Origin of the sequence: Streptomyces sp. NPDC029216 (assembly GCF_040648015.1) — a bacterium.
Classification (GTDB): Bacteria; Actinomycetota; Actinomycetes; order Streptomycetales; family Streptomycetaceae; genus Streptomyces.
In genome coordinates this window covers 1-113,768 of sequence record NZ_JBEZWL010000003.1, presented here as the reverse complement: position 1 = coordinate 113,768, position 113,768 = coordinate 1, and the positions used below count along the sequence as shown (strand labels likewise).

The window sequence follows — 113,768 nt, the reverse complement described above, 5'->3', positions numbered from 1 at the left end:
CGGCTCCTCGGTGCGCTTCGACCCGCACGGCGAGGGCGAGGTCGGGCTGGTCCCGATCGGCGGCGACCGGATCGCGATCGGCTTTGCCGGGCTGGTCGACGGCCCGCTCGACGCCCCCGGAGCCAAGGAGGAGGCCCTGCGCAGGGCCGCCGCCTGCGGCTACCTGGGCACCTCCGCCGAAACCCCCGCAGACGCCCCGGAAGGAGACCAGGCGTGAGCCGTCAGACCCCCCACACCGACCACAGCGCGCACTGCGCCCCCGGCAGCCGGCACATCGACCCGCACGAGTACGCCTCCGTCTTCGGCCCCCGTGCCGGCGACCGGGTCCGGCTCGGCGACTCCGGACTGACCGTCCGGGTGGAGCACGACGCGCAGAAGCCCGGTGACGAGTTCCTGGCGGGCTTCGGCAAGACCGCCCGCGACGGCCTGCACCTGAAGGGCGCCGCCGTCCGCGAGACCTGTGACGTGGTCATCAGCAACGTCCTGGTCATCGATGCCGTCCTCGGCATCAGGAAGGTCTCGATCGGCATCCGCGAGGGCCGGATCCACGCCATCGGCCGGGCGGGCAACCCCGACACCCTCGACGGGGTGGACGTGGTCGTCGGCACCGGCACGAGCATCGTCTCCGGCGAGGGCCTGATCGCCACCGCCGGAGCCGTGGACACCCACGTACACCTGCTCTCCCCCCGGATCATGGAGGCCTCGCTCGCCGCGGGCGTCACCACCGTCATCGGCCAGGAGTTCGGCCCCGTCTGGGGCGTCGGCGTCAACTCCCCGTGGGCCCTGAAGCACGCCTTCAACGCCTTCGACGCCTGGCCCGTCAACATCGGCTTCCTGGCCCGTGGTTCCTCCTCGGACGCCGCGCCCCTGGTCGAGGCCCTGGCCGAGGGTGGTGCCAGCGGGTTCAAGGTCCACGAGGACATGGGCGCCCACACCCGCGCCCTGGACACCGCCCTGCGCGTGGCGGAGGAGCACGACGTGCAGGTGGCCCTGCACTCCGACGGCCTCAACGAGTGCCTCTCGGTCGAGGACACCCTGCGCGTCCTGGAGGGCCGCACGATCCACGCCTTCCACATCGAGGGCTGCGGCGGCGGACACGTCCCCAACGTCCTGAAGATGGCGGGCGTCCCGAACGTGATCGGCTCCTCCACCAACCCCACCCTGCCCTTCGGCCGGGACGCGGTCGCCGAGCACTACGGCATGATCGTCTCCGTCCACGACCTCAAGCCGGACCTCCCCGGCGACGCCGCCATGGCCCGTGACCGCATCCGTGCGGGGACCATGGGGGCCGAGGACGTCCTGCACGACCTGGGCGCCATCGGCATCACCTCCTCCGACGCCCAGGGCATGGGCCGGGCGGGTGAGACCATCCGCCGCACCTTCGCCATGGCCGCCAAGATGAAGGGCGAGCTCGGCCCGCTGGAGGGCGACGGCGAGGGCGACGACAACGCCCGCGTGCTGCGCTACATGGCGAAGCTGACGATCAACCCGGCCATCGCGCACGGTCTGGCCCACGAGATCGGTTCCATCGAGATCGGCAAGCTCGCCGACATCGTGCTGTGGCGCCCGCAGTTCTTCGGCGCCAAGCCGCAGCTCGTCCTCAAGTCCGGCTTCCCGGCCTACGGGGTCACCGGCGACCCCAACGCCGCCACCGATACCTGCGAACCCCTCGTCCTCGGCCCGCAGTTCGGCTCGTACGGGGCCACGGCCGCGGACATCTCCGTCGCCTTCGTCTCCGCGGCCGCCGCGGCCCTCGGCTCCGACGAGATGCCGACCCGCCGCCGCCGGGTGGCCGTCCGCGGCACCCGCGGCATCGGCCCCAAGGACATGCTCCTCAACTCCCGGACGGGCGCGGTCGACGTGGACGCGCGCAGCGGACTCGTCTCCCTCGACGGGGAACCGCTGCGCTCCGAAGCGGCCGAATCGGTCTCCCTCAACCGCCTGTACTTCCTGTAAGCCCGTAAGGACCCCGCCATGAACGCACAGCCCGCGAACCCCGCCAAGCCCGCCGCCCACGGTTTCCGGATGCCCGCCGAGTGGACGCCCCACGAGCGCACCTGGATGGCCTGGCCCAGCCCCAATTCGACCTTCACCAACGAGCAGGAGCTCGCCGAGGCCCGGCAGGCCTGGGGCGCCGTCGCCCGCGCGGTGCGCGCGTACGAGCCCGTGACCCTCGTGGTCGCCCCGGGCGACGCCCACGGCGCCCGCGCCATCGTCGGCGAGGACGTCGAACTGGTCGAGCGCGACCTCGACGACGCCTGGATGCGCGACATCGGCCCCACCTTCGTCACCAACGACGCCGGCGAACTGGCCGCCGTCGACTGGACCTTCAACGGCTGGGGCGCCCAGGAATGGGCCCGCTGGGACCACGACTCCAAGATCGCCCGGCACATCTCCGACCTCGTCGGCACCCGCACCTTCAGCACCCCGCTCGTCAACGAGGGCGGCGCCATCCACGTCGACGGCGAGGGCACCGTGCTCCTCACCGACACCGTGCAGCTGGGCAAGGGCCGCAACCCCGACTGGACCCGCGAGCAGGTCGAGCGGGAGGTCCACGCCCACCTCGGCACGACCAAGGCCATCTGGCTGCCCTACGGCCTGGCCGGTGACTACGGCACCTACGGCACCCAGGGCCACGTGGACATCGTCGCCGCCTTCGCCCGCCCCGGCGTGGTCATGGTCCACACCCAGCCCGACCCGGCCCACCCGGACCACGAGCGCTGCAAGACCATCGCCGCCATCCTGCGCGCCTCCACCGACGCGCAGGGCCGCCGCCTGGAGGTCGTCGAGATCCCCGCGCCGACCGTCCTGGAGGAGGACGGCGAGTGGGTGGACTACTCGTACATCAACCACTACCTCTGCAACGGCGGCGTGGTCCTGTGCTCCTTCGACGACCCGCGCGACGAGGAGGCCGCCGAGATCTTCCGCGGACTGTTCCCCGAGCGGACCGTGACCCTCGTTGACGCACGTACGATTTTCGCCGGGGGTGGCGGTATCCACTGCATCACCCAGCAGCAGCCGAAGGTCTGACCTTGGGCGGACCGATGAAGGAGTGACCCATGGCGGCGGGCGGAGTACCGGTACGGGCGGCGCGCAAGAACGCGCCCCCGCGCGAGGACGTACTCGCAGCCGCCATGGCCACGATCGCCGAGCGCGGACTCGATGGCCTGACCATGGCCGGCCTCGGCCGGCAGGTCGGCATGAGCAGCGGCCACCTCCTCTACTACTTCCGCAGCAAGGACGAGCTCCTGCTGCAGACCCTGGAGTGGAGCGAGGCGGCGCTCGGCGCCCGGCGCCGGTCCCTGCTCTCGCGCCGCGAGCCGGCGGGCGAGCGGCTGCGCGCCTACGTGGACCTGTACGTGCCCGACGGCCCCCGGGACCCGCACTGGACGCTGTGGCTGGAGGTCTGGAACCGCTCCCAGGACGCCGGCCCGGCCGAACGCGACCGGCAGGCCGCCATCGAGGGGGCCTGGCACCGCGACCTGGTCGCCCTGCTCGCCGAGGGCATCTCGCGCGGGGAGTTCCGCGCGGTGGACCCCGACCGCTTCGGGGCCCGGCTGCGGGCCCTGCTCGACGGGTTCAGCATCCAGGTGGCCGTCGGCCTGCCCGGCATAGGACGCGAGGACATCCTGGAACACGTACGGGAGTTCCTCGCGGAGGCCCTCGCCGTCCGGTGAAACCGGCCTGCGGGCCGCCTGCCGGACGGCGGCTGCCCGCATGCTGAGACCGACGTCCAGCAGCGGTGGACCCTGTGCCACACTGCGTGCGTGTCTGCTCAGCTCATGATTATGGACAGCAGCGCGCCGGTCCTCTGTGACCGCTGAACCGTGGACCACCTCCGCGGCAGCGGCCACCGTGCCTCAGACCCGCGCGCAGACCTCTCGCACCCGCGAGAGGTTTTTTCGTTTCCCGGCCCGAAATCATGCCGGAAACGGGCAGCGCGCGATGATGGGGGCAGTGGATCCCCGGTCTCCGGAACCACTCATCCGACAGGAGTCAGATCAGCATGACGACGACAGAGGCGACGGCGACTGCGCCGGCAGAGGCACTCGACGACGGCTTCCACGTCTTCGACACCACGCTGCGCGACGGCGCCCAGCGTGAGGGCATCAACCTCACGGTCGCGGACAAGCTGGCCATCGCGCGGCACCTGGACGAGTTCGGAGTCGGCTTCATCGAGGGCGGCTGGCCCGGCGCCAACCCCCGCGACACCGAGTTCTTCGCCCGCGCCCGCGCCGAGATCGACTTCAAGAACGCCCGGCTGGTCGCCTTCGGAGCCACCCGCCGGGCCGGCGGCTCGGCCGCCGCGGACCCGCAGGTCCGCGCCCTCCTGGAGTCCGGCGCCCCGGTGATCACCCTCGTCGCCAAGTCCCACGACCGGCACGTCGAGCTCGCCCTGCGCACCACCCTGGACGAGAACCTGGAGATGGTCCGCGACACCGTCTCCCACCTGGTCGCCCAGGGCCGCCGCGTCTTCGTCGACTGCGAGCACTTCTTCGACGGCTACCGGGCCAACCCCGAGTACGCCAAGTCCGTGGTGCGCACCGCCCACGAGGCCGGCGCCGACGTGGTCGTCCTCTGCGACACCAACGGCGGCATGCTCCCCGCGCAGATCACCGCGGTCGTCTCCACGGTCCTCGCCGACACCGGCGCCCGCCTGGGCATCCACGCCCAGGACGACACGGGCTGCGCCGTCGCCAACACCCTCGCCGCCGTCGACGCGGGCGCCACGCACGTCCAGTGCACCGCGAACGGCTACGGAGAGCGCGTCGGCAACGCCAACCTCTTCCCCGTCGTCGCCGCGCTGGAGATCAAGTACGGCCGCAAGGTCCTCCCCGAGGGCGCCCTCGCCGAGATGACCCGCATCTCGCACGCCATCGCCGAGGTCGTCAACCTCACCCCCTCCACGCACCAGCCGTACGTCGGCGTCTCCGCCTTCGCGCACAAGGCGGGCCTGCACGCCTCGGCGATCAAGGTCGACCCGGACCTGTACCAGCACATCGACCCCGAGCGGGTCGGCAACACCATGCGCATGCTGGTCTCCGACATGGCCGGCCGCGCCTCCATCGAGCTCAAGGGCAAGGAGCTCGGCGTCGACCTCGGCGGGGACCGCGCGCTGATCTCCCGGGTGGTCGAGCGGGTCAAGGAGCGCGAGCTCCAGGGCTACACCTACGAGGCCGCCGACGCCTCCTTCGAGCTGCTGCTGCGCGCCGAGGCCGAGGGCCGGGCCCGCAAGTACTTCCGCATCGAGTCCTGGCGGGCGATCGTCGAGGACCGCCCGGACGGCACCCACGCCAACGAGGCCACGGTCAAGCTGTGGGCCAAGGGCGAGCGCATCGTCGCCACGGCCGAGGGCAACGGCCCGGTCAACGCCCTGGACCGGGCCCTGCGCGTCGCCCTGGAGCGCTTCTACCCCCAGCTGGCCAAGTTCGAGCTGATCGACTACAAGGTCCGCATCCTGGAGGGCAAGCACGGCACGGAGTCCACGACCCGCGTCCTGATCGCCACGACCGACGGCACCCGCGACTGGAACACGGTGGGCGTCGCCCCGAACGTCATCGCCGCTTCCTGGCAGGCCCTGGAGGACGCCTACACCTACGGCCTCCTGCACGCGGGCGTGGAACCGGCGGAGTAGCCCCTGGGGACGGGCGCTTATGCCCGACTCACACAGGAAAGTTCCGGTTCGGGTAGCGTCGTCACTATGAGGACCAGGCTGATATCCGTACGTTTTGGATCGATCCTGTCCGGTCTGTTGCTGGCCCTGTCGGCGACCGCCGTGGCGGTCGCCCCGCAGTCCGCGGCCGACACCGGGGTGGCCGCCGTGGGGGAGGCCCTCAGGAAGGGGCCCGTCTACGTCGATCCCGGGGCACGGGCGCAGCTGTCGGCGGCGCAGGCCGATGCGCTGGCGGCGAAGATCAAGGACGCCGGGAAGCCGGTGTTCGTCGCCGTGCTGCCCGCCACCGCCGCCTTCCCGCAGGACAAGGTGCTCAGCGCCGTCCGCACCGAGACCGGGATCACCGGCCTCTACGCGATCCGGCTCGGCGACGGGTTCAACGCGGGCGCCGACCGGGCCGTCATGCCGCAGAACGCCGTGCGCAACCTCGTGGACGCCGTGAAGACCGGCGCGCCGGCGGACGCGGCCACCCAGCTGAACGACTTCGTCGACCAGGCCCTCGGCCAGGTCAAGGGCCACGCCCCGGACTCCTGGGGCGGCGCCTCCGCAGGCGGCGGGTCCGCTGCCGGCACGCTGATCGCCCTCGGCGCGGTGGCCGTGGTCGGCGGCGGGGGCGGGTACCTGCTGGTCAAGCGGAACCGGAAGAGGAAGGAAGAGGCCCGGCGGGAGGCGATCGCGCGGCTGAGCGTGGTCGTCGACGAGGACATCACCGCCTTCGGCGAGGAGCTCGACCGGCTCGACTTCCACCCCGGCGAGCCCGGCGCCGACGACGCCATGCGCAAGGACTACGAGCAGAGCCTCGACTCCTACGAGCGGGCCAAGCAGATCATGGCCTCGGTGCAGCGCCCCGAGGAGGTGCAGGGGGTGACCCAGGCGCTGGAGGACGGGCGGTTCGCCCTCGCCCGGCTCGACGCGCGGCGCCGGGGCGAGCCCGTGCCCGAGCGGCGGGCACCCTGCTTCTTCGACCCCCGGCACGGTCCGAGCACCGAGGACGCGCAGTGGGCCCCGCCCGGCGGAGCGGCGCGTACGGTGCCGGTCTGCACGGCGGACGCCATCCGGCTGCGGGACGGCCTGGACCCGGCGGTGCGCACCGTGGACACCGAGTACGGGCCGCGCCCCTACTACGACGCCGGCCCCGCGTACGGGCCCTGGGCGGGCGGCTACTTTGGCGGCGGCATGCTGCCCGGCCTGCTGATGGGCACGATGCTCGGGTCGATGATGTCCAGCCCGGCCTACGCCTCGGACTTCGGCGGTGGCATGGGCGGCGGGTTCGACGGGGGCGACGCCTCCGGAGCCGACTTCAACCCGTCCGACTTCGGCGGCGGGGACTTCGGCGGCGGTGGCGGCTTCGACGGGGGCGGAGGCTTCGACGGCGGGGGCGGCTGGTAGCCGCCCCCGGGGGCTCCGGTCAGGCCTGCTTGATCGCCGAGATGTCGAAGGTCAGCTTCACCTTGTCGCTGACCATCACCCCGCCGGCCTCCAGCGCGGCGTTCCAGGTCAGCCCCCAGTCGGAGCGCAGGATCTCCGCCGAGCCCTCGAAGCCGACGCGCTCGTTGCCGTAGACGTCGGTCGCGGAGCCGGTGAACTCCAGGTCGATGGAGAGCGGGCGCGTGACGTCCTTGATGGTCAGGTCGCCGCTGATGCGGTACGTGTCACCGCCCACGCGGGCCGCCGAGGTGGAGCGGAAGGTCATCAGCGGGAAGAGCTCGGCGTCGAAGAAGTCGCTGCCCAGCAGGTGGGCGTCGCGGTCGGCGATGCCGGTGCCCACCGAGGCGATCTTGACGTCGATGGAGGCGGTGGAGCGCGACGGGTCGCGGCCGTCCAGGTGCAGCGCGCCCTCGTGCTCGGCGAAGGAGCCGCGGACGTTGGTCACCATGGCGTGGCGGACGGTGAAGCCGATGCTGCTGTGGGCGGCGTCGATGACGTAGTCGCCGGTGAGCGCGGCGAGCGCCGGGTCGACGTCGAGCGTGGCGACCGCGCCTTCCTGGACGGGGGCGGCGTTGCGGGTGCGGCGGGAGAAGAGAGCCATGACATCCTCCTGGGGAGTCCTGCGGTTTCGTTGAAGTTTCAACAAGAGAAACGGTAGAGCCATTCCGTTCAAATTTCAACTACATCACCCGTTCGGACCCCGTTTTATAGGAACCCCACAACCCGCACGGGTCCCCGCTGGGGGAGTCCATGCATGCTTCGGCGGTTCTGTCCGGCCCGCACAGCAGGAGGGGTCCGAGACTGTGCGGAACCAACGGAGGGTTTTGACGGCCCGGCTTCGTAAGGTCGGTACATGACCGTTGTGGACCAGACTCCGAGCGAGCCGACGGACGCCCGCGGGCGCGTGGCCGAGCTGCACTCCCTCCGCGAGGAGGCCCGGCGCGGCCCCAGCGACCGCGCGACCGAGGCGCAGCACGCCAAGGGCAAGCTGACCGCCCGTGAGCGCATCGCGCTCCTGCTCGACGAAGGTTCCTTCCGGGAGGTCGAGCAGCTGCGCCGGCACCGGGCGACCGGTTTCGGGCTGGAGGCCAAGAAGCCGTACACCGACGGTGTGATCACCGGCTGGGGCACGGTCGAGGGCCGGACGGTCTTCGTCTACGCGCACGACTTCCGCATCTTCGGCGGCGCCCTGGGCGAGGCCCACGCCACGAAGATCCACAAGATCATGGACATGGCCATCGCGGCCGGTGCCCCGCTGGTCTCCCTCAACGACGGCGCGGGCGCCCGTATCCAGGAGGGCGTCTCCGCCCTCGCCGGCTACGGCGGCATCTTCCAGCGCAACACCAAGGCCTCGGGCGTCATCCCGCAGATCTCGGTCATGCTCGGCCCCTGCGCCGGCGGCGCCGCCTACTCCCCGGCCCTCACGGACTTCGTGTTCATGGTCCGGGACACCTCGCAGATGTTCATCACCGGCCCGGACGTCGTGCGCGCCGTCACGGGCGAGGAGATCACCCAGAACGGCCTCGGCGGCGCCGACGTGCACGCCGAGACCTCGGGCGTCGCGCACTTCGCGTACGACGACGAGGAGACCTGCATCGCCGAGGTCCGCTACCTCATCACGATGCTCCCCTCCAACAACCGCGAGAACCCCCCGGTCCATGAGAACACCGACCCGGTCGACCGGCGCTCGGACGTCCTCCTGGACCTGGTCCCCGCGGACGGCAACCGCCCGTACGACATGCTCAAGGTCATCGAGGAGCTCGTCGACGACGGCGACGTCCTGGAGATCCACGAGCGCTGGGCCCGCAACATCATCTGCGCCATGGCGCGGATGGACGGCCAGGTCGTGGGCATCATCGCCAACCAGCCCGGCCACCTCGCCGGCGTCCTGGACATCCACGCCTCCGAGAAGGCCGCGCGCTTCGTCCAGATGTGCGACGCCTTCAACATCCCGATCATCACGCTGCTGGACGTCCCCGGCTTCCTGCCGGGCGTCGACCAGGAGCACGGCGGCATCATCCGCCACGGCGCCAAGCTGCTGTACGCGTACTGCAACGCCACCGTCCCGCGGATCTCCCTGATCCTGCGCAAGGCCTACGGCGGCGCGTACATCGTCATGGACTCCCAGTCCATCGGCGCCGACCTGACCTACGCCTGGCCCACCAACGAGATCGCCGTCATGGGCGCGGAGGGCGCGGCCAACGTGATCTTCCGCAAGCAGATCGCGGACGCCGAGGACCCCGAGGCCATGCGAGCCCGGATGGTCAAGGAGTACAAGGCCGAGCTGATGCACCCGTACTACGCGGCCGAGCGCGGCCTCGTGGACGACGTCATCGACCCCGCCGAGACCCGCGCCGTACTCGTCAGCGCCCTCGCGATGCTCCGCACCAAGCACGCCGATCTGCCGTCCCGCAAGCACGGCAACCCGCCGCAGTAAACGACGCTGAGGAGACCTGCCGACGATGAGCACCGCTACCGACACCCTGCTGAAGGTCGAGAAGGGCAACGCCGCGCCCGAGGAGCTGGCCGCGATCACCGCGATCCTGCTCGCCCGCGCCGCCGCCACCCCCGAAGAGGCCGCCACCACCCCCCGTTCCACCGCCGGCTGGCGCCGGCTGGAGCGCAGCCGGGGCTTCCAGGCCCCGCACAGCTGGCAGGGCTGAGCAGCAGCAGCGCACGTCCGAAGGCCCCGCACCCGTCCAGGGTGCGGGGCCTTCGCCGTGTCCGCGCGGCACCGCGCCCGGGCCGCGCCTCCGCTCCCCGGGTACGGCGAAGGCCCCCGTGCCGTGGCACGGGGGCCTTTCCGCGGTTCCGCTCTGTTTACCGAAGCCGTGCCATGAGGGCGTGTTCCACGAGGGTGATGAGCGCGCTCTTGGCGTCTCCGCGGTGGCGGGCGTCGGTGGTGATGATGGGCGCGTCGGGGCCGATCTGGAGGGCTTCCCGGACTTCTTCGGGGGTGTAGGGCTGGTGTCCGTCGAAGCCGTTGAGGGCGATGACGAAGGGGAGGCCGCTGTTTTCGAAGTAGTCGACGGCGGGGAAGCAGTCGGCGAGGCGTCGGGTGTCGACGAGGACGACGGCGCCGATGGCGCCGCGGACGAGGTCGTCCCACATGAACCAGAAGCGGTCCTGTCCGGGGGTACCGAAGAGGTACAGGATCAGGTCCTGGTCCAGGGTGATGCGGCCGAAGTCCATGGCGACCGTGGTGGTCGTCTTGTCACCGGTGTGGGTGAGGTCGTCGATGCCGGCCGAGGCGCTGGTCATGACGGCTTCGGTGCGCAGCGGGTTGATCTCGGAGACCGCGCCGACGAACGTGGTCTTGCCCACGCCGAAGCCGCCCGCCACCACGATCTTCGCGGAGGTGGTGGAGCGAGCCGCTCCGCCGTTAGAGCTTGCGAAGTCCACTGAGCACCCTTTCGAGCAGTGTCACATCTGGCTGGCCGCCGGCAGACTCGTCGCCGCCGGGCTGGTGAATGGCGACAAGGCCCGCCTCCGCCAAGTCGGCTACGAGGATGCGGGCGACACCAAGAGGAATGGAGAGAAGTGCCGAGATCTCCGCAACGGATTTGATCTCCTGGCACAGACGGCAGATGCGCTGGTGCTCGGGCAACTGCCCTTGCAGCCGCGCGGGATCGGCCGTGGTACTGACCAGCGCCTCGATGGCGAGCTGGTAGCGCGGCCGGGTCCGGCCGCCGGTCATCGCGTACGGGCGCACCAGCGGGTTGTGCGCCTTCGGAGCCTGCGGCTGCGCGGCCCGAGGGGGCTGCTGGGGAAGCCGGTGAGGCGCCTGGGGCTGCTGGGGCTGGCCGTACGGCTGCTGCGCGTAGCTGGGAGCGGAGGGGAAGTTGAAGCGGTTCTGGTCGTGCCCACCCTGCGGCTGCTGGCCGCCATAAGGATGTCCTCCGGGTGTTGTCACGTTTCCTCCTCCGACTCCAAGAACGCAGTACTACCTGTGCAACCGCGCCACCGCACCCTACGGTGCGATGACGCGAAACGCACTGCCTGTTTGCTAGTTGAGAAGGCTTCCCTGCAGCTCCGCGCGCAGGTCCGGGGTGAGGACGCTGCCGGCGCGGTCCACGAGGAGGGCCATCTCGTAGCCCACGAGGCCGATGTCGCACTCGGGGTGCGCGAGCACCGCGAGCGACGAACCGTCGGAGACCGACATGAGGAAGAGGAATCCCCGGTCCATCTCCACCACGGTCTGGTTGACGGCGCCGCCCTCGAAGATGCGGGAGGCTCCGGCGGTCAGCGAGGTCAGACCGGAGGCCACGGCCGCCAGCTGATCGGCGCGGTCGCGCGGGAATCCGTCGGACATCGCCAGCAGAAGGCCGTCGGCGGAGACCACCACCGTGTGGGACACCCCGGGGGTGTTGTCCACGAAGTTGGTGATCAACCAGTTCAGGTTCTGCGCCGCCTGGCTCATCGCGCTCACACTAACGCTCCTGGTCATAGCTGTTACTTGACTGCTCGGAACCCGCGCTGCGTCCCTGCTGGACACCGCGTCGCAGGTTGCTCAACCTGCCGCGGACGTCCTCCGGGGCGCGGGAGACCTGGGGGCCGCCCTGCGGGGTCGTCTCCGCAGCGCCCTCGACCAGGTTGGCCTTGGGCACCCGCCGAGGGAGACCGGACGAGGTGACTCCGCCCGCCTTCGGCTCACGGAGCTTGCCGGCCTGCTGCCAGCGCTCGTCGTTCGTCGAGCGCCAGCCCCCGGCCGTATTGTCCTCCGGGCTCCCCTTCGGTTCGGCGGGCTGCTGCTGTCGCTGCGGCCGCTGCTCGAAGAGGGATCCGGTGGGCTCCGCTTCCTTCTGTCCGGAGCCCCACTGCTGCTGGCTGCCGCGTCGCGGCAGGCCCGCTCCGGTCAACGCGTGACCGGCGTCGGAAGCGGCGCCCGGACGGTCGAAGCCTACGCGGTCCAGGGCCGGTTCGGGAGCGGCCGGGGGTTCCGATTCGCTCCCGTAGTCCTGCTGGTAGGCCTCCGAGTAGGTGTTCTGCTCGGGCCATGCGGCCTGCGGGGACTGCTCCGCGTAGCCGCCGTCGTACGCCTGCGCGGGCTGCTGCTGGTCCTGGTAGCCGACTTCCGGATAGGCATAGCCCTGCTCCGGGAACGCCTCGTAGGACTGCTGCTGGGCCTGCTCCTCGTACGGGGCCTCGTAGCCCTGCGCGGACGGCTGCTCGTACTCCTGGTACGGCTGGTACGCGTGCTCGGGCTGAGGTTCCGCATAGCCCTCCGCAGCATACTGCTGCTCGGACTGCTGAGCCTGCTCCTGCCCGAAGTTGAGCTGCGCCTCCAGGGCGGCCCGGCGCTCCTCGCGGCCCAGGGACCGCACGACCGGGTCGACCTGCTTCTCGGCGCCGCCCTGGTCGCCCTGGGCCTCGTAGCGCGAGTCGTCGAAGCCGAGCTCGGCGGCCGTCCGCAGCGGGGCGGCCTGCTGGGCCTGCTGCTCGGGGATGATCGAGGAGACGGTGAAGTCGTCGTCCGGGATGCCCTCGCCACCGCCACCGTGGGTGATGGCGTCGGGGAGCATGACCAGCGAGGTGGTGCCGGCCTGCTCGCCCGAGGGGCGCAGCTGGACGCGGATGCTGTGGCGGTCCGCCAGCCGGCCGACCACGAACAGGCCCATGCGCTGCGAGATCGCGGCGTCCACGGTCGGCGGGTTGGCCAGCTTGTGGTTGATGTCCGCGAAGTCCTCGGCGGTGAGGCCGATGCCCTTGTCGTGGATCTCGATCATCACGCGGCCGTCGGGCAGACGCGTGGCGTTGACCCGGACCTTGGTCTGGGGGGAGGAGAACGTGGTGGCGTTCTCCAGTAGCTCGGCGAGCAGGTGCACGAGGTCGGTCACGGCCTGGCCGTGGATCTCGGCCTCCGAGACGCCCGAGAGCTCGATGCGCTCGTACTGCTCCACCTCGGAGGAGGCGGCGCGGAGCACGTCGACCAGGGGGACCGGCTGGTCCCAGCGGCGGCCCGGGTTCTCACCCGCGAGGATGAGGAGGTTCTCGCCGTTGCGGCGCATACGGGTGGCCAGGTGGTCCAGGCGGAAGAGGTTCTCCAGCTGGTCCGGGTCGGCCTCGTTGTTCTCCAGGTCGGTGATGAGGGTCAGCTGGCCCTCGATCAGCGACTGGTTGCGCATGGAGAGGTTCGTGAAGATCGCGTTGACGTTCCCTCGCAGGAGCGCCTGCTCGGCGGCGAGCCGGACCGCTTCCCGGTGGACCTGGTCGAAGGCGCGGGCGACCTCGCCGATCTCGTCCTGGGAGTTGATCGGGATCGGCTGCACGCGGGTGTCGACCTTGCCCGGGTCGGTGCGCGAGAGCTGGTCGACGAGCATCGGCAGGCGCTGCTCGGCGATGTCGAAGGCGGAGGTGCGCAGGCGCAGCATCGAGCGGCTCATCTGGCGGGCCATCAGCGCGGCCAGGATGAAGGCGGCGAGCAGGGCCACGACCACGATGGCGCCGGTCAGGATGGCGTCACCCTGGGCCTTGTCGGAGATCGCGACGGTGTCCTTGACGGCCTTGTCGAGGAGTTCCTTCTCGATCTCGGCGTAGCCGTCGAACTTGGCGGTGGCGGCCGCCTGCCAGGCCGGCGGGGTGGTGCCGTTCAGGGCGAGCTTGGCGGGCTTGTCGCCGCTGGCTATCGCCTCGGTCATGCCGGTGAGCGCGGAGCCGTTGACCACGGGCGGGGCCTTGAAGGGCGTGCCGGCCTGCTCGGCGGCCTGCTTGGCCTGGGCGAGCTTGGCGGCGCCCTCCTGGGACTTCTTGCCCATGACCTCCTTGAGCCGGTTGGTGTCCTCGTCGGTACCGGCGGCGACGTACTCGCCGGCGGCGATCTCTTCGAGGTAGGCGTAGGAGGAGAAGGCGACGAGCTGGGCCTTGCGGACGTTCTCGTCCTCGTTCGGGCGGACCAGCAGGTGCGTGCCGATGGAGCGCTGGAGCGAGTTGGCCGCCTTGGCCAGCTCGATCGCGTAGACCATGCGGCCGTAGCTGGTGACGTTCCCGGTGCCCAGGCCCAGTTCGTTGGAGAACTGCATCAGGTAGTGCTGGACCAGCACGTAGCCCTCTTCGGTCGGCACCGGGCCGGCCGAGGCGGGGAGGTTCTTCTTGGGGGACTCCGGGACGGCGTAGGCCGTCTTGCGGACCTGCTCCAGCTTGGGCTCCTCCTGGCGGAAGAGCTCAAGACGGCGCTCCAGGCCCTGCTTCTTGGGCATGCCCTTCACGGCCGCCGCGAACTTGGCCTTGGCCGCGTCGGTGGCCGCGTAGGCCTTGGTCACGGCGTCGTTGTTGCGGTCGCCCTTGAGGAGCGGCTCGGCGCTGATGTCGCGCTCGTTGAGGAGGGCCTGGCCGTATTCGGCCGCCGCCTGGACGATGCGGACGGTCTTCTCCGCGTCCTTCGCCTCGTTCCAGGTGTCGATCGAGCCCTTCACCTGGAAGCCGCCCATGACCAGTCCGACGAGGACGGGCACGAGGAGGATGGCGTTCAGACGCGTCGGCACGCGCCAGTTGCGGGGGGAGAGCTTGCTGGTGCTGCCGCCGCTCGCGGGTGGCTCCACGGGCACGTCGACGGACGACGCGGCCGCGCGCTGCGGCGGGGTGAAGTTGCCCCGCGCGGATTCATCCGCGGGGCTCGCATTGCTTCGCCTCACTCGACCAACAACCTCTCGGCGGTGCTACTAGCTAGTTCGTTGAATTCCAGCACGGGTAACGGCCGTGTTCCAAACAGTTGAATCCGGCCGTTCTTCGATCGATCCGTCCGGTGTAAGTCGGACATAAGGAGCGAGTTTCACCAAAAGGCGGCCCGGCCGTGCGCGCAGTGACACCGAACGGCTGCACCGGGTGGCCGACTCGGGGTAATTCTCTGTCGAAACGTTATGAACGCCGCGGCGGGCCGTGTCAAAGGACACAGCCCGCCGAGCAGTTGTGCTTCCGGCCTTCACCGAATGCCCTGATTTTCTTCCGCACTACTTCAGACGTGCCATGAGAGCGTGTTCCACGAGGGTGATCAGTGCGCTCTTGGCGTCTCCGCGGTGGCGGGCGTCGGTGGTGATGATGGGCGCGTCGGGGCCGATCTGGAGGGCTTCCCGGACTTCTTCGGGGGTGTAGGGCTGGTGTCCGTCGAAGCCGTTGAGGGCGATGACGAAGGGGAGGCCGCTGTTTTCGAAGTAGTCGACGGCGGGGAAGCAGTCGGCGAGGCGTCGGGTGTCGACGAGGACGACGGCGCCGATGGCGCCGCGGACGAGGTCGTCCCACATGAACCAGAAGCGGTCCTGTCCGGGGGTACCGAAGAGGTACAGGATCAGGTCCTGGTCCAGGGTGATGCGGCCGAAGTCCATGGCGACCGTGGTGGTCGTCTTGTCACCGGTGTGGGTGAGGTCGTCGATGCCGGCCGAGGCGCTGGTCATGACGGCTTCGGTGCGCAGCGGGTTGATCTCGGAGACCGCGCCGACGAACGTGGTCTTGCCCACGCCGAAGCCGCCCGCCACCACGATCTTCGCGGAGGTGGTGGAGCGAGCGGCACCGCCGTTAGAGCTTGCGAAGTCCACTGAGCACCCTTTCGAGCAGCGTTACGTCCGGCGTTCCGCCGGCCTCTCCATTGCCCGGCTGGTGGATGGCCACCATGCCGGCCTCGGCCAGGTCGGCGACGAGGATGCGCGCGACGCCGAGCGGCATCGACAGCAGGGCGGAGACCTCCGCGACCGACTTCACCTCGCGGCACAGGGTGCAGATGCGCTGGTGCTCCGGCAGCAGGCCGGACAGGTGCATCGGATCGGCCGTGGTGCTGACCAGCGCCTCGATGGCGAGCTGGTAGCGCGGCCGGGTCCGGCCGCCGGTCATCGCGTACGGACGTACCAGCGGCTGGTCGCCTTCCGAGTACGCGTCTCCGTACGCATCGGGATAGGCGGGGGGCGGGGTCATTGATCCTCCGGGCTGGACAGCAGTGGTCAGCGTGCCGTCTGACGGGGCGGCCGGTGGGGGGAGCAAGACGGCCTTCGGGGGGTACTGGGTTCCGGGACGCGGTCCCGGTCCTCCCGGCCGGAAGTACCGTCCGGCCGGGAGAGGGGTTGTCAGGTGAGAAGGCTTCCCTGGAGTTCCGCGCGCAGGTCCGGGGTGAGGACGTTGCCGGCGCGGTCCACGAGGAGGGCCATCTCGTAGCCGACGAGGCCGATGTCGCACTCGGGGTGCGCCAGGACGGCCAGGGAGGATCCGTCGGAGACGGACATGAGGAAGAGGAATCCCCGGTCCATCTCCACCACGGTCTGGTTGACGGCGCCGCCCTCGAAGATCCGGGAGGCCCCGGCGGTCAGCGAGGTCAGACCGGAGGCCACGGCCGCCAGCTGGTCGGCGCGGTCACGGGGGAACCCTTCGGACATGGCCAGAAGGAGTCCGTCGGCGGAGACCACCACGGTGTGGGACACCCCGGGGGTGTTGTCCACGAAGTTGGTGATCAACCAGTTCAGGTTCTGTGCCGCCTGGCTCATCGAGCTCAACTATCGCTCCTGCTGGTAAGTGGGGTCGATGTGGTAACTGCCGGTCGCGGGGCCGGAGCCGCCGGCCTGCCGTCCCTGCTGGATACCGCGTCGGAGGTTGGTGAGACGGCCGCGCACGTCGTCCGGGGCACGCGACACCTGCGGCCCGGCCGGGGTGTCGGCCTGCTGCTGGGCGGTACCCGCTACGAGGTTGGCCCGCGGCACCCGCCGGGGGAGCCCCGAGGTGGTGATCCCGCCGGCGGCGGGCTGGCGCACGCGCTCGGCCTGCCGCATCAGCTCGTCGTTGGGGGAGGACCGCCAGCTGACCGTCGGCGTGCTGCCGGTGACCGCCGTGGCGGGCTCGGCAGCGAAATCCTGTCCCCGCTGCGGCAGCGACTGCTGCTGCTGGGGGGCCGGCGTCTGCTGGGGCTGCTGCGGAACGGACGGCGCCTGTCCGGCGGACGGGCCGCCGTTCTGGCCGGACCAGTTCGACTCCAGCGTATCGAAGATCGGACTGCGCACCTCACCACCGGGCTGCCCCTGGGCCGGCGGCAGCGCCTCCGGCTGGTACGCCTGCGGGAGCTGCGGGGCCTCGGCACGCGGGGCCGGCATGGGCGCGGGGGCGTAGCCGCCGGGCTGCTGGTCCTGGTGCTGGGGCCGCTGGTCCGCGTAACCGCCGACACCGGGGCCGCCCGGGCGGGCGAACTGGCCGGTCGAGGACGGGTCGAAGGGGCCGCCCATCTGCGGGCGCTCGAACTGTCCGGTGGCGGACGGGTCCTGGGGACCGCGTACGTCGGGACGCTCGAACTGGCCGGTCGTGGAGTTGGCGGGGGTGCCGCCGCCGGCCGGCGGGTACGGGGCGTTGAAGTCCGGGCGGGCGAACTCCGCCGTCGAGCCGGGGCCCGACAGCTCGTCGTGGCCGCGCGGGGCCTCCTGCCCGGCCTGGGCGTTGCCCCAGCTGGGCGTCTGCGGCATCCCGGCGGGGCCGCCCGCACCCGGGAGCGCCGGCCGTCCGGTGGCGCCGCCCTGCGGGGGCAGCTGCGGCCGGCGGCGCTTGACGGGGGCTCCGGGGCCGGCCTGCTGCCCGGGCTGCGGCTGGCCGAGGCCCGGCCCGCCCTGGGGCTGCTGCTGCGGACGCTCGAAGCCGCTGCCCTGCGGCGGGAAGACGCCGGGTCCGGCGGCCTGGGGCACGCCCGCGGGACGGGCCTGCGGACCGCTGAAGAGGTTGTTGTCCTGGCCCGCCGGAGCACCGGCGGGGCCGCCCTGGCCTCGGTTCGGCAGCGGGGCACCGCCGCCGAAGCCGCCCTGGCCCTGCGCCTGGCCCGTCGGGGCGGCGGGGCCGCCCTGCGGACGGGGACCCTGGCCCTGCGGACGCTGCTGCGCACCGCCGCCGGGACCGCCCTGGCCGGGCAGCGCGGCACGCTGGCCGCCGCCGACCTGTCCGCGCTGCTGGCCCGCGCCCACCGGGGGACGCGCGCCCGCGCCGGGCACGGAACCCTGGCCGCCGGGAGCACCCTGGCCGCCCGGGGCCCCGGCCTGGCCGCCCTGACCCGCCATCGGACCCGGCTTCTTGCCGCCCTGGGCGACGTCGACCGGAAGCATGACGAGCGCGGTCGTACCGCCCGAGTCGGAGGGGCGCAGCTGGATGCGGATGCCGTGTCGCAGGGACAGGCGGCCGACCACGAACAGGCCCATGCGGCGGGAGACGGAGACGTCCACGGTCGGCGGCGACGCGAGCCGCTCGTTGATCGCGGCGAGGTCCTCGGGGGACAGGCCGATACCGGTGTCGTGGATCTCGACCAGCACGCGGCCGTCGGGCAGCGCGTGGCCGGTGACCTTGACCTTGGTCTGCGGGGAGGAGAACGAGGTGGCGTTCTCCAGCAGCTCGGCGAGGAGGTGCACGAGGTCGTTGACGACGCGGCCGGCGACATCGGTGCCGGGCACCGCCGCCAGCTCGATGCGCTCGTACTGCTCCACCTCGGACGCGGCGGCGCGGAGCACGTCGACGAGCGGGACGGGGCGGGTCCACCGGCGGCCGGGCTCCTCGCCCGCGAGGACGAGGAGGTTTTCACCGTTACGCCGCATTCGGGTGGCGAGGTGGTCGAGCTTGAAGAGGGAGGAGAGCTGGTCCGGGTCGGCCTCGCGCGACTCCAGTTCGGAGATGAGCGACAGCTGACGCTGGATGAGGCCCTGGGAGCGGCGCGAGAGGTTGGTGAACATCGCGTTGACGTTGCCCCGGAGGAGGGCCTGCTCGGCGGCGAGGCGGACGGCCTCGCGGTGCACGTCGTCGAAGGCCGCGGCCACCTGGCCGATCTCGTCGCGGGTGTGCAGGCCGACGGACTCCACGGAGGTGTCCACGTCCTGCGGGTCCGACTCCGAGAGCTGCTTGACGAGCTCGGGCAGTCGGTCCTGGGCGACCCGCGTCGCGGTGTCCTGGAGGCGGCGCAGCGAGCGGATCATGGACCGGGCCATGACGAACGCGCCGACGAGGGAGACACCGAGGACGAGGAGGATCAGGGCACCGTTGATGATGGCGTCCTGCTGCGACTCGTTCTTGAGCTCGCGGGCCTTCTGCTCCATGTCTTCGAGCAGGGTCAGCTCGATGACCTTCATGGCCTGGAGCTTGGTGTCGTCGGCGTCGTACCAGTCCATCCAGGACCGGTTCTTCTCCTTGCCGAACTGCCCCTGGGTGCTCAGCACGCGGCGGGCGTAGTGGTCGGCGCTGCCGATCTCGGTGTTGCCGTCGCCGAGCGCCGCGAGGAGTTCCTCGGGCTTGCCCTGGTAGACGAGTTCGAAGGTCTTCTTCGACTGGCTCTCACCGCGCAGCGCGGAGAGGGCGTAGAGGCGGTCGTTCTCCTCCAGCTTGCCCGGCTTGTCGCCGCTCTCGGGGAGCGAGGCGGCGATGATCGCGCGCTGGATGGAGGCGTACTCCTTGGCGGAGGAGAAGGCCGCCAGGGCGCGGGTGCGCTTGATCATCTCGGGGCTGGAGGTGGCCTGGGCCATGTCCTGCGACAGCGAGAGCAGCGAGACGATCAGCGCGTTGTACTCGGTGACCGTCTGCTGGGCGCCGTTCATGTACGCCTTTTTGCGGATGTCCTCGATGCCGGTGAGCTGGCGGCCGATCTGCAGGATGTTGTTGCGGATCGACTTGAGGGTCTCGTCCTTGTCCTCCGCGTTGTCGACCTTGTCGGTCGCGGCGGCGAAGGCCTTGGCGGCGGCGTCGGTCTGGTCGCGGACACCCTCGACGAGGCTGTTGGCCTTGCCGTCCTTGGTGATCGACATCGGACCGGCCGACTTGTCCCGCTCCTCCTGGAGCATGGCGGCCAGGTTGGTGGCCTGCCGGGTCATCGTCGTCAGCAGCTGCATGTGCTCCAGCTGGGCGATGTCGTTGAGCGAGTCGTTGATGCGGAAGCCACCGAGGGTGGTGGCCGCGACGACGGGCAGGGTCAGCAGCGACACCAGTCGCGTGCTGATGCGCCAGTTCTGCATGGCGAGACGGGAACCGGGCCCGCTGGGGGCCTTCGGTATCGCCTCGTCCTGCTCGACGGTCTCGGTCTTGGCCTTGCCCTTGGACCGGCTCGCCTTCGGGGCCTTGGGGGCCTTGCCGGACTTCCCGCGGCCCTTGGCCTTCCCCGAGGGGGAGGTCTCGGACCCCGCCCCTTCGAGTGCCGGGCCGCGGCCCGGGGCGTGCTGGGGCGAGGCGCCACGGTCGGTCCCGCCGAGCGGCTCCTGCTCCGCCGCAGCTTCCCCTCGGCCCTGAAGGGCCTGGGGAGACCCCTTGCCATCCCTCTTGAATCGTCCCTGCACTAGCGTCGCAACCTCTGGACCAGGCGTTCCACCGGATGAGCGGCGGAACGGTGTCGAGTCGTGGGGCACTGACGGCCCCATGGTGGTCGTCGGTGACCGGCGCGTCTCCCTCTCATTGCCACCGCGCTCGGCGCTCTCTTGCGCCACCTGCGCGCCGGCTGATACCCGCGGCGGTCTCGCGAATTCCAGCACAGTGGGGGATCTCCAACAAGGTGCGCGTGTCGCCCCGGCGAGCCGGTCACGGCTTGTGACACCCGGGCTACGCGACGTGGAAGTCCTATCGGGAGGAATCGGACTTACGCCAATCAAAGCTCGCGCCCGGCAAGGTGTCCCAGTCGAGATGATCAGGAGCGGAATGGCGCATTCAGTGGCGCAATGTCCGTTTCGGTGACCCCCATTGACTGTCAGTTATGTCCGTATTGCCTGCTGGCTGGTGAGCAAACTCACATGACCATGGCTATTACTTACCGGTTCAGTGGGGGATTCGGATGTTTAGCCTTGCCTGTTAAAGGGTTGCCGCCCCATCCGGCACAGCAGGCGACCCACACCCCACCAGCGAGCCGAGGGCCCGAAACTCCGATGAAGACGACGTCGATGATCCGCAACATAGCCAACCCCCGCCGCACCACCCTCGCGCACCTCAGGGACGCCGAGGAGCTGCAGGCGGCCCCGGCCACCCCGGAGCACCGCGTCGAGCTGCCCACCCAGACCGCGAACCCGCGCCGCACCGTCCTGATGGACGCGCCGGTCGCCGCCGCGCAGTAAAAGGAGCGCGAAGCGCCGGCCCCCACCGCGTTAGCCTGGAGTCCGCAGACTCCAGCCAGCGGAAACACAAAAGGGGCACGCAGCAGGTGCGCATCGCCAGGTTCTCGATCGACGGCAACGTCGCGTTCGGCGCGGTCGAGGGCAGCACTGCCCCCGGCGCCGAAGGCGAGCTCGTCCTCGACATCATCAAGGGCATCCCGTTCGCGGACTTCGAGCTCTCCGGCACGAAGGTCCCGCTGAGCAAGGTCCGGCTGCTGCCGCCCGTGCTCCCGAACAAGGTCGTGGCCGTCGGCCGCAACTACGCGGAGCACGCGGCGGAGCTCGGCAACGAGCTCCCCGAGGCTCCCATCACCTTCTTCAAGCCCTCCACCTCGGTGGTCGGCCCGGGCGACCCGATCGTCTACCCCTCCTTCTCCCAGGACCTCCACCACGAGGCGGAGCTCGCCGTGGTCATCGGCCGCATGTGCCGCGAGGTCCCGAAGGAGCGCGTCAAGGACGTCATCCTCGGCTACACCTGCGCCAACGACGTCACCGCCCGCGACGTCCAGCAGCGCGAGAAGCAGTGGGCCCGGGCCAAGGGCTTCGACAGCGCCTGCCCCCTCGGCCCCTGGATCGAGACCGGCCTGGACCCGGCGGCCATCGCCGAGGGCCTGGCCGTCCAGTGCACCGTCAACGGCGAACAGCGCCAGCTCGGCCGCACCAGCGACATGGTCCGTTCCGTCGAGGACCTGGTCGTGCACATCAGCGAGGCCATGACGCTGCTCCCGGGCGACGTCATCCTCACGGGGACCCCGGCCGGAGTCGGCCCCCTCAACGTCGGCGACGAGGTCGCCGTCACCATCGAAGGCATCGGCACTCTCACCAACAAGGTGATCAAGCGTGGCTAACGCGAACGTCCGCGTACGTTTCTGTCCCTCCCCGACCGGCAACCCCCACGTGGGCCTGGTCCGCACCGCCCTCTTCAACTGGGCGTTCGCCCGCCACCACGGCGGTACGTTCGTCTTCCGCATCGAGGACACCGACGCGGCCCGCGACTCCGAGGAGTCGTACGCCCAGCTGCTCGACTCCCTGCGCTGGCTCGGCTTCACCTGGGACGAGGGCCCGGAGGTCGGCGGCCCGCACGCCCCGTACCGGCAGTCCGAGCGCATGGACATCTACCAGGACGTCGCCCAGCGGCTGCGGGACGGCGGCTACGCCTACTCCTGCTACTGCACCACCGAGGAGCTGGACACCCGCCGCGACGCCGCCCGCGCCGCCGGCAAGCCCTCCGGCTACGACGGCCACTGCCGCGACCTGAGCGCCGAGCAGATCGCCGCGTACGAGGCCGAGGGCCGCACCTCGATCGTCCGCTTCCGGATGCCCGACGAGACGATCACCTTCACGGACCTGGTCCGCGGCGAGCTCTCCTTCACCCCGGAGAACGTGCCGGACTTCGGCATCGTCCGCGCGAACGGCGCCCCGCTGTACACGCTGGTCAACCCGGTCGACGACGCGCTGATGCAGATCACGCACGTGCTGCGCGGCGAGGACCTGCTCTCCTCCACCCCCCGCCAGATCGCGCTGTACAAGGCGCTCATGGAGATCGGCGTCGCCACGGGCGTCCCGCAGTTCGGCCACCTGCCGTACGTGATGGGCGAGGGCAACAAGAAGCTCTCCAAGCGCGACCCCGAGTCCTCGCTCAACCTCTACCGCGAGCGCGGCTTCCTGCCCGAGGGCCTGCTGAACTACCTCTCGCTCCTCGGCTGGTCCTTCTCCAAGGACCAGGACATCTTCTCGATCGAGGAGATGGTGGCGAAGTTCGACATCGACGGCGTCAACGCCAACCCGGCGCGCTTCGACCTCAAGAAGGCCGAGGCGATCAACGCCGACCACATCCGCCGGCTGGACCCGAAGGCCTTCGCGGACGCCTGCGAGCCGTGGCTGCGGGCCCCGCACGCCAACTGGGCGCCCGAGGACTTCGACGCCGACGCCTGGGGCCGGATCGCCCCGTACGCCCAGACCCGTGTGACCGTCCTCTCGGACATCACCGCGAACGTGGACTTCCTCTTCCTGAAGGAGCCCGTCGAGGACCAGGCGTCCTGGGACAAGGCCATGAAGGGCGAGCCCGCGGCCCTGCTGACCACGGCCCGGGCGAACCTCCTGGCCGCCGACTGGTCGGACCCGGAGTCCCTCAAGCAGGCCGTCCTGACCGCCGGCGAGGCCCACGGCCTCAAGCTCGGCAAGGCGCAGGCCCCCGTCCGCGTGGCCGTCACCGGCCGCACCGTCGGCCTGCCGCTCTTCGAGTCCCTGGAGATCCTGGGCAAGGAGCGCTCGATCGCCCGCATCGACGCGGCCCTGGCGAAGCTCGCCGCCTGACCCGCGCCCTTCCGAAGGGGCGGCAGCCGATCCGGCTGCCGCCCCTTCGGCGTTCTCCGGCACCGGGGGAGGGCCGCCCGGTGTGACGCGCCCCACCCCCGCGACCGTGTTCTCCGTACCGCCCTCGCGCGCGGCCGCCCGGGCGTAGGCTCGCCGGTATGCCGATCCGCGCCGTGCTGTGGGACATCGACGACACCCTCTTCGACTACACGGGGGCCGATACCGCCGGACTGGCGCAGCACCTGCGGGACGAGGGGATCGGGGACCGCTACGGGGCCCCCGCCGAGGCCCTGGCCCTGTGGCGGCGGCTGACGGAACTGCACTGGGCGCGCTTCGCCGCCGGCGAGATCAGCTTCCAGGGCCAGCGCCAGGAGCGGGTGCGGGACTTCCTCGGGAGGCCCGCCATGACCGCCGGCGAGGCCGACGTCTGGTTCGACCGCTACGTGGAGCACTACAAGGCCGCCTGGGCCCTGTTCCCGGACGTCCTGCCCGCCCTGGACGCCCTCGCCGGCCGCTACCGGCACGGGGTGCTCTCGAACTCCTCCGAGGCCCACCAGGACACCAAGCTGCGCCACCTCGGTCTGCGCGAACGCTTCGAGGTGCTGGTGTGCGCCGCCGAGCTGGGGGTCAGCAAGCCCGACGCCGCCGCCTTCCTCGCCGCCTGCGAGGCGCTCGCGCTGCCGCCGGCCGAGGTGGCGTACGTGGGGGACCAGCCGGAGATCGACGCGCGGGGCGCGCGCGACGCGGGACTGATCGCCGTCTGGCTCGACCGGGACGGGGGACGGGGCCCCGGGCCCGAGGGCGTACACCGGATCGAGGGGCTCGATCCGCTGCCCGGCCTGCTGGCCGCTGATACCCGTTTTGGAGCACGGTCAGGCATCCGGTAATGTTCTTTCTGCGCCGGGGAGACGGGCCGAAAGGCCGGGAACCGGAGGCGCTAACCAAACGAAAGGCCCCCAGGGTCTTGAAGTTCGGTGGGCTATAGTGTAATTGGCAACACGAGGGTTTCTGGTTCCCTTATTCTAGGTTCGAGTCCTGGTAGCCCAGCGCAGTGCAGCAGTAACGCAGTGCTTTGCCCCCGTTGTGTAGCGGCCTAGCACGCCGCCCTCTCAAGGCGGTAGCGCCGGTTCGAATCCGGTCGGGGGTACAGATCCTTCCCGCAGGATCTCCAGGGTCGCTCCCGGAGGTTTTGATGCAGGATCGCTAGGGCCCCCGTTGTGTAGCGGCCTAGCACGCCGCCCTCTCAAGGCGGTAGCGCCGGTTCGAATCCGGTCGGGGGTACCAAGGTCTGGCTGGTCTAGACCATTGGGCTATAGTGTAATTGGCAACACGAGGGTTTCTGGTTCCCTTATTCTAGGTTCGAGTCCTGGTAGCCCAGCGCAGTACCGCAGTAAAGCTAGCCCCCGTTGTGTAGCGGCCTAGCACGCCGCCCTCTCAAGGCGGTAGCGCCGGTTCGAATCCGGTCGGGGGTACATCAGGAGAGGCCCTCCGCGATCATCGCGGAGGGCCTCTTCGCTGTTCCCGGGCACGGCGTGCCCGCAGACAAGTGCGGGCCCGGAGGCGCGAGTTCGGACGTGTGCGGCGTCGTACGCGCCCCCGGGCCCGGGGGTCGGATGGGGAGAAGGCCTGCGGCCGGGAAGGCGTCAGCCGGAGCGGCGCAGGGCCTCCGTCAGACGGGCGGCCGCGTCGATGACGGCCTGGGCGTGCATGCGCCCCGGGTGGCGGGTCAGGCGCTCGATCGGGCCGGAGACCGACACGGAGGCCACCACGCGGTTCGAGGGGCCGCGCACCGGCGCCGAGACGGACGCCACGCCGGGCTCCCGCTCGCCGATCGACTGCGCCCAGCCGCGGCGCCGTACGCCGGACAGGGCCGTCGCCGTGAAGCGCGCGCCCTGCAGGCCCCGGTGGAGCCGCTCGGGCTCCTCCCAGGCCATCAGGATCTGCGCAGCCGATCCCGCCTTCATGGGGAGTGTGGAGCCCACCGGGACGGTGTCCCGCAGGCCCGACAGCCGCTCGGCGGCCGCCACGCAGATGCGCATGTCGCCCTGACGCCGGTAGAGCTGCGCGCTCTCGCCCGTCACGTCACGGAGGTGCGTGAGCACCGGTCCCGCCGTAGCCAGCAGGCGGTCCTCGCCGGCCGCGGCGGCAAGCTCTGCCAGCCGCGGGCCGAGGATGAACCGGCCCTGCATGTCCCTCGCCACCATCCGGTGGTGTTCCAGTGCCACGGCAAGGCGATGTGCCGTGGGTCGTGCGAGCCCTGTCGCCGCGACCAGCCCGGCGAGGGTGGCCGGACCGGACTCCAGTGCGCTCAGTACCAGAGCTGCCTTGTCGAGAACGCCGACGCCGCTAGAGTTGTCCATGAAACGATATTCACGTCTCACACTGTGAAACGCAAGTTCAAATTTTCCAAGAACCAGCGAGTCTGTATGTACGGGTCCACGAACCACCGGGATCCGGGACGGTGAGCCGGAGGGAAGAGCGATGGGTAGGACACTCGCGGAGAAGGTCTGGGACGACCACGTCGTCCGGCGCGCCGAGGGCGAGCCCGACCTCCTCTTCATTGATCTGCACCTGCTGCACGAGGTGACCAGCCCCCAGGCCTTCGACGGCCTGCGGCAGGCCGGCCGCAAGGTCCGGCGACTGGACCTCACCATCGCCACCGAGGACCACAACACCCCCACCATCGACATCGACAAGCCGATCGCGGACCCGGTCTCCCGGGCCCAGCTGGAGACGCTGCGCAAGAACTGCGCCGAGTTCGGTGTCCGCCTGCACTCCCTGGGTGACGTCGAGCAGGGTGTCGTGCACGTCGTGGGGCCGCAGCTGGGCCTGACCCAGCCCGGCACCACCGTCGTCTGCGGTGACTCCCACACCTCCACGCACGGCGCCTTCGGCGCGCTGGCCTTCGGCATCGGCACCAGCCAGGTCGAGCACGTGCTGGCCACCCAGACGCTGCCGCTGGCCCGCCCCAAGACGATGGCCATCACCGTCACCGGCGAGCTGGCCGAGGGCGTCACCGCCAAGGACCTGATCCTGGCGATCATCGCCAAGATCGGCACCGGCGGCGGCCAGGGCTACATCCTGGAGTACCGCGGCGAGGCAGTCGAGAAGCTCTCGATGGAAGCCCGCATGACCATCTGCAACATGTCGATCGAGGCCGGCGCCCGCGCGGGCATGATCGCCCCCGACCAGACCACCTTCGACTACCTGGAGGGCCGCGACCACGCCCCCAAGGGCGAGGACTGGGACGCGGCGGTCGCCTACTGGAAGACCCTGCGCACCGACGAGGACGCCGTCTTCGACGCCGAGGTCGTCATCGACGGCTCCGCGCTCTCCCCGTTCGTCACCTGGGGCACCAACCCGGGCCAGGGCGCGCCGCTGTCGGCGAACGTCCCCGACCCGGCTTCGTACGAGGACGCTTCGGAGCGCCTGGCCGCCGAAAAGGCCCTGGAGTACATGGGGTTGACCGCGGGCCAGCCGCTGCGCGAGATCAAGGTCGACACCGTCTTCGTAGGTTCCTGCACCAACGGCCGCATCGAGGACCTGCGCGCCGTCGCCGGGATCATCGAGGGCCGCAAAGTCGCCGACGGCGTACGGATGCTGGTCGTCCCGGGCTCCGTCCGGGTCGCGCTGCAGGCCGTCGAGGAGGGCCTGGACAAGGTCTTCAAGGAGGCCGGCGCCGAATGGCGGCACGCGGGCTGCTCCATGTGCCTGGGCATGAACCCCGACCAACTGGCCCCCGGTGAGCGTTCCGCGTCCACCTCCAACCGCAACTTCGAGGGCAGGCAGGGCAAGGGCGGACGCACCCACCTGGTCTCCCCCCAGGTGGCCGCCGCCACCGCGGTGCTGGGCCATCTGGCCTCGCCCGCCGACCTGTCCGACGTCAACGCCACCGCCGGAGTCTGAGCCATGGAAGCCTTCACCACCCACACCGGCCGTGCCGTCCCGCTGCGCCGCAGCAACGTCGACACCGACCAGATCATCCCGGCCCACTGGCTGAAGAAGATCACCCGCGACGGGTTCGAGGACGGGCTCTTCGAGGCCTGGCGCAAGGACCCCGAGTTCGTCACCAACCGCCCCGAGCGCGCCGGTGCGACCGTGCTGGTCGCCGGCCCCGACTTCGGTACCGGCTCCTCGCGCGAACACGCCGTCTGGGCCCTGCAGAACTTCGGGTTCAAGACGGTCATCTCCTCCCGCTTCGCCGACATCTTCCGCGGCAACTCGCTGAAGAACGGTCTGCTGACCGTCGTCCTGCCGCAGGAGACCGTCGACCGGCTGTGGGAGCTCACCGAGGCCGACCCGACCGCCGAGATCACCGTCGACCTGGTCGACCGGAAGGTCCGAGCCGAAGGCGTCGAGGCGGAGTTCGAACTCGACGACAACGCGCGCTGGCGTCTGCTGGAAGGACTGGACGACATCTCGCTCACCCTTCAGAACGAAGCCGACATCGACGCTTACGAAAGCACCCGCCCGGCCTTCAAGCCGCGCACGATTCGCGTCTGATTCCTGCCTGATCAGCGCTTATTCACCCTCGGGTGATCACATCGGCAACACTGTGCCCCCCGCCTTCCGACGGGGGGCACAGCCGTATGTTGAGGCCCCGTGAGGCGACAACTCGCCCCAGATGGCACAATCTGTGCATGGAACGCGACAGTCAACTCGAGCTCTACGAACTCGTCGCGGACCGGTTGAAAGAAGCACACACAAGGGTGCGCACACTGCAAGTCCCGGAGGGCGTAAGGATGGCGCTGTCCCGGAAGCTGTTGGTCGTCACTGCCACGGCGAAGCACGATCTCGCCGATGCGGCAAGGCGCCTGGACAGGTTGATGAAGGACCTCGACGAGGGTCGATTCCCTGAAGGCGACTGATGCGAAGGAACTCCGTAACGGCCTACATCGTTGCGGCACTAGGGTGATTAGCCCGTTTCGTGTTTGATTTGCGGTATATATCCGCCTAACGTGCGAAATAAGCTTGAACACATTCGTTCTGGCGAGGTCTCCGAAGGGGAAGACGTGAACAAGGCGCAGCTCGTAGAAGCGATTGCCGACAAGCTGGGCGGCCGCCAGCAGGCCGCGGACGCTGTCGACGCGGTACTGGACGCGATGGTCCGCGCGGTCGTCGCGGGCGACCGGGTCTCGGTCACGGGCTTCGGCTCGTTCGAGAAGGTGGACCGTCCGGCCCGCTACGCCCGCAACCCGCAGACGGGTGAGCGCGTCCGGGTCAAGAAGACCTCCGTTCCCCGCTTCCGTGCGGGTCAGGGCTTCAAGGACCTGGTGAGCGGCACCAAGAAGCTCCCCAAGGGCGACGAGGTGGCCGTGAAGAAGGCCCCGAAGGGCAGCCTGACCGGCGGTGCCTCCGCCACGGTCAAGAAGGCCGCCGCGAAGAAGGCCACCACGGCCAAGAAGGCCGCCGCCAAGACCACGGCCACCAAGGCCGTGGCGAAGAAGACGACGGCGAAGAAGGCGACCACGACCGTCAAGAAGACGGCCGCGAAGACCGCGGTCGCGAAGAAGGCCACGGCCACCGCCAAGAAGGCGGCCCCGGCGAAGAAGGCCACGGCGGCGGCGAAGAAGACCACCGCCACCGCGAAGAAGACCGCCCCGGCGGCCAAGAAGGCCACCGCGACGAAGGCGCCCGCCAAGAAGACGACGACGCGCAAGGCCACCGCGAAGAAGACCACCGCCCGCAAGAAGTGAGGGCACGAGTCACACACGCCGGGCCGGCTTCCCCCTGGGGGAAGCCGGCCCGCGGTGCGTTCCTTACCCCGGCGGGCTAGAACGTCTGCAGGGTGACCAGGGTGATCCGCAGGTCCCCGCCCTCGCCGGCCGTCTCGATGCGCACCCGCTGCCCGGGGCGCAGCATCAGCAGGCCCCCCGCGTCGAAGGCCGCGGCCTCGAAGGGCACCGGGGTGCCGTCGTCCAGCAGCACGCTGCCGCTGCGGGTCTGGGAGTCGTACGTGTACGCGGTCGCCTGCATACGGGAACTGTATCGGGCCGTGTGCCGGCCCACGCCGAGGGAGAGCGCCCTGCGCAGATCCGGCCCCGTGTCCACGTCCCGGCGTACGGTCTCGACGTCCGGCAGGGTTATTTCCACCGCCCCCGACGCGGAATGCCGGGCCCGGGAAGGGCCGCCGAACGCGGGTGCCAATTCCACGTCCGGACCGGCGGAAAGGAGAGTCGTCCCGATTCCCGCCGCATCCGCCAGAAATGCCCGGGGAAATGCGGAGGCGATATCGAGCACACGTAGCAATTCCGGCGGGCGCAGAGCGGGCAGGTCCGCGTTCATCGCGGCCAGCGGCGACCCCGGCCGCCCGGCGCGCACGGCCCGCGCGCCGTGGTCCAGCGCGGCGTTGAGCCCCGCCCCCGGGGCGTCCGGCAGGATCCGCGCCCCCAGCCGGGCCAGTTCCGCCCCCGCCACGGCGTCGTCCGTGACGACCACCACATCCGCCACCGAGGCGCAGGCCAGCGCCCCTGCCACGGTGTCCTGCGCGAAGGCCAGGGCCAGGCCCGGACGGGAGGCGCCGACGGCGGCCGCCAGCCGGCTCTTGGCCAGCGCCAGCGGCTTCAGCGGGACCACCAGGCTCCAGACGGCGTTCGTGGCGGACTCCTTCGCTCCGGCGCGCGGCCGTACCCGTCCCGGCCATGGGCGGGTCACGGCCCGGTCATCAGTCGGCCCATTGTCGCCTCAGACCGGTCGGAGGGGGGCAGGGCGGTCCGGGCGGGGCGTACGGTGTCCTCGACAGAGACCGGACCCGGGGCGACACTTGTCCGACCCACGAGACGCCGGGCTCCCCCAGCCACCGCTGGGAGGTTCCCCGCGCCCCGGTCCTAGAGGAAGGTGCTCCGAGTGTCCCGCCGCAGAATCGGCTTCTGGTACCGCCTGGCGGCGGTCATCGCAAAACCGCCGCTGGTAGTGCTCTTCAAGCGGGACTGGCGGGGAATGGAGCACATTCCGGCCGACGGCGGGTTTATCACCGCCGTCAATCACAACTCGTATCTGGACCCGCTGTCCTACGCGCACTTCCAGTACAACACCGGCCGGGTGCCCCGTCTGCTCGCCAAGGCCGGACTCTTCAAGGTGCCTTTCGTCGGCCCGATCCTGCGCGGATCGGGACAGATCCCCGTCTACCGCGAGACCACCAACGCCCTGGACGCATTCCGGGCCGCCGTGGCCGCGGTCGAGCGCGGTGAATGCGTCGCCTTTTACCCGGAGGGCACCCTCACCCGCGACCCGCAGATGTGGCCGATGGCCGGCAAGACCGGCGTCGCCCGCGTGGCGCTGATCACCAAGGCCCCCGTCATTCCGGTGGCCCAGTGGGGCGCCAACCTCGCGATGCCGCCGTACGCCAAGGAGAACAAGGTCCGCCTGTTCCCGCGCAAGACCCTCCAGGTGCTCGCCGGGCCGCCCGTGGACCTCTCGGCGTTCTACGGCAAGGAGCCCACCCCGGAGGTCCTCAAGGGGGCCACCGAGGCCATCATGGCCGACATCACGAAGCTCCTGGAGGAGCTGCGCGACGAGAAGGCGCCCGACGAGCCGTACGACCACCGCAAGGCCAGGGCGGAACAGCGGCGCAAGGCCGCGGGGGAGGGTTCCAAGTGACGCGTCCCGTCAAGGCGGCCGTGTTCTCGGCGGGCTCCTGGGGCACCGCCTTCGGGATGGTGCTCGCCGACGCCGGCTGCGAGGTCACCCTGTGGGCCCGCCGCCCGGAGGTCGCCGACGCCATCAACACCGGCCGCACCAACCCGGACTACTTCCCCGGTGTGGAGCTCCCGGCGAACCTGCGCGCGACCACCGATCCGGCCGAGGCCGCCCGAGGCGCCGACTTCACGGTGCTGTCCGTGCCCTCACAGACCCTGCGCGGCAACCTCGCCGAATGGGGCCCGCTGCTGGAGCCCGACACCGTCCTCGTCTCCCTGATGAAGGGCATCGAACTCGGCACCGCCAAGCGGATGAGCGAGGTCATCGAGGAGGTGGCCAAGGTCCCCGCCGAGCGCGTCGCCGTCGTCACCGGCCCCAACCTGGCCCGTGAGATCGTCGCCCGCCAGCCCGCCGCCTCCGTCGTCGCCTGCACGGACGAGGCCGTGGCCCAGCGCCTCCAGGCCGCCTGCCACACCGCGTACTTCCGCCCGTACACCAGCACCGACGTCATCGGCTGCGAGCTCGGCGGCGCCGTCAAGAACGTCATCGGCCTCGCCGTGGGCATCGCCGACGGCATGGGCCTGGGCGACAACACCAAGGGCTCGCTCATCACCCGCGGCCTCGCCGAAGCCACCCGCCTGGGCCTGGCGATGGGCGCCGACCCGCTCACCTTCTCCGGCCTCGCGGGCCTCGGCGACCTCGTCGCCACCTGCTCCTCGCCGCTCTCCCGGAACCACACCTTCGGCACGAACCTGGGCCGCGGGATGACCCTGGAGGAGACCATCGCGGTCACCAAGCAGACCGCCGAGGGGGTCAAGTCCTGCCAGTCCGTGGCGGATCTGGCCCGCCGGTTCGGGGTGGACATGCCGATCACCGACACGGTCGTCGACATCGTCCACCACGGCAAGCCCCCGCTGGTCGCGCTCAAGGAACTGATGGGCCGCAGCGCCAAACCGGAACGTCACTGACACCTTTCCGGACGCTTGAGCGGGTACTCTCGTGGCGATATGAGCAGCGAGAACCTCCCCCAGACCCCTGAGCAGCAGGGCCGCAAGCCCCGCGTGGCCGTCGTCTTCGGCGGCCGCAGCTCGGAACACGCCATCTCGGTCGTCACCGCGGGCGCTGTGCTGCGCTCCATCGACCGTTCCAAGTACGAGGTGCTGCCCATCGGCATCACCACGGACGGCCGGTGGGCGCTGACCGCCGACGCACCCGAGCGCATGGCCATCGCCGACCGCAGGCTCCCCGACGTGGAGTCGCTGGCGGAGTCCCCGGAAGGCACCGTCGTGCTGCCCGTGGACCCCGCCAGCCGCGAGGTCGTCTACACCGAGCCGGGCACCGTCCCCAAGGCACTGGGCGAGGTCGACGTCGTCTTCCCCGTGCTGCACGGCCCCTACGGCGAGGACGGTACCCTCCAGGGCCTCCTGGAGCTCTCCGGGATCCCGTACGTCGGCTGCGGCGTCCTCGCCTCGGCCGTCGGCCAGGACAAGGACTACATGAAGCGGGTGTTCACCTCCTACGGGCTGAACGTCGGCCCGTACGTGACCATCCGCCCCCGCGAGTGGGAAGCCGACCGGGACGCCGCCACGGCCAAGGTCCTGGACTTCGCCGCCGAGCACGGCTGGCCGCTGTTCATCAAGCCCGCCCGCGCCGGCTCCTCCATCGGCATCACCAAGGTCGACGACGCCTCCGGCCTCGACGCGGCCATCCGCGAGGCCCGCCGCCACGACCCGAAGGTCATCGTGGAGGCGCTGCTGCGCGGCCGCGAGATCGAGTGCGGCGTCCTGGAGTTCGAGGACGGGCCGCGCGCCAGCGTGCCCGCGGAGATCCCGCCGGTCTCCAGCCACGACTTCTACGACTTCGAGGCGAAGTACATCGACTCCGCCGACGGGCTCGTGCCCGCCCCGCTCACCCCGGAGCAGACCGCCGAGGTGCAGCGGCTCGCCGTCGAGGCCTTCGAGGCCGCGTCCTGCGAGGGCCTGGTCCGCGCCGACTTCTTCCTCACCGAGGACGGCACCTTCGTCATCAACGAGATCAACACGATGCCGGGGTTCACGCCGATCTCGATGTACCCGCGCATGTGGCAGGAGACGGGCATCGAGTACCCGGAGCTGGTGGACCGCCTGATCCAGGCGGCCCTGCGCCGCTCCACCGGGCTGCGCTAGCCCCCGGACTCCGTACAGCCGACCGCCCGCCGGGAGCATTCCCGGCGGGCGGCGGTGTGCGCGGGGGAGGGGTCAGTACGAGGCGATGCCCACGGGCACGGTCTTGGCCACGGCGGCGGACAGATCCACGAGCATGCTCGCGTCCGTGGCATGCTCCTTGTCGACCCAGACCTCCGTGTAGGCGAGACGCGAGCCGGAGGTGAACCTCAGACCTCCGTCGGCCGGCCGCTCCACCAGCCAGCCGACGCCGTTCACCTCCACTCCGTCCGCCTTCGGATCGGCCATCTTGGCGGGCTTGGGGATGCCGCACCGCAGTACGATCGCCGAGCCGCCCCACGCGGCGGTCAGGTCCGACCGCGGTTCGGTGGTGGTCCGGTCCAGCCCGGACACCTTCTGCGGGAGCTCCTCGTGCAGCGCGGCACAGAGCCCCGCGACGTCGGCGGGCGGCGCGGGCGGAGGAGTCACCCGGGCCGCGGAGGCCCCGGGGGCACAGCCCGCCAGGGCCACGGCCGCCGACAGGACGGGAAGGGCCAGTAGACGCAGGGGCCGGCGGTGCGAAGACATCACCGGCCAAGAGTAGACGGGGGCTACAGATGGACCACGGGGCAGGTCAGGGTGCGGGTGATCCCCTCCACCTGCTGGACCTTGGCGACCACCATGCGGCCGAGATCGTCGACGGTGTCGGCCTGGGCCCGCACGATCACGTCGTACGGTCCCGTCACGTCCTCGGCCTGGATCACCCCCGCGATCTTCCCGATGGACTCGGCGACAACCGACGCCTTGCCCACCTCGGTCTGGATGAGGATGTACGCCTGTACCACGGAACCTCCAGGGCGGCCACGAGGATCATTTCCCCTAACCTTCGGATGGGCCCCACACAATCGAAAGGGCCGGGGGAAGAAGGGACGCCACGGTACCGCGTCGCCGGGTGCCGCGGGGAGACCCGCAGACCAGGCGCCACGTACAGCGGGGCGTACGCAGACCAGAAGTTGACGTATCTGTTGACGGTACCCAGAGCTGTGACGGCTCGCGACCGCAAGCGGACTTGCCAAGAAGGGGCACAGCGATGAAGGGCACTGTGGGCGAGCTGGGGGAATTCGGGCTCATCAGGGAGCTCACCTCACGGCTCACCACCACCCCGGCGGTCCGGCTCGGACCGGGCGACGACGCCGCGGTCGTGTCGGCCCCCGACCGGCGGGTGGTGGCCAGCACGGACATCCTGCTGGAGGGCCGGCACTTCCGGCGCGACTGGTCCACCGCCTACGACGTCGGCCGCAAGGCCGCCGCGCAGAATCTGGCCGACATCGCCGCCATGGGCGCGGTACCGACCGCCCTGCTCCTCGGCCTCGTGGTCCCGGCGGAGCTGCCGGTCACCTGGCCCACCGAGCTGATGGACGGCATCCGCGACGAGTGCCAGGTCGCCGGCGCGGCCGTGGTCGGCGGCGACGTCGTCCGCGGGGACACCATCACCGTCTCCATCACCGCCCTCGGTGACCTGCGCAACCACGAGCCCGTGCTGCGCTCCGGCGCCCAGCCCGGCGACGTCGTGGCCGTCACGGGCTGGCTCGGCTGGTCCGCGGCGGGCTACGCGGTGCTCTCGCGCGGCTTCCGCTCCCCGCGGGCCTTCGTCGAGGCGCACCGGCGCCCCGAGCCGCCCTACCACGCGGGCCCGGCGGCCGCCGGACTCGGCGCCACCGCCATGACCGACGTCAGCGACGGCCTGATCGCCGACCTCGGGCACATCGCCGAGGCCAGCCACGTACGGATCGACCTGCGCTCGGGGGCCGTGGACATCCCGACCCAGATGCACGACATCGGCCAGGCCGTCGGCGTGGACCCGCTCCAGTGGGTGCTCACCGGCGGAGAGGACCACGCCATCGTGGCGACCTTCCCGCCCGACGTGAAGCTCCCCGCCCGCTGGAAGGTCATCGGCGAGGTCCAGCACCGCTCCGCCCTGCCCCAGGTGACCGTGGACGGCGCCCCCTGGACCAGCACCGGGGGCTGGGACCACTTCGGCACCGACCCGGCCACCGAGGACGCCCCGTGAGCGTCGGGCACCCGCCGCTGTGCCTGACCGTCGCCGGATCCGACTCCGGCGGCGGCGCGGGCGTCCAGGCCGACCTCAAGACCATGCTGGCGCTCGGCGTGCACGGCATGAGCGTGGTCACCGCCGTGACCGCCCAGAACTCCCTCGGGGTGAAGGGGGCCTGGGAGCTGCCCGCCGAGGCCGTCACGGCCCAGTACCGGGCCGTCGTGGACGACATCGGGGTCCAGGCCGTCAAGACCGGCATGCTCTCCTCCGCCGTCCTCGTGGAGACCGTCGCGGAACTGCTGGCGGGCACCGACGCCCCGGCGGTGGTGGATCCCGTGGGGGTCTCCAAGCACGGGGACGCGCTGCTCGCCGCCTCCGCGCTGGACGCCGTACGCGGGCTGCTGCTGCCCCGGGCCACGGTGGCGACGCCCAACCTCGACGAGGTGGCGCAGCTCACCGGGGTGGCCGTGGAGGACGAGGACGACATGCGGCGGGCCGCCGACGCGGTCCTCGGCTACGGGCCCCGCTGGGCGCTGATCAAGGGCGGCCACCTCGCGGCCCACGGCGGCGAGGCCGTGGACCTGCTGACCGACGGCTCCGAGGAGCTGTGGCTGCGGGCCCCCCGCCACGACAACCGGCACACCCACGGCACCGGCTGCACGCTCGCCAGCGCGATCGCGGCGGGCCTGGCCAAGGGCCTGCCCGTCCCGGAGGCCGTCACGGCGGCCAAGGAGTACGTCACCGGCGCCATCGCCGCCGGCTTCGCGCTCGGCGGCGGCATCGGCCCGGTGGACCACGCCTGGCAGTGGCGCTGAGCGGTCAGGACCACCACACCTCAACGTTGATGTGTGGTCCTGACAAGGCAAAAGGCCGGTTCACCAGAGGTGAACCGGCCTTCTTGGCAACCGGAAAGGGCTGCGCTACGACGACGGGAGGCGTCAGCGCGAGACCTTGCCGGCCTTGATGCACGAGGTGCAGGCGTTGAGGCGCTTCGGCGTCCCATTGACCACGGCACGGACGCGCTGGATGTTCGGGTTCCAGCGACGCGAGGTGCGGCGGTGCGAGTGGGAGATGTTGTTGCCGAAGCTCGGCCCCTTGGCGCAAACGTCGCAGTTGGCAGCCACAGGTCACTCCAAGACTTCAGATGCAATTACGGTGGAATCCGGCACACCGGAATCAGAGATCTGAAGTGGCTTGCCGGACGAATGACCCGACTCTCGACGGGCAACCTGAGCAGCATACAACGACTGCTTGGGTCCGAGAAAACTACCATGACGGGGCCGGGCTCCGCCCCGGGGGCCCGGGAGGGCGGCCGTCCTTCGTTACCCTGCGGTGAACCCTGGCCCGCACAAGGAGGAACGCCCGGTGGCGTACGAGCCCGAGCCGCACACCCTCGACGCCGACGCGGTGCGCACCTGGAGCTCCCTGGCCCTGGCCGCACTGGGCCGGGCCCGCACGGACATCGACGCGATCAACGTCTACCCCGTCGCGGACGCCGACACCGGCACCAACCTCTACCTCACCGCCGAATCCGCCGACCGCGCGCTGACCGAGGCCCTCGCCCGCACCGCCCCCGGCGTGACCGACGGCACAGGGCCGGCCGCCTCCCCGGCCTCCCTGCCCGAAGCCGTACGGGCCTACGCGCACGGCGCGCTCATAGGCGCCCGCGGCAACTCCGGGACGATCCTCGCCCAGCTGCTGCGCGGGGTCGCCGACGTCCTCGGCGCCGACCCGGCCGGCCGCGCCCCCGGCCCGCTGCTGGCCCGGGCCCTGACCCGGGCCGCCGAGGAGGCCTACCAGGCCGTCGCGCACCCCGTCGAGGGGACCATGCTCACCGTCGCCGGCGCCGCCGCACGCGCCGCGGAGGCCGCCCCCGGGACCGCCGCCGACGTGGCCCGCGCCGCCTACGAGGGGGCCCGCGCGGCCCTGGCCGAGACCCCGGAGCAGCTGGCCGCCCTCGGGAAGGCCGGGGTCGTCGACGCGGGGGGCTGCGGACTGGTCGCCGTACTCGGGGCGCTGTGGCAGGCGCTGTCCGGCCAGGAGCCCGAGCCCGACCCGGTCCGGGGGCCGGCCGTGCCCCTGGAGCGGATCCCCGAGCCCTGCGCCCAGGAGGAGGGCGGGCCCGGCTACGAGGTGATCTACCTCCTGGAGGCCCCCGAGGAGGCCGTCGGCCGGCTGCGCGCCGCCCTCGACGCGCTCGGCGACTCCCTCGTGGTGGTCGGCGGCGACGGGCTGTGGAACGTCCACGTGCACGTCGACGACCCCGGCGCCGCCGTCGAGGCCGGGGTGGAAGCGGGCCGGCCGTACCGGATCCGCATCACGCACTTCGGCGACGAACGCCGCCGCGCGAGCGCCCCCCGCGCCCAGCGGGCCGTGGTGGCCGTGGTCCAGGGCGAGGGGCTGGCCGCGCTGTGCGGGGAGGCCGGCGCGACCACCGTCCCGGCCCGTCCCGGCGAGCCGCCCGCCGTGGCCGAACTGGTCGACGCCGTCCGCCGCGCGCACGCCCGCGAGGTGGTCCTGCTGCCCGGCGGCGCCGAACTGCGCGCGGCCGCCGCGGCCGCCGCCGAGCAGGCCCGCGCCGACGGCGTAAGGGTGGCCGTGATCCCGACCCGGTCCGCCGTCCAGGGCCTGGCCGCCCTCGCCGTGCACGACCCGGACGCCAGCTTCGACGAGGACGTCGTCACCATGACCGCCGCCGCCGGCGCCACCCGCTACGGGGAACTGGCCGTCGCCGAGCGGCAGTCCTTCACCTCCGCCGGGATCTGCCAGGCCGGGGACGTCCTCGGGCTCATCGACGGCGACGTCGCCGTCATCGGCGCGGGCCTGCCCGAGACGGCCGAGGCCGTCCTGGAGCGGATGCTCGGCTCCGGCGGCGAACTGGTCACCCTCGTCCTGGGCCCCGAGGTGCCGGAGACCCTCGCCGCGCGCCTGGAGGCGTACGTCCAGCACGCCCACCTGGCCGTGGACACCGTCACCTACCGCGGCGGCCGCCACTCGGCGCCGCTGCTCATCGGAGTCGAATAGCGGCCCTGTCACAGGCATGGTGTGCAATGGAACACGTGCCCGCGCTCGACGAAGACCTCAAGAAGACCCTCGGCCCCGCCACCGCCAAGGTGCTGGCCGAGCAGCTCGGCCTGCACACGGCCCTGGACCTGCTCCACCACTACCCCCGCCGGTACGCCGAACGCGGCGAGCTGACCTCGCTCGCGGACCTCGCCGACCAGCTCGACGAGCACGTGACGGTCGTCGCCCAGGTCGCCGACGCCCGGATCCTGACCTTCAACGGGGGCCGCGGCAAACGGCTGGAGGTCACCATCACCGACGGCAGCGGCCGCCTCCAGCTGGTCTTCTTCGGTGCCGGCGTCCACAAGCCGCACAAGGAACTGCTGCCCGGCAGCCGCGCGATGTTCGCGGGCAAGGTCTCCCGGTTCAACCACAAGCTCCAGCTCGCGCACCCCGCCTACGAACCCCTCGGCGGAGACGCCTCCGACCGGGACGCCGCCACCGCCTTCGCCAACCAGCTGATCCCGATCTACCCGGCCTGCGCCAAGCTGGAGTCCTGGAAGATCGCCAAGTGCGTGGACGCCGTCCTGCCCCGGGCGCAGGAGGCCCTCGACCCGCTCCCGCCCGCCCTGCGCGACGGCCGCGGACTCGTCCCGCTCACCGAGGCCCTCCTCAAGATCCACCGCCCGGCCACCAAGGCCGACATCGAGGACGCCCGCCGCCGCCTGAAGTGGGACGAGGCCTTCGTCCTCCAGGTCGCCCTCGCCCGCCGCCGGCACGCCGACTCCCAGCTGCCGGCCGTCGCCCGCCGCCCCGCCCCCGGCGGCCTCCTCGACGCCTTCGACGCGAAGCTCCCCTTCACCCTCACCGAAGGCCAGCAGAACGTCTCGAAGGAGATCTTCGACGACCTGGCCACCAGCCACCCCATGCACCGCCTCCTCCAGGGCGAAGTCGGCTCCGGAAAGACGATGGTGGCCCTGCGGGCCATGCTCGCCGTCGTCGACTCCGGCGGGCAGGCCGCGATGCTCGCCCCCACCGAGGTCCTCGCCCAGCAGCACCACCGCTCCATCACCGAGATGATGGGCGAGCTCGCCGAGGGAGGGATGCTCGGCGGGTCCGACCAGGGCACCAAGGTGGTCCTGCTCACCGGCTCCATGGGGACCGCCGCCCGCCGCCAGGCCCTGCTCGACCTGGTCACCGGCGAGGCCGGGATCGTCATCGGCACCCACGCCCTGATCGAGGACAAGGTCCAGTTCCATGACCTCGGTCTGGTCGTCGTCGACGAACAGCACCGCTTCGGCGTCGAGCAGCGCGACGCCCTCCGCTCCAAGGGCAAGCAGCCCCCGCACCTGCTGGTCATGACCGCCACCCCCATCCCGCGCACCGTCGCCATGACCGTCTTCGGCGACCTGGAGACCTCCGTCCTCGACCAGCTGCCCGCCGGCCGTTCCCCGATCGCCACCCACGTGGTGCCCGCCAAGGACAAGCCGCACTTCCTCACCCGGGCCTGGGAGCGGGTCCGCGAGGAGGTCGAGAACGGCCACCAGGCTTACGTGGTCTGTCCGCGCATCGGCGACGGCGAGGACGACCCCAAGAACAAGAAGAAGGCCTCCGCCGAGGACGAGGCCGAGAAGCGGCCCCCGCTCGCCGTCCTGGAGATCGCCGAGCAGCTCACCCGCGGCCCCCTCGCCGGACTCTCCGTCGAGGTGCTGCACGGCCGGATGGACCCCGCCGACAAGGACGACGTCATGCGCCGCTTCGCCGCAGGCGAGGTCAAGGTGCTCGTCGCCACCACCGTCATCGAGGTCGGCGTCAACGTCCCCAACTCCACCGTCATGGTGATCATGGACGCGGACCGCTTCGGCGTCTCCCAGCTCCACCAGCTGCGCGGCCGCGTCGGCCGTGGCTCCGCCCCCGGCCTGTGCCTGCTGGTCAGCGAGATGCACGAGGCCAGCCCCGCCCGCGCCCGGCTCGCCGCCGTCGCCGCCACCCTCGACGGCTTCGAACTCTCCCGCATCGACCTGGAACAGCGCCGCGAGGGCGACGTCCTCGGCCAGGCCCAGTCCGGCGTCCGCTCCTCGCTGCGCATGCTCGCCGTCATCGAGGACGAGGAGGTCATCGCCCAGGCCCGGGAGGAGGCCGCCCGCGTGGTCGCCGCCGACCCCGAACTGGAGCGCCTGCCGGGGCTGCGCACCGCGCTCGACGCCCTGCTGGACACCGAGCGGGAGCAGTACCTGGAGAAGGGCTGACCACCACGACCTATCGTTGGAGGCCAGAACGGAGGCCAAAGCCTCCCCCGTCCGCCGCAGAGAAGGACCCCAGATGACCCGCGTGATCGCCGGCACCGCCGGCGGGCGGCGGCTGACCGTGCCGCCCGGCACCGGCACCCGCCCGACCTCCGACCGGATGCGCGAAGGGCTCTTCTCCACCTGGGAGTCGCTGCACGGAGTCCAGGACTCCAGGGTCCTCGACCTCTACGGCGGCTCCGGCGCCGTCGGCCTGGAGGCCCTCTCCCGGGGCGCCGCCCACACCCTGCTGGTCGAGGCCGACGCCAAGGCGTCCAAGGCCATCCGGGACAACATCAGGACCCTGGGCCTGCCCGGCGCCGAGTTCCGGGCCGGCAAGGCCGAGCAGATCGTGGCGTCCCCCGCGCCCGGGGACCCGTACGACATCGTCTTCCTGGACCCCCCGTACGCCGTCGAACACGGCGATCTCGGCGAGATCCTCCTCACACTCCGCGCCAATGGCTGGCTCACGGACGACGCCCTCGTCACCGTGGAGCGCAGCACCAGGAGCGGACCGTTCCCGTGGCCAGAGGGGTTCGAGCCGCTGCGCTCGCGCAAGTACGGCGAAGGCACCCTTTGGTACGGTCGCGCCGCCTCCACCAGCGAAGACTCATGAACGAGGGAGTTCAGTTGCGCCGCGCGGTCTGTCCGGGATCCTTCGACCCCATCCACAACGGACACCTCGACGTCATCGGACGCGCCTCGAGGCTGTACGACGTCGTGCACGTCGCCGTGATGATCAACCAGTCGAAGCAGGGCCTGTTCACCGTCGAGGAGCGGATCGAACTGATCCGCGAGGCGACCGCCGAATACGGCAACGTCCAGGTCGAGTCCTTCCACGGCCTGCTCGTCGACTTCTGCAAGCAGCGGGACATCCCGGCCATCGTCAAGGGCCTGCGCGCGGTCAGCGACTTCGACTACGAACTCCAGATGGCCCAGATGAACATGGGCCTGTCGGGCGTCGAGACGCTGTTCGTCCCGACCATCCCGACGTACAGCTTCCTGTCCTCCTCGCTCGTCAAGGAGGTCGCGGCCTGGGGCGGCGACGTCGCCCACCTGCTCCCGGAGCACGTCCACGCGGCGCTGATCGAACGGCTGCGCGCCAAGTGAGCCCGCGGCGGAGGGGCTGAGGTTCCCCGGGCCGTCCCACGCGTCCCCCCGGTGGCCCTACAGTCGTCCCGTCAGTCCGAGGCGAAGAGAGCGCGAGCCCCCATGGACGTACAGAAGAAGCTGGACGAGATCGTCGCGGCCGTGGGCGGCGCCCGGTCGCTGCCCATGTCGGCCTCCTGCGTGGTCAACCGCGCGGAGCTCCTCGCCCAGCTCGAAGAGGTACGCCAGGCCCTGCCCGGCTCGCTCGCCCAGGCCCGCGAGGTGATCGGCGGGCGCGAGCAGATGGTCGAGGAGGCCCGCCGGGAGGCCGGCCGGATCATCGAGTCCGCGCACGCCCAGCGCGGCAGCCTGATCTCCGACACCGAGATCGCGCGCCGCTCGCAGGCCGAGGCCGACCGGATCCTGGCCGACGCCCGCCGGGAGGCCGCCGAGATCCGGGCCGAGGCCGACGAGTACGTGGACGGCAAGCTCGCCAACTTCGAGGTCGTCCTCAGCAAGACCATCGGCGCCGTGGACCGCGGCCGCGAGAAGCTCCTGGGCCGCGGGCCGGGCCTGGACCCCCAGGGCTACGACGACACCGGCGCCCCCGAGCCCAGCCCCGACCCGCAGACCCGGCGTGAGCAGGCGGACGCGTACGTGGACACCAAGCTGGCCACCGTCGAGGCGGTGCTCTCCAAGACCCTGGAGGCCGTCGGCAGGGGCCGCCAGAAGCTGCTGGGCCGGGTGCCCACGGACGACCTCGGCGCGCACATGGCCGCCCAGGACGCGGCCGGCAACCAGCAGGTCCGCCCGTCGAGCGACGCGGACTTCCTGGCCGGGCTCGCCGAACCCGAGGCGCCGGTGATCCCCGCCCAGGCGGCGCCGGTCTACGACGACTACGCGGCGGCGGCCTACGTCACGCCCTACCCGCAGCAGCAGGCGCAGCAGCCCCAGCAGGACGGCTACGCCTACCAGGACCCCTATGCGGGGTACCCCCAGCAGCCGGACCCGTACGGCGGCTACCCGCAGCAGCAGCCCGACCCGTACGCCGCCTACCAGCAGCACCCGCAGCAGCCCCACCAGCCGCAGCAGCCCGCGCTCGACGAGACCAGCTTTTTCGACACGAGCATGATCAACCTCGATCAGCTGCGCCAGTACGAACAGGGCCGTTAGGCCGGATTGGGCTCTGAGCGAAGCGCCGGGTATCCTGGCTGTTCGGTCGCGCATATGCGTCGCGGTCCGTGCTGCCCGTGAGCAGCGAAATCTTTGATCTTCAGCGATCTGTGAAAGCAGGAACGGCCCTGAATACCCGCCTCGACCACCGCAACCCCCTCGTGTTCGACACGCACGAGCTGGGCCGGCGTCCTGGTGCCATGCAGCGGCTGTCCCGTGAGGTCGAGGCGCCGGCGGACTTCGGTCTCGTCGACGTCATCGGAGTGCCGGAAGGCGCCCCCGTGAAGATCGAGCTCCGCCTGGAGTCGGTCATGGAAGGGGTGCTTGTCACAGGCACCGTCCGTGCAAAGGCCGTGGGGGAGTGCGTAAGGTGTCTGGAGGCCGTCGAGCGCGAGCTCAAGACGGACTTCCAGGAAATGTTCTCGTACCCTGACGCCGACGACCGGGGCCGCCAGAAGGCGGAGCCGGCCGACGACGCCGAGGACGACGAGGACATGCTCTTCCTCGAGGACGGATTGTTCGACCTCGAACCCGTGCTGCGGGATGCGGTGGTGCTCGCACTGCCCATGCAGCCGGTGTGCCGGGAGGACTGTCTCGGACTGTGCCCCGATTGCGGGCTCAGCCTGAACGACGACCCGGAGCACCACCACGACGCCGTCGACATCCGTTGGGCGGCATTGCAGGAACTCGTCGTGACCGATCAGGACGGCGAGAAGGACAACATGAGCGGCACTGCATCTGACGGAGTTCAGAGCGCCGCCGAGAAGCAGGAGAAGTAGCCGTGGCTGTTCCGAAGCGGAAGATGTCGCGCAGCAACACGCGCCACCGCCGGTCGCAGTGGAAGGCTGCGGTCCCCACCCTGGTTTCGTGCGAGCGTTGCCAGGAGCCGAAGCTCCAGCACATCGCGTGCCCGAGCTGCGGCACCTACAACAAGCGCCAGGTCCTCGAGGTCTGAGCGGCTGGTGAGAGGCGCAATGTCTGAGCTGTCCAACGCTGAGAAGCAGGCAGACAGTAACAACGCGGCCTCGTCCCACACGCTTCTGGAAGGGCGGCTCGGGTACCAACTCGAGTCCGCCCTTCTGGTGCGTGCGCTGACCCACCGTTCGTACGCGTACGAGAACGGCGGTCTGCCCACCAACGAACGGCTGGAGTTCCTCGGGGACTCCGTCCTGGGTCTGGTGGTCACGGACACGCTGTACACCACCCACCCCGACCTGCCGGAAGGCCAACTGGCCAAACTGCGGGCCGCGGTGGTCAACTCGCGTGCGCTGGCGGAGGTCGGCCGCGGGCTGGACCTCGGCTCCTTCATCCGGCTCGGCCGGGGCGAAGAGGGCACGGGCGGCCGGGACAAGGCCTCCATCCTTGCCGACACCCTTGAAGCGGTGATCGGCGCGGTCTATCTCGACAAGGGCCTCGACGCGGCCTCGGAGCTGGTTCACCGGCTCTTCGACCCGCTCATCGAGAAGTCCTCGAACCTCGGTGCCGGCCTGGACTGGAAGACCAGTCTCCAGGAGCTCACGGCGGCCGAAGGCCTCGGCGTGCCCGAGTACCTGGTCACCGAGACCGGTCCGGACCACGAGAAGACCTTCACAGCTGCTGCTCGCGTCGGTGGTGTCTCGTACGGCACCGGCACCGGCCGCAGCAAGAAGGAAGCGGAACAGCAGGCGGCGGAGTCCGCGTGGCGCGGGATCCGTGCCGCGGCGGACGAGCGGAAGGCCGCGGAAGCGGCGTCCGCCGAAGCCGGCGGGGCACCGACCCCCGCCGACCCGGCGCCCCAGGCCTGACCGACGCTTCCTTCGGGTACGTCCCCGCCCGCTCCTGCCACCGGCAGGGGCGGGCGGTCCCGTTTCCGGGCGTCCCGCCCCCGCGCGGTTCCCTTTCCGGGCGGGGCCCCTGCCGCGCCGGGCCGCCGGGTAGGCTCGCGGGCAGAGCCGGACGTCCGCGCTCCTGTCCTGCGACGTCCGCCTTTCCCCGGAGGAACACCGTGCCCGAGCTGCCCGAAGTCGAAGTGGTGCGGCGCGGCCTGGAGCGCTGGGTGGCCGGACGGACCGTCGACGGCGTGGAGGTGCTCCACCCCAGGGCCGTGCGCCGGCACCCGGCGGGCGGGGCCGACTTCGCGGCGCGCCTGGCCGGCGGGACCATCGGGGTGCCGCGGCGGCGCGGCAAATACCTGTGGCTGCCGCTGGAGGGCCGGGACCTGTCCGTCCTCGGGCACCTCGGGATGAGCGGGCAGCTGCTGGTGCAGCCGGCCGGCGCTCCCGACGAGAAGCACCTGCGCATCCGGGTCCGCTTCGCCGACGACGCCGGGACCGAGCTGCGCTTCGTGGACCAGCGCACTTTCGGCGGGCTCTCGCTGCACGAGACCGTCCCCGGCAGCGAGGACGGACTGCCGGACGTCATCGCGCACATCGCCCGCGACCCCCTGGACCCCCTGTTCGACGAGGCCGCCTACCACCTGGCGCTGCGCGCCAAGCGGACCACCCTCAAGCGGGCGCTGCTGGACCAGTCGCTGATCAGCGGGGTCGGCAACATCTACGCCGACGAGGCCCTGTGGCGCGCCAGGCTGCACTACGAGCGCCCCACCGCCACCCTCACCCGCCCCCGGAGCGTGGAACTCCTCACCCATGTGAGGGAGGTCATGAACGCCGCGCTCTCCGTCGGCGGGACCAGCTTCGACAGCCTGTACGTCAACGTGAACGGCGAATCGGGCTACTTCGACCGGTCCCTGGACGCCTACGGGCGCGAGGGCGAGCCCTGCCGCCGCTGCGGTACGCCGATGCGGCGGCGGGCCTGGATGAACCGGTCCAGCTACTTCTGCCCGCGCTGTCAGAGGCCGCCGCGCGCGGTGTCGTAGGACCGCCGCGAGGTGAGGACCTCGTCCATGCTGCCTTCCAGGAAATGGATCAGGGCGAGCAGGCGGTCGGCGACCTCGCGGCCGAGCGGGGTCAGCTCGTAGTCGACGCGGGGCGGGTTGGTCGGCTGCGCCTCGCGCGTGACGATGCCGTCGCGCTCCAGTGCGTGCAGGGTCTGGGAGAGCATCTTCTCGCTCACGCCCTCGACCCGGCGGCGCAGCTCGTTGAAGCGGCGCGGGCCGTCGCGCAGGGCGCCCACGGTGAGGCTGCCCCAGCGGCCGGTGACGTGCTCCAGGGTTTCCCGCGAGGGACAGGCGCGCGCGAACACGTCGAACGGCAGGTCGGCCGCGGCGCCCTCGGCGCAGACATCGGTACAGGCAGGGATCTCCATGGCTCTAGCGTACCCCCGGGTAGCGCTAACCATCTGCTTGCGCTTTCTAAAAGTTAGTGCTTCTCTTGGTCCGTCGCACCGCGCCGTACCACGGTGCACCGGAACAGCCTTCTAGGAGCACAGCCATGTCTGCCACCATCCCCGCCCCCGTCGTCTCCATCGCCTACCACTCGGGTTACGGGCACACCGCCGTGGTCGCCGAGGCCGTGCGGGCCGGCGCCGCCGCAGCCGGGGCGACCGTGCACGTCGTCAAGGTCGACGAGATCACCGACGCCGAGTGGGAGCTCCTCGACGCCTCCGACGCGATCGTCTTCGGCTCCCCGACCTACATGGGCACCGCGTCCGGCGCCTTCCACGTCTTCGCGGAGGCCACCTCGAAGCGCTGGTTCGGCGACGCCTGGCAGGACAAGGTCGCGGCGGGCTTCACCAACTCCGCCTCCAAGGCGGGCGACAAGCTCAACACCCTGCAGTACTTCCAGATGCTGGCCTCGCAGCACGGCATGAGCTGGGTGAACCTGGGCCTGAAGCCGGGCTGGAACTCCTCCACCGGCTCCGAGTACGACCTCAACCGCCTCGGCTTCTCCTCCGGCGCGGCCGCCCAGACCAACGCCGACGAGGGCCCGGAGGGCGTCCACAAGGCCGACATCGCGACCGCCGAGCACCTCGGCCGCCGCGTGGCCGAGCACACCCGCGTGGTCCTGGCGGGCCGGGCGGCCCTGGCGGCCTCCGCCGCCTGACCGGCGCCCGTCCGGCGGTTCCGAGCGGTGGTTCCGGCGGCGGCTAGAAGCCGAAGTCCTGGGTCCACCAGGGGCCGCCGGACCCGAAGTAGACGCCCACACCGAGGGTGCGGAATTCGCAGTTGAGGATGTTCGCGCGGTGCCCGGGGCTGTTCATCCAGCCCTGCATCACCGTCTTGGCGTCACCCTGGCCGCGCGCGATGTTCTCGCCGCCCATCCCGGAGATGCCGGCGTTCTGCGCCCGCTGCCAGGGGGTGTTGCCGTCCGGGTCGGTGTGGTCGAAGAAGCCCCGGACGGCCATGTCCTTGCTGAAGGCCGCGGCCAGCGCGTTCAGCGGCGGGTTCGCGCGGACCGCCACGCAGCCGGCCTGGGCGCGCTCCTGGTTGACCAGGGCGAGGACCTCCGCCTCCACGGAGGGGTTCGCGGTCCCGGCGGCCGGGGGCTTGGGCGCCGCGGGCTTGGGGGCGACCGCCTTCGGGGGCTGCGGGGCGGGCGTCTTCTCCGGAGCCTTCGTGGAGGCCGAAGGGGAGGGCGTGGGCGACGGTGAGGCCGAAGGGGACGGGGAGGCCGAGGGGCTGGGCGAGGCCGAGGGGGTGCCCGACGGGGTGCTCGCGCCGGGGCCGGCGGAGGCGCGGCCGGACAGGTTGGCGAGGCCGCCCTGCTCCATCACGCGGTCCGGGCTCGGGGTGGGCTTCGCCCGGGCCTCGGTGCTGGCGGCGGAGCCCGTGCCGACGTACGGGAAGGAGCCGCCGACCGGCACGAAACCGGTCGTGACGGCCGCAGTACCGAGGACCACGGCCACGGAGACGCCGAGCAGGCCGGTACGCACGGCGGTGCGCCTGGCGCCGCGGCGCGGCGCGGCGTGGAGTCGGTGGCGTCCCATCGGTCGCGGCCCCTTCTTTGCAAGATCAACGTTTGCTCACCCGAACGGGTGAGTCATTGGTGGGGGACTGTAGCCCATGCGGCAAAGGGGCCGATGGGATCAAGAGGCCTTTGCCCGGTTAGCTTTCTTGCATGAATGAAGACGTACGCATGACCGCCTGGGTGCGCGGCCGTGTACAGGGAGTGGGCTTCCGCTGGTTCACCAGGGCCAATGCCCTGGAGATCGGCGGGCTGGCCGGCTTCGCCCTCAACCTCGACGACGGCCGAGTGCAGGTGGTGGCCGAGGGTCAACGTGAGAATTGCCACCGGCTGCTCGACTGGCTCCGCGACGGCGACACGCCCGGACGAGTGGACGGGGTGACGGAGATCTGGGGCACACCGCGCGGCGGCTACGACGGGTTCGAGATCCGGTGAGCTATCGACTGATCATGAACTGATCAGACCCCTGGACGGTCCACACCCGGTCGGAACTGCGCATTCGCCGTCGACACGTTGCCGTCGGCGGCGAACCGTGGAAGGCTCGGAGATGAGGATGATCTCCACGCCCCCTGCGAGGGCCGGGATGCCCGCCGATACGGGGCGTGATCGTGTTGACCGTCAAACTTTTTGGTGAGACGCTGGAAGCCCCGCGCACCTGAGCTGTTTGGCAGTGCTGGCAGTAGGCAGCGTTAGATCAAGAGAACGAGTGCAGTGACTGACAGTCGCTGTCGGACATCCGCGGGTGCGATTCCCTCACGACCCACACCGCTTCGGTCGGTCACTCAGTGTGGAGGACCATCCATCATGGCAAAGGCGCTTCTCGGTTACGTCGGCGGTTCCGACCCGCGACTCCTCGCCGAGATGCGACGGCTTCAGCAGCGCGTCCAGGACCTCGAGTCCGAGCTCGGACGGATCCAGTCCGAGAACGACGCTCTGACCGCGGCCGCCGCTCAGCACGGAGACTCGCTGCTCGGCAGCATGGACCTCGACGTATCCCAGGCGGAGCCTGCGCTCACCTGATCCGCGACTCACCCGTCGTTCGACTTCAGCCCCGCATGATCTGCACGGGCACCGCATGATCTGCAAGGGACGCTCCGGCGTCCCTTCTTTCTTGCGGTGATCCGCCACGCCGCGATCAGCCACCGCGCCCAGTGGGCCGTCAGGCGCATTGGGCCAGGTGGGGGGCTGGTTCCTTTAACGTCGGATCTGCCCTGCACCTTCATGGGTGAAACCGAACGTGAAAGGTAGAGTCCGGCGGCGTGCACCTCAAGTCCCTGACCCTGCGCGGCTTCAAATCCTTCGCCTCCGCCACCACCCTCCGCTTCGAGCCGGGCATCACCTGCGTCGTGGGCCCGAACGGGTCGGGCAAGTCCAACGTGGTGGACGCGCTGTCCTGGGTCATGGGGGAACAGGGGGCCAAGTCCCTGCGCGGCGGCAAGATGGAAGACGTCATCTTCGCCGGCACGACGGGCCGGCCGCCGCTCGGCCGCGCCGAGGTCTCCCTCACCATCGACAACTCCGACGGCGCCCTGCCGATCGAGTACGCCGAGGTCACCATCACGCGGATCATGTTCCGCGGCGGCAGCAGCGAATACCAGATCAACGGGGACACCTGTCGGCTCCTCGACATCCAGGAGCTCCTCTCCGACTCCGGCATCGGCCGGGAGATGCACGTCATCGTCGGACAGGGCCAGCTCGACTCCGTCCTGCACGCCGACCCGATGGGCCGCCGCGCCTTCATCGAGGAGGCCGCGGGTGTGCTCAAGCACCGCAAGCGCAAGGAGAAGGCGCTGCGCAAGCTCGACGCGATGCAGGCCAACCTCGCGCGGGTGCAGGACCTGACCGACGAGCTGCGCCGCCAGCTCAAGCCCCTCGGACGGCAGGCGGCCGTGGCCCGGCGGGCCGCCGTGATCCAGGCCGACCTGCGGGACGCGCGGCTGCGCCTCCTCGCCGACGACCTGGTGGCGCTGCGGGCCGCGCTCGACGCCGAGATCGCCGACGAGGCCGCGCTCAAGGAGCGCAAGGAGTCCGCCGAGCGGGACCTCGCGGAGGCGCTGCGCCGCGAGGCCGAGCTGGAGGAAGCGGTACGGCGGCTCGCGCCGCGGCTCCAGCGGGCCCAGCAGACCTGGCACGAGCTCGCGCAGCTGGCCGAACGGGTGCGGGGGACCGAGTCGCTGGCGCAGGCGCGGGTCAAGAGCGCTTCGGCCCCGGTGGAGGAGGAGCGGCGGGGCCGCGACCCCGAGGACATGGAGCGGGAGGCCGCCCGGATCCGGGAGCAGGAGGCGGAGCTGACGGCCGCGCTGGAGGCGTCCGAGCGGGCCCTGGAGGACACCGCCGCGCACCGGGCCGAGCTGGAGCGGGCCCTCGCCGAGGAGGAGCGGCGGCTGCGGGACGCCGCGCGGGCCGTCGCCGACCGGCGGGAGGAGCTGGCCCGGCTGACCGGGCGGCTGGGCGCGGCCCGGTCCCGGGCCGGGGCGGCCGAGGCGGAGATCGACCGGCTGGTGGCGGCCCGGGACGAGGCGCGCGCCCGGGCGGAGGAGGCCCGGGAGGAGTACGAGGCGCTGGCCGAGGAGGTCGGCGGGCTGGAGGAGTCCTCCGCGGAGGAGGAGCAGTACGAGGCGGCGCGGGCCGGGCTGGCGGAGGCGGAGGCCGCGCTGGCGGCGGCCCGGGAGGCGCGGACCTCGGCGGAACGATCCCGCGCGGCGGTCTCGGCGCGGCGGGACGCGCTCGCGCTGGGGCTGCGGCGCAAGGACGGGACCGGGGCGTTGCTGGCGGTGCGGGAGCGGCTGGCGGGGGTGCTGGGGCCGGCGGCCGAGCGGGTGTCGGTGGAGGCGGGGTACGAGGTCGCGGTGGCGGCGGCCCTTGGCTCCGCCGCGGATGCGGTGGCCGTGGGGTCGGCCGGGGCGGCTGCCGGGGCCATCCGGTACCTGCGGGACACGGACGCGGGACGAGCCACGTTCCTGATCACCCCGGCTCCGGGTTCGGGCTCGGTCCCGGCCCCGGGTGCGGCCCCGTCCCCGGGCTCGGTCCCGGCTCCGGCTGCGGGCGGGGTGCCGGGGCATGCCCCGGGCCCCGGTGGTGTGGCCCCGGGCGGTGCAGGCCTGCCGGGGCAGGCCCAGGGGTCGGGAGATTTCCCCCACCCCGCCCCTTCCCGAAACCGGGGCTCCGCCCCGGACCCCGCGCCTCAAGCGCCGGCGGGGCTGGGTGTGCGGGGCTCCGCCTCGGAGCCTGCGGCTCAAACGCCGGCGGGGCTGGGTGGGCGGGGCTCCGCCTCGGAGCCTGCGGCTCAAGGGTCGGCGGGGCTGGACGCGCCGGACCCGGCCGGGCTCGACGGGGTGGCGGCGGGGTTTGGCCGTGTGGGGACCGTCGTGGGTGCGGGTTCGTGGCGGGAGGCCGCCGGGCTGGTGCGGGGGGACGCCGAGGTGGTGCGGGCCGTGGCGTGGGTGCTGCGGGGGTATGTCGTCGTCGGGTCGTTGGAGGAGGCCGAGGCCGTGGTCGCCGCGCGGCCCGAGCTGGTGGCCGTGACCGGGGACGGGGACGTGCTCGGGGCGCATCTCGCGCACGGCGGGTCCGCCGGGGTGCCCAGTCTCATCGAGGTGCAGGCCGCCGTCGACGAGGCGGACGCGGAGCTGGAGCGGCTGGAGCGGGAGTGCCGGGAGCTCGTCGAGGCGGAGGAGGGTGCCCTGCTGCGGCGGGTCGGGGCCGCCGCGCGCGTCGAGGAGCTCGGTGAGCTGCGGCGGGCCGGGGAGCAGGCGCGCGCCGGGGTCGCGCAGCAGCTCGGGCGGCTGGCCGGGCAGGCCAAGGGGGCCCTCGGCGAGGCCGAGCGCGGCGCCCTGGCCGTGGCCGCCGCAGAGGAGTCGCTGGAGCGTGCGCGGATCGACGTGGAGGAGTGCGCCGAGCGGCTCGCGGCCGTGGAGGAGATGCCCGTCGAGGAGGACCCCGACAGCTCGGCTCGGGACCGGCTCGCCGCCGACGGGGCCAACGCGCGGCAGACCGAGATGGAGGCGCGGCTGCAGCTGCGGACCCATGAGGAGCGGGTCAAGGGACTCGCGGGAAGGGCGGACGCCCTCGACCGCGGGGCCAGGGCCGAGCGTGAGGCGCGGGCGCGCGCCGAGCGGCGCCGGCAGCGGATGCGGTACGAGGCCGGGGTCGCCCGGGCCGTCGCCGACGGGGCCCGGCAGCTGCTGGCGCACCTGGAGGTGTCCGTCGGCCGGGCGGAGCGCGAGCGCACGGCCGCCGAGCAGGCCAAGGGGCTGCGCGAGCGGGAGCTCGGCGAGGCCCGCGGCCGGGGCCGCGACCTCAAGGGCGAGCTCGACAAGCTCACCGACTCCGTGCACCGTGGCGAGGTGCTCGGCGCCGAGAAGCGGCTGCGCATCGAGCAGCTGGAGACCCGCGCCCTGGAGGAACTCGGCGTGGAGCCGGCCGCGCTCGTCGCGGAGTACGGGCCCGACCAGCCGGTCCCCCCGTCGCCGCCCGCCGAGGGCGAGGTGCTCCCCGAGGACCCGGACCACCCCCGCAACCGGCCCGGCCCCTTCGACCGGGCCCGGCAGGAGAAGCGGCTCAAGGCGGCCGAGCGCGCGTACCAGCAGCTCGGCAAGGTCAACCCGCTGGCGCTGGAGGAGTTCGCGGCCCTGGAGGAGCGTCACCAGTTCCTCAGCGAGCAGTTGGAGGACCTGCGGAAGACGCGTGCCGACCTCCTTCAAGTGGTGAAGGAGGTGGACCAGCGGGTCGAGCAGGTCTTCACCGAGGCCTACCGGGACACCGCCCGCGAGTTCGAGGGGGTCTTCTCGCGGCTGTTCCCCGGCGGCGAGGGCCGTCTGGTGCTCACCGACCCGGAGAACATGCTCGCCACCGGCGTGGACGTCGAGGCCCGCCCGCCCGGCAAGAAGGTCAAGCGGCTGTCCCTGCTGTCCGGCGGTGAGCGGTCCCTGACGGCCGTGGCGCTGCTGGTCTCCATCTTCAAGGCGCGGCCCAGCCCGTTCTACGTGATGGACGAGGTCGAGGCGGCCCTGGACGACACCAACCTCCAGCGGCTGATCCGGATCATGGAGGAGCTCCAGGAGAGCTCGCAGCTGATCGTGATCACCCACCAGAAGCGGACCATGGAGGTCGCGGACGCCCTCTACGGCGTCTCGATGCAGGGCGACGGGGTATCCAAGGTGATCAGCCAGCGGCTCCGCTGAGAACTGATCATTTAAGAAATGAATCCAGAACCCGTGTTCTGAAGTTAACCCGACCTTCACATCAACTATTGACTTCAGGAAATGAACACATAAGCTCTGGGCTGTCTCCCGCCTCCGGGTGGTGCCCGATCTTGACCTGTGCGCCACTAGGAGAACGGACGGAACCCCCCACGGAGCACACCTTGACCAGCAGCACAGCGCAGTCGGCGGCGTCGGGCGGCGGAAACACGTCCGCGCCCGACCACCTCGGCCACGTCATCTTCATCACCGCGGCCGCCGCGATGGGCGGCTTCCTCTTCGGATACGACAGCTCCGTGATCAACGGCGCCGTCGTCGCCATCCGGGACCGCTTCGACATCGGCTCCGGCGCGCTCGCCCAGGTGATCGCCGCCGCGCTGATCGGCTGCGCCATCGGCGCCGCCACCGCCGGCCGGATCGCCGACCGGATCGGCCGTATCCGCTGCATGCAGATCGCGGCCGTCCTGTTCACCGCGAGCGCCATCGGCTCGGCCCTGCCCTTCGCCCTCTGGGACCTCGCCGTCTGGCGCGTGATCGGCGGCTTCGGCATCGGCATGGCCTCCGTCATCGGCCCCGCCTACATCGCCGAGGTCTCCCCGCCCGCCTACCGCGGCCGGCTCGCCTCCTTCCAGCAGGCCGCGATCGTCATCGGCATCGCCGTCTCGCAGCTGGTCAACTGGGGCATCCTCAACCTGGCCGACGGCGACCAGCGCGGCACGGTCGGCGGCCTGGAAGCCTGGCAGTGGATGCTCGGCGTGATGGTCGTCCCCGCCGTGCTCTACGGGCTGATGTCCTTCGTCATCCCGGAGTCCCCGCGCTTCCTGATCTCCGTCGGGCGCACCGACGAGGCCCGCAAGGTGCTCGCCGAGGTCGAGGGTGAGCGCACCGACCTCGACGCGCGCGTCGCCGAGATCGAGACGGCCATGCGCTCCGAGCACAAGTCCACCTTCAAGGACCTGCTCGGCGGCCGCTTCGGCCTGCTCCCCATCGTCTGGATCGGCATCGGCCTCTCGGTCTTCCAGCAGCTCGTCGGCATCAACGTGATCTTCTACTACAGCTCCTCGCTGTGGCAGTCCGTCGGCATCGACCCGACCAGCTCGTTCCTGTACTCCTTCACCACGTCGATCATCAACATCATCGGCACGGTGATCGCGATGATCTTCGTGGACCGCATCGGCCGCAAGCCGCTCGCGCTGATCGGCTCCGCGGGCATGGCGCTCTCCCTCGGCCTGTGCGCCTGGGCGTTCTCGTACAAGACCGACGTCGCCGGCGAGATCTCCATGCCCGAGACCCAGGGCACCGTCGCGCTGATCGCCGCGCACGCCTTCGTGCTCTTCTTCGCCCTCTCCTGGGGCGTGGTGGTCTGGGTGCTGCTCGGCGAGATGTTCCCCAACCGCATCCGGGCCGCCGCGCTCGGTGTGGCCGCCGCCGCCCAGTGGGTCGCCAACTGGCTGATCACGGTCACGTTCCCGACCCTGTCGGACTGGAACCTCTCCGGGGCGTACGTCATCTACACGGTCTTCGCCGTGCTCTCGATCCCCTTCATCCTCAAGTGGGTGCCGGAGACCAAGGGCAAGGCGTTGGAGGAGATGGGGTAACCACTCCCCGCCACCACCCCCTCCCCTCCACGGCGCTGCCCCGGCTCAGTCCTTGAGCCGGGGCAGCACCCGTTCGCACAGCAGCCGCAGGCTGCGCCACCCCTCCTCCAGGGGCATCCCGCCGCACAGCGGGTGCAGCACCAGGTTCCCCGCCTCGCCCGCTCCCCGGGCGTACGCCACCGCCTCCTGCGGCGTGAGGATCCGGTAGACCCCTTCGGCCCGCAGCTCCTCGACCGTGCGGGCGCCGGAGCGGACCGCCGAGCGGATGTCCTCGGACTGCCAGGAGGCGTACGTCCCCGCCTCGTGCAGGAAGTGCTTCCCGTACAGCGCCCACGCCCGGTCCGGGTCCTCGGAGACGTGCAGCAGCGGCGTCTGCTCCGCCGGCATCATGCAGAAGCCCTCGGTGCCGTACTCGGCGAGCCGCTCCCCGTAGTACGCCTCCAGCTCCGGCAGGTGCGCGCTCGGGAAGAACGGCAGCCCCAGCCGGGCCGCCCGCCGCGCCGCCGCCTTCGAACTGCCGCCCACCAGCAGCATCGGGTGCGGCCGGGTGAACGGCACCGGGGTCACCTTCACGGTGCGGCCGCGGAACTCGAAGGGCTCGCCGGTCCACGCCTGGAGCAGGGTCTCCAGCAGCTCGTCCTGGAGCCTGCCGCGCCGGCCCCACTCCACCCCGTGCTGCTCGTACTCCTCGGGCCGGTAGCCGATGCCCGCCACCGTCACCAGCCGCCCGCCGCCGATCAGGTCCAGGACGGCGATGTCCTCGGCCACCTTCAACGGGTCGTGCAGCGGGCCGATGATCGCCGAGACGGTGACCGCGATCCGCCGGGTGGCGCCGAGCACCGCGCCCGCGAACGCGAAGGGCGAGGGCAGCCAGTGGTTGTCCGTGCCGTGGTGCTCCTCGGTCTGGACCGTGTCGATCCCGTGCGTGTCGGCGTACCGGGCCATCTCCACCGCCGCCTGGTAGCGGGCGGCGAGGCTCTCGGGGGTGCCGTGCGGGTCGACGAGGTTGAAGCGGGCCACGGTGACGGGCATGGAGGGGTCCCCCTTCGCCGGATGCGGTCGTGCGGGCGAGGGGGGACGTTAGCTGACGCAGCGTCAGTTGGACAGGGCTCCGGCGGGCTCGCGCTCCTCCCCGGCGGGCTCCCGGCCGGCCGGGGCGGGGGAGGCGTCGCGCGGCAGTACGGCGTACAGCGCTCCGGAGGTGAGGATGCCGGCCACCCAGCCCAGACCGTTCTCGCCGATCCAGGTCGTGGCCAGCGGGCCGGTGAACCAGTCCACCTTCGTGAACAGCGCGCCCACCACCAGGGCCGCCCCCCAGGCCGTCATCGCCTGCCAGGCGAACCCGCCCCGGTACCAGTAGGCGCTGGTGCGCGTCGTGTCCAGCAGCGCCGGGCCGTCGTAGGAGGTGCGGCGCAGCATGTCCACGCCGAAGACCCCGATCCACGCGGAGAAGGCCACGGCCAGCAGGGTCAGGAAGGAGATGAACGAGCCGAAGAAGCTGGTCGCGACCACCATCAGCAGGAAGCCGAAGACCAGGCTGATGACGGCGTTCACGCTGACCGCCCAGGCGCGCGGCACCTTGATCCCGAGGGTCTGCGCGGTGAAACCGGCGGAGTACATCGACATCGAGTTGATCAGCAGCATGCCGAGGAGGGCGATCAGCAGGTAGGGGACCGCGATCCAGGTCGGCAGCAGCTCGCCGATGAAGGAGACCGGGTCCTGGGCGCTGGCCAGGTCCGGGGTGCCGACGGCCATCACCGCGCCCATCAGCACCATCGGCAGCACGACCACGCCGGCGCCGCCGACCGTCGCGCCGACCACGCCCTTGGCGGAGGCCGTGCGGGGCAGGTAGCGGGTGAAGTCGGGCCCGGACGGCACCCAGCTGATGCCACCGGCCGCGATGGTGCCGATGCCCGCGATCATCATCGCCGTGGAACCGGCCGGCTTGCCGAGGACGGCCGACCAGTCGGTGGTGACGAGCAGGTAGCCGAGGACGAGCACGCTGAAGGCGCCGAACAGGTACGTCGACCAGGTCGAGCAGACCCGCAGCGCGTTGATCCCGAGCCCGGACACCGCGAAGGTGCAGCCCACGAAGAAGAGCAGGGTGACGACGATCAGGGCGGTGCTGCTCTTGATCCCGAAGAGGAGGTCGAGGACGGTCAGGACGGCGTAGGCGCCGCTGACCGCGTTGATCGTCTCCCAGCCCCAGCGGGCCACCCAGATCAGAGCCCCGGGGAAGAGGTTGCCGCGCTGGCCGAAGACGGCCCGCGAGAGCGCCATGCCGGGGCGCCGCCGCGCTTGCCGGCGATCGATATCAGCCCCACCAGCCCGTACGAGACGACCGGCGCGGCCACGCCGACGACCAGCACCTGCCAGATGTTGAGCTCGTTGAAGATCACCAGCCCCGCACCCATGGTGAGCAGCAGCACGCTGATGTTGGCGGCGACCCAGGTGGGCACCAGCTCGCGGACCCGTCCGCCGCGCTCGCCGTCCGGTACGGGCTCCAGCCCCCGGCTCTCGACTGCGCCGTCGGCGGCGTTCTCTTCGGCAGGCATGCGTACTCCGTGGAAGCGGGGCTGAGGACAATCCGCCCATCATCGTAGATGTGGCGTTAAGACCACAAATGGCGGATCGGTGCCCGGTGGGAACGTCCAAGGTCCGGGGTCCCGGGTGGCCCGTGTCCGATACTGGGGTGGTTATGGAAATCCTGATCCTTGCTGTAGTCATCGCCCTGGTCGCGGTCGGCGCGATCAGCGGGCTCGTGGTCAGCAGCCGCAAGAAGAAGCAGCTGCCCCCCACGGCACCGCCGAGCACGCCGACCATCACTGCCCCGCCTGCCGAACCGCAGGTGGGGGAGGACGCCGTAGAGACGGCGGAAGAGCCGCGCCGCACCATCGAGGAGGTCGTGCTCCCGGAGGCGGAGACCGCGGCTCCGGTCGAGGCGCCGGCTGAGGAGCCCGAGGCCCCGGCCGCGCCCGAGATCGAGGTGCCCGAGCCCACCGCCGGCCGCCTGGTCCGGCTGCGCGCACGGCTCGCCCGTTCGCAGAACTCCCTCGGCAAGGGCCTGCTCACGCTGCTCTCGCGCGAGCACCTCGACGAGGACACCTGGGAGGAGATCGAGGAGACCCTCCTCATCGCGGACGTCGGCGTCGCGCCCACCCAGGAGCTCGTGGAGCGGCTGCGTGAGCGGGTCAAGGTGCTCGGCACCCGGACCCCCGCCGAGCTGCGCGGCCTGCTGAAGGAGGAGCTGGTCGCCCTCGTCGGCACCGACTTCGACCGCGCCGTGAAGACCGAGAGCGGCGTCGACACCCCGGCCGTCGTGATGGTCGTCGGCGTCAACGGCACCGGCAAGACCACCACCACCGGCAAGCTCGCCCGGGTGCTCGTCGCCGACGGCCGCAGCGTGGTCCTCGGCGCGGCCGACACCTTCCGCGCCGCCGCCGCCGACCAGCTCCAGACCTGGGGCGAGCGCGTCGGGGCGCGCACCGTGCGCGGCCCCGAGGGCGGAGACCCCGCCTCGATCGCCTTCGACGCGGTCAAGGAGGGCATCGCCGAGGGCGCGGACGTGGTGCTCATCGACACCGCCGGCCGCCTGCACACCAAGACCGGACTCATGGACGAGCTCGGCAAGGTCAAGCGCGTCGTGGAGAAGCACGGCCCGCTGGACGAGGTCCTGCTGGTCCTCGACGCCACCACCGGCCAGAACGGCCTGACCCAGGCGCGCGTGTTCGCCGAGGTCGTGGACATCACCGGCATCGTGCTGACCAAGCTCGACGGCACCGCCAAGGGCGGCATCGTCGTGGCCGTCCAGCGCGCGCTGGGCGTCCCGGTCAAGCTCATCGGCCTCGGTGAGGGCGCGGACGACCTGGCCCCCTTCGAGCCGGAGGCCTTCGTCGACGCCCTGATCGGCGACTGAGCCGACGGGCCGTCCCCGCAGACGAGTGCCCCCGCCTCCGGAACCCCGGACGCGGGGGCACTGCTCCGTGCGGGGCCGGGAGGGCCGGTACGGGCCGGGGCGTCAGCGCCGGAAGCGGTGGCAGGTGTACGCGAGGGTGCCCAGCAGCAGCCGCGCCTGCGGGGGCCCGCCCGCGCAGTCCAGCGCGGGCCGGCGCAGCCAGACGGCCGGGCCGAGGCCCGCGTGGTCGGAGGGCGGGGCGGTCAGGAAGGCTCCGTGGCCCAGGGCGCGCAGGTCCAGATCGGCGTCGTCCCAGCCCATCCGGTACAGCAGCTCGGGCAGCTCGGCCGCGGCGCCGGGGGCCACGAAGAACTGCGCGCGGCCGTCCGGGGTCGCCGTCACCGGTCCCAGCGGCAGGCCCATCCGCTCCATCCGGACCAGGGCCCGCCGGCCGGCCTCCGCGGAGACCTCGATGACGTCGAAGGCGCGGCCGGCCGGGAGCAGGATCGCGGCGCCCGGGTACTCGCCCCAGATCGCGGTGACCTCGTCGAGGGTGGCGCCGCCCGGGACGGTGGGAGCGAAGTCCAGCGGATGCGCCCCCGGCGTGAGGCAGTTCGTATGACCGCAGGAGCAGTCGCGGGCCGGACCCGCGGCGCGGGCGCCGGGGACCGCGTCCCAGCCCCAGAGGCCGGTGTACTCCGCCACCGTCGTGCACTCCGAGGTGCGGCCGCGGCGCCGGACGCCGGAACGGAATTCCTTGGTGCTGCGGCTGCCGCCGATCGTGAAGCCCATGCCCATGCCCTCTCCAACGGGTCGGACGCGCCGGTGGTTACGACGTCGGCGAGACCTCTCGGAGGCCGGATGAAGCACGCCTTCCACCAGGGCCGCCCGGCGCACTCCTCGCCGCGCGCGCCCCGGGCGCGCTCCCGTCCAACCGTTCCGTTTCGCCTTCCTGTCAAGTGAATCGCGCCTGGCCGGTGGCGAGTTCATTCAAAGGGGTGGCGAATGGTGGCGTTTCCGGGATCGACCTCGCCGACGGGGTGATCGTAGGATTACTTTCGGTGCACGAACCCCGTGCGGCGGCCCATCCGTGGGTATGCCGGAGGCAATGCGTGGAGGACCTGTGAAGGTCCCCGGCGGCAACGGCCGCCCCGGCCAGGGTTTCGTGTGTAGAAGCGATGCGGATGGGGGCGTTCCAGTGAGCGGCAGCGGCGCAAGCGGAACGAGCGGGGAATCAGCCGACCGCAACGAGCAGCTGACCTCCTGGTTCGTACGCAGCGGCTGGTCCAAGGGCGAGCTCGCCCGTCAGGTCAACCGCCGGGCCCGCCAGATGGGCGCCCACCACATCAGCACCGACACCTCCCGGGTCCGCCGCTGGCTCGACGGCGAACAGCCCCGCGAACCCGTGCCGCGCATCCTCTCCGAGCTCTTCTCCGAACGCTTCGGCTCCGTCGTCGCCATCGAACAGCTCGGCCTGCGCACCGCCCACCAGACCCCCTCCGTCTCCGGCGTCGACCTGCCCTGGGCGGGCCCGCAGACCGTGGAACTGCTCAGCGAGTTCTCCCGCAGCGACCTCATGCTGGCCCGCCGCGGTTTCCTCGGGACCTCCCTCGCCCTCTCCGCCGGCCCCGCCCTCATCGAGCCCATGCAGCGCTGGCTCGTCCCCGTCCCGGCCGCCGACCCGGGGCCGCAGGCAGGGGGCGGGCCGACGGGAGCCCTCTCCGGCTACCGGCCGCCCCGGCTCTCCGAGCCCGAGCTCGACCTCCTCGAAGCCACCACCGTGATGTTCCGCCAGTGGGACGCCCAGTGCGGCGGCGGACTGCGCCGCAAGGCCGTCGTCGGCCAGCTCCACGAGGTCACCGACCTGCTCCAGGAGAGCCACCCGGCCCCCGTCATGAAGCGGCTCTTCAAGGTCGCCGCCGAACTCGCCGAACTCGCCGGCTGGATGAGCTACGACGTCGGCCTGCACCCCACCGCCCAGAAGTACTTCGTCCTCGCGCTGCACGCCGCGAAGGAGGCCGGGGACAAGCCGCTGGGCTCGTACATCCTCTCCGGCATGAGCCGCCAGATGATCCACCTCGGCCGCCCCGAGGACGCCCTGGAACTCATCCACCTCGCCCAGTACGGCAGCCGCGACTGCGCCGGACCGCGCACCCAGGCCATGCTCTACGCGATGGAGGCCCGCGCCTACGCCAACATGGGCCAGCCCAGCCGCTGCAAGCGGGCCGTGCGCATGGCCGAGGACACCTTCAGCGACGTCGGCTTCGGCGACGAACCCGAACCCGACTGGATCCGCTTCTTCTCCGAGGCCGAACTCAACGGCGAGAACTCCCACTCCTACCGCGACCTGGCCTACGTCGCCGGCCGCAGCCCCACCTACGCCTCCCTCGCCGAACCCGTCATGGAACGGGCCGTCGAGCTCTTCGCCAAGGACGGGGAGCACCAGCGTTCCTACGCCCTCAACCTCATCGGCATGGCCACCGTCCACCTGCTCCAGCGCGAACCCGAGCAGGCGACCGTCCTCGTCGACCAGGCCCTCGACGTGGCGCGAAAAGTGCGCTCCGAACGGGTGAACACCCGGCTCCGCAAGACCGTCGACATCGCCGCCCGTGAATACGGCGACGTCGCCGAGGTGGTCCGGCTGACCGACCTCCTCGCCTCCCGCCTCCCCGAGGCCGCCGAGGCCGTCTGAGCCGCCCCAGGGCCCTGGCACGCGCCTGACGTGCGCCCGATCCCCGCCTGACCCTCACATGACACGGACCGGACCCGCACCTCACCGGTTCATTCAGGCGTAACACGCCCGACCTCTTCGTCATCGGAGCGAAACACCGAGCGGCGCCGCCGGAAACCGGCCTGCGCGAACCTCAGGGCCAATAACCGGCCAGACCTTGCGCCGCCGCTCAGGTTCCCACGATCGCCCGCACGCGAACGTACCGACGACGAGGAGACGCCGATGGCATCAGCCATCACGACCCTCGCTGCAGACGCCCCCACCCTGTCTGCCGCGAACACCGGGTTCATGCTCATCTGCTCCGCCCTGGTCATGCTGATGACCCCGGGACTCGCCTTCTTCTACGGAGGCATGGTCCGCGTCAAGAGCAGCCTCAACATGCTGATGATGAGTTTCGTCAGCCTCGGGATCGTCACGATCCTGTGGGTGCTCTACGGCTTCAGCCTCGCCTTCGGCACCGACTCCGGCTCGGTCATCGGCTGGAACTCCGACTACGTCGGCCTCAGCGGCATCGGCCTCACCGAGCTCTGGGACGGCTACACCATCCCCGTGTACGTCTTCGCCGTCTTCCAGCTGATGTTCGCGGTCATCACCCCCGCCCTGATCAGCGGCGCCCTCGCCGACCGCGTCAAGTTCAGCGCCTGGGTCCTCTTCACCGCCCTGTGGGTCACCGTCGTCTACTTCCCCGTCGCCCACTGGGTGTGGGGCGCCGGCGGCTGGCTCTTCGAGCTCGGCGTCATCGACTTCGCCGGCGGCACCGCCGTCCACATCAACGCCGGCGCTGCCGCCTTCGGCGTCATCCTCGTCATCGGCAAGCGCGTCGGCTTCAAGAAGGACCCGATGCGCCCGCACAGCCTGCCCCTCGTGATGCTCGGCGCCGGCCTGCTGTGGTTCGGCTGGTTCGGCTTCAACGCCGGATCCTGGCTCGGCAACGACGACGGCGTCGGCGCCGTCATGTTCGTCAACACCCAGGTCGCCACCGCCGCCGCCATGCTCGCCTGGCTCGGCTACGAGAAGCTGCGCCACGGCTCCTTCACCACCCTCGGCGCCGCCTCCGGCGCCGTCGCCGGCCTCGTCGCCATCACCCCGGCCGGCGGCTGCGTCAGCCCGCTCGGCGCGATCGCCGTCGGCGCCATCGCCGGTGTGCTGTGCGCCATGGCCGTCGGCCTCAAGTACAAGTTCGGCTACGACGACTCCCTCGACGTGGTCGGCGTCCACCTCGTCGGCGGCGTCGCCGGCTCCCTGCTCATCGGCCTCTTCGCCACCGGCGGCGTCCAGTCCGACGCCAAGGGCCTCTTCTACGGCGGCGGCTTCGAACAGCTCGGCAAGCAGGCCATCGGAGTTTTCTCCGTCCTCGCCTACTCCCTCGTCGTATCGGCGATCATGGCCTTCCTCATCGACAAGACCATCGGGATGCGGGTCGCCGAGGACGTCGAGGTCTCCGGCATCGACCAGGCCGAGCACGCGGAGACCGCCTACGACTTCAGCGGCGCCGGCGGCGGGATCTCCGCACGCCCCGCCGCCTCCCACGCCCCCGTGGCCGCCGCCAACAAGAAGGTCGACGCATGAAGCTGATCACCGCCATCGTCAAGCCCTACAAGCTCGACGACATCAAGGAAGCCCTCCACGCCTTCGGAGTCCAGGGCCTGACCGTCTCCGAAGCCAGCGGATACGGCCGCCAGCGCGGCCACACCGAGGTCTACCGCGGCGCCGAGTACACCGTGGACCTCGTACCGAAGATCCGCATCGAGGTCCTCGCCGACGACGACGAGGCCGAGGAGCTCGTCAACGTCATCGTCAGCGCCGCCCGCACCGAGAAGATCGGCGACGGCAAGGTGTGGAGCGTCCCCGTGGACTCGGTCGTCCGGGTCCGCACCGGCGAGCGCGGCGCCGACGCCCTCTAGATGACGGGAGCTCCCGGGTGACGAGCGTCGAAGAGACCACGGAAGACCCCACCGGCTCGGGACCCAGCGGATACGCCGCGGCCCGGCTGCGACTCCTCCAGGAGGAGTCGCGGTCCGGGCCGTCACGGCGTTCCGCCCTGTCCGCACTGACCGACCAGTGGCTGAACGGCCTGTTCACGACCGCCGCGCAGGAAGCCGGCGTACGGGGCGCGGCCCTCGTCGCCGTCGGCGGCTACGGACGCGGGGAGCTCTCCCCGCGCAGCGACCTCGACCTGCTGCTGCTCCACGACGGCAAGGCCCGCCCCCAGGCGCTCGGCGCCCTCGCCGACCGCCTCTGGTACCCCGTCTGGGACACCGGAGTCGCCCTCGACCACTCCGTACGCACCCCCGGCGAGGCCCGCAAGGTCGCCGCCGAGGACCTCAAGGCCCACCTCGGGCTGCTGGACGCCCGGCTCGTCGCGGGCGACGCCGGACTCCTCGCCGGGCTGCGCACCGCGGTGCTCGCCGACTGGCGCAACCAGGCCGCCAAACGGCTCCCGCAGCTCCACGCCCTGTGCCGGGAGCGCGCCGAACGGGCCGGGGAGCTGCGCTTCCTGCTGGAGCCCGACCTCAAGGACGCGCGCGGCGGGCTCCGGGACGCCACCACCCTGCGCGCCGTCGCCGCGTCCTGGCTGGCCGACGCCCCGCGCGAGGGGCTCGCCGAGGCCCGGCGCCGGCTGCTGGACGCGCGGGACGCGCTGCACCTGGTCACCGGCCGGGCCACCGACCGGCTCTCGCTCCAGGAACAGCCCCAGGTCGCCGCCCGGCTGGGGCTCCTCGACGCGGACGCACTGCTGCGCGAGGTGTACGAGGCCGCCCGGGTGGTCGCCTACGCCGGCGACGTCACCTGGCGGGAGGTGGGGCGCGTCCTGCGGGCCAGGGCCGCCCGGCCGCGGCTGCGGGGGCTGCTGGGCACGCGGGGGGCGGCGGCCGCCGCCGAGCGGGCGCCGCTGGCCGAGGGGGTCGTGGAGTCCGAGGGGGAGGCCGTCCTGGCGCTCGCCGCCCGGCCCGACCGGGACCCCGTCCTGCCGCTGCGCTTCGGTGCGGCCGCCGCACAGGCCGGGCTGCCCGTCTCGCTGCACGCCGTACGCCGGCTCGCGGCGCAGGCCCGGCCGCTGCCCGTGCCCTGGCCCGCCGAGGCGCGGGAGCAGCTGCTGACCCTGCTGGGCGCGGGGGAGCCGATGGTGGGGGTGTGGGAGGCGCTGGAGGCCGAGGGGCTGATCAGCCGGCTGCTGCCCGACTGGGAGCGGGTGCGCTGCCGCCCCCAGCACAACCCCGTGCACACCTGGACCGTCGACCGGCACCTGATCGAGACGGCCGTACGGGCCTCGGCGCTGACCCGCCGGGTCGGCCGGCCCGACCTGCTGCTGATGGCGGCCCTGCTGCACGACATCGGCAAGGGCTGGCCCGGGGACCACTCCGTCGTCGGCGAGACCATCGCGCGCGACATGGCCGTACGGGTGGGCTTCGACGCCGAGGACGCCGCCGTGCTGGGCACCCTCGTACGCCACCACCTGCTGCTCGTGGACACCGCGACCCGGCGGGACCTCGACGACCCGGCGACCGTGACCGCCGTGGCCCGCGCCGTCGGCTCGACCGGCACCCTGGAGGTCCTGCACGCCCTGACCGAGGCCGACGCCCTGGCGACGGGGCCGGCGGCGTGGAGCACCTGGCGGGGCTCGCTGGTGGCCGACCTGGTGCGGCGGGTCGCCGCCGTGCTGAGCGGGGAACCGGCCGCCGGCCCGGAGCCGGAGGGTCCCACCGCGGAACAGGAGCGCCTGGCGCTGGAGGCGCTGCGCACCGGGGAGCCGGTGCTCACGCTGCACGCCCGGCAGGAGGAGGACGACGCCGTCGGGGTCGAGCTGGCCGTGGCCGTACCGGAGCAGCCCGGGGTGCTCCCGGCGGTGTCCGGGGTGCTGGCGCTGCACCGGCTGACGGTGCGGGCCGCGGACCTGCGGTTCCTGGAGCTGCCGGACCATCTGGGCGAGGTGCTGGTGCTGCGGTGGCGGGTGGCCGCGGAGTACGGGGCGCTGCCGCAGGCGGCCCGGCTGCGGACCGATCTGATCCGGGCGCTGGACGGCTCGCTGGACGTCCCGGCGAAGCTGGCGGGCCGCGAGGCGGCCTACCCGAGGCGGCGGGGGGTCGTGCCGCCGCCGCCCCGCGTCACGGTGGTCCCGGACGTCTCCCCGCTGGCCACGGTCCTGGAGGTCCGCGCCCCGGACGCGGTGGGTCTCCTCCACCGGATCGGGCGGGCCCTGGAGGCAGCCGGGGTCCGGGTGCGCAGCGCGCACGTCTCCACGCTGGGCGCCAATGCCGTGGACACGGTCTACGTGGTCGACCCGGACGGCAAGCCCCTGCCGGCCGCGGCGGCCGCCGCCGTCGCCGCCCAGGTCCAGTCGGCCCTGGCGTAGCCGCTGCGCGGCCGGTGCGCTCAAACGCCGCGCGGGCTGGAATTTCGCTGTGTGAAATCCAGCCCCGCGCAGCGGCACCGCAACCCCGCCCCCGGGGAGCGGCGGGGCCGGATACCCTGGGGGGCGACCACACCGCCCCCGACCCGAGGAATCGCGACCACCGTGTTCGATACGCTTTCCGACCGCCTCAGCGCGACCTTCAAGTCCCTCCGGGGCAAAGGCCGCCTCTCCGAGCAGGACATCGACGCTGCGGCGCGGGAAATCCGTATCGCCCTCCTCGAGGCCGACGTCGCGCTCCCCGTCGTCCGCTCCTTCATCGCGAACGTCAAGGAAAGGGCCCGCGGCGAGGAGGTCAGCAAGGCGCTGAACCCCGGCCAGCAGGTCCTCAAGATCGTCAACGACGAGCTGGTCTCCATCCTCGGCGGCGAGACCCGCCGCCTGCGCTTCGCCAAGACCGCGCCGACCGTGATCATGCTGGCCGGTCTCCAGGGTGCCGGTAAGACCACCCTCGCCGGAAAGCTCGGCCTCTGGCTGAAGGGGCAGGGCCACTCCCCGCTCCTCGTCGCCTGTGACCTCCAGCGCCCCAACGCCGTCAACCAGCTCAGCGTCGTCGCCGAGCGGGCCGGCGTGGCCGTCTACGCCCCGGCCCCCGGCAACGGCGTCGGCGACCCGGTGCAGGTGGCCAAGGACTCGATCGAGTACGCCCGCACCAAGCAGTACGACATCGTCATCGTCGACACCGCCGGCCGCCTCGGCATCGACGCCGAGCTGATGCAGCAGGCCGCGGACATCCGCGACGCCGTCAGCCCCGACGAGATCCTCTTCGTCGTCGACGCCATGATCGGTCAGGACGCGGTCAACACCGCCGAGGCCTTCCGCGACGGCGTCGGCTTCGACGGCGTCGTGCTCTCCAAGCTCGACGGCGACGCCCGGGGCGGTGCCGCGCTCTCCATCGCGCACGTCACCGGCAAGCAGATCATGTTCGCCTCGAACGGCGAGAAGCTCGACGACTTCGACGCCTTCCACCCGGACCGCATGGCGGGCCGGATCCTCGACATGGGTGACATGCTCACCCTCATCGAGCAGGCCGAGAAGACCTTCTCGCAGGCCGAGGCCGAGAAGATGGCGGCCAAGCTCGCCAAGGGCCCCAAGGAGTTCACGCTCGACGACTTCCTGGCCCAGATGGAGCAGGTCCGCAAGATGGGCTCCATCTCCAAGCTCCTCGGCATGCTGCCGGGCATGGGCCAGATCAAGGAACAGATCAACAACATCGACGAGCGCGACGTCGACCGCATGGCCGCGATCATCAAGTCGATGACCCCGGCCGAGCGCCAGGACCCGACGATCATCAACGGCTCGCGCCGCGCCCGTATTGCCAAGGGTTCCGGTGCCGAGGTCAGCGCCGTCAAGGGCCTCGTCGAGCGGTTCTTCGACGCCCGCAAGATGATGTCCCGCATGGCCCAGGGCGGCGGCATGCCGGGCATGCCCGGGATCCCGGGGATGGGCGGCGGCCCCGGCCGGCAGAAGAAGCAGGTCAAGCAGGCCAAGGGCAAGCGCAAGAGCGGCAACCCGATGAAGCGCAAGGAAGAGGAGGCCGCGGCCGCGGCCCGGCGCGAGCAGGGCGCCCAGCCCGGGCTCCCCGCCGCCGGCGGCAACCCGTTCGGGCTCCCGGCGGGCGGCGGCCAGCCCGGCCAGGACTTCGACCTGCCGGACGAGTTCAAGAAGTTCATGAAGTAGCGGTCATACGAACAGGGCCCCGCCGTGCACGCACGGCGGGGCCCTGTCGTTGCGGGGGCACGGGCCCAGTCGTGCGGGGGCAATGAGGCGGTTTGTCGCTTATGGTCGGCCGGGAGGACGGCATAAGGAGGCCCACGTGCCCAGCCCCACCCCCGTACCGCCACGCGACCGGGCCGACACCCCCTGGCGCTCGGAGGGCGCCCCGCCCAGCCCGCCGCCCCGCAAGAAGATGCCCGGCGGCTGGCGCGGGCTCATCGTCGCGGCCCTGATCGTCTACCTGATCGCCAACGTCGTGCTGTCCTTCTTCAACGAGGGCGACGGGCCGACGATCTCCTACACCGAGTTCAGCAAGCAGGTCACCGACGGCAACGTCGAGAAGATCTACTCCAAGGGCGACGCCATCCAGGGCGAGCTGAAGGCCAAAAAGCCCGTCCCCGGCGGCCACGGCGACTACACCAAGTTCGTCACCCAGCGCCCCGCCTTCGCCGACGACCAGCTGTGGTCCGGCCTCACCTCCAAGGGCGTCACCGTCACCGCCTCCCCGGTCGTCGAACAGCGCAGCTTCCTGGCCAACCTGCTGATCTCCCTCGCCCCGATGCTGCTCCTGGTCGCCCTGTGGCTGCTCATCGCCCGCCGGATGGGATCCGCCATGGGCGGGCCCGGCGGCTTCGGCCGCAAGGCGCCGCCCCGGCCCGTCGAGCTGGAGGGCGCCAAGCGCACCACCTTCGACGACGTGGCCGGGATCGACGAGGTCGAGGGCGAGCTCAGCGAGGTCGTCGACTTCCTCAAGAACCCCCAGCAGTACCGCAGGCTGGGCGCCCGGATGCCGGGCGGCGTGCTGCTGGCCGGCCCGCCCGGCACCGGCAAGACCCTCCTCGCCCGCGCCGTCGCGGGCGAGGCCGGGGTGCCGTTCTTCTCGGCGTCCGCCTCCGAGTTCATCGAGATGATCGTCGGTGTCGGCGCTTCCCGGGTGCGCGAGCTCTTCGCCGAGGCCCGCAAGGTCGCCCCGGCGATCATCTTCATCGACGAGATCGACACCATCGGGCGTGCCCGCGGCGGCTCCGCCGCCATGGGCGGCCACGACGAGCGCGAGCAGACCCTCAACCAGATCCTCACCGAGATGGACGGCTTCTCCGGCTCCGAGGGCGTGGTCGTCCTGGCCGCCACCAACCGCGCCGACGTCCTCGACCCCGCCCTGACCCGCCCCGGGCGCTTCGACCGCACCGTCGCCGTCTCCCCACCCGACAAGGCGGGCCGCGAGGCCATCCTGCGCATCCACACCCGCGACATCCCCCTCGCCGCCGGCGTGGACCTGGCCCAGGTCGCCCGCATCACCCCCGGGATGACCGGTGCCGAGCTGGCCAACCTCGCCAACGAGGCCGCCCTCCTGGCGGTCAAACGCCGCCAGGACACGGTCACCCAGGCCGACCTCTCCGACGCCCTGGAGAAGGTCCAGCTGGGCGCCGAGCGCCCCCTCGTGATGCCCCAGGAGGAGCGCCGCCGCACCGCCTACCACGAGAGCGGCCACGCCCTGCTGGGCATGCTCCAGCCCGGCGCCGACCCCGTACGCAAGATCACCATCGTGCCGCGCGGCCGCGCGCTCGGCGTCACCCTCTCCACCCCCGACGCCGACCGCTACGCCTACACCGAGCCCTACCTGCGGGGCCGCATCATCGGCGCGCTCGGGGGCATGGCCGCCGAGCACGTCGTCTACGACGTGATCACCACCGGCGCCGAGAGCGACCTCGAACAGGTCACCAACATCGTCCGCGGCATGGTCGGCCGCTGGGGCATGAGCGAGCGCGTCGGCCGCCTCACCGCCATCCCCTCCGACGCGCAGAGCCCGTACGGACTGACGGCCGCCCCCGCCACCCTCGACGTCGTGGACCACGAGATGCGGCGGATCGTGGACGAGTGCTACGAGGAGGCCTGCCGCCTGCTGACCGAACACCGCCCGCAGCTCGACGCCCTGGCGGAGGCCCTGCTGGCCGCCGAGACCCTGGACGAGCACGCCGCGTACGAGGCGGCCGGCATCCCCCGCCTCACCAAGGACCACGGCACCCGGTGACCGCTACGCCACCCGGGCGATGACGTACCGCAGGATGTTCGGCAGCCACACGGCGCCGTCGGCCCGCTCGAACGGGTGAAGCGCCTCCGCGAGCTCCTTCTCCGCCAGCGCCGGGTCCGCCGCCGCGCAGGGCCCGGCCCCGGTCCCGGCGACCGGGTACAGCCCGGTCGACAGCAGCCCGCGCACGGCGCTGTCCGTGTCGGCGTACCCGAACGGGCAGAACACCCGCCCCGACCCGTCCGGCAGCAGCCCGGCCTCCTCCGCCACCGCGTCCAGGTCCCGGACCACCGGCCCGCCGCCCAGCACCGCCGGCACCGTGCACCGCTCGGCCGGCCCCCAGCCGGCCAGCACCACCGCACCGCCCCGCCGCACCGCGGGCAGGGCCGCGGCCAGGGCGCCCGGGTCGGGGGAGAAGGCCAGCAGCACGTCGTAGGGGCGGGCCGCGGGCACCGGCGGAGCCGCCACCACCTCCAGCAGCCGTTCCCGGGCCAGCGCCCGCAGGGCCGGGTCCGCCTCCACGCCCGTGGCGGTGGCGCCCCGCCCGGAGGCCAGCAGCAGGGCCAGCCCGGCCCCGCAGCCGAGCCCCAGCAGCCGGGTGCCCGGCCCGACCTCCAGACGGTCGTAGACCGCCTCGTACAGCGGTACCAGCATCCGTTCCTGGATCTCCGCCCAGTCCCGGGCGACGAGCGTCGCCGTCGGCGTCGGTGTCATCGAAAGAGCGCTCCTGATTCCGTCTCGCCCCCTTGCCCCCGTTGCCAGAGAACTCCCCATCGGCCCCCGCGTCCAGAGGAGTGCGCCACCCGATTCACGCATCCGGTGCCCGGCGCCGTACCATTCGCGCCATGGCAAAGGCACCCGTTCTCACCCCGCAGGCGGAGGATTTCCCCCGCTGGTACCAGGATCTGATCAACAAGGCCGAGCTGGCCGACAACGGTCCGGTCCGCGGCACCATGGTCATCCGACCGTACGGCTACGGCCTGTGGGAGCGGATGCAGCAGGAGATGGACGCCCGCATCAAGGAAGCCGGCGCCCAGAACGCCTACTTCCCGCTGTTCATCCCGCAGTCGTACCTGACGAAGGAGGCGGAGCACGTCGAGGGCTTCGCCCCCGAGCTCGCGGTCGTCACCCACGGCGGCGGCAAGGAGCTGGACGAGCCGGTCGTCGTCCGGCCCACCTCCGAGACGATCATCAACGACTACTTCTCCAAGTGGGTCCAGAGCTACCGGGACCTGCCCCTGCTGATCAACCAGTGGGCCAACGTCGTCCGCTGGGAGATGCGCCCCCGCGTCTTCCTCCGTACGAGCGAGTTCCTCTGGCAGGAGGGCCACACCGCCCACGCCACGTACGAGGACGCCCGCGACTACGCCGCGCACATCCACCGGAACGTGTACGGCGACTTCATGACCAACGTGCTCGGCATCGACGTCGTGCTCGGCCGCAAGACCCCCAAGGAGCGCTTCGCCGGCGCCATCAACACCCTCACCCTCGAGGGCATGATGGGCGACGGCAAGGCCCTGCAGATGGGCACGAGCCACGAGCTCGGCACCAACTTCGCCAAGGCCTTCAACACCTCCTACCTCTCCAAGGAGGGCCAGCAGGAGCTGGTCTGGCAGACCTCGTGGGGCGTCTCGACCCGCATGGTCGGCGGCCTGATCATGTCCCACGGCGACGACAACGGCCTGCGCGTCCCGCCGCGCCTGGCGCACGTCCAGGTCGTCGTCATGGCGATCAAGGGCGACGAGGCCGTGGCCAAGGTCCGCGAGCTCGGCGCCCAGCTGAAGGCCGCCGGCCTCCGCGTCCACGTGGACGACCGCGTCGACACCCCGTTCGGCCGCCGCGCCGTGGACTGGGAGCTCAAGGGCGTACCGGTCCGCATCGAGATCGGCCCGCGCGACCTGGAGAACGGCACCGCCATGCTCGCCCGCCGCATCCCGGGCGGGAAGGAGCCGGTGCAGATCGACGCGCTGGCCGACCTGCTGCCCAAGGTGCTGGAGGAGGACCAGGCCCAGCTGCTGCGCGAGTCCCGCGAGCGCCGGGTGTCCCGTACGAGCGACGTCGCCACCATCGAGGAGGCCGCCGAGGCCGCCCTCGCCGGCGGCTGGGCGCGGATCCCGTGGAGCGTCCTGGGCCCGGAGGGCGAGGCCAAGCTCGGCGAGCAGGCCGTGACCGTCCGCTGCCTGGTCGCCGAGGACGGGTCGGTTCCGGAGGCCGACGACGCCCCCGGTACGCTCGCGATCGTCGCGCGCTCGTACTGAGCCCTGAGTCCTGCTTCCACGCCCCCGGCGCGCGGCTTCGGCCGTGCGCCGGGGGCTGGTTTTTTCGGTCGGCGTTACGTACCGACTCCTCCTGGGATCGACGCACCCGTCCTCGTCAGGACGCATGAGAGTGAACTGACTGGTACGTGCAAAAAATTTGGAATGGCCCGGAATCGGAACACCGGGGCACCCCGGCTCGTTGTCACGACGTGAGCACGACACCACCTGTTCTCGCCGCAGAGCTGGCGCAGGCGTGGGCCGACATTCAGCGGTACCACCCCGAGCTGCCTGACCTTGCCGCGCCCGAGTCCCTGATCGGAGAGTCCTCGTCCGCCTGTGGCGCCGAGCTCTCCTTCGAGCGACTGCTGCACGAGGCAGTCCACGGCATCGCGGCCGCCCGCGGAGTCCGTGACACCTCGCGAGCGGGCCGCTACCACAACCGCAGATTCCTCGCGATCGCCGAGGAGATGGGGCTGGACCACTCCGAGGAGCCGCACGCCAGCAGCGGGTTCTCCCTGGTCTTCCTCAACACCGAGGCCAAGAAGCGCTACCGGCCCACGATCGAGCGGCTCCAGCGCGCCCTCAAGGCGCACACGGTCGCCACGGCCGCCGACACCAAGCGCAGCTTCCGCGGTCCGGCCGCCCGGCACGGCTCCTCGGGCGGCGGCGTGCGCGTCAAGGCGGTCTGCGACTGCGGGCGCAACGTCCGGGTCGTCCCGTCCGTCCTGGCCCAGGCGCCGATCGTGTGCGGGGGCTGCATGAAGCCGTTCCGGATCCCCGAGGTCGCCACCGCGGCGGCGTCCTGACGCGGTGCCCCGGGCGGGCGGTGTGGTGATCCTCCCCGCTCGGAGGCGCGGCGGGCATGTGGCACAATGGGCAGCTGTACTCGACAGTCGCATAGGACCCCTCTCTCCTCCGGCTGACGCGTCCATCGGGCACCCGAGTACCGCAACCCCACGTGGCATCTCAAGTGCCCAACCACGTCAAGTTCAGGAGACACCACTCCAGTGGCAGTCAAGATCAAGCTCAAGCGCCTCGGTAAGATCCGCTCCCCTCACTACCGCATCGTCGTCGCCGACGCCCGCACCCGCCGGGACGGCCGCGCGATCGAGGAGATCGGCATCTACCAGCCGACGTACAACCCCTCGCGCATCGAGGTCAACGCCGAGCGCGCGCAGTACTGGCTGTCCGTGGGCGCCCAGCCCACCGACGCCGTTCTCGCCATCCTGAAGCTCACCGGTGACTGGCAGGCGCACAAGGGCCTCCCGGCCCCCGCGCCGCTGCTGCAGCCGGCGACGAAGGAAGACAAGCGTCGTTCCTTCGACGAGTTCGCCAAGGCCCTCGAGGGCATCGGCGAGGCCAAGGGCGAGGCCATCACGCAGAAGAAGAAGGCCGACAAGAAGGCGGACGAGGCTGAGGCCTCCGCCGAGTCGACCGAGGCCTGAGCATGCTCGAGGAGGCTCTTGAGCACCTCGTAAAGGGCATTGTGGACAACCCCGACGACGTGCAGGTCGCCTCGCGCAACCTGCGCCGCGGGCAGGTGCTCGAGGTCCGGGTGCACCCCGAAGACCTCGGGAAGGTGATCGGCCGCAACGGCCGCACCGCACGTGCACTGCGTACCGTCGTGGGCGCCATCGGCGGGCGGGGGATCCGCGTCGACCTCGTCGACGTGGACCAGGTCCGCTGAGCAGTTGAATCACCGGCACGGGCCGGGGAGGGCATATGTGCCCGCCCCGGCCCGTCGTCGTCTGAAGAGGAGAGGCACGAACAGTGGAGCTCGTAGTCGCGCGGATCGGCCGCGCCCACGGGATCAAGGGTGAGGTCACCGTCGAGGTGCGCACGGACGAGCCCGAGCTGCGGCTCAGCCCCGGCGCAGTGCTCCGCACCGAACCGGCGTCGGCGGGCCCGCTGACCATCGAGACGGGCCGGGTGCACAGCGGCCGGCTCCTGCTGCGCTTCGCGGGCGTCAAGGACCGCACCGCCGCCGAGGCGCTGCGCAACATCCTCCTCATCGCGGACGTGGACCCCGCGGAGCTGCCGGAGGAGGAGGACGAGTACTACGACCACCAGCTGATGGACCTGGACGTGGTGCTGGAGGACGGTACCGAGATCGGCCGGATCACCGAGATCTCCCACCTGCCCTCGCAGGACCTGTTCATCGTCGAGCGTCCGGACGGTTCCGAGGTCATGATCCCCTTCGTCGAGGAGATCGTCGCCGAGATCGACCTGGAGGAGCAGCGCTGCGTCATCACCCCGCCGCCGGGGCTGATCGACGACCACGCCGTGATCGCCTCCGCCCGTGACGCCGAGGCCGAGGCGGCCGGGGCGGGCGAGGCGGGCGAGGCCGCGGACTCCGGGGACGACGCCTGATGCGGCTCGACGTCGTCACGATCTTCCCCGAGTACCTGGAGCCCCTGAACGTCTCCCTCGTCGGCAAGGCGCGGGCCCGCGGGCAGCTCGACGTCCACGTGCACGACCTGCGGGACTGGACGTACGACCGGCACAACACGGTCGACGACACCCCGTACGGCGGCGGCCCGGGCATGGTCATGAAGACCGAGCCGTGGGGCGAGGCCCTGGACGCGGCGCTGGCCGACGGCTACGAGTCCGGCGCGCACGGTCCCGTCATGGTCGTCCCCACGCCCAGCGGCCGGCCCTTCACCCAGGAACTGGCCGTCGAGCTCTCCGAGCGCCCCTGGCTGATCTTCACGCCGGCCCGCTACGAGGGCATCGATCGCCGCGTCATGGACGAGTACGCGACGCGGATGCCGGTCTACGAGGTCTCCATCGGCGACTACGTGCTGGCGGGCGGCGAGGCGGCCGTCCTGGTCGTCACCGAGGCCGTGGCCCGGCTGCTGCCCGGGGTCCTCGGCAACGCCGAGTCGCACCGCGACGACTCCTTCGCCCCCGGCGAGATGGCCAACCTGCTGGAGGGCCCCGTCTACACCAAGCCCCCGCAGTGGCGTGGCCGCGAGATCCCCGAGGTGCTGCTCAGCGGCCACCACGGGAAGATCGCCCGCTGGCGCCGGGACGAGGCCTTCCGCCGCACGGCGCAGAACAGGCCCGACCTGATCGAGCGCTGCGAGGCCTCCGCCTTCGACAAGAAGGACCGGGAGATCCTCAGCATCCTGGGCTGGAAACCGTCCGGAGACGGCCGATTTTGGCGCAGGCCCGAGGCCGTGGAAGAATAGGCGGCTGCTGTGTGCTCGCGTACGCCCCTGCCACAGGGGGATCGTCGTCCGCCGAGTAGCGCAGCTCTCGAATTCTCTACGGAAACCCGCACCGGCGACCTGTGGCGTCGTGCGAAGAAAGCAGACGAACTCATGTCTCACCTGCTCGATGGCGTCAACGCCGCCTCCCTGCGTACGGACGTCCCGGCCTTCCGCCCGGGTGACACGATCAACGTGCACGTCCGCGTGATCGAGGGCAACCGCTCCCGTATCCAGCAGTTCAAGGGCGTCGTCATCCGCCGCCAGGGCTCCGGCGTCTCGGAGACCTTCACGGTCCGCAAGGTCTCCTTCAGCGTCGGCGTGGAGCGTACCTTCCCGGTCCACTCCCCGATCTTCGAGAAGATCGAGCTCGTCACCCGCGGTGACGTGCGTCGCGCCAAGCTGTACTTCCTCCGTGAGCTCCGCGGCAAGGCCGCGAAGATCAAGGAGAAGCGCGACCGCTGATCTCCTCTCCGGGTCCCGGGGACGGCCGGATAGGCTCGCCCCCGATGGACACCGAAGCAGAGCTCACACAGCGCGGCCACTCCTCCCCCGAGCAGGGGGCGGAGCGGTCGCGCTCTGCTTTTTCCAGGGCGCGTGCGCTGTTCGGGACCCGCGGCGGTTCCCGGACCTGGCGGCGGGCCGGCGTGCTCGGCGTGGTCTGTACGGTCTTCCTGCTGCTGGTCAGCAATTTCGTGGTCCAGCCCTTCCTGATCCCCAGCCGCTCGATGGAACCGACCCTGCAGGTCGGCGACCGGCTCCTGGTGAACAAGCTGGCGTACCGTTTCGGCGCCGTGCCGCAGCGGGGGGACGTGGTGGTCTTCGACGGCACCGGGTCCTTCGTACGGGAACCCGCCCGCGGCAACCCGGTCGGCGACGCCGTCCACGGCGCCGCCTCCGCGCTCGGGCTCGCGGAGCCCTCCGACACCGACTTCGTGAAGCGGGTCGTGGGCGTCGGCGGGGACGACGTGGTGTGCTGCGACGCGCGCGGCCGGATCCGGGTCAACGGGGTCGCCGTGGACGAGCCGTACCTGTTTCCCGGTGACACCCCCTCGAAGGTGCCCTTCCGGATCGTCGTCCCGCTGGGGACCCTGTGGGTCATGGGGGACCACCGCTCCCAGTCCCGTGACTCCCGGGACCACCTGGGGGAGCCGGGCGGAGGGATGGTGCCGGTGGAGAAGGTGATCGGGCGGGCCGACTGGATCGGCTGGCCGGTGTCGCGCTGGGGCGCGCTGCCGGGCACGGCCGCGGCCGGGGGCCCGCATGGGTAGCCGGGGGCGGCCGCGGGGCGGCCGGGAGCCGGAACCCCGCCCGGAGGCCGAGCCGCTGCCGGAGCCGGAGCCGGCGGAGGCCGGCGGACGGGCCCAGCGCCGCCGGGCGGCGCGCAAGGTGCGGCGGCGCCGGCGTACCCGGCGGGTGGGGGAGCTGCCGCTGCTGGTGGCGGTGGCCCTGTGCATAGCCCTGGTGCTCAAGACGTTCCTCGTGCAGGCGTTCTTCATCCCGTCGGGCTCGATGGAGCAGACGATCCGGATCGGCGACCGGGTGCTGGTGGACAAGCTGACCCCGTGGTTCGGCTCCAAGGTCGAGCGCGGCGACGTCGTCGTCTTCAAGGACCCCGGAGGATGGCTCAAGGGCGAGGCGGCCCGGCCCGCCCAGGACCCGGCCGGCGTGAAGCAGATCAAGCAGACCCTGACCTTCATCGGCCTGCTGCCCTCGGCCGACGAGCAGGACCTGATCAAGCGGGTCATCGGCCTCGGCGGCGACACCGTGGCCTGCTGCGACAACCGGGGGCGGGTGACCGTCAACGGCAGGCCGCTCGATGAGCCTTACGTGTCACCCGGGAACTCCCCGTCGGACATCCCCTTCGAGGTACACGTACCCGCCGGGCGGCTGTTCGTGATGGGCGACCACCGCGCCAATTCGGCCGATTCCCGCTACCACCTCGACGAGGCATTCGAGGGCACCATCGACGAGAAGGGCGTGGTGGGACAGGCCGTGGTGATCGCCTGGCCGTTCGACCACTGGCGCCGGCTGGAGCAGCCCGCGACCTTCCTCGACGTTCCGGATCCGGTACGCGCCGGGCGGCGGCAGCGGCCCGGCGGGCGCCGTCGGGCCACCGCGTTCGCATAGTGTGTTCCCGGTCTCCCGCGCCTTAGGGAACTCCCGCTCGTTAAGGGAGGGGAGGGCCCGCTCCTGTTCCGGCGCGGGCGGTGGTTTTCCGAGTGAGGAGTGGATGTGGGGGATGTGGCGGTAGGCGCTCGATCCGGACGCGATGAGGGCGAGGAGCGGCCGGACGATGCCGTCACGCACGAGACCGACGAGGCGGCCGCTGGAGCGACGCAGCACCGTTCCTTCTGGAAGGAGCTCCCGCTCCTCATCGGCATCGCCCTGGTGCTCGCCCTGCTGATCAAGACGTTCCTGGTCCAGGCGTTCTCGATCCCGTCCGACTCGATGCAGAACACCCTGCAGCGCGGTGACCGGGTGCTGGTGGACAAGCTCACCCCGTGGTTCGGCTCGGAGCCCGAGCGCGGCGAGGTCGTCGTCTTCCACGACCCGGCCCACTGGCTGGAAGGGGAGCCCACCCCCGAGCCCAACGTCGTGCAGAAGGTCCTCAGCTGGATCGGCCTGATGCCGTCCGCCGAGGAGAAGGACCTGATCAAGCGCACCATCGCCATCGGCGGGGACACCGTGGAGTGCAAGAAGGGGGGACCGGTCGTCGTCAACGGCAAGGAGCTGGACGAGCCGTACATCTACCCCGGCAACACCCCTTGCGACGACGCCCCGTTCGGCCCGATCACCGTGCCCAAGGGCAAGATCTGGGTCATGGGCGACCACCGCCAGAACTCCCAGGACTCCCGCTACCACATGCAGGACTCCACCCAGGGCTTCGTGCCGGTCAAGGACGTCGTCGGGCGGGCCGTGGTCGTCGCCTGGCCGGTCACCCGCTGGGCCACCCTGCCGGTCCCGGACACCTTCGACCAGAAGGGCATCGACAAGCAGCTCCCGGCCCCCCTGCACTCGCCGCAGGCCTCCGGGCTCGGCTCGACCGGGGTCAACTCGGCCGCGCTGGGGATCGTGGGTGCGGTGCCCCTCGTCCTGTGGCGCCGGCGGAGGCTGACCAAGGGCTCTACCGCCCGGTAGGGTGCCGCCCAGGCCGGCCATCGCCGGGTGGTGGCCATCTCCGGGTATGGGGGCGCACCAATGGGCGGAACACAGGCAATACGCGCGAGCGGCAGAGACGGCCGCGGCGGGCTCGGCAACGCCTTGTCGGGCATCGCCGTGGCCATCGGCTTCGCGCTCTTCCTCGGCGGCTTCGTCTGGGGGGCGCTGGTGTACCAGCCCTACACGGTCCCGACGAACTCCATGGTGCCCACCGTGCAGCCCGGCGACCGGGTACTGGCCGAGCGGATCGGCGGCGCCGAGGTGCGCCGCGGGGACGTGGTGGTCTTCAAGGACGCCCAGTGGAGCGACTCGCCCATGGTCAAGCGGGTCGTGGCCGTCGGCGGCGACACCGTCAGCTGCTGCGGCCAGGGCGGCAGGCTGACCGTGAACGGAAAGCCGCTGGAGGAGCCGTACGTGGACCAGGCCGGCCGTGACGCGCTGGCCGCGGGGACGACGTCCTTCGAGGTGACCGTGCCCGAGGGCAACCTCTTCCTGATGGGCGACCGCCGTTCGGGCTCCCTGGACTCGCGGGCGCACCTCCAGGACGCCGGCCAGGGGACGGTGCCCCGGTCGGCGGTCGAGGCCAGGGTCGACGCGCTGGCGTGGCCGAGCATGAAGATGCTGGACCGGCCGCAGAACTTCGCCGCCCTCCCCGGCGGGACCTCGCAGCCCGGGCCGCTGCGGCTCCAGGTGGGCGCGGTACTGGGCGGAGCCGCCCTCGTCGTACTGGGGGCCGCCTACGGGCCGGTCGCCCGGGTCCTGGGGCGCGGACGGGCGCGGGGGCGTTCCGGTGGGCGCTGAGCCGGGCGCCGGGCCCGGCGCCCGGCAGCTCCGGAAGGTGTCCCGGGTGGTCCTGCTGGACCCAGAGGACCGGATCCTGCTGCTGCACGGCTTCGAGCCGGGCGATCCCGCCGACACGTGGTGGTTCACCCCGGGCGGGGGGCTGGAGGGCGACGAGACCCGGGAGCAGGCCGCGCTGCGGGAGCTCGCTGAGGAGACGGGGATCACCGAGGTGGAGCTGGGGCCCGTGCTGTGGCGCCGCTACTGCTCCTTCCCCTTCGACGGCAGGCGCTGGGAGCAGGACGAGTGGTATTTCCTGGCCCGGACCACCCGGACGGCGACCGCGATGGGCGGCCTCACCGAGCTGGAGCGGCGCAGCGTCACGGGGGCGAGATGGTGGACCTCCGAGGAACTTCTCGCGGCCCGTGAGACGGTGTACCCGACCAAGCTCGCCGGGCTGCTGAGGACGCTGCTCGACGACGGTCCCCCGGGTGCTCCGGTGGTCCTGCCCCCGGAAATCGTTTAGGGGCGCACGGCGCTGGCGCACAATAGGGGGACGCACGGCTGAAGGGGAACATGCCATGAGCGCCGAGGACCTCGAAAAGTACGAGACCGAGATGGAGCTGAAGCTCTATCGGGAGTACCGCGACGTCGTCGGGCTGTTCAAGTACGTGATCGAGACGGAACGCCGTTTCTACCTCACCAACGACTACGAGATGCAGGTGCACTCGGTCCAGGGGGAGGTGTTCTTCGAGGTCACGATGGCCGACGCCTGGGTCTGGGACATGTACCGGCCCGCCCGCTTCGTCAAGCAGGTGCGGGTGCTGACCTTCAAGGACGTGAACATCGAGGAGCTCAACAAGAGCGACCTCGAACTGCCGGGCGGCTGAGCCGGCCGGGCCTGCCGGGAGCCGCCCTCCTCACCCGTAGGGGTGAGCGGGATATCCACAACGCCCGGGCTGTCCACCAAGATCCACTCGGTGGAGCGGGACGCGGGATCGTCGGTGCCGGAGGTGGTGCCGGATGAACGCGAAGGGCGTGGCACGACAGGCAATGGGGCGGTACGGCGAGGAGCTCGCCGTGCGGCGCCTCACCGAGTCCGGGATGACGGTGATCGCCCGGAACTGGCGGTGCCGGGGCGGGGAGATCGACATCGTCGCGCGGGACGGGGACGCCCTCGTCGTGTGCGAGGTCAAGACGCGCCGCGCGGGTGACTTCGAGCACCCCATGGCAGCGGTCCGGGCCGGGAAGGCCGAGCGGCTGCGCCGGCTCGCCGGGCGCTGGCTCGCCGACCACGGGGGGCCGCCGCCGGGCGGGGTGCGGATCGACCTGGTCGGGGTCCTGCTGCCCAGGCGCGGCGCGCCCGTGGTGGAGCACGTCAGGGGGGCGGCCTGATGGGGTTCGCGCGGGCCTGCTCGGTGGCCCTGGTGGGCGTCGAGGGCGTGGTGGTGGAGGTCCAGGCCGACCTGGAGCCGGGCGTCGCGGCCTTCACCCTCGTGGGGCTGCCCGACAAGACCCTGGTCGAGAGCCGGGACCGGGTACGGGCGGCGGTGGTGAACTCCGGCGCCCCCTGGCCGCAGAAGAAGCTCACGGTCGGACTCAGCCCGGCGTCCGTCCCGAAGGCCGGCGCCCATTTCGACCTGGCCGTCGCGGCCGCCGTCCTGGGGGCCGCCGAGGTGGTGGACCCCGGGGCGATCGCCGACCTCGTGCTCATCGGGGAGCTGGGCCTCGACGGCCGGGTGCGCCCGGTCCGGGGGATCCTCCCGGCCGTGGTCGCCGCCGCCGACGCGGGGTACCGGCAGGTGGTGGTGCCGCAGCAGTGCGCGGCCGAGGCCGCCCTGGTCCCCGAGGTGTCGGTGCTGGGCGTGCGCAGCCTGCGGCAGCTGATCGCCGTACTGACCGACGCCCCGGTGCCCGAGGAGGACCCGCCGGACGGGGAGGGCCGCCCCGACCCGATGCTGGCGGGGCTGGTCCTGCCGGGCGCCGGACTCGGTACGGGCCTGGCCCGGGGCGGGGAGGATGCCCCGGACTTCCCCGACCTCGCCGACGTCGCCGGCCAGCACGGCGCCCGCCGCGCCCTGGAGGTCGCCGCCTCCGGAGGACACCACCTCTTCCTCAACGGGCCCCCGGGCGCCGGCAAGACCATGCTCGCCGAGCGGCTGCCCTGGATCCTGCCGCCGCTCACCCGACAGGACTCCCTGGAGGTGACGGCCGTCCACTCGGTCGCGGGAATCCTGCCGCCCGGCGAACCGCTGGTCTCCCGGCCCCCGTACTGCGCCCCGCACCACTCGGCGACCATGCAGTCCCTGGTCGGCGGCGGGGCCGGGATCCCCCGGCCCGGGGCGGTCTCCCTGGCCCACAAAGGGGTGCTCTTCCTGGACGAGGCGGCCGAGTTCAGCGGGAAGGTGCTGGACGCCCTGCGCCAGCCCCTCGAAGCCGGGCACGTGGTCATCGCCCGGGCCGCCGGGGTGGTACGGCTGCCCGCCCGCTTCCTGATGGTCCTCGCCGCGAACCCGTGCCCCTGCGGGCGGCACACCCTGAACGGGTCCGGCTGCGAGTGCCCCACCCCGGTGATCCGGCGCTACCAGGCCCGGCTGTCGGGCCCGCTGCTCGACCGGGTCGACCTGAGGGTCGAGGTCGAACCGGTCACCCGCTCCGACCTGCTGGGCCGGGGCGGCCGCGGCGAGGCCACGCGGGACGTCGCCGACCGGGTGCGGGAGGCCCGGGAGCGGGCCGCCGCCCGGTACGCCGGCACCCCCTGGCGGCTCAACGCGGAGGTCCCCGGGCACGAGCTGCGCACCCGCTGGCCGGCCGGCCCCGGCGCCCTGGCCCAGGCCGAGCGGGACCTGGAGCGCGGACTGCTCACCGCCCGGGGGCTGGACCGGGTGCTGCGGGTCGCCTGGACCGTGGCCGACCTGCGCGGCCGCGACCGCCCCGAGGCGCTGGACGCGGCCGTCGCACTGGAGCTGCGCACCGGCATCGCCCGCGGGGCGGCGCTGGCCATGGGGGCGGGGTCATGACCGTCGCCGCGCAGCCGGACCCCGGGGTCCTGGCCCGGGCCGCGCTGACCCGGGTGCTGGAGCCCGGCGACGAGCACGGCGGGCGCTGGCTGCGCGAGCTCGGCCCCGTCGCCCTGATGGGGATCCTGACGGCGGCGGCGGCCGACGCGGACCCCGGCCCGCTGACCGGGGTGGGCCCCGAGCGGCTCGCCGGGTACCGCAGACGGGCGGCGCTCGCGGAGCCCGCGCGGGACCTGGCCCGGGCCGCCGAAGAGGACGTCCGGTTCGTCTGCCCCGGCTCCGCGGAGTGGCCGACCCAGCTGGACGACCTCGGCGACGCCCGGCCCGTCGGGCTGTGGCTGCGGGGCCGTCCCAACCTGCGCAGCTGGGCCCTGCGCTCGGTCGCCCTGGTCGGGGCCCGCGCCTGCACCCCGTACGGGGCCCACATGGCGCAGACCCTGGCCGCCGGGCTCGCCGAGCGCGGCTGGGTGGTGGTCTCCGGGGCGGCGTACGGGATCGACGGCGCCGCCCATCGCGGGGCCCTCGCCTCCGGCGGAGCCACGGCCGCGGTCCTGGCCTGCGGGGTGGACACGGTCTACCCGCGCGGCCACGCCGGGCTGCTGGGCCGGATCACCCGCCAGGGGCTGGTGCTGGGCGAACTGCCGCCCGGCAGCCACCCCACGCCCAGCCGGTTCGTCCTGCGCAACCGGGTCATCGCCGCCCTCACCCGGGGAACCGTCGTCGTGGAGGCCGCCCACCGCAGCGGCTCCCTGGTCACCGCCCGCCGGGCCCAGCAGCTGGGCCGCCTCACCATGGGCGTCCCCGGCCCCGCCACCAGCGGACTCTCCGCCGGGGTGCACGAACTGCTGCGCGGCGAGGCGGTGCTGGTCACCGACGCCGCCGAGGTGGTCGAACTGGTCGGCGACATCGGCGAGCTGGCCCCCGTCCCGCGCGGTCCGGTCCTCGCCCGCGACCTGCTGGATCCCGCGGCCGCGCGGGTCCTCGAAGCGCTCCCCGCCGGCCGGCCCGCCGACGTGGACGAGATCTCCCTCGGCGCGGGCACCGGCACCGATGAAGTCATCGGCAGACTGTACGAACTTCACTCTCTGGGGTTCGTCGAACGGCAGGGCGACGCCTGGCGGTTGACCCGGCGCGGACCGAAGGGGGAGGTGTAATCCGGAGCCGTCCGGCGAGGCGGTCGTTGACCTGGGGTGTTCCGGTGAAAGAGTGAAGGCGATGAGAGACGCGGTCTTCCCCGAGGCGGCCGCCCGGGCCGTGCGCGAGGCACCGGTCCCGGGCCGCCCGCGCGGGTCCGGACGCCCCTGCGCCCCTGCGCCATCCCGTACTCTTCGCGCACCGCGACACTTCCGTCACGCTACGCTCCCAAGGAATCCGGCTCCGGCAAAGGCGAAGCATGCCCCAGCACACCTCAGGGTCCGACCGCGCTGCGGTGCCACCCGCTGCCCGTGGCGGCGTGCGGTCCACCGAGCCCTCGTCCCTGGAGCTGCTCTGGCGCTCATACAAGGACTCGGGTGACGAGCGGCTGCGGGAGCAGCTGATCCTGCACTACTCGCCGCTGGTCAAATACGTGGCGGGCCGGGTCAGCGTCGGCCTCCCGCCCAATGTGGAACAGGCCGACTTCGTCTCCTCCGGGGTCTTCGGACTGATCGACGCGATCGAGAAGTTCGACATCGAGCGGTCCATCAAGTTCGAGACCTACGCGATCACCCGCATCCGCGGCGCGATGATCGACGAGCTGCGGGCGCTGGACTGGATCCCGCGCTCCGTCCGCCAGAAGGCCCGCGCCGTGGAGCGCGCCTACGCCACCCTGGAGGCCCAGCTGCGGCGCACTCCCACCGAGGGCGAGGTCGCGGGGGAGATGGGGATCGGGGTCGAGGAACTCCACACCGTCTTCAGCCAGTTGTCCCTGGCCAACGTGGTCGCCCTGGAGGAGCTGCTGCACGTGGGCGGGGAAGGCGGCGACCGCCTCTCCCTGATGGACACCCTGGAGGACACCGCCGCCGACAACCCCGTGGAGGTGGCCGAGGACCGGGAGCTGCGCCGGCTGCTCGCACGGGCCATCAACACCCTTCCCGAGCGGGAGAAGACCGTGGTGACCCTCTACTACTACGAGGGCCTCACCCTCGCCGAGATCGGCCACGTCCTCGGCGTCACCGAGAGCCGGGTCAGCCAGATCCACACCAAGTCCGTGCTCCAGCTGCGCGCCAAACTCGCCGACGTCGGCCGCTGACCGGGCAGCGACCGCGGAGCGGCCGTGGAGCTTGCGCACCCTCCGTACAGTGGTGACGTGCCCAGGATTCGAGCGGCCTCCGTGGCCGAGCACCGGTCGATGCAGCGCGGCGCCCTGTTGGACGCGGCGCGTTCCCTGCTGTCGGAAGGCGGGACCGACGCCCTGACCTTCCCCGCCCTCGCGGAGCGGACCGGCCTCGCCCGGTCCTCCGTGTACGAGTACTTCAAGTCGCGCGCGGCCGTCGTCGAAGAGCTGTGCGCGGTGGACTTCCCCGTCTGGGCCGCCGAGATCGAGGCGGCGATGGAGGCGGCGGACACGCCCGGGGCCAAGATCGAGGCCTATGTGCGCAGCCAGCTGGACCTGGTGGGCGACCGCCGCCACCGTGCGGTGGTGGCGATCTCCGCGGGCGAGCTGGACTCGGGAGCCCGCGAGAAGATCCGCGCCGCCCACGGCGGCCTGGTGGCGATGATCGTCGAGGCGCTGGAGGCCCTCGGGCAGCCGGAACCCCGCCTGGCCGCGATGCTGCTCCAGGGGGTCGTGGACGCGGCGGCCCGCCGCATCGAGCTCGGCGCCGCCGAGGAGCCGGCCGTGATCACCGAAACCGCCGTCGCCATGGCCCTGCGCGGCATCAGCGGCTAGGGGGTGTCCGGCGTCGACGGCAGCAGCCGCGGTGTGGGCCGGGGGAGCAGTGCGAGCGGGTTGAGGTAGGCGTCCTCGCCCGCCAGGAGCCCCCAGTGCAGACACGGCCCGGGGCAGTGGGAGCCCTCCGTGAGCACGGCCACCACCTGGCCCGCCGTGACCGCCTCCCCTTCCGCCACCAGCGGCCGCACCGGCTCGTACGTGGTCCGCAGCCCGCCCGGGAGGGTGAGCGACAGCACGCCCCGCCCGGCGACCGGCCCCGCGAAGTGCACCCGCCCCGGCCCCACGGCCCGCACCTCGGCCCCCGCCGGGGCCGACAGGTCCACCCCGCGGTGCCCCGCCGCGTACGGGGTCGGGGGCGGGTCCCACCACCGGGCCACGGACAGCGGCGCGGGCAGGGGCCGCACCGCCGGGAAGCCCCCGGCGGGGGCGGCGCCCGGGGCCGGGACCGAGGCCCCGTACAGGGCCAGGAGCAGGGTGAACAGCAGTGTCGTCGTCATGCGCACAGCGTCCCGCGCGGGCGCCCCGGCCCGCCCGCGCCTGTGGACGGCCGAAAGGGTGTGGACAAGGGCGTCACCCGGCATACCGCCGGGTCCCGTACACTTCTTGTGGCGATCCGGGTCACCGGGTCGACTTCGCACGCCCCAGCGCCGACCGGTTCCGGTCAGGTGAAAGCGTCTCTCGGTCCCTCCAAGGGGCAGGGCGCGGCGGGGCGTCAGGAACCAAAACCGAGAAACCAAGGAGATGGCCATGGCCGTCGTAACGATGCGGGAGCTGCTGGAGAGCGGCGTCCACTTCGGTCACCAGACCCGTCGCTGGAACCCGAAGATGAAGCGCTTCATCTTCACCGAGCGCAACGGCATCTACATCATCGACCTGCTCCAGTCGCTGTCGTACATCGACCGCGCCTACGAGTTCGTGAAGGAGACCGTCGCGCACGGCGGTTCCATCATGTTCGTCGGTACGAAGAAGCAGGCGCAGGAGGCCATCGCCGAGCAGGCGACCCGCGTCGGCATGCCGTACGTCAACCAGCGCTGGCTGGGTGGCATGCTCACCAACTTCTCCACCGTCTACAAGCGCCTTCAGCGTCTGAAGGAGCTTGAGGCGATCGACTTCGAGGACGTCGCCGCCTCGGGTCTCACCAAGAAGGAGCTCCTGGTCCTCTCCCGCGAGAAGGCCAAGCTGGAGAAGACCCTCGGTGGTATCCGCGAGATGTCGAAGGTTCCCAGCGCCGTCTGGATCGTCGACACCAAGAAGGAGCACATCGCCGTCGGTGAGGCGCGCAAGCTGCACATCCCGGTCGTCGCGATCCTCGACACCAACTGCGACCCCGACGAGGTCGACTACAAGATCCCGGGCAACGACGACGCCATCCGCTCCGTCACCCTGCTCACCCGCGTGATCGCCGACGCCGTCGCCGAGGGCCTCATCGCCCGCTCCGGCGCTGCGACCGGTGACTCGAAGCCGGGCGAGAAGGCCGCCGCCGAGCCGCTCGCCGAGTGGGAGCGCGACCTCCTCGAGGGCGAGAAGAAGGCTGACGCCGAGGCCCCCGCCGCCGAGGCTGCCCCGGCCGCCGACGCTGAGGCTGCCCCGGCCGCCGAGGCTGCCGAGGCTGCCCCGGCCGCCGACGCCGAGCAGGCCTGACCCACTGAGAGCGCCCGGCGTTCATCCGCCGGGCACTCGCAGCACGGACGATGACGGCGGGGGAGCCGCGCCACGAGCGCGCTCCTCCGCCGTTCACCCGTAGATCTACGACTTCGAGAGAGAATCACAGACTCATGGCGAACTACACCGCCGCTGACGTCAAGAAGCTCCGCGAGCTCACCGGCGCCGGCATGCTGGACTGCAAGAACGCGCTCGTCGAGGCCGACGGCGACGTCACCAAGGCCAACGAGATCCTGCGCGTCAAGGGCCTGAAGGGTGTCGCCAAGCGCGAGGGCCGTTCCGCCGAGAACGGTGCCGTCACCTCCCTGATCTCCGACGACGCCACCTCCGGTGTGCTCGTCGAGCTCAAGTGCGAGACCGACTTCGTGGCCAAGAGCCCGAAGTTCCTGGCCGTCGCCGACCAGCTCGCCGCCCACGTGGCCGCCACCAAGCCCGCCGACATCGAGGCGCTCCTGGCGTCCGAGATCGAGGCCGGCAAGACCGTCCAGGCGTTCGTGGACGAGGCCAACGCCAACCTCGGCGAGAAGATCGTCCTGGACCGCTTCGCGGCGTACGAGGGTGCCTTCGTGGCCTCCTACATGCACCGCACCATGCCCGACCTGCCCCCGCAGATCGGTGTCCTGGTCGAGCTGGACAAGGCCGACGCCGACCTGGCCAAGGGCATCGCCCAGCACATCGCCGCCTTCGCGCCGAAGTACCTCACCGCCGAGGACGTCCCGGCCGAGATCGTCGAGTCCGAGCGCCGCGTCGCCGAGGAGACCACCCGCGCCGAGGGCAAGCCCGAGGCCGCGATCGCCAAGATCGTCGAGGGTCGCGTCAACGGCTTCTTCAAGGACGCCACGCTGCTCGGCCAGCCGTACGCGCTGGACAACAAGAAGTCCGTCCAGAAGGTTCTGGACGAGGCCGGTGTCACCCTGAAGCGCTTCACCCGCATCAAGGTCGGCATCTGAGTCCGTCCGTACGCGACGGACACCGGACCCCGATAGGGTCTGAGGCAGTCGTCCGCGCTTGCGCCGGACGACCGCAGATCTGACGAGGAGGCCATTGCCGCAGAGGGAACCGCGAGGACCCACCGGCAATGGCCTTCTTCGTATGTGCACGAGGAGATCTCCATGAATCAGGGCGTGGACACCCACACCGCATCCCACGACAAGAGCGACCACGAGAAGAAGGGTCGCCGCTTCATGCTGAAGCTGTCCGGCGAAGCCTTCTCCGGCGGCGGCGGGCTGGGTGTCGACCCTGACGTCGTGCACGCCATCGCCCGCGAGATCGCGGCCGTGGTCCGAGACGGCGCCGAGATCGCGGTCGTCATCGGCGGCGGCAACTTCTTCCGCGGCGCCGAGCTGCAGCAGCGCGGCATGGACCGGGCGCGGTCCGACTACATGGGCATGCTCGGCACCGTCATGAACTGCCTCGCCCTCCAGGACTTCCTGGAGAAGGAGGGCATCGACAGCCGCGTCCAGACCGCCATCACCATGGGCCAGGTCGCGGAGCCGTACATCCCGCTGCGCGCCGTCCGGCACCTGGAGAAGGGCCGCGTCGTCATCTTCGGCGCCGGTATGGGCATGCCGTACTTCTCCACCGACACCACGGCCGCCCAGCGCGCCCTGGAGATCGACGCCGAGGCCCTCCTCATGGGCAAGAACGGCGTCGACGGGGTCTACGACTCCGACCCGAAGACCAACCCGGACGCGGTGAAGTTCGACGCGCTGGAGTACAACGAGGTGCTGTCCCGGGACCTCAAGGTCGCCGACGCCACGGCCATCACGCTGTGCCGCGACAACACGCTCCCGATCCTGGTCTTCGAACTGCTCGCCGAAGGCAATATCGCCCGTGCCGTCAAGGGTGAGAAGATCGGCACGCTCGTGAGCGACCAGGGCACCCGGGTCTGAGCCCGTCGCACCGGGCCCTCCGGGGCCCGGTCCGGGCGGCCCGCACCGCCCCGCCCGCCTGAACCATCCATTCAAGACATGCAGGAGCACGTGGTGATCGAAGAAATCCTCCTCGAGGCCGAGGAGAAGATGGAGAAGGCCGTCGTCGTCGCCAAGGAAGACTTCGCCGCGATTCGCACGGGCCGTGCGCACCCGGCGATGTTCAACAAGATCGTGGCGGACTACTACGGTGCCATCACGCCCATCAACCAGCTCGCCTCCTTCTCGGTGCCCGAGCCGCGCATGGCGATCGTGACCCCGTTCGACAAGAGCGCCCTGCGCAACATCGAGCAGGCGATCCGCGACTCCGACCTGGGCGTCAACCCCAGCAACGACGGCAATATCATCCGGGTGACCTTCCCCGAGCTGACGCAGGACCGCCGCAAGGAGTTCATCAAGGTCGCCAAGACCAAGGCCGAGGACTCCCGCGTCTCCATCCGCTCCGTGCGCCGCAAGGCCAAGGACGCCCTCGACAAGCTGGTCAAGGACAAGGAGGCCGGCGAGGACGAGGTGCGCCGCGCCGAGAAGGAGCTCGACGACACCACCGCGAAGTACGTCGCGCAGGTGGACGAGCTGCTCAAGCACAAGGAAGCCGAGCTCCTCGAGGTCTGATGAACGACTCTCCCTGGGCCGCTGAGCCGGTACCGGCGGGTCCCGCATACGATGCGCTCGTGGGCCCGCAGACCGCGCCCATGTCCATCGTGCCCGATGCCGCCGGCCGTGCGTTCGACGACCGGGAAGCACGCGATCGGGGGGCCGCCTTCGCCGGCGGCCCCCCGCTCCGTACCGAGATGCCGTTGCAGGAGCCCATGCCCAGCCCCCCGCCCCCGCCCTCGCAGGCTCCGCAGGACGCCTCGCCCCCGCCGCAGAAGAAGCGCGCGGGGCGGGATCTGCGTGCCGCCATAGGGGTCGGCGTCGGCCTCGGCGCGGTGATCTTCGCTTCGCTGTTCATCGTCAAGGCCGTCTTCGTCGGCGTGATCGTCGTCGCGGTCGTCGTCGGCCTGTGGGAGCTCACCTCCCGGCTCCAGGAGAAGAAGGGCATCAAGGCGCCGCTGGTACCGCTCGCGGTCGGCGGCGCGGCGATGGTCATCGCGGGCTACGTCCGCGGGGCCGAGGGCGCCTGGATCGCCATGGCGCTGACCGCGCTGGCGGTGCTCGTCTGGCGGATGACGGAACCGCCCGAGGACTACCTCAAGGACGTCACCGCGGGCGTCTTCGCGGCGTTCTACGTGCCCTTCCTGGCCACCTTCGTCGCGATGCTCCTCACGGCCGAGGACGGCCCGCAGCGGGTGGTGACCTTCCTGCTGCTGACCGTCGTCAGCGACACCGGGGCCTACGCCGTGGGCTGGCGCTTCGGCAAGACCAAGCTCGCCCCCCGCATCAGCCCCGGGAAGACCCGCGAGGGACTCTTCGGAGCGGTGGCCTTCGCAATGGCGGCCGGCGCGCTGTGCATGGAGTTCCTGATCGACGGGGGCTCCTGGTGGCAGGGCCTGCTGCTGGGCCTGGCCGTCGCCGTCAGCGCGACCCTGGGCGACCTCGGCGAGTCGATGATCAAGCGTGACCTGGGCATCAAGGACATGGGTACGCTGCTCCCGGGCCACGGGGGCATCATGGACCGCCTCGACTCCCTGCTGCCGACGGCCCCGGTCGTCTGGCTGCTGCTGGCGGCCTTCGTCGGCACCGGCTGACGGGTCCGGGCCGGGTTATCCTGGAGGGCGCGCCGTGTTCACGCGGCGCGCTCTTTCCGTCCAGCGGCCGAGCCGCCGCGGACCGGCCCTGCACGCGCGGGGTGACCCCCACCCCGTCGTACCGAGGAGTACCGCATGGCCCCCCGTCCCGCTCCGGGTGAGCTCACTTTCGTCGCGCCGCGCGGGGCCAAGAAGCCGCCCCGGCACCTCGCCGACCTCACCCCGGCCGAGCGCCGCGAGGCGGTGGCCGCGATCGGCGAGAAGCCGTTCCGGGCCAAGCAGCTCTCCCAGCACTACTTCGCCCGCTACGCGCACGACCCGGCCGAGTGGACCGACATCCCGGCCGCCTCGCGCGAGAAGCTCCAGCAGGAGCTGCTGCCGGAGCTCATGAACGTGGTCCGGCACATCAGCTGCGACGACGACACCACCCGCAAGACCCTGTGGAAGCTGCACGACGGCACGCTCGTCGAGTCCGTGCTGATGCGCTACCCCGACCGGGTCACCATGTGCATCTCCTCGCAGGCCGGCTGCGGTATGAACTGCCCGTTCTGCGCCACCGGCCAGGCCGGCCTCGACCGCAACCTCTCCACCGCCGAGATCGTGCACCAGATCGTCGACGGCATGCGCGCGCTGCGCGACGGGGAGGTCCCCGGCGGCCCCGCCCGCCTGTCCAACATCGTCTTCATGGGCATGGGCGAGCCGCTCGCCAACTACAACCGCGTCGTCGGCGCCATCCGCCGCCTCACCGACCCGGAGCCCGACGGCCTGGGCCTGTCGCAGCGCGGCATCACCGTCTCCACCGTCGGCCTGGTCCCGGCCATGCTGCGGTTCGCCGACGAGGGCTTCAAGTGCCGCCTCGCCGTCTCCCTGCACGCCCCGGACGACGAGCTGCGCGACACCCTCGTCCCCGTGAACACCCGCTGGAAGGTCCGCGAGGTCCTCGACGCGGCCTGGGAGTACGCCGAGAAGTCCGGCCGCCGCATCTCCATCGAGTACGCCCTGATCCGCGACATCAACGACCAGGCCTGGCGCGGCGACCTGCTCGGCCGCCTGCTCAAGGGCAAGCGCGTGCACGTCAACCTGATCCCGCTGAACCCGACCCCGGGCTCGAAGTGGACCGCCTCGCGCCCCGAGGACGAGAAGGCCTTCGTCGAGGCCATCGCCCGGCACGGCGTGCCCGTGACCGTGCGGGACACCCGCGGTCAGGAGATCGACGGTGCGTGCGGACAGCTCGCCGCGAGCGAGCGGTAGGCTGGCCCGCGTACATCTGCATATTCCGACAGGGGAGCGCCACAGCGCTGAGAGTGCGGCAACACGTTTTCAGATCGAGCACCGTGGCCGCAGACCCTCTGAACCTCGCCCAGGTCATTCTGGGTAGGAAGTTCGGTCACCACCTCAAGCTGTTGCGCCCTGCCCGGGCGCCCCGCTCCACCAGAGCGGCCGGGCAGGGCCGCGTCTTCTCCTGGTCAACCCAGGAGGAATGAACCGTGAGCACCACCAAGAAGATCGCGGGTGCGGCGCTGGCCGCGGCCCTCGGCGTCAGCACGCTCGCCGCGTGCGGCGGCGCTACCAAGGACAAGGACGGGGCCGCCGCGAGCGGCTCCCCGAAGTCCAAGACCATCACGCTGGTCTCCCACGACTCCTTCAACGTGACCGAATCGGTCCTCAAGGAGTTCGAGCAGCAGAGCGGCTACACCGTCAAGGTGCTGAAGTCCGGGGACGCCGGCGCCGCGCTCAACCAGGAGATCCTCACCAAGGGCTCCCCGCGCGGCGACGTCTTCTTCGGCGTCGACAACACGCTCCTCTCCCGCGCCCTCGACAACGGGATCTTCACCCCGTACGAGGCCAAGGGCCTGGCGGACGTCAAGCCCGAGTACGTCCTCGACAAGCAGCACCGGGTCACCCCGGTCGACTCCGGCGACATCTGCGTCAACTACGACAAGGCCTACTTCGCCGACAAGAAGATCGCCCCGCCGCAGACGCTGGACGACCTGGTCAAGCCGGAGTACAAGGACCTGCTGGTCACCGAGAACGCCGCCACCTCCTCGCCCGGCCTCGGCTTCCTCCTCGCCTCCGTCGGCAAGTACGGCGAGGACGGCTGGAAGGACTACTGGACCAAGCTCAAGGCCAACGGCGTCGAGGTCGTCGACGGCTGGGAGCAGGCCTACAACGAGCGCTTCTCCGGCTCCGCGGGCGGCAAGAAGGCCAAGGGCGACCGCCCGCTGGTCGTCTCCTACGCCTCCAGCCCGCCGGTCGAGGTCCTCTACGGCGAGCCCCAGCCGGCCGAGGCCCCCACGGGCGTGGCCACCGGCACCTGCTTCCGCCAGGTCGAGTTCGCCGGTCTGCTGAAGGGCGCGAAGAACGAGGAGGGCGGCAAGGCCCTCATCGACTTCCTGATCGGCAAGAAGTTCCAGGAGGACATGCCGCTCCAGATGTTCGTGAACCCGGTGGTCAAGGACGCGAAGCTGCCGGAGGTGTTCACGAAGCACGGCGTGGTGGTCGACAAGCCCGAGAACGTGGCCCCCGAGACCATCGCGAAGAACCGTGACCAGTGGGTCAAGGCATGGTCCTCGATCGTCGTGAAGTAGTTCGCGACGGCTCCCCGAAGGAAGGCGGGCGTGCCACCGCCGTCAGACTGGCTCTGATGGCCGTGCCGCTCGCCTTCTTCGGGCTGTTCTTCGCCTATCCCGTCACCGCGATCGTCGGCCGCGGGTTCAGGACGGACGAGGGCTGGCGGTTCGGCCGGATCGGCGAGGTCCTCACCCAGCCCGACATCGCCGGGGTGCTGTGGTTCACCACCTGGCAGGCGCTCGCCTCGACCGCGCTCACCCTGCTCGTCGCGCTCCCCGGCGCGTACGTCTTCGCGCGCTTCTCCTTCCCCGGCAAGCAGCTGCTGCGCGCGCTGGTCACCGTCCCCTTCGTGCTGCCGACCGTGGTCGTCGGCACGGCCTTCCTGGCACTGGTCGGGCGCGGCGGGCTGCTGGACGAGCTGTGGGGCGTGCGGCTGGACACCACCGTGTGGGCGATCCTGCTCGCCCACGTCTTCTTCAACTACGCCGTCGTCGTACGGACGGTCGGCGGGCTGTGGGCCCAGCTGGACCCGCGCCAGGAGGAGGCCGCCCGGGTACTGGGGGCCGGGCGGTTCGCGGCCTGGCGGCGGGTGACCCTGCCCGCGCTCGCCCCGGCGGTGGCCGCCGCCGCGCTGATGGTGTTCCTGTTCACCTTCAGCTCCTTCGGCGTCGTACAGATCCTGGGCGGGCCCTCGTACGCCACGCTGGAGGTCGAGGTCTACCGGCAGACGGCGCAGCTGCTGGACCTGCCGACGGCCGCGGTGCTGACGCTGGTCCAGTTCGCTGCCGTCGGGGTGATCCTCGGCGTGCACGCCCGGACCGTGCGCCTCAGGGAGACCGCGCTGCGGCTCGTCGACCCCGCGCGCACCGCGCACCCGCCGCGCGGCTGGGCGCAGCGCGGGCTGCTGGGCGGGGTGCTGCTGACCGTGGCGCTGCTGATCGTGGCCCCGCTGGCGGTGCTGGTGGAGCGGTCCCTGGATGCGCCAGGCGGGTACGGGTTCGGGTTCTACCGGGCCCTCCAGGAGGCGGGTTCCGGAGGCGGAACGTTTCTGGTGCCGCCGCTGGAGGCCATCTGGAACTCCCTGCAGTACGCGCTCGCCGCCACCGCCATCGCCCTGGCCGTCGGCGGTCTCGCGGCCGCGGCGCTGGCCCGGCGGGCGGGCCGCTTCGTCCGCGGCTTCGACGCGCTGCTGATGCTGCCGCTGGGGGTGTCCGCCGTGACGGTGGGCTTCGGGTTCCTGATCACCCTGGACGAGCCGCCGCTGGACCTGCGGACATCCTGGATCCTGGTGCCTCTGGCGCAGGCGCTGGTCGGGGTGCCGTTCGTGGTCCGGACGATGCTGCCGGTGCTGCGGGCGGTGGACGGGCGGCTGCGGGAGGCCGCGGCCGTGCTGGGGGCCTCGCCGCTGCGGGTCTGGCGGGAGGTGGACCTGCCGCTGGTGCGGCGGGCGGTGCTGATCGCGGCGGGCTTCGCCTTCGCGGTCTCGCTGGGCGAGTTCGGCGCGACGGTGTTCATCGCCCGGCCGGACCGTCCGACGCTGCCGGTGGCCGTGGCCCGGCTGCTGGGGCGGGCCGGTGAGATGAACTACGGGCAGGCCATGGCCCTGAGCACGATTCTGATGCTGGTGTGCGCGGTGTCCCTGCTGGTGCTGGAGCGACTGCGACCCGACAAGACCTCGGGAGAGTTCTGATGACCCTGCTCCGGCTCGAAGGGGTGACGGTCCGCTTCGGCGACCGGGCGGTCGTGGACGCGGTGGACCTGGAGGTCGCCGAGCACGAGACCGTCTGCGTGCTGGGGCCGAGCGGCAGCGGCAAGTCCACCCTGCTGCGGGTGGTGGCCGGACTGCAGCCGCCCTCCGCCGGGCGGGTGCTGCTGGGGGGCGCCGACCAGGCCGGGGTGCCGGTGCACCGGCGCGGGGTGGGCCTGATGTTCCAGGACCACCAGCTGTTCCCGCACCGGGACGTCGGCGGGAACGTCGGCTTCGGCCTGCGCGTACGGGGCTCCGCGAAGGCCGGGTACGCGGAGCGGGTCGCGGGCCTGCTGGAACTGGTCGGGCTCCCGGGGGCCCAGGGCCGGGCGGTGGCCTCGCTGTCCGGCGGTGAGCAGCAGCGGGTCGCCCTGGCCCGGGCGCTGGCCCCCTCGCCGCGGCTGCTGATGCTGGACGAGCCCCTCGGCCAGCTGGACCGGGGGCTGCGCGAGCGGCTGGTGGTCGAGCTACAGGGGCTGTTCTCCCGGCTGGGCACCACCGTGCTGGCCGTCACCCACGACCAGGGCGAGGCCTTCGCCCTGGCCGACCGGGTGGTGGTGATGCGGGACGGGCGGATCGCGCAGGCGGGCACCCCGCTGGAGGTGTGGCAGCGGCCGGCCTCGGAGTTCGTGGCGCGGTTCCTCGGCTTCGAGAACGTGGTCCCGGCGACGGTGTCGGGGGACGCGGCCGCCACCCCGTGGGGGAAGCTCCCCGTACCGGCCGGCTCCCCCGAGGGGGAGCAGCGGCTGCTGGTCCGCCCGGCCGGGGTGGTGCTGTGCGCGGCCGGGCTGGACTGCGTGGTGGAGTCCCGTACCTTCCGGGGCACGCACGTGGCCCTGCTGCTGCGGCCGCAGGCGGGGCCCGTGCTGGAGGCGGAGTGCGAGCTGGCCGCCGCCCCGGCCGTGGGGGACCGGGTCGCGGTGTCCTTCACGCCCTCCGAGGTGGTCGTACTCCCGGCCGCCTAGGCCAGAAGGGAGCCGCGGGCCGCCGTCCCTCAGGCCGCCCGGATGCCGTCGACGGCGATCGGCAGGTGGCGGGGGCCGCGCAGGACCGCGTTCTGCCGGTAGGGCGGCGGGTCCTCCAGCAGCCGCGGGCTGTCCAGCCTGCGGGCCAGCTCGCTGAGGGCCAGTGCCGCCTCCAGCCGGGCCAGCGGCGCCCCGAAGCAGCTGTGGATGCCGCTGCCGAGGCCCAGGTGCTGGACGTCCTCGCGGTCGGGGTCGAAGCGGTCCGGGTCATCGAACCGCTTGGGGTCGCGGTTGCCGGAGGCCAGGATCAGCCAGAGCGAGGAGCCCTTGGGGATGTTCACCCCCGCCACCTCGATGTCGGCCAGGGTGCTGCGCTGCGGCAGCAGCTGCACCGGCGGCTCGTAGCGCAGCAGCTCCTCCACCATCGGTACGGCCAGGTTCGGCTCGGAGCGCAGCCGCTCCAGGGTCTCCGGGTGGCGCATCAGGGTGAGCATGCCGTTGGTGATCAGGTTGACGGTGGTCTCGTGCCCGGCGATCAGCAGCAGCGCCGCCGTGCTCAGCACCTCCATCGTGCTCATCGTGCCGTCCGGCCCCTGCCCGGTCGCCAGCTCCGAGAGCATGTCCCCGGTCGGGCTCTTGCGGCGCTCCTCGATCAGCCCGGCCAGGTACATGCCGAGCTCCATGCGGGAGTCCTGCGTCTTCTTGGCGCGTTCGGCGGGGTCGGCGTCCGGATCGGGGTCCAGGCTCGCGGCGAGGGTGTCGGCCCAGACGTGGAAGCGGGCCTCGTCCTCGGGCGGGACGCCCAGCAGCCGGCAGATCACCGTCACGGGGAAGGGGTAGGAGAACTCCTCGACCAGGTCGATCCGGTTCGGGTCGCCCTTCTCGGCGATGGTGTCGATCAGCCCGGTGACGATGCCGCCCAGTTCGCCACGCATCTCGTGGACGCGGCGCGGGGAGTGCGGGGGCCCGAAGGGGCGGTTCGTCATCCGGCGCAGCCGGTCGTGGTCGGGCGGGTCCAGCTTCAGGAAGGACGGGGGCAGGACCTGTCCCTCGTCCTCGTCGCCCTCGTTCAGCAGGTCGCCGGCCGTCGCCGTCAGGTTGCGGGAGTCGGAGCTGATGCGCGGGTCGTGCAGCAGGCTCTTGATCTCGTAGTACGTGCTGACGACGTACGGGCCGTCCCCGTCGTGGAACACCGGGGTCTTGCGGAGCTCCTCGTACAGCGGATACGGGTTGGCACGGCTGGAGTAGTCGAGGATCTGCCGCAGGATGCCTTGGGTCATGAGAGGTCCTCGTGCTCAGTTGTGCGCCGGGGTGAAGGACATCCGCCGGTCGGCCGGCGAGTAGCCGCTCAGGGTGATGGTCGGGCCGTGCGTGGGCACCGAGGGGTCGGGGAAGTCCGCGGGGATCGGCCGGTCCCCTTCGGGCCTGCGGTCCACCGTCGGGAAGGGCGGCGGGAACGGCGCGGTCTGCTCGATCTGCTGCTCGTAGAAGTCCAGCCAGCGGCACTGGTCGAAGGTGACGGCGCCGATGACCCGTCCCTGGTAGCCGTAGACGCCGACGAAGCGGCGCTCGGCGCGCGAGCCCTGGGTGATGACGATCTCGGTCCCCATCGAGGGGACCCCGACCGACTTGATGTTCACACCGAACTGGGAGGACCAGAACGCCGGGACCCACAGGTGGGGGCGGCGGTCGGCGCTCCGGCTGAGCATGTTGTGCGCGGCCGTCTCGGCCTGGGCCACGGCGTTGCCCCAGTGTTCCAGGGACAGGAACTGGTAGCCGAACAGGGCGTGCGGGGAGCGGGCCACGTCGCCCGCCACGTAGATCTCGTCGGTGACGATGCCCCAGATGTCGAAGGCCCGGCAGCCCGCGTCGCAGGCGATGCCGCGCGGACCCGCTCCGAGTCCGGACCCGGTGAGCCACTCGGTGTTGCGCTGGGCGCCGAGGGAGACGACCACCACCTCCGCCTCCAGCGTGGTGCCGTCGGACAGGTGGGCGGCGCGGACCCGGCCGGAGGAGTCGCCCTCCAGGCTCGTCACCATGATCCCGGTGCGCAGGTCGACCCCGTTCTCCCGGTGCATGTCGGCCGCCACCGCTCCGATCACCCCGCCGAGCGCGCCGACCAGGGGCGCGTCGGCGCGTTCGGCCACGGTCACGGCCAGGCCGCGCTCCCGGCAGGCGGAGGCGATCTCGGAGCCGGTGAACCCGGCCCCGATGACGAGCACCCGGCCGGGCCCGGCCGCGAGCGCGCGTTCCAGGGCCGCCGCGTCGCCGCGGGTGCGCAGGACGAAGACCCCGTCGAGGGCGGCCTCGTCGGGGTTGGGCCAGGGTCGGGCGCGGACGCCGGTGGCGATCAGCAGCCGGTCGTACTCCACCTCGTCGCCGTCGGCCATGCGGACCCGGCGGGCCGCCATGTCCAGGCCGGCGGCGGGCACGCCCAGGCGCCACTTGGCGTCGATGTCCAGGCGGCGGGGCAGGGCCGTCCCGTCGGCGGTGGCCATGCCCAGCAGGACCTGCTTGGACAGGGGCGGGCGGTCGTACGGCTCGTAGGGCTCGTCGCCGATCATCGTCAGCGAACCGGCGAAGCCCTTCTCGCGCATGGTCTCCGCGGCCCGCAGGCCGGCCAGGGAAGCGCCCACGACGACGATGCGGCCCTCGCGCTTGAGCCGCTCCAGGGCTCCGTCACCGTTCACCGCTCGCCTCCGGGGTCTGGAGGGATCCGTTCATCGCGTCCAGGAGGATGGCCCGGACCGGGCAGGCATGGGCGGCGCGCACGACGTTGTCGTGCTGGTCGTCGGGGGCCTGCGGGTTGTAGAGCAGCGACTCGTCGCCGTGCATGGCGAAGACGTCGGGCGCGAGGAACGCGCACTGCGCGTATCCCTGACAGCGGTTGAGGTCGACGACGAGCCTCATGAGGCATCAGCCCTTCCGTGCCCTGATGACCCCCCACTGCCCCCGGGACCCCGCCACCCCTCCAGCATGCGCGTGGAAGCCACACGTCGCCTGCCGGGCGGTCAGGGCGGAGAAAGCGCAGGTCAGGGCGTACGGCGCAGGCTGGTGCGGAGGATGTGGAGGCTGACGACCAGGACCCAGAACGGGAAGACCAGCTCGGCCCACGGCACGCTCGAACCCACGATCAGCAGCACCAGCCCGGTCGCGAAGCCGAGCAGGACCAGCGGGCGGGGGAAGACGCCGAGCCGACGCCCGATGGCCGAGGTGGAGAAGGCGAACACGGCCGCCATGCGCATCGCGTAGGAGCTCAGGACGGTGTACGCGAAGGGGCGGCCGAAGCCGGAGGGCGGGACGGCCTCGTCGAGCACGGTCCCGGCCGCGGCGGCCGCCACGAACAGCGTGGCGGTGAAGACGAACCCGCTGCCCAGGAACACCGTGGCGAAGAAACGATCCTCCGCCTCGCCCGAGTGCTGCCGCAGAGCCCCCATGAACCACAGGAAGAAGATCCCGGCGAACGGGACGATCTCCAGCGCCAGCCGCACGGCCCAGCGCTTGTCCTCGGCGACGGCGGCGTCGGCCGGGCTCCCGGAGGGAATGGCGGTCCGCATGAGCACGATCGCGGCCGCGAGCAGCACGGCGAAGACGACACCGGCCGTCCCGGCGGCGCGGGGCGTGCGCAGCCGCGTGGTGGGGGAGTCCATGCCTCCAGCAGGCGCCGGACGCGGCGGCGGCGCCACCCCGGGGACCCGTCGGGGTGAACGCCCGCGGGGGCCGTTCCGGCCGGCTCAGCCCACCGGCTCCCGGACCGGCTCCTCGGCCGGGGCGGCCTCGGCCCCGTCGTGGTTGCCGTACCAGGCCACGGCGACGGCCCCGGCCACCGCCAGCACGAAGCCGGCGACGGCCAGCCAGGCCAGCCCCGGCCGGGAGGCGTCGCCGAGCCACAGGACGCCGATCGCGCCCGGAAGCACCGTCTCGCCGACGACCAGGGCGGCCGTGGCACCGTTCACCGAGCCGATCTGGAGGGCCACGGTGTGCAGGTACATGCCGCCCACGCCGGCCACCAGGATCGCGTACAGCGCGGGGTCGGTGAGCAGCGTGCCCAGGTCGAACGGGTCGACCCCGTCCAGGATGCGCACGCCCACGCCCAGCGCGCCGAACGCCAGGCCCGACAGCAGGCCCGCCAGGATCGCGGCCCGCGCGCCGAGGAACCGTACGGCCGCCGTGCCGCCGACGATGATCAGCAGGGTCACCGCCAGCAGCCACCAGTGCGTGGCCATCGGGGCGTGGTGGTCGCCCTCGTGGCCGGCGGCGGTCGCGAGCAGCACCAGCGCCGCGCAGACCACCCCGATCGAGGTCCATTCCTTGCGGGAGAGGCGGATGCCCAGCATCTTCACGCTCAGCACGGCCGTGATCACCAGGTTGGCGCTGATCACCGTCTGGGAGAGGAAGAGGGGCAGCAGCCGGGCCGCCAGCGCGCCCAGCCCGAAGCCCACGAAGTCCAGGATCGTGCCGACGATGAACTCCCAGGTCATCGCGGCCTTGGCGGTGGAGGTCAGGTTCGGGCCGCCGTGGGCGGTCACCCCGGCGGCGGCCGGCGACATCCGCGCGGCACGGCGCGAGCCGACGGCTTGCAGGACGGAGCCCGTCCCGTAGCAGATGGACGCCGCGACAGCGGTCAGCAGGCCTATGAGCACAGAAGGCTCCGTTCAACGTCTGGCAGGTAAGGCGGTACCTCTGCCAGACGTCGGAACGGGCCGCGGAGTTGCCTCCGCAAGAGAGTTCGTTGACCGTTCCTTTGCCGGACCGCCGCCCGGCCCCCGCTCAGGACAGGGCCGCGAGGGCGTCCGGGACCTCGTCCACCGAGTCCACCAGCGCGATCCGCGACTCCATGGCCCGGTCCCGGGCCAGCGCCCGGAGCAGCGGCCAGACGGGGAGGTGCTCGGTCCAGTGCCGGCGGCCGACCAGCACCATGGGGGTCGGTTCCGAGCCGGAGGCGTAGTAGTTCGGCGTCGCGCTGTCGAAGACCTCCTGCACGGTCCCGGCCGCGCCAGGCAGGAACACCACGCCCGCGGTGGACCGGGCGAGCAGCCCGTCCTCGCGGGTGGCGTTGGCGAAGTACTTGGCGATCCGGCCGGCGAAGGCGTTCGGCGGCTCGTGCCCGTAGAACCAGGTGGGGATGCCCACCGAGTCGCCGCCCGAGGGCCAGCGGTCCCGTACCGCGAAGGCGGCCCGCGCCCAGTCGGAGACCGACGGGGTGAAGGAGGGCACCTTCGCCAGCTCCTCCAGCGCCTCGCCGAGGGCCCCGTCGGGGGCGGTGGCCAGCCAGGCGCCGAGGTTGGCCGCCTCCATCGCCCCGGGGCCGCCGCCGGTCGCCACGGTCAGCCCCGACCGGGTCAGGGCCCGGCCGAGTTCGGCCGCGCCGCGGTAGTCGTCGGCGCCCCGGGCCGTGGCGTGGCCGCCCATGACGCCGACCACGCGGACGCCCGCGAGGTGCTCGTCGAGCGCGTCCGAGATGGCGTCGTCGTGGATCGAGCGGAGCATCGAGGAGAAGACGTCGCGGTCGGCCTTCGACTCCTGGAACCAGGCGTACGCCTGGGCGTCCGGGGTGTTCTCGTAGCCCTCGGAGAGCCCGGCGAACAGTTCGTCCGCCGTGTAGAGCAGACCCCGGTACGGGTTGAAGGGAAGGTCCGGCACCGGAGGGAAGACCAGCGCGCCGTCCGCGCGGACCTTCACCGCCGCGTCGGGCTCCATGGCGCAGCCCAGGAACACGGCCGCGGAGGTGTCCGCGGACAGCAGGGCGAAGGTCCGCTCCAGCAGGTTGACCGACTGGACGCGGCAGCCGCTGAGGGACCCCCGGGCCACTGCCCGGTCGAACTCGGCGAGCGTCTCGATCTCGATGTCTGCCTTGACCATTCGGCCCACCCTAAAGGCTGGTCCGCATCAGCGGGTCAGGGCCAGCGACGTCAACTGCGCCACACCCCACACCAGCGGTACGGACCCGGCGAGCAGCGCGGCGGCCCGCAGCCCCGCGGCCGTACGCAGCACGGTGCCCGGGGTGCCCAGGTCGCGCAGCGCCGCCCGGGCGGCGCCCCTCACCTGCCGGGATTCGACGGCGGCGGTGAGCAGGGAGGCGGCCGCGCAGAGCGCGACGAGCGCCGCGGCCGGTGCGGTCAGCGGCCCGAGCGGGGTCAGCGTCCCGCCCGCCGGGCCGCGCGGGGCCAGGGCGGCGGTGAGGGCGGCCGCGCCGACGGCGCACAGCACCCCGAGCGGGCGGCCCAGCCGGGACGCCTCCTCCTGGAGGGTCCGCCCGGCCAGCAGCCGCAGCGCGCCCGGGCGGACGGCCTGGACCAGGGTCCCGCAGGCGTAGGCCAGGCCCGGCCCGGCGAGGGCGAGTCCGAGCGCGATCAGGATCCCGGCCGCCGGCATCGCCGGGCCGTCCGGGCGGGCGTACGCCAGGAGGGCGAGCCCGCACGCGGTGAGCGCCACCCCCCAGGGCACGCCCGTCTGGGGGGCCAGCCCGGAGTGCGGGGGCCGGGGGCGCAGGGCGAGGGCCGTCGCGGCGGAGGCCGTCAGGGGGAGCAGGGCCAGCAGGGTGAGGGCGGCGGCCACCGGCAGGGGCCGGTCGGCGTGCAGCAGCCGGGCCCCGGCCCCGTCGAAGGGCAGCCCGGCGAGGTCGCCCCGCAGGTGCAGGAACGCGGCGAGGGCGAGGGCGCTGCCCAGGGCGCAGGCGACGGCGGTGGAGACGGCGGCGGCCAGGGCGAGCCGTACGGGTCCCAGCCCGACGGCGTCGAGCCCCTCGCGGGGCCGGGTCGCCGGGTCGGTGCGGGCCACGGCGACGGCGAACTGGACGGTGGCGGCGAGCGGCAGCAGCGCCCACAGCAGCCGGGGGAACGATCCGGCAGCCCGGGCCTCGGCGTCCGCGAGGACGTACAGCAGGAGGAAACCGGTGCCGGCGCAGGCGGCGGCGACCAGCAGCCTGCGGAGCTGGACCAGGAGGCGGGAGCCGCGGATCAGGCGGAGAGAGAGCACGCGGCCTGGTCCTCCGTGGTCCTGGGGGAGGCGGCGGACGCGGCGGGGCGGCCGTCGGTCAGGGCCAGGCTCCGGTCGGCGGCGGTCGCGGTCTCCTCGTCGTGGGTGGCGAGCACCACCGTGATCGCGTGCGAGCGGGCGGCCGTGGTGAGCGTACGGAGCAGCAGCGCGCGGTCGGCGCGGTGCAGCGGGGCGGTCGGTTCGTCGGCGAAGAGCACGGCGGGCTCGCCGACCAGCGCGCGGGCGAGCGCGACCCGCTGGCACTCGGCGCGGTTCAGGACGCCGGGGCGTTTGCCGGCGAAGGCGCCGATGTCGAGGCGGTCGAGCCATTCGTGGGCGGCTGCGCGGGCGGCGCGGTGCGGGGCACCGGCGATCAGCAGGGGCAGGGCCGCGTTCTCCCACACCTTGAGCTCGGGCAGCAGCTGCGGTTCGGGGCCGATCCAGGCGAACCGGTCGCGGAACAGCCGCTCGCGGGCGAGGGCGCCGAGGGTGTGGACGGGGGCGCTGTTGAACCAGACCTCGCCCTGGTCGGGCACCAGCCGTCCGGCCAGACAGCGCAGCAGGGTGGTCTTGCCGCTGCCGCGGGGGCCGGTCACGGCGAGGATCTCGCCCTGCCGGACTCCGGCGCAGACCCCGATCAGGCCGGGGGACCCCCCGTGGGAGTAGTGAAGGGACCGCGCCCACAGGACGTCGTCGTCCGGCGGCGCATTGTCCGGTGGAGCCACCATGGCGTACACCTCCGTCCGGGGGAACGAAGCGCAGCCGCTTCGGTCACTGGCCCGTAGTGAGATGTAAAGAGATGAACCTCTTGGATGGTGACAGCACACGGCCCGGACCCCCGTGTTCTCACTCGAACAGAGGATCCGGGCGACGCGTTCGTACGGTTTACAGCTTGGTCCACGCCTCGGTGAGCACCGTGCGCAGGATGCCTTCGATCTCGTCGAAGGTGCCCTGGTCCGCGATCAGCGGCGGGGCCAGCTGGATGACCGGGTCACCGCGGTCGTCGGCACGGCAGTACAGGCCGTTGTCGAAGAGCGCCTTGGAGAGGAAGCCGTAGAGCACGCGCTCGGTCTCCTCGTCCGTGAAGGACTCCTTGGTGACCTTGTCCTTGACGAGCTCGATGCCGTAGAAGAAGCCGTTGCCGCGGACGTCGCCGACGATCGGGAGGTCGTGTAGCTTCTGCAGCGTGCTGAGGAAGTTGCCCTCCTGGTCCAGCACGTGCTGGTTGAGGCCTTCCTTGTCGAAGATGTCGAGGTTGGCCAGGGCCACCGCCGAGGACACCGGGTGTCCGCCGAAGGTGTAGCCGTGCAGGAAGGTGTTGTCACCCTTGTAGAACGGCTCCGCGATGCGGTCCGAGACGATGCAGGCGCCGATCGGGGAGTAGCCCGAGGTCATGCCCTTGGCGCAGGTGATCATGTCCGGCACGTAGCCGAACTTGTCACAGGCGAACATCGTGCCGAGGCGGCCGAAGGCGCAGATCGTCTCGTCGGAGACGAGCAGCACGTCGTAGGTGTCGCAGATCTCGCGGACCCGCTGGAAGTATCCGGGCGGGGGCGGGAAGCAGCCGCCGGCGTTCTGGACGGGCTCCAGGAAGACGGCCGCGACGGTGTCGGGGCCCTCGAAGAGGATCTGCTGCTCGATCTGGTCGGCGCACCAGCGGCCGAAGGCCTCGGGGTCGTCGCCGTGGATCGGGGCACGGTAGATGTTGGTGTTCGGCACCTTGTGCGCGCCGGGGACCAGCGGCTCGAAGGGGGCCTTCAGGGCCGGCAGACCGGTGATGGACAGGGCGCCCTGCGGGGTGCCGTGGTAGGCGACCGCACGCGAGATGACCTTGTACTTGGTGTGCTTGCCCTGGAGCTTGAAGTACTGCTTGGCCAGCTTCCAGGCGGTTTCGACGGCCTCGCCGCCGCCGGTGGTGAAGAAGACCTTGTTCAGGTCGCCGGGGGCGTAGCCGGCGAGGCGCTCGGCGAGCTCGACGGCCTTGGGGTGCGCGTACGACCACACGGGGAAGAACGCGAGCTCCTGGGCCTGCTTGTAGGCGACCTCGGCCAGTTCCTTGCGGCCGTGACCGGCGTTGACCACGAACAGTCCGGCGAGACCGTCCAGGTAGCGCTTGCCCTTGTCGTCGAAGATGTAGGTGCCCTCACCCCGCACGATGGTGGGGACGGGCGCGTTCTCGTACGACGACATGCGGGTGAAGTGCATCCACAGGTGGTCGTACGCGGTTTTGGAGAGGTCCTGGCTCACGGGCTATCGAGTTCCCCACATGTAGGTCTGCTTCTTGAGCTTCAGGTAAACGAAGCTCTCGGTTGATCGCACGCCGGGGAGCGTGCGGATCTTCTTGTTGATCGTTTCGAGCAGGTGGTCGTCGTCCTCGCAGACGATTTCCACCATCAGGTCGAACGACCCGGCGGTCATGACCACGTATTCGCACTCGGCCATGGCGGTCAGGGCGTCAGCCACTGGATCGAGGTCTCCCTCGACGTTGATGCCGACCATGGCCTGGCGCCGCAGGCCCACGGTGAGCGGGTCGGTGACGGCGACGATCTGCATGACGCCCTGGTCGAGCAGCTTCTGCACGCGCTGGCGCACGGCCGCCTCGGAGAGGCCCACGGCCTTGCCGATCGACGCGTAAGGGCGCCGGCCGTCTTCCTGCAGTTGCTCGATGATCGCCAGGGACACAGCATCGACCGAAGGGGACGGTTGTCTGTTCCTGGAATCTGCGCTTCGACTGACCACGACGCCACTGTGCACGAGGAGTCGTCCGTTCCGCAACCCGTAATCGATGAAATCCGTTGTGATGAGTCTCCGAATGCACGGATTTCGTAGTTGGCCGGGTCTAGCTCTGTCGAAAGCGTCGCCCGAGGGGCTAGGCTTGGGTCCTGTCTCAACCGTTGGACATGTGATCAGGAGAGTGGCTGGAGTGACCACGGAACTGCGTCGTCTGCGCAATTACATCGGCGGGGAGTTCAAGGACGCCGCCGACGGGCGGACCACCGAGGTGGTCAACCCGGCCACCGGCGAGGTCTACGCGACCGCCCCGCTGTCCGGCCAGGCCGATGTGGACGCCGCCATGGCCGCCGCCGCTGCCGCCTTCCCGGGCTGGCGCGACACCACGCCCTCCGAGCGGCAGAAGGCCCTCCTCAAGATCGCGGACGCCTTCGAGGCGCGCGCGGAGGAGCTGGTCGCCGCCGAGTCGGAGAACACCGGCAAGCCGCTGGGCCTTACGGCCAGCGAGGAGCTGCCGCCGATGGTGGACCAGATCCGCTTCTTCGCCGGCGCCGCGCGCCTGCTCGAAGGCCGCTCGGCCGGTGAGTACATGGACGGGATGACCTCGATCATCCGCCGTGAGCCGGTCGGCGTCTGCGCCCAGGTCGCGCCGTGGAACTACCCGATGATGATGGCGGTGTGGAAGTTCGCCCCGGCGATCGCCGCGGGCAACACCGTCGTCCTCAAGCCCTCCGACACCACCCCGGCCTCCACGGTGCTGATGGCGGAGATCATCGACTCGATCCTGCCCAAGGGCGTCTTCAACGTCGTCTGCGGCGACCGCGAGACCGGCAAGGCCATGGTCGAGCACTCCACCCCGGCGATGGCCTCCATCACCGGCTCGGTGCGCGCGGGCATGCAGGTCGCCGAGAGCGCCTCCAAGGACGTCAAGCGCGTCCACCTGGAGCTCGGCGGCAAGGCCCCCGTCGTGGTCTTCGAGGACGCCGACATCGCCAAGGCCGTCGAGGACATCGCCGTCGCCGGCTACTTCAACGCCGGCCAGGACTGCACGGCCGCCACCCGGGTGCTGGTGCAGGAGTCGGTCCACGACGAGTTCGTGGCCGCGCTCGCCAAGGCCGCCGCGGAGACCAGGACCGGGCAGCCGGACGACGAGGACGTGCTCTACGGCCCGCTGAACAACCCGAACCAGCTCAAGCAGGTCGCGGGCTTCATCGAGCGCCTCCCCGCCCACGCCAAGGTCGAGGCGGGCGGCCACCGGGTCGGCGAGAAGGGCTACTTCTACGCCCCGACCGTGGTCTCGGGCCTCAAGCAGGACGACGAGATCGTCCAGAACGAGGTCTTCGGCCCCGTCATCACCGTCCAGTCCTTCTCGGACGAGGCCCAGGCGCTGGAGTACGCGAACGGCGTCGAGTACGCCCTCGCCTCCTCCGTGTGGACCAAGGACCACGGCCGCGCGATGCGCATGTCCAAGAACCTCGACTTCGGCTGCGTGTGGATCAACACCCACATCCCGCTCGTCGCCGAGATGCCGCACGGCGGCTTCAAGAAGTCCGGCTACGGCAAGGACCTCTCCGCCTACGGCTTCGAGGACTACACCCGCATCAAGCACGTGATGACCTCGCTCGACGGCTGAACCGGCCACTGAAGGGGCGGGTGGTAGACACGTTGTCTATTGCCCGCCCCTTCGGCGTTGTCCGAGGCTGGGCCCATGCCTGAACTCCCCTTCTCCCGCCGCGCGGTGCTGCGCGGCTTCGGTGCCACGGGCCTGCTGGCCGCCCTCGCCGGCTGCGGTGTCCCCGCCGCCTACGTCCCGGAGGACCGCAGGGAGGGGCAGGACCTCTCGGAGCGGGAGCGGGGCCTCGCCTTCTCCAACTGGCCGCTGTACATCGACACCGACGACCAGGACGAGGAGAGCCGCCCGACGCTGGAGGCCTTCTCGAAGAAGACCGGCATCGAGGTCCGGTACAGCGAGGAGATCAACGACAACGACGAGTTCTTCGGCAAGGTCAGCCCGGCCCTGATGAACCACCAGGCGACCGGCCACGACCTGGTCGTGGTCAGCGACTGGATGGCCGCCCGCTTCGTCCACCTGGGCTGGGCCCAGAAGATGGACCGCTCGGCCCAGGCCAACGTCGCCCGGAACCTCGACCCGCAGCTGCGTTCCCCCGCCTTCGACCAGGGCCGGCTGCACACCGTGCCATGGCAGTCCGGGATCACCGGCATCGCCTACAACCGCAAGGCGCTGGGCCGCGAGATCAAGTCCGTCCAGGACCTCTGACACCCGGACCTGGCGGGCAGGGTGACCCTCTTCTCCGGTCTCGACGAGTCCTTCGCCCTGCTGATGCAGGGCAACGGCACCGACACCACCCGCTGGACCGAAGCCGACTTCCACCGGATGTGCGACCAGGTCGAGAGCATGGTGAAGAAGAAGCACATCCGCCGCTTCACGGGCAACGACTACACCTCCGATCTCGGCAAGGGAGACGTCCTGGCCTGCCAGGCCTACTCGGGCGACGCCATCCAGCTGAAGGCCGACAACCCCGACATCGAGTTCGTCGTCCCCGAGGAGGGGGCCGAGCTGTGGGCGGAGAGCCTGCTCATCCCCAACCTCGCCCGCCACAAGGCCAATGCGGAGGCGCTGGTCGACTACTACTACGACCCGGCGGTGGCGGCGGAACTGGCCGCCGCGGTCAACTACGTCTGCCCGGTCCCCGCCGCCCGCGAGGTCCTGGCCGCCTCCCCGGAGAAGGAGACCGCCGAACTCGCCGAGAACCCGCTGGTCTTCCCGGACGACGACATGCGCAAGCGCCTGGTCGTGGCCCGCGACATCTCCTCGTCCGAACGCCGCTCCTTCGCCCAGCGCTGGAACTCCATCGTCGGACTGTGATCACGCTCTCGCAAGAGAACTACGTGTTCAGGGATTCTGGCTGACGTGTTCGGAGTGTTCGGGATCCTCCCCCTGCTCGTGCTGCGCCGCCTGATCAAGCGGCTGGAGGTGCTGCAAGCGGAGGCAAGCGCCGACTACTTGGCGAAGGCCGCGCCGATGATGCCGTAGGTCACCGCGTTCGTGTCCCGGCCCTTGGCGTCGGTGGCGTTCACCGAGTAGACCAGGGTGCGCGACAGGTCCCGGGTGCCGCCGATCACCGTGCTGTAGCCGTACCGGGAGCCCGTCTTGCCGTAGAGCTTCGTACCGTCCGGGAGGACGAACTCCTTCATCCCCGCCGTCTGCACGGCGTGCCCGCCGTTCTCGGCGTCCGGCACGCCGGGGACGGTGAACATCTCCTCCAGCTGGGCCTTCGGCACCACCCGGCCGCCGAACAGGGCCACCGTGAACCGCTCCAGGTCCGCCGTCGTCGAGATCAGGTCCCCCGCCGCCCAGTTGGACGAGGAGTTCCAGTCCGACACGTCGACCAGCGAGCGGCTGCCGTCGGCCTGCACCACCGCCTGGTAGCCGTGGTTGTACGGGCCCGGTATGCGGTTCTGGGTCCGGGACGGGAACGAAGTGCGGCGCAGGCCCAGCGGCTTGATGATCCGCTCAGTGACGGCCTTGTCGTACGCCGTCCCCGTCACCTTCTCGATCAGGACGCCCAGCACCGTGTAGTGGATGTTGCTGTACCGCTGCTTCGTGCCCGGCCGGAACTCCGGCCCCTTCGCCACCGCGTTGGCGATCAGCGCGTGCGGGTCGACCACGTCGAAGCGGTGGGCGTACTCGTCCTCGAAGGCGTCGCCCGGACCGTCGGCCGACTGCAGGCCGCTCGTGTAGTTCAGCAGCTGCCGCACCGTGACCGGCTCGAAGCCGGGCAGCAGCCCTGGGAGGTAGTCCTGCACCGGCCGGTCCAGGTCCACCCTGCCCTCGGCGGCCAGCTGGAGCACCACCGCCGCCGTGAAGGTCTTCGTCACCGAACCGGCCCGGAAGCGGGCCTCCTCCACCGCCGCGCGCCCGCTGCGGACGTCCGCCACGCCGGAGCTCCCCTGCCAGCTGCCGCTCGTACCGCCCACCCGCACCAGCGCGGCCGTCGCGTCCTTGTGCTGCGGCCCCAGACCCGCGATCGCCTTCCGCAGCGCCGCCGCGTTCGGCGGGGCGGAGAAGACGGGGCCCGCGACCCCCGCCGAAACCGCAGCCGCCGCCGGAGCCGGAGCGGCATGGGCCGCGGCCACCGGACCGGCGGCGATGCCCAGGACCAGAGCGGCGGCGACCAGCGTGCGCGTACGTGCCTTCATGACGTCCCCCATGTGTGCGAACCGCGGGGCCCGCTGCCCCCCGATGACCTCAATGGTGCAGGTCAGAGGGGTCGTCGCGGATCACCAACAAGAGGGGTCTTCAGCGGTACGACAACTCACCGGCGCGGGGGAGACGACCGGCCGGCCCTCACTCCCCAGAGGGAGATACCCGCGAGGGACCCGCCGCGCCCGCCGCGATCAGACCCGTCTCGTACGCGCAGATCACCGCCTGGATCCGGTCCCGCAGACCCAGCTTCGCCAGCACGTTCCCCACGTGCGACTTCACCGTGTGCTCGCTCACCACCAGCGCCGCCGCGATCTCCGCGTTCGACAGCCCCCGCCCCAGGTGCAGCAGGGTCTCCCGCTCCCGGGCCGTCAGCACCTCCAGCCGCTCCGCGGCCGAGGAGGGCACCGAGGGCCGGGCCGTCGCCGCCGTGTACTCCTCGATCAGCCGCCGCGCCACCGAGGGCGCCAGCAGGGACTCGCCCGCCGCCACCACCCGCACCGCGTGCACCAGGTCGTCCCGCCGCACGTCCTTCAGCAGGAACCCGCTCGCCCCCGCGTGCAGCGCCTCGTAGACGTACTCGTCCGAGTCGAAGGTCGTCAGCATCACCGTCCGGCACCCGCTGCGCGCCGAGATCGCCCGGCAGGCCTCGATCCCGTCCAGCACCGGCATCCGCACGTCCAGCAGCGCCACGTCCGGGGAGAGCCGCTCCACCGCGGCCACGGCCGCCGCCCCGTCCCCGACCTCCGCCACGACCTCGATGTCCTCCTGGACGTCCAGGATCATCGCGAAGCCGCTGCGCACCAGCTCCTGGTCGTCGGCCACCACCACACGGATCGTCACGTCCCCACCTCCAGCGGCGAGGTTACAAGCACGGTGAAGCCGCGCCCGTCCGCCCCCGGCCCGGTCCACGCCGTCCCGCCGTGCGCCGCCGCCCGCTCGCGGATCCCGATCAGCCCGTGCCCGCCCGGAGCCCCGCCGGCCGGCCCCCGGCCGTCGTCCGTGACCCGCACCGCGAGCTCCCGCGGCCCGTACTCCAGACGTACGTCCACCGCCGAGGCCCCCGCGTGCTTCACCACGTTGGTCAGCGCCTCCTGCACCACCCGGTGCACCGTCGCCTCCAGCGCGGCCGGCAGCTCCCGCACCTCGCCCGTCCGCTCGTAGGACACCGCGAGCCCGCTCGCCCGCACCCGGTCCACCAGCGCCGGCAGCGCCCCGATCCCCGGCTGGGGAGCGCGCGGAGCGGCTTCTTCCGCCCGCAGCACCCCCAGCATCGTCCGCAGCTGCGCCATCGCGTCCCGCCCCGTCTCGGCGATCGCCTCGAAGGCCGCCTCCGCCCGTTCCGGGGCCCGGCGCACCGCCACCGGCCCGGCCTCCGCCTGCACGACCATGATGCTGACGGCGTGCGAGAGGATGTCGTGCATCTCCCGCGCGATGCGCGCCCGTTCGCGCGCCGCCGCCTGCTCCGCCTCGATCCGGTTCGCCCGCTCCAGCTGGGCCGCCCGGTCCTCCACCGCCGCCGTGTACGCCTGCCGCACGGCCTGCAGCCGCCCGAGCGCGAACGCCGCCGCGAACACGAACAGCGAGAACAGCAGCTCCCTGGCCGTACCGGTGTTGAGCCCGACGGACACGGCGATCACCACGACCACGGCCGCGCCGACGGCCAGCCGCACCCGCGGCGGCCGCAGCAACGCGATCGAGTACACGCCGATCAGCCCCGCGTACGGCAGCGGCTGCCCCGGCCCGTCCAGCGCGAGCTGGTAGACCGAACCGGCCGCGATCATCCCGATCAGCGCCGCCACGGGCGCCCGCCGCCGCCACACCAGCGGCGCGTTGCCCAGCGTCGTCAACAGGTAGGCCGCCCAGGTGGCCGGCGATTCCTTCGGGTCGCGGGGAACCACGAAGGGGATGGTCGTCGCCACCTGCACCAGCAGCGTCAGCCCCACGTCCTGCCAGCGCGGATCCGCCCGCAGGACGCGCTCGCGCAGGCGCCCGCCCGGTCCGCCCGTCACCGTCCGAGCTCGGCCCGTACGGCCGCCAGCGCGTCCAGCCGGTTCGTGGTGACGGAGTCCACCCCGGCCCGGATCAGGGCGCGCATCGACCGCTTGGTGTCCGCCGTCCAGGCCGACACCAGCAGCCCGTCCCGGTGCAGGGCGTCCGTCAGCTCCCGGCTGACCAGCCCGAAGCGGTAGTTGAGCCAGCGCGGGGACACCGCGTCGATCAGCACCCGGCGCGGCGGCGAGAGGGTGGTCCAGGTCAGGGCGATCTCCGCGCCCGGGTCGGCGGCGCGGACCGCCAGCATGGTGTTCGGCCCGGCGCAGTAGGCCGTGCGGTCGCGGGCCCCGCACTCGCGGACCAGGTCGACGACGGTCCGTACGGCCTCGAACGTGGCCCCGGGCAGGTCGATCATCAGCCGCCCCGCCCCGGCCGCCGTCAGCGCCTCGCGCAGGGTCGGGATCCCGCCCCCGGCGAGCTCCTTCAGCTGCGGGGCCGTGACGGCGTCCAGCCGCACGTCGTGGCCCCACAGCCGCTCCAGCGTCTCGTCGTGCAGCAGGACCGGCACTCCGTCGCGCGTCAGCCGCACGTCGATCTCCACCGCGTCGGCCCCGCGCGCGAACGCGGAGGCGATGGAGGCGAGGGTGTTCTCACGGACTCGGTAGGGATCGCCGCGGTGGCCGACGGCAGTCAGGGTGCTCATGGCCCCATTCTCAGGGGCCGGAGCGATCAAGGGGAGTCAGCGGGCCAGCCATTCGGCGGTGTACGCGTCGATCTCCGCGGTCAGCTTCGCCTTGCCGGCCGGGTCCAGGAAGGACGCCTCGACGGCGTTCTTCGCGAGCTGCGCCAGGCCGCGCTCGTCGAGGTCGAGGAGGCGGGCGGCGACCGCGTACTCGTTGTTGAGGTCGGTGCCGAACATCGGCGGGTCGTCGCTGTTGATGGTGACGAGCACGCCCGCCTGCACCATCTCCTTGACCGGGTGCTCGTCGAGGTCCGCCACGGCGCGGGTGGCGATGTTGGAGGTCGGGCAGACCTCCAGCGCGATGCGGTGCTCGGCGAGGTGGGCCAGCAGCTCGGGGTCACGGATGGAGCTGGTGCCGTGGCCGATGCGCTCGGCGCCCAGTTCGCGGATGGCGTCCCAGACGGTCTCCGGGCCGGTGGTCTCGCCGGCGTGCGGCACGCTGTGCAGGCCGGCCGCCCGGGCCCGGTCGAAGTACGGCTTGAACTGCGGGCGCGGCACGCCGATCTCCGGGCCGCCCAGACCGAAGGAGACCAGGCCCTCCGGGCGCAGGTCGACGGCGAGGCGGGTGGTCTCCTCGGCGGCCTCCAGACCGGCCTCGCCGGGGATGTCGAAGCACCAGCGCAGGATGACGCCGAGCTCGGACTCGGCGGCCTTGCGGGCCTCCTCGATGGCCTCCATGAAGGCGTTCTCGTCGATGCCGCGGCGGGTGGAGGAGTAGGGGGTGATGGTCAGTTCGGCGTAGCGGATGTTCTGCCGGGCCATGTCGCGGGCGACCTCGAAGGTCAGCGTGCGGACGTCGTCGGGGGTGCGGACGAGGTCGACGACCGACAGGTAGACCTCGATGAAGTGGGCGAAGTCGGTGAAGGTGAAGTAGTCGGCCAGCGCCTCGGGGTCGGTGGGGACCTTCGAGTCGGGGTGGCGGGAGGCGAGTTCGGCCACGATGCGCGGGGACGCCGAGCCGACGTGGTGGACGTGGAGTTCGGCCTTGGGCAGCCCCGCGATGAAGGGGTGCAGGTCGGACATGGAGGGCCTCCGGTGGGACGCTGGTGCGGGCAGGTCTGCTTCATCGTAGGCAGGCCCGGCGGTGTCGGTGGCAGCGCTTAGCATGGCTGTACGAGAGGGGGGTGCCGTATGACCGACCAGAGCCCTGAGCCGAGGGACCCGTGGGCGCCGCCCGAGAGGCCGGCGGCCGCGCCGGGCGGGGACCAGCAGCAGGCCCCGGGGAATCCGGGCCGTCCGTCCGTCCACGACCAGCCGACGGTCGTGGGGATGCCGGGAGCCGACGGGACCCCGCCGACGGCGGCACCCGCGCCGACGCCTCCGGTACCCGGCGCCGCGTACGGCTACCCGGCCCAGGGCGGCTACGGGCAGCCCGGCCCGGCCGCACCCCAGCCGCCCGCCCAGCCCGGGTACGGCTACCCGGGCTACCAGCCCCCTGCGGGGTACCAGCCCCCTGCGGGGTACCAGGCCCCCGCGGGCTATCCGGGCACGCCCGGCTACCCGCCCGCGCCCGGATACCCGGGCTACACCGGGTACCAGGCCTACGGCCCCGGCCCGAGCAACGGCTTCGGCGTCACCGCGCTGGTCCTCGGCATCCTCGCGGTCGTCGGCTGCGTCACGAGCTTCTTCGCGATCGCGCTCGGCATAGCCGCGGTCGTCTTCGGCGCGCTCGGCCGCGGCAAGGCGAACCGGGGCGAGGCCACCAACGGCGGGGTCGCGCTCGCCGGCATCATCCTGGGCGCGATCGGCATCGTGCTGGGCGCCGTGCTGGTCGCGGTCATGTTCGCCGGTTTCATGGCGGACGAGTTCGACGAAACCCCGGGTGGCGGCTCGTCCAACAGCCAGGTCCGCGAACGGGTCTGAGGACCCCGCACACGACGGAGGGCCGGGCCCGGGGCGCCAAAGGCCCGGGCCCGCCCCGCAACCCCACCCCCAAACCGCCCAC

Annotated in this window: 105 protein-coding genes, 5 tRNA genes, 4 pseudogenes and 1 riboswitch (1 of these 115 running past the window's edge); of the genes and pseudogenes, 78 read left to right on the top strand and 36 right to left on the bottom strand. The window is 71.8% G+C overall.

The annotated features are described in order from the left end of the window. The 6 genes from ureA to AB0F18_RS02285 form a co-directional block, all read left to right on the top strand. Positions 1-217, top strand: the 3' portion of a protein-coding gene (ureA, locus tag AB0F18_RS02310; protein ID WP_362053856.1) for an urease subunit gamma. Its footprint begins 506 nt before the window's first position; 217 of the gene's 723 nt are visible here — the last part of the coding sequence; the start codon falls outside the window, past its left edge; it ends in the stop codon at positions 215-217. 56 nt (positions 218-273) lie between these two features. Next, positions 274-1,956 (top strand): urease subunit alpha, encoded by a 1,683-nt coding sequence (locus AB0F18_RS02305; RefSeq protein ID WP_362053974.1) that lies wholly within the window; start codon positions 274-276, stop codon positions 1,954-1,956. 18 nt (positions 1,957-1,974) lie between these two features. Beyond that, on the top strand, positions 1,975-3,030 hold the full coding sequence (locus AB0F18_RS02300) for an agmatine deiminase family protein (protein ID WP_362053853.1): 1,056 nt from the start codon (positions 1,975-1,977) through the stop codon (positions 3,028-3,030). 29 nt (positions 3,031-3,059) lie between these two features. Continuing rightward, the gene (locus AB0F18_RS02295; protein WP_362053850.1) at positions 3,060-3,677 is read left to right on the top strand and encodes a TetR/AcrR family transcriptional regulator; all 618 of its coding nucleotides are present in this window, start codon (positions 3,060-3,062) and stop codon (positions 3,675-3,677) included. A 329-nt stretch (positions 3,678-4,006) separates the two neighbouring features. Continuing rightward, positions 4,007-5,635, top strand: a complete 1,629-nt coding sequence (gene cimA, locus AB0F18_RS02290; protein ID WP_362053847.1) for a citramalate synthase — start codon at positions 4,007-4,009, stop codon at positions 5,633-5,635. A gap of 66 nt (positions 5,636-5,701) precedes the next feature. Then, positions 5,702-7,063 carry a hypothetical protein gene (locus AB0F18_RS02285; protein ID WP_362053844.1) on the top strand — a complete coding sequence of 454 codons (1,362 nt, stop codon included), beginning with the start codon at positions 5,702-5,704 and terminating at the stop codon, positions 7,061-7,063. A gap of 19 nt (positions 7,064-7,082) precedes the next feature. Here the strand turns inward: AB0F18_RS02285 and AB0F18_RS02280 are convergent, their stop codons facing one another. Then, positions 7,083-7,703 carry a YceI family protein gene (locus tag AB0F18_RS02280; RefSeq protein WP_362053841.1) on the bottom strand — a complete coding sequence of 207 codons (621 nt, stop codon included), beginning with the start codon at positions 7,701-7,703 and terminating at the stop codon, positions 7,083-7,085. A gap of 252 nt (positions 7,704-7,955) precedes the next feature. On the opposite strand from AB0F18_RS02280, the gene AB0F18_RS02275 reads away from it, so the two are divergent. After that, positions 7,956-9,539 carry an acyl-CoA carboxylase subunit beta gene (locus AB0F18_RS02275; protein ID WP_362053838.1) on the top strand — a complete coding sequence of 528 codons (1,584 nt, stop codon included), beginning with the start codon at positions 7,956-7,958 and terminating at the stop codon, positions 9,537-9,539. A gap of 25 nt (positions 9,540-9,564) precedes the next feature. Continuing rightward, positions 9,565-9,765 (top strand): acyl-CoA carboxylase subunit epsilon, encoded by a 201-nt coding sequence (locus tag AB0F18_RS02270; RefSeq protein ID WP_362053835.1) that lies wholly within the window; start codon positions 9,565-9,567, stop codon positions 9,763-9,765. 157 nt (positions 9,766-9,922) lie between these two features. On the opposite strand, the gene AB0F18_RS02265 is transcribed toward AB0F18_RS02270, so the two are convergent. The 8 genes from AB0F18_RS02265 to AB0F18_RS02230 form a co-directional block, all read right to left on the bottom strand. Further along, positions 9,923-10,504 (bottom strand): ATP/GTP-binding protein, encoded by a 582-nt coding sequence (locus AB0F18_RS02265; RefSeq protein WP_079429940.1) that lies wholly within the window; start codon positions 10,502-10,504, stop codon positions 9,923-9,925. Beyond that, positions 10,485-11,015, bottom strand: coding sequence for a DUF742 domain-containing protein (locus AB0F18_RS02260; RefSeq protein ID WP_362053832.1), 531 nt, complete (start codon positions 11,013-11,015; stop codon positions 10,485-10,487). The genes AB0F18_RS02265 and AB0F18_RS02260 overlap by 20 nt, the downstream gene beginning before the upstream one ends. 93 nt (positions 11,016-11,108) lie before the next feature. Next, a complete protein-coding gene (locus AB0F18_RS02255; protein WP_030037347.1) occupies positions 11,109-11,522 on the bottom strand; it encodes a roadblock/LC7 domain-containing protein in 414 nt (137 codons plus the stop codon). 10 nt (positions 11,523-11,532) lie between these two features. Next, entirely contained in the window at positions 11,533-14,733 is a 3,201-nt protein-coding gene (locus tag AB0F18_RS02250; RefSeq protein WP_362053829.1) for a nitrate- and nitrite sensing domain-containing protein, read from the bottom strand. Between the two features lie 315 nt (positions 14,734-15,048). After that, positions 15,049-15,630, bottom strand: coding sequence for an ATP/GTP-binding protein (locus AB0F18_RS02245; RefSeq protein ID WP_079429943.1), 582 nt, complete (start codon positions 15,628-15,630; stop codon positions 15,049-15,051). Continuing rightward, positions 15,611-16,003, bottom strand: coding sequence for a DUF742 domain-containing protein (locus AB0F18_RS02240; protein WP_266573763.1), 393 nt, complete (start codon positions 16,001-16,003; stop codon positions 15,611-15,613). Before AB0F18_RS02240 ends, AB0F18_RS02245 begins: the two co-directional genes overlap by 20 nt. Before the next feature lie 149 nt (positions 16,004-16,152). Then, a complete protein-coding gene (locus tag AB0F18_RS02235; RefSeq protein ID WP_042820501.1) occupies positions 16,153-16,566 on the bottom strand; it encodes a roadblock/LC7 domain-containing protein in 414 nt (137 codons plus the stop codon). Positions 16,567-16,575: 9 nt separating this feature from the next. Next, the gene (locus AB0F18_RS02230; RefSeq protein ID WP_362053825.1) at positions 16,576-20,361 is read right to left on the bottom strand and encodes a nitrate- and nitrite sensing domain-containing protein; all 3,786 of its coding nucleotides are present in this window, start codon (positions 20,359-20,361) and stop codon (positions 16,576-16,578) included. Positions 20,362-20,940: 579 nt separating this feature from the next. On the opposite strand from AB0F18_RS02230, the gene AB0F18_RS02225 reads away from it, so the two are divergent. The 9 genes from AB0F18_RS02225 (at position 20,941) to AB0F18_RS02185 (ending at position 24,953) form a co-directional block, all read left to right on the top strand. Beyond that, a complete protein-coding gene (locus tag AB0F18_RS02225; protein ID WP_362053822.1) occupies positions 20,941-21,126 on the top strand; it encodes a hypothetical protein in 186 nt (61 codons plus the stop codon). 86 nt (positions 21,127-21,212) lie between these two features. Beyond that, positions 21,213-22,013: a fumarylacetoacetate hydrolase family protein gene (locus tag AB0F18_RS02220; RefSeq protein WP_362053820.1), complete on the top strand. Its 801-nt coding sequence runs from the start codon at positions 21,213-21,215 to the stop codon at positions 22,011-22,013. Further along, on the top strand, positions 22,006-23,481 hold the full coding sequence (gltX, locus tag AB0F18_RS02215; protein WP_362053817.1) for a glutamate--tRNA ligase: 1,476 nt from the start codon (positions 22,006-22,008) through the stop codon (positions 23,479-23,481). Before AB0F18_RS02220 ends, gltX begins: the two co-directional genes overlap by 8 nt. Before the next feature lie 158 nt (positions 23,482-23,639). Continuing rightward, positions 23,640-24,368: an HAD family hydrolase gene (locus AB0F18_RS02210; protein ID WP_362053814.1), complete on the top strand. Its 729-nt coding sequence runs from the start codon at positions 23,640-23,642 to the stop codon at positions 24,366-24,368. A gap of 88 nt (positions 24,369-24,456) precedes the next feature. After that, positions 24,457-24,528 (top strand) — tRNA-Gln (locus tag AB0F18_RS02205). Positions 24,529-24,555: 27 nt separating this feature from the next. Beyond that, positions 24,556-24,628, top strand: a tRNA-Glu gene (locus AB0F18_RS02200). Positions 24,629-24,689: 61 nt separating this feature from the next. After that, positions 24,690-24,765, top strand: a tRNA-Glu gene (locus AB0F18_RS02195). A gap of 22 nt (positions 24,766-24,787) precedes the next feature. Beyond that, positions 24,788-24,859 (top strand) — tRNA-Gln (locus AB0F18_RS02190). A gap of 21 nt (positions 24,860-24,880) precedes the next feature. Then, positions 24,881-24,953: transfer RNA gene (locus AB0F18_RS02185), tRNA-Glu, on the top strand. Between the two features lie 171 nt (positions 24,954-25,124). Here AB0F18_RS02185 and ndgR read toward each other — a convergent pair. Next, positions 25,125-25,841, bottom strand: a complete 717-nt coding sequence (ndgR, locus tag AB0F18_RS02180; protein WP_007266782.1) for an IclR family transcriptional regulator NdgR — start codon at positions 25,839-25,841, stop codon at positions 25,125-25,127. A 121-nt stretch (positions 25,842-25,962) separates the two neighbouring features. Between ndgR and leuC the strand changes: the two genes are divergently transcribed. The 4 genes from leuC to AB0F18_RS02160 all read left to right on the top strand — a co-directional run bounded on the left by leuC (position 25,963) and on the right by AB0F18_RS02160 (position 29,177). Continuing rightward, positions 25,963-27,387, top strand: coding sequence for a 3-isopropylmalate dehydratase large subunit (gene leuC, locus AB0F18_RS02175; RefSeq protein ID WP_362053811.1), 1,425 nt, complete (start codon positions 25,963-25,965; stop codon positions 27,385-27,387). A 3-nt stretch (positions 27,388-27,390) separates the two neighbouring features. Then, complete coding sequence (leuD, locus tag AB0F18_RS02170; protein ID WP_344170395.1) at positions 27,391-27,984, top strand: 3-isopropylmalate dehydratase small subunit; 594 nt, start codon at positions 27,391-27,393, stop codon at positions 27,982-27,984. 137 nt (positions 27,985-28,121) lie between these two features. Continuing rightward, positions 28,122-28,349 carry a hypothetical protein gene (locus tag AB0F18_RS02165; RefSeq protein ID WP_362053808.1) on the top strand — a complete coding sequence of 76 codons (228 nt, stop codon included), beginning with the start codon at positions 28,122-28,124 and terminating at the stop codon, positions 28,347-28,349. A gap of 144 nt (positions 28,350-28,493) precedes the next feature. Continuing rightward, on the top strand, positions 28,494-29,177 hold the full coding sequence (locus tag AB0F18_RS02160; protein WP_362053806.1) for an HU family DNA-binding protein: 684 nt from the start codon (positions 28,494-28,496) through the stop codon (positions 29,175-29,177). Positions 29,178-29,469: 292 nt separating this feature from the next. On the opposite strand, the pseudogene cofC reads toward AB0F18_RS02160, so the two are convergent. Continuing rightward, positions 29,470-30,060: pseudogene (cofC, locus tag AB0F18_RS02155) on the bottom strand (2-phospho-L-lactate guanylyltransferase); the annotation flags it as partial. A gap of 267 nt (positions 30,061-30,327) precedes the next feature. Here cofC and AB0F18_RS02150 point away from each other — a divergent pair. Genes AB0F18_RS02150 through AB0F18_RS02140 form a run of 3 tightly spaced genes read left to right on the top strand, consistent with a single transcriptional unit; the run spans position 30,328 to position 33,284 of the window. After that, on the top strand, positions 30,328-31,080 hold the full coding sequence (locus tag AB0F18_RS02150) for a lysophospholipid acyltransferase family protein (protein ID WP_362053803.1): 753 nt from the start codon (positions 30,328-30,330) through the stop codon (positions 31,078-31,080). Next, positions 31,077-32,087 (top strand): NAD(P)H-dependent glycerol-3-phosphate dehydrogenase, encoded by a 1,011-nt coding sequence (locus tag AB0F18_RS02145; protein ID WP_362053800.1) that lies wholly within the window; start codon positions 31,077-31,079, stop codon positions 32,085-32,087. The genes AB0F18_RS02150 and AB0F18_RS02145 overlap by 4 nt, the downstream gene beginning before the upstream one ends. A gap of 39 nt (positions 32,088-32,126) precedes the next feature. Then, complete coding sequence (locus AB0F18_RS02140; RefSeq protein WP_362053797.1) at positions 32,127-33,284, top strand: D-alanine--D-alanine ligase family protein; 1,158 nt, start codon at positions 32,127-32,129, stop codon at positions 33,282-33,284. Positions 33,285-33,356: 72 nt separating this feature from the next. Here the strand turns inward: AB0F18_RS02140 and AB0F18_RS02135 are convergent, their stop codons facing one another. Further along, on the bottom strand, positions 33,357-33,848 hold the full coding sequence (locus AB0F18_RS02135) for a DUF3515 domain-containing protein (RefSeq protein WP_362053971.1): 492 nt from the start codon (positions 33,846-33,848) through the stop codon (positions 33,357-33,359). Positions 33,849-33,871: 23 nt separating this feature from the next. Further along, positions 33,872-34,105, bottom strand: coding sequence for an Lrp/AsnC ligand binding domain-containing protein (locus tag AB0F18_RS02130; RefSeq protein ID WP_362053794.1), 234 nt, complete (start codon positions 34,103-34,105; stop codon positions 33,872-33,874). A gap of 245 nt (positions 34,106-34,350) precedes the next feature. Here AB0F18_RS02130 and AB0F18_RS02125 point away from each other — a divergent pair, with 245 nt between their 5' ends. Together AB0F18_RS02125 and thiD are read left to right on the top strand one after the other, a co-directional pair. Then, on the top strand, positions 34,351-35,331 hold the full coding sequence (locus tag AB0F18_RS02125; protein ID WP_362053791.1) for a thiamine-phosphate kinase: 981 nt from the start codon (positions 34,351-34,353) through the stop codon (positions 35,329-35,331). Continuing rightward, the gene (thiD, locus tag AB0F18_RS02120; protein WP_362053788.1) at positions 35,328-36,131 is read left to right on the top strand and encodes a bifunctional hydroxymethylpyrimidine kinase/phosphomethylpyrimidine kinase; all 804 of its coding nucleotides are present in this window, start codon (positions 35,328-35,330) and stop codon (positions 36,129-36,131) included. The genes AB0F18_RS02125 and thiD overlap by 4 nt, the downstream gene beginning before the upstream one ends. Before the next feature lie 123 nt (positions 36,132-36,254). On the opposite strand, the gene rpmB is transcribed toward thiD, so the two are convergent. Then, a complete protein-coding gene (rpmB, locus tag AB0F18_RS02115) occupies positions 36,255-36,440 on the bottom strand; it encodes a 50S ribosomal protein L28 (RefSeq protein WP_007266795.1) in 186 nt (61 codons plus the stop codon). Positions 36,441-36,681: 241 nt separating this feature from the next. On the opposite strand from rpmB, the gene AB0F18_RS02110 reads away from it, so the two are divergent. The 9 genes from AB0F18_RS02110 (at position 36,682) to mutM (ending at position 45,720) form a co-directional block, all read left to right on the top strand. Continuing rightward, positions 36,682-38,340, top strand: coding sequence for a DAK2 domain-containing protein (locus tag AB0F18_RS02110; protein WP_362053785.1), 1,659 nt, complete (start codon positions 36,682-36,684; stop codon positions 38,338-38,340). A gap of 26 nt (positions 38,341-38,366) precedes the next feature. Beyond that, positions 38,367-40,568: an ATP-dependent DNA helicase RecG gene (recG, locus tag AB0F18_RS02105; protein WP_362053782.1), complete on the top strand. Its 2,202-nt coding sequence runs from the start codon at positions 38,367-38,369 to the stop codon at positions 40,566-40,568. 73 nt (positions 40,569-40,641) lie between these two features. Continuing rightward, the gene (gene rsmD, locus AB0F18_RS02100) at positions 40,642-41,220 is read left to right on the top strand and encodes a 16S rRNA (guanine(966)-N(2))-methyltransferase RsmD (protein ID WP_362053779.1); all 579 of its coding nucleotides are present in this window, start codon (positions 40,642-40,644) and stop codon (positions 41,218-41,220) included. A gap of 14 nt (positions 41,221-41,234) precedes the next feature. After that, positions 41,235-41,714 (top strand): pantetheine-phosphate adenylyltransferase, encoded by a 480-nt coding sequence (gene coaD, locus AB0F18_RS02095; protein ID WP_362053968.1) that lies wholly within the window; start codon positions 41,235-41,237, stop codon positions 41,712-41,714. Positions 41,715-41,816: 102 nt separating this feature from the next. Beyond that, complete coding sequence (locus AB0F18_RS02090; protein WP_362053776.1) at positions 41,817-42,866, top strand: cell division initiation protein; 1,050 nt, start codon at positions 41,817-41,819, stop codon at positions 42,864-42,866. A gap of 128 nt (positions 42,867-42,994) precedes the next feature. Next, positions 42,995-43,645: a DUF177 domain-containing protein gene (locus tag AB0F18_RS02085; protein ID WP_362053965.1), complete on the top strand. Its 651-nt coding sequence runs from the start codon at positions 42,995-42,997 to the stop codon at positions 43,643-43,645. Between the two features lie 2 nt (positions 43,646-43,647). After that, positions 43,648-43,821, top strand: a complete 174-nt coding sequence (gene rpmF / locus AB0F18_RS02080) for a 50S ribosomal protein L32 (protein WP_003965982.1) — start codon at positions 43,648-43,650, stop codon at positions 43,819-43,821. A 19-nt stretch (positions 43,822-43,840) separates the two neighbouring features. Beyond that, positions 43,841-44,650 (top strand): ribonuclease III, encoded by an 810-nt coding sequence (rnc, locus tag AB0F18_RS02075; protein ID WP_362053773.1) that lies wholly within the window; start codon positions 43,841-43,843, stop codon positions 44,648-44,650. Between the two features lie 200 nt (positions 44,651-44,850). Further along, positions 44,851-45,720, top strand: a complete 870-nt coding sequence (mutM, locus tag AB0F18_RS02070; RefSeq protein ID WP_362053770.1) for a bifunctional DNA-formamidopyrimidine glycosylase/DNA-(apurinic or apyrimidinic site) lyase — start codon at positions 44,851-44,853, stop codon at positions 45,718-45,720. On the opposite strand, the gene AB0F18_RS02065 is transcribed toward mutM, so the two are convergent. Beyond that, positions 45,693-46,109 carry a helix-turn-helix domain-containing protein gene (locus AB0F18_RS02065; protein ID WP_362053767.1) on the bottom strand — a complete coding sequence of 139 codons (417 nt, stop codon included), beginning with the start codon at positions 46,107-46,109 and terminating at the stop codon, positions 45,693-45,695. The genes mutM and AB0F18_RS02065 overlap by 28 nt on opposite strands. Positions 46,110-46,234: 125 nt before the next feature. Between AB0F18_RS02065 and AB0F18_RS02060 the strand changes: the two genes are divergently transcribed. Next, positions 46,235-46,846 carry a flavodoxin family protein gene (locus tag AB0F18_RS02060; protein WP_362053764.1) on the top strand — a complete coding sequence of 204 codons (612 nt, stop codon included), beginning with the start codon at positions 46,235-46,237 and terminating at the stop codon, positions 46,844-46,846. A 43-nt stretch (positions 46,847-46,889) separates the two neighbouring features. On the opposite strand, the gene AB0F18_RS02055 is transcribed toward AB0F18_RS02060, so the two are convergent. After that, complete coding sequence (locus tag AB0F18_RS02055) at positions 46,890-47,729, bottom strand: CAP domain-containing protein (protein ID WP_362053761.1); 840 nt, start codon at positions 47,727-47,729, stop codon at positions 46,890-46,892. A 131-nt stretch (positions 47,730-47,860) separates the two neighbouring features. Between AB0F18_RS02055 and AB0F18_RS02050 the strand changes: the two genes are divergently transcribed. The 4 genes from AB0F18_RS02050 to AB0F18_RS02035 all read left to right on the top strand — a co-directional run bounded on the left by AB0F18_RS02050 (position 47,861) and on the right by AB0F18_RS02035 (position 54,506). After that, on the top strand, positions 47,861-48,142 hold the full coding sequence (locus AB0F18_RS02050) for an acylphosphatase (RefSeq protein ID WP_358892717.1): 282 nt from the start codon (positions 47,861-47,863) through the stop codon (positions 48,140-48,142). Between the two features lie 369 nt (positions 48,143-48,511). Then, positions 48,512-48,727, top strand: coding sequence for a hypothetical protein (locus AB0F18_RS02045; protein ID WP_042810367.1), 216 nt, complete (start codon positions 48,512-48,514; stop codon positions 48,725-48,727). A 239-nt stretch (positions 48,728-48,966) separates the two neighbouring features. Further along, entirely contained in the window at positions 48,967-52,890 is a 3,924-nt protein-coding gene (locus AB0F18_RS02040; protein ID WP_362053758.1) for an AAA family ATPase, read from the top strand. 182 nt (positions 52,891-53,072) lie between these two features. After that, positions 53,073-54,506 carry a sugar porter family MFS transporter gene (locus AB0F18_RS02035; RefSeq protein ID WP_362053755.1) on the top strand — a complete coding sequence of 478 codons (1,434 nt, stop codon included), beginning with the start codon at positions 53,073-53,075 and terminating at the stop codon, positions 54,504-54,506. Positions 54,507-54,551: 45 nt separating this feature from the next. On the opposite strand, the gene AB0F18_RS02030 is transcribed toward AB0F18_RS02035, so the two are convergent. Continuing rightward, a complete protein-coding gene (locus tag AB0F18_RS02030) occupies positions 54,552-55,538 on the bottom strand; it encodes an LLM class flavin-dependent oxidoreductase (RefSeq protein WP_362053752.1) in 987 nt (328 codons plus the stop codon). A 63-nt stretch (positions 55,539-55,601) separates the two neighbouring features. Next, positions 55,602-57,061 (bottom strand): annotated as a pseudogene (locus AB0F18_RS02025) (cytosine permease). Between the two features lie 143 nt (positions 57,062-57,204). Between AB0F18_RS02025 and ftsY the strand changes: the two are divergent. Beyond that, complete coding sequence (gene ftsY, locus AB0F18_RS02020) at positions 57,205-58,422, top strand: signal recognition particle-docking protein FtsY (RefSeq protein ID WP_362053962.1); 1,218 nt, start codon at positions 57,205-57,207, stop codon at positions 58,420-58,422. A gap of 102 nt (positions 58,423-58,524) precedes the next feature. Here ftsY and AB0F18_RS02015 read toward each other — a convergent pair whose 3' ends face one another. After that, positions 58,525-59,193: a bifunctional DNA primase/polymerase gene (locus AB0F18_RS02015; protein WP_362053749.1), complete on the bottom strand. Its 669-nt coding sequence runs from the start codon at positions 59,191-59,193 to the stop codon at positions 58,525-58,527. 406 nt (positions 59,194-59,599) lie between these two features. Here AB0F18_RS02015 and AB0F18_RS02010 point away from each other — a divergent pair, with 406 nt between their 5' ends. From AB0F18_RS02010 to ftsH, 6 genes are all read left to right on the top strand, one after another. Beyond that, positions 59,600-61,093 carry a hypothetical protein gene (locus AB0F18_RS02010; RefSeq protein WP_362053746.1) on the top strand — a complete coding sequence of 498 codons (1,494 nt, stop codon included), beginning with the start codon at positions 59,600-59,602 and terminating at the stop codon, positions 61,091-61,093. Positions 61,094-61,354: 261 nt separating this feature from the next. Continuing rightward, complete coding sequence (locus AB0F18_RS02005; protein WP_362053743.1) at positions 61,355-62,701, top strand: ammonium transporter; 1,347 nt, start codon at positions 61,355-61,357, stop codon at positions 62,699-62,701. Then, on the top strand, positions 62,698-63,036 hold the full coding sequence (locus tag AB0F18_RS02000) for a P-II family nitrogen regulator (protein ID WP_362053740.1): 339 nt from the start codon (positions 62,698-62,700) through the stop codon (positions 63,034-63,036). The genes AB0F18_RS02005 and AB0F18_RS02000 overlap by 4 nt, the downstream gene beginning before the upstream one ends. Positions 63,037-63,053: 17 nt before the next feature. Further along, complete coding sequence (locus AB0F18_RS01995; RefSeq protein ID WP_362053737.1) at positions 63,054-65,486, top strand: [protein-PII] uridylyltransferase; 2,433 nt, start codon at positions 63,054-63,056, stop codon at positions 65,484-65,486. A gap of 162 nt (positions 65,487-65,648) precedes the next feature. Further along, on the top strand, positions 65,649-67,223 hold the full coding sequence (gene ffh, locus AB0F18_RS01990) for a signal recognition particle protein (protein WP_362053734.1): 1,575 nt from the start codon (positions 65,649-65,651) through the stop codon (positions 67,221-67,223). Positions 67,224-67,359: 136 nt separating this feature from the next. Then, positions 67,360-69,291 (top strand): ATP-dependent zinc metalloprotease FtsH, encoded by a 1,932-nt coding sequence (gene ftsH, locus AB0F18_RS01985; protein WP_362053731.1) that lies wholly within the window; start codon positions 67,360-67,362, stop codon positions 69,289-69,291. A 3-nt stretch (positions 69,292-69,294) separates the two neighbouring features. Here the strand turns inward: ftsH and AB0F18_RS01980 are convergent, their stop codons facing one another. Further along, positions 69,295-70,002, bottom strand: coding sequence for a methyltransferase type 11 (locus AB0F18_RS01980; RefSeq protein ID WP_362053728.1), 708 nt, complete (start codon positions 70,000-70,002; stop codon positions 69,295-69,297). A gap of 131 nt (positions 70,003-70,133) precedes the next feature. Here AB0F18_RS01980 and proS point away from each other — a divergent pair, with 131 nt between their 5' ends. The 18 genes and pseudogenes from proS (at position 70,134) to AB0F18_RS01890 (ending at position 84,586) form a co-directional block, all read left to right on the top strand. Beyond that, positions 70,134-71,546, top strand: a complete 1,413-nt coding sequence (proS, locus tag AB0F18_RS01975) for a proline--tRNA ligase (protein WP_362053725.1) — start codon at positions 70,134-70,136, stop codon at positions 71,544-71,546. 209 nt (positions 71,547-71,755) lie between these two features. Further along, entirely contained in the window at positions 71,756-72,352 is a 597-nt protein-coding gene (locus AB0F18_RS01970; RefSeq protein ID WP_362053722.1) for a hypothetical protein, read from the top strand. Positions 72,353-72,553: 201 nt separating this feature from the next. Then, positions 72,554-72,991 carry a 30S ribosomal protein S16 gene (gene rpsP / locus AB0F18_RS01965; protein ID WP_362053719.1) on the top strand — a complete coding sequence of 146 codons (438 nt, stop codon included), beginning with the start codon at positions 72,554-72,556 and terminating at the stop codon, positions 72,989-72,991. 2 nt (positions 72,992-72,993) lie between these two features. After that, on the top strand, positions 72,994-73,233 hold the full coding sequence (locus AB0F18_RS01960) for an RNA-binding protein (RefSeq protein WP_042810017.1): 240 nt from the start codon (positions 72,994-72,996) through the stop codon (positions 73,231-73,233). Between the two features lie 83 nt (positions 73,234-73,316). Next, positions 73,317-73,916 (top strand): ribosome maturation factor RimM, encoded by a 600-nt coding sequence (gene rimM, locus AB0F18_RS01955; protein ID WP_362053716.1) that lies wholly within the window; start codon positions 73,317-73,319, stop codon positions 73,914-73,916. Then, positions 73,916-74,737 (top strand): tRNA (guanosine(37)-N1)-methyltransferase TrmD, encoded by an 822-nt coding sequence (gene trmD / locus AB0F18_RS01950; RefSeq protein WP_362053713.1) that lies wholly within the window; start codon positions 73,916-73,918, stop codon positions 74,735-74,737. The genes rimM and trmD overlap by 1 nt, the downstream gene beginning before the upstream one ends. 132 nt (positions 74,738-74,869) lie before the next feature. Then, a complete protein-coding gene (gene rplS / locus AB0F18_RS01945) occupies positions 74,870-75,220 on the top strand; it encodes a 50S ribosomal protein L19 (RefSeq protein WP_030227407.1) in 351 nt (116 codons plus the stop codon). Positions 75,221-75,264: 44 nt separating this feature from the next. Continuing rightward, positions 75,265-76,026, top strand: a complete 762-nt coding sequence (gene lepB / locus AB0F18_RS01940) for a signal peptidase I (protein ID WP_362053710.1) — start codon at positions 75,265-75,267, stop codon at positions 76,024-76,026. Further along, positions 76,019-77,031, top strand: a pseudogene (gene lepB, locus AB0F18_RS01935) (signal peptidase I). Before lepB (AB0F18_RS01940) ends, lepB (AB0F18_RS01935) begins: the two are co-directional and overlap by 8 nt. Next, the gene (gene lepB / locus AB0F18_RS01930) at positions 77,000-77,896 is read left to right on the top strand and encodes a signal peptidase I (RefSeq protein ID WP_362053959.1); all 897 of its coding nucleotides are present in this window, start codon (positions 77,000-77,002) and stop codon (positions 77,894-77,896) included. Before lepB (AB0F18_RS01935) ends, lepB (AB0F18_RS01930) begins: the two are co-directional and overlap by 32 nt. A gap of 60 nt (positions 77,897-77,956) precedes the next feature. Beyond that, positions 77,957-78,718 (top strand): signal peptidase I, encoded by a 762-nt coding sequence (gene lepB, locus AB0F18_RS01925; RefSeq protein WP_362053707.1) that lies wholly within the window; start codon positions 77,957-77,959, stop codon positions 78,716-78,718. Next, positions 78,708-79,223: an NUDIX hydrolase gene (locus AB0F18_RS01920; RefSeq protein ID WP_362053705.1), complete on the top strand. Its 516-nt coding sequence runs from the start codon at positions 78,708-78,710 to the stop codon at positions 79,221-79,223. Before lepB (AB0F18_RS01925) ends, AB0F18_RS01920 begins: the two co-directional genes overlap by 11 nt. A gap of 55 nt (positions 79,224-79,278) precedes the next feature. Further along, the gene (locus AB0F18_RS01915; RefSeq protein WP_014675276.1) at positions 79,279-79,587 is read left to right on the top strand and encodes a DUF2469 domain-containing protein; all 309 of its coding nucleotides are present in this window, start codon (positions 79,279-79,281) and stop codon (positions 79,585-79,587) included. 133 nt (positions 79,588-79,720) lie between these two features. Continuing rightward, the gene (locus AB0F18_RS01910; protein ID WP_362053702.1) at positions 79,721-80,092 is read left to right on the top strand and encodes a YraN family protein; all 372 of its coding nucleotides are present in this window, start codon (positions 79,721-79,723) and stop codon (positions 80,090-80,092) included. Next, entirely contained in the window at positions 80,092-81,717 is a 1,626-nt protein-coding gene (locus AB0F18_RS01905; protein ID WP_362053699.1) for an ATP-binding protein, read from the top strand. The genes AB0F18_RS01910 and AB0F18_RS01905 overlap by 1 nt, the downstream gene beginning before the upstream one ends. Next, positions 81,714-82,871, top strand: coding sequence for a DNA-processing protein DprA (gene dprA / locus AB0F18_RS01900; RefSeq protein ID WP_362053696.1), 1,158 nt, complete (start codon positions 81,714-81,716; stop codon positions 82,869-82,871). The genes AB0F18_RS01905 and dprA overlap by 4 nt, the downstream gene beginning before the upstream one ends. Positions 82,872-83,110: 239 nt before the next feature. Continuing rightward, on the top strand, positions 83,111-83,947 hold the full coding sequence (gene whiG / locus AB0F18_RS01895; RefSeq protein WP_362053693.1) for an RNA polymerase sigma factor WhiG: 837 nt from the start codon (positions 83,111-83,113) through the stop codon (positions 83,945-83,947). A gap of 81 nt (positions 83,948-84,028) precedes the next feature. Then, complete coding sequence (locus tag AB0F18_RS01890) at positions 84,029-84,586, top strand: helix-turn-helix domain-containing protein (protein ID WP_362053956.1); 558 nt, start codon at positions 84,029-84,031, stop codon at positions 84,584-84,586. On the opposite strand, the gene AB0F18_RS01885 is transcribed toward AB0F18_RS01890, so the two are convergent. Then, positions 84,583-85,086 carry a M23 family metallopeptidase gene (locus tag AB0F18_RS01885; protein ID WP_362053690.1) on the bottom strand — a complete coding sequence of 168 codons (504 nt, stop codon included), beginning with the start codon at positions 85,084-85,086 and terminating at the stop codon, positions 84,583-84,585. The genes AB0F18_RS01890 and AB0F18_RS01885 overlap by 4 nt on opposite strands. 250 nt (positions 85,087-85,336) lie before the next feature. Between AB0F18_RS01885 and rpsB the strand changes: the two genes are divergently transcribed. The 9 genes from rpsB to AB0F18_RS01840 all read left to right on the top strand — a co-directional run bounded on the left by rpsB (position 85,337) and on the right by AB0F18_RS01840 (position 95,153). Beyond that, positions 85,337-86,230 carry a 30S ribosomal protein S2 gene (gene rpsB / locus AB0F18_RS01880; RefSeq protein ID WP_362053687.1) on the top strand — a complete coding sequence of 298 codons (894 nt, stop codon included), beginning with the start codon at positions 85,337-85,339 and terminating at the stop codon, positions 86,228-86,230. 134 nt (positions 86,231-86,364) lie between these two features. Further along, entirely contained in the window at positions 86,365-87,201 is an 837-nt protein-coding gene (gene tsf, locus AB0F18_RS01875) for a translation elongation factor Ts (protein WP_362053684.1), read from the top strand. Between the two features lie 162 nt (positions 87,202-87,363). Beyond that, on the top strand, positions 87,364-88,143 hold the full coding sequence (gene pyrH / locus AB0F18_RS01870; protein WP_362053681.1) for a UMP kinase: 780 nt from the start codon (positions 87,364-87,366) through the stop codon (positions 88,141-88,143). Between the two features lie 93 nt (positions 88,144-88,236). After that, a complete protein-coding gene (gene frr / locus AB0F18_RS01865) occupies positions 88,237-88,794 on the top strand; it encodes a ribosome recycling factor (RefSeq protein ID WP_362053678.1) in 558 nt (185 codons plus the stop codon). Beyond that, on the top strand, positions 88,794-89,870 hold the full coding sequence (locus AB0F18_RS01860; RefSeq protein ID WP_362053675.1) for a phosphatidate cytidylyltransferase: 1,077 nt from the start codon (positions 88,794-88,796) through the stop codon (positions 89,868-89,870). Before frr ends, AB0F18_RS01860 begins: the two co-directional genes overlap by 1 nt. A gap of 135 nt (positions 89,871-90,005) precedes the next feature. Beyond that, positions 90,006-91,121, top strand: coding sequence for a 23S rRNA (adenine(2503)-C(2))-methyltransferase RlmN (rlmN, locus tag AB0F18_RS01855; RefSeq protein ID WP_362053672.1), 1,116 nt, complete (start codon positions 90,006-90,008; stop codon positions 91,119-91,121). A 20-nt stretch (positions 91,122-91,141) separates the two neighbouring features. Beyond that, a riboswitch (TPP riboswitch) is annotated at positions 91,142-91,269 on the top strand. Positions 91,270-91,357: 88 nt separating this feature from the next. Then, positions 91,358-92,458 (top strand): thiamine ABC transporter substrate-binding protein, encoded by a 1,101-nt coding sequence (locus tag AB0F18_RS01850; RefSeq protein WP_362053669.1) that lies wholly within the window; start codon positions 91,358-91,360, stop codon positions 92,456-92,458. Positions 92,459-92,514: 56 nt separating this feature from the next. Beyond that, complete coding sequence (locus tag AB0F18_RS01845) at positions 92,515-94,131, top strand: iron ABC transporter permease (protein ID WP_362053666.1); 1,617 nt, start codon at positions 92,515-92,517, stop codon at positions 94,129-94,131. Beyond that, the gene (locus AB0F18_RS01840) at positions 94,131-95,153 is read left to right on the top strand and encodes an ABC transporter ATP-binding protein (RefSeq protein ID WP_362053663.1); all 1,023 of its coding nucleotides are present in this window, start codon (positions 94,131-94,133) and stop codon (positions 95,151-95,153) included. The genes AB0F18_RS01845 and AB0F18_RS01840 overlap by 1 nt, the downstream gene beginning before the upstream one ends. 29 nt (positions 95,154-95,182) lie before the next feature. Here the strand turns inward: AB0F18_RS01840 and AB0F18_RS01835 are convergent, their stop codons facing one another. From AB0F18_RS01835 to AB0F18_RS01790, 10 genes are all read right to left on the bottom strand, one after another. After that, positions 95,183-96,433 (bottom strand): cytochrome P450, encoded by a 1,251-nt coding sequence (locus tag AB0F18_RS01835; RefSeq protein WP_362053661.1) that lies wholly within the window; start codon positions 96,431-96,433, stop codon positions 95,183-95,185. A 15-nt stretch (positions 96,434-96,448) separates the two neighbouring features. Next, entirely contained in the window at positions 96,449-97,843 is a 1,395-nt protein-coding gene (locus tag AB0F18_RS01830; RefSeq protein WP_362053658.1) for an FAD-dependent oxidoreductase, read from the bottom strand. Further along, positions 97,833-98,063 carry a ferredoxin gene (locus AB0F18_RS01825; protein ID WP_362053656.1) on the bottom strand — a complete coding sequence of 77 codons (231 nt, stop codon included), beginning with the start codon at positions 98,061-98,063 and terminating at the stop codon, positions 97,833-97,835. Before AB0F18_RS01825 ends, AB0F18_RS01830 begins: the two co-directional genes overlap by 11 nt. Before the next feature lie 122 nt (positions 98,064-98,185). Further along, positions 98,186-98,803, bottom strand: coding sequence for a hypothetical protein (locus tag AB0F18_RS01820; RefSeq protein WP_362053653.1), 618 nt, complete (start codon positions 98,801-98,803; stop codon positions 98,186-98,188). Positions 98,804-98,887: 84 nt separating this feature from the next. Further along, positions 98,888-99,796, bottom strand: a complete 909-nt coding sequence (locus AB0F18_RS01815) for a hypothetical protein (RefSeq protein WP_362053650.1) — start codon at positions 99,794-99,796, stop codon at positions 98,888-98,890. A 127-nt stretch (positions 99,797-99,923) separates the two neighbouring features. After that, complete coding sequence (locus tag AB0F18_RS01810) at positions 99,924-101,015, bottom strand: Rossmann fold nucleotide-binding protein (RefSeq protein ID WP_362053648.1); 1,092 nt, start codon at positions 101,013-101,015, stop codon at positions 99,924-99,926. Positions 101,016-101,042: 27 nt separating this feature from the next. Further along, positions 101,043-102,131, bottom strand: coding sequence for a hypothetical protein (locus tag AB0F18_RS01805; protein WP_362053645.1), 1,089 nt, complete (start codon positions 102,129-102,131; stop codon positions 101,043-101,045). Beyond that, a complete protein-coding gene (locus tag AB0F18_RS01800; protein WP_362053642.1) occupies positions 102,113-102,859 on the bottom strand; it encodes an ATP-binding cassette domain-containing protein in 747 nt (248 codons plus the stop codon). Before AB0F18_RS01800 ends, AB0F18_RS01805 begins: the two co-directional genes overlap by 19 nt. 157 nt (positions 102,860-103,016) lie before the next feature. After that, entirely contained in the window at positions 103,017-104,378 is a 1,362-nt protein-coding gene (locus tag AB0F18_RS01795; protein WP_362053639.1) for an aspartate aminotransferase family protein, read from the bottom strand. 3 nt (positions 104,379-104,381) lie between these two features. Next, entirely contained in the window at positions 104,382-104,885 is a 504-nt protein-coding gene (locus tag AB0F18_RS01790; protein ID WP_042814156.1) for an Lrp/AsnC family transcriptional regulator, read from the bottom strand. A 169-nt stretch (positions 104,886-105,054) separates the two neighbouring features. Between AB0F18_RS01790 and AB0F18_RS01785 the strand changes: the two genes are divergently transcribed. The 3 genes and pseudogenes from AB0F18_RS01785 to AB0F18_RS01775 all read left to right on the top strand — a co-directional run bounded on the left by AB0F18_RS01785 (position 105,055) and on the right by AB0F18_RS01775 (position 107,916). Continuing rightward, positions 105,055-106,494 (top strand): gamma-aminobutyraldehyde dehydrogenase, encoded by a 1,440-nt coding sequence (locus AB0F18_RS01785; RefSeq protein ID WP_362053636.1) that lies wholly within the window; start codon positions 105,055-105,057, stop codon positions 106,492-106,494. Between the two features lie 75 nt (positions 106,495-106,569). Then, positions 106,570-107,748, top strand: a pseudogene (locus AB0F18_RS01780) (spermidine/putrescine ABC transporter substrate-binding protein). A 45-nt stretch (positions 107,749-107,793) separates the two neighbouring features. Then, positions 107,794-107,916, top strand: a complete 123-nt coding sequence (locus tag AB0F18_RS01775; protein WP_362053633.1) for a hypothetical protein — start codon at positions 107,794-107,796, stop codon at positions 107,914-107,916. On the opposite strand, the gene AB0F18_RS01770 is transcribed toward AB0F18_RS01775, so the two are convergent. The 5 genes from AB0F18_RS01770 to AB0F18_RS01750 form a co-directional block, all read right to left on the bottom strand. Beyond that, positions 107,883-109,082, bottom strand: coding sequence for a serine hydrolase domain-containing protein (locus AB0F18_RS01770; RefSeq protein WP_362053630.1), 1,200 nt, complete (start codon positions 109,080-109,082; stop codon positions 107,883-107,885). The two genes, AB0F18_RS01775 and AB0F18_RS01770, sit on opposite strands and share 34 nt — an antisense overlap. 148 nt (positions 109,083-109,230) lie before the next feature. Beyond that, positions 109,231-109,929 (bottom strand): response regulator transcription factor, encoded by a 699-nt coding sequence (locus AB0F18_RS01765; RefSeq protein ID WP_362053627.1) that lies wholly within the window; start codon positions 109,927-109,929, stop codon positions 109,231-109,233. Continuing rightward, on the bottom strand, positions 109,926-111,098 hold the full coding sequence (locus AB0F18_RS01760) for a histidine kinase (protein WP_362053624.1): 1,173 nt from the start codon (positions 111,096-111,098) through the stop codon (positions 109,926-109,928). Before AB0F18_RS01760 ends, AB0F18_RS01765 begins: the two co-directional genes overlap by 4 nt. Beyond that, the gene (locus AB0F18_RS01755; RefSeq protein ID WP_362053621.1) at positions 111,095-111,784 is read right to left on the bottom strand and encodes a glycerophosphodiester phosphodiesterase; all 690 of its coding nucleotides are present in this window, start codon (positions 111,782-111,784) and stop codon (positions 111,095-111,097) included. Before AB0F18_RS01755 ends, AB0F18_RS01760 begins: the two co-directional genes overlap by 4 nt. A gap of 36 nt (positions 111,785-111,820) precedes the next feature. Further along, a complete protein-coding gene (locus AB0F18_RS01750; RefSeq protein ID WP_362053618.1) occupies positions 111,821-112,846 on the bottom strand; it encodes an adenosine deaminase in 1,026 nt (341 codons plus the stop codon). 108 nt (positions 112,847-112,954) lie between these two features. Here AB0F18_RS01750 and AB0F18_RS01745 point away from each other — a divergent pair, with 108 nt between their 5' ends. Continuing rightward, positions 112,955-113,686, top strand: coding sequence for a DUF4190 domain-containing protein (locus AB0F18_RS01745; RefSeq protein WP_362053615.1), 732 nt, complete (start codon positions 112,955-112,957; stop codon positions 113,684-113,686). Positions 113,687-113,768 lie beyond the last annotated feature (82 nt).

Coding starts and splice junctions, on each gene's coding strand:
- trmD (WP_362053713.1), top strand. CDS start 73,916: ATGCGGCTCGACGTCGTCACGATCTTCCCCGAGTACCTGGAGCCCCTG.
- AB0F18_RS02225 (WP_362053822.1), top strand. CDS start 20,941: ATGAAGACGACGTCGATGATCCGCAACATAGCCAACCCCCGCCGCACC.
- cimA (WP_362053847.1), top strand. CDS start 4,007: ATGACGACGACAGAGGCGACGGCGACTGCGCCGGCAGAGGCACTCGAC.
- whiG (WP_362053693.1), top strand. CDS start 83,111: ATGCCCCAGCACACCTCAGGGTCCGACCGCGCTGCGGTGCCACCCGCT.
- leuC (WP_362053811.1), top strand. CDS start 25,963: ATGGGTAGGACACTCGCGGAGAAGGTCTGGGACGACCACGTCGTCCGG.
- recG (WP_362053782.1), top strand. CDS start 38,367: ATGGAACACGTGCCCGCGCTCGACGAAGACCTCAAGAAGACCCTCGGC.
- rlmN (WP_362053672.1), top strand. CDS start 90,006: ATGGCCCCCCGTCCCGCTCCGGGTGAGCTCACTTTCGTCGCGCCGCGC.
- rsmD (WP_362053779.1), top strand. CDS start 40,642: ATGACCCGCGTGATCGCCGGCACCGCCGGCGGGCGGCGGCTGACCGTG.
- lepB (WP_362053710.1), top strand. CDS start 75,265: ATGGACACCGAAGCAGAGCTCACACAGCGCGGCCACTCCTCCCCCGAG.
- AB0F18_RS02065 (WP_362053767.1), bottom strand. CDS start 46,109: ATGGAGATCCCTGCCTGTACCGATGTCTGCGCCGAGGGCGCCGCGGCC.
- proS (WP_362053725.1), top strand. CDS start 70,134: ATGGCAAAGGCACCCGTTCTCACCCCGCAGGCGGAGGATTTCCCCCGC.
- lepB (WP_362053707.1), top strand. CDS start 77,957: ATGGGCGGAACACAGGCAATACGCGCGAGCGGCAGAGACGGCCGCGGC.
- pyrH (WP_362053681.1), top strand. CDS start 87,364: ATGAATCAGGGCGTGGACACCCACACCGCATCCCACGACAAGAGCGAC.
- AB0F18_RS01845 (WP_362053666.1), top strand. CDS start 92,515: ATGGCCGTGCCGCTCGCCTTCTTCGGGCTGTTCTTCGCCTATCCCGTC.
- rpsB (WP_362053687.1), top strand. CDS start 85,337: ATGGCCGTCGTAACGATGCGGGAGCTGCTGGAGAGCGGCGTCCACTTC.
- AB0F18_RS01800 (WP_362053642.1), bottom strand. CDS start 102,859: ATGGTGGCTCCACCGGACAATGCGCCGCCGGACGACGACGTCCTGTGG.
- AB0F18_RS02300 (WP_362053853.1), top strand. CDS start 1,975: ATGAACGCACAGCCCGCGAACCCCGCCAAGCCCGCCGCCCACGGTTTC.
- AB0F18_RS02050 (WP_358892717.1), top strand. CDS start 47,861: ATGAATGAAGACGTACGCATGACCGCCTGGGTGCGCGGCCGTGTACAG.
- ndgR (WP_007266782.1), bottom strand. CDS start 25,841: ATGGACAACTCTAGCGGCGTCGGCGTTCTCGACAAGGCAGCTCTGGTA.
- AB0F18_RS01745 (WP_362053615.1), top strand. CDS start 112,955: ATGACCGACCAGAGCCCTGAGCCGAGGGACCCGTGGGCGCCGCCCGAG.
- AB0F18_RS02275 (WP_362053838.1), top strand. CDS start 7,956: ATGACCGTTGTGGACCAGACTCCGAGCGAGCCGACGGACGCCCGCGGG.
- AB0F18_RS02005 (WP_362053743.1), top strand. CDS start 61,355: ATGGCATCAGCCATCACGACCCTCGCTGCAGACGCCCCCACCCTGTCT.
- AB0F18_RS02045 (WP_042810367.1), top strand. CDS start 48,512: ATGGCAAAGGCGCTTCTCGGTTACGTCGGCGGTTCCGACCCGCGACTC.
- AB0F18_RS01825 (WP_362053656.1), bottom strand. CDS start 98,063: ATGAGGCTCGTCGTCGACCTCAACCGCTGTCAGGGATACGCGCAGTGC.
- AB0F18_RS02280 (WP_362053841.1), bottom strand. CDS start 7,703: ATGGCTCTCTTCTCCCGCCGCACCCGCAACGCCGCCCCCGTCCAGGAA.
- AB0F18_RS01980 (WP_362053728.1), bottom strand. CDS start 70,002: ATGACACCGACGCCGACGGCGACGCTCGTCGCCCGGGACTGGGCGGAG.
- AB0F18_RS02235 (WP_042820501.1), bottom strand. CDS start 16,566: ATGAGCCAGGCGGCACAGAACCTGAACTGGTTGATCACCAACTTCGTG.
- leuD (WP_344170395.1), top strand. CDS start 27,391: ATGGAAGCCTTCACCACCCACACCGGCCGTGCCGTCCCGCTGCGCCGC.
- AB0F18_RS02240 (WP_266573763.1), bottom strand. CDS start 16,003: ATGACCCCGCCCCCCGCCTATCCCGATGCGTACGGAGACGCGTACTCG.
- AB0F18_RS01750 (WP_362053618.1), bottom strand. CDS start 112,846: ATGTCCGACCTGCACCCCTTCATCGCGGGGCTGCCCAAGGCCGAACTC.
- AB0F18_RS01810 (WP_362053648.1), bottom strand. CDS start 101,015: ATGGTCAAGGCAGACATCGAGATCGAGACGCTCGCCGAGTTCGACCGG.
- rplS (WP_030227407.1), top strand. CDS start 74,870: ATGTCTCACCTGCTCGATGGCGTCAACGCCGCCTCCCTGCGTACGGAC.
- AB0F18_RS01910 (WP_362053702.1), top strand. CDS start 79,721: ATGAACGCGAAGGGCGTGGCACGACAGGCAATGGGGCGGTACGGCGAG.
- AB0F18_RS02210 (WP_362053814.1), top strand. CDS start 23,640: ATGCCGATCCGCGCCGTGCTGTGGGACATCGACGACACCCTCTTCGAC.
- dprA (WP_362053696.1), top strand. CDS start 81,714: ATGACCGTCGCCGCGCAGCCGGACCCCGGGGTCCTGGCCCGGGCCGCG.
- AB0F18_RS01860 (WP_362053675.1), top strand. CDS start 88,794: ATGAACGACTCTCCCTGGGCCGCTGAGCCGGTACCGGCGGGTCCCGCA.
- AB0F18_RS01960 (WP_042810017.1), top strand. CDS start 72,994: ATGCTCGAGGAGGCTCTTGAGCACCTCGTAAAGGGCATTGTGGACAAC.
- AB0F18_RS01915 (WP_014675276.1), top strand. CDS start 79,279: ATGAGCGCCGAGGACCTCGAAAAGTACGAGACCGAGATGGAGCTGAAG.
- AB0F18_RS01905 (WP_362053699.1), top strand. CDS start 80,092: ATGGGGTTCGCGCGGGCCTGCTCGGTGGCCCTGGTGGGCGTCGAGGGC.
- AB0F18_RS02015 (WP_362053749.1), bottom strand. CDS start 59,193: ATGGGCTTCACGATCGGCGGCAGCCGCAGCACCAAGGAATTCCGTTCC.
- AB0F18_RS02165 (WP_362053808.1), top strand. CDS start 28,122: ATGGAACGCGACAGTCAACTCGAGCTCTACGAACTCGTCGCGGACCGG.
- AB0F18_RS01840 (WP_362053663.1), top strand. CDS start 94,131: ATGACCCTGCTCCGGCTCGAAGGGGTGACGGTCCGCTTCGGCGACCGG.
- AB0F18_RS02090 (WP_362053776.1), top strand. CDS start 41,817: ATGGACGTACAGAAGAAGCTGGACGAGATCGTCGCGGCCGTGGGCGGC.
- AB0F18_RS02135 (WP_362053971.1), bottom strand. CDS start 33,848: ATGTCTTCGCACCGCCGGCCCCTGCGTCTACTGGCCCTTCCCGTCCTG.
- AB0F18_RS01835 (WP_362053661.1), bottom strand. CDS start 96,433: ATGACCCAAGGCATCCTGCGGCAGATCCTCGACTACTCCAGCCGTGCC.
- AB0F18_RS02000 (WP_362053740.1), top strand. CDS start 62,698: ATGAAGCTGATCACCGCCATCGTCAAGCCCTACAAGCTCGACGACATC.
- AB0F18_RS02030 (WP_362053752.1), bottom strand. CDS start 55,538: ATGCCCGTCACCGTGGCCCGCTTCAACCTCGTCGACCCGCACGGCACC.
- AB0F18_RS02055 (WP_362053761.1), bottom strand. CDS start 47,729: ATGGGACGCCACCGACTCCACGCCGCGCCGCGCCGCGGCGCCAGGCGC.
- AB0F18_RS02140 (WP_362053797.1), top strand. CDS start 32,127: ATGAGCAGCGAGAACCTCCCCCAGACCCCTGAGCAGCAGGGCCGCAAG.
- AB0F18_RS02060 (WP_362053764.1), top strand. CDS start 46,235: ATGTCTGCCACCATCCCCGCCCCCGTCGTCTCCATCGCCTACCACTCG.
- AB0F18_RS01885 (WP_362053690.1), bottom strand. CDS start 85,086: ATGACGACGACACTGCTGTTCACCCTGCTCCTGGCCCTGTACGGGGCC.
- AB0F18_RS01770 (WP_362053630.1), bottom strand. CDS start 109,082: ATGAAGGCACGTACGCGCACGCTGGTCGCCGCCGCTCTGGTCCTGGGC.
- AB0F18_RS01755 (WP_362053621.1), bottom strand. CDS start 111,784: ATGAGCACCCTGACTGCCGTCGGCCACCGCGGCGATCCCTACCGAGTC.
- tsf (WP_362053684.1), top strand. CDS start 86,365: ATGGCGAACTACACCGCCGCTGACGTCAAGAAGCTCCGCGAGCTCACC.
- ftsY (WP_362053962.1), top strand. CDS start 57,205: ATGGAAATCCTGATCCTTGCTGTAGTCATCGCCCTGGTCGCGGTCGGC.
- AB0F18_RS02295 (WP_362053850.1), top strand. CDS start 3,060: ATGGCGGCGGGCGGAGTACCGGTACGGGCGGCGCGCAAGAACGCGCCC.
- rnc (WP_362053773.1), top strand. CDS start 43,841: ATGTCTGAGCTGTCCAACGCTGAGAAGCAGGCAGACAGTAACAACGCG.
- AB0F18_RS02255 (WP_030037347.1), bottom strand. CDS start 11,522: ATGAGCCAGGCGGCGCAGAACCTGAACTGGTTGATCACCAACTTCGTG.
- AB0F18_RS02125 (WP_362053791.1), top strand. CDS start 34,351: ATGAAGGGCACTGTGGGCGAGCTGGGGGAATTCGGGCTCATCAGGGAG.
- AB0F18_RS02270 (WP_362053835.1), top strand. CDS start 9,565: ATGAGCACCGCTACCGACACCCTGCTGAAGGTCGAGAAGGGCAACGCC.
- AB0F18_RS02285 (WP_362053844.1), top strand. CDS start 5,702: ATGAGGACCAGGCTGATATCCGTACGTTTTGGATCGATCCTGTCCGGT.
- AB0F18_RS01820 (WP_362053653.1), bottom strand. CDS start 98,803: ATGGACTCCCCCACCACGCGGCTGCGCACGCCCCGCGCCGCCGGGACG.